This window comes from Bradyrhizobium sp. Rc3b (assembly GCF_900114915.1).
Taxonomy (GTDB): Bacteria; Pseudomonadota; Alphaproteobacteria; order Rhizobiales; family Xanthobacteraceae; genus Bradyrhizobium.
On the sequence record NZ_FOUS01000011.1, the window covers coordinates 109,601 to 221,505 of the forward strand.

Below are 111,905 nucleotides of genomic sequence, written 5' to 3' on the forward strand. Positions count from 1 at the left end.
AGCTGACGAGCCAGCACACCGGACGGCGGTTCGGATGGGTTCGAATTAGCAGAGAGGCCGACCAATAAAAAGCCCTCCCCGCCTCGTTTCGAGACGGATCGAAGGCGCTCTCACCAAGTGGTGTTGAAGAGCCCGAAATGCGGCTGCTGAGCGACCAGCATCATCGGCCGTCCCTGCTGCGGCGCCGGATGCGTCCTGGCGACCTTGCGCTTGGGCTGAACCGGAGCCTTGACGGCGGTATCAGTCTTCAGCGGCGGCGTGAACTGGGCGAAGGTCTCGCGCACCCGCGCCTTGGCTGACTGCTCGGCCAAGGCCGCCGACTGGGCCTCCTGCACGGGCGGCTGGGGAGCCACAACCGCGGCGGTCTTCACAGCCGGCGCGGCAATCGTCGGCTGGCTGGTGTCGAGCACGACGCGCTCAGGCAGGTGCCGATCGGACCGGATTCGGATCAGGGGCTGATCGTTGCTTACGGTCGCAACGGCTTGCGCCACGGGCGCCGCCGGGAAAGCGAAATTCACCGCGAACAACAGTGCAAGCAAAGCTCCACCGACAAAGGTGAAATATCGAAAGATGGGCATTGGCCGCGCTCCGCCCCCCGCATCCCCGCGTGGGCTCTCCGCCTCAACAGGCGATCTCTTATTTGGTTCCTGGCCCGGCCCTTCGGTTCAAATGGCGATGCGAGGTTTTTTCGCCAAGGACCAATGAGGGTAACTTTTCCGCTACCGGAACATTCCGCCGTTAAGCACGGCGTGCTGCAACCAGCGAGCATTTCGCCTGATCGGCATTCACGTTGATGAAGCCCACGGGGATATGCGCAAAGGTCTTGCGGCTCTTCATGCTGACCGGATCCGCCAGCACGCGGCTGCGGTTGGTGAGATGACTGCCGTCGCGCCGCGCAAACGCGCAGACGATCTCGACATCCTTTACGGCATAGTCATTGTCGTTTCGCAGCGTGAACGTCACCAGGGCTCTCGAGCCAAGGCCGCCGCGGCGCCAGGTCTGCGATGAAATCCTGAGACGACCGAGGTCTGCCATCGCCGGTGCCTGGGCTTCCGAGACCGGCGACAACGCTGCGGCCGCATCGGCCGAAGGAGCCGCCTCGACGGCCGCCAGCTCCGCCTTCACCGGCTCAGCACTGTTTCCCTTGGACAGAGGCAGCAGCATCCAGACGCCGCAGCCGACAATGATGGCCGCGATCAGCCACAGAAGGCTGCGGCCAAATGAGACGCTCGCAATTGTCACGGCCCGCGCCACTCGTTCGCCGGTCCCGGCAAAGCGCCTCAATCCGATCCGGTCGAGCCTGGCGTTCATGGTTGCATCACCGATCGCGGCCAAAGCCCATTCAACGACGGACCCCGCCACTGCTTACCTTAAATCCGGAACAGGAACTAAGGTTCCCGCGCAGTTGCGAATCGGCAAGGACGGTGGCGATCACCGCCCGCCGCCGCTAACATGCGCTGCAACATCGCCGAAGGCCCGTTGGGAGAATTGAAATGCCAGTCGTCACTTGGGATCACGTCCATCTGCGCAGCCCCGATCCGGAGGCCACGGCGGCCTGGCTGCGGGACATCCTCGGTGGCGAGGTCGTGCATGCGCCGGGACGGATCGACGTGAATCTGGGCGGCGCCAGGATCTTCATCGCGCCGCTCGAGGGCGACAACGCCGTCAACGCGCCGCCTCCGCACCCGCATCAGGGTCTCGACCATTTTGGCCTGACGGTGAAGGACATCGACGCCGTTGCGGCCGAGATCAAGGCCAAGGGCGTCACGTTCACGCGCGAGCCGACCACGATCCGGCCCGGCGTGCGCATCTGCTTCATCCGCGGCCCCGAAGGCATCTCCATCGAGCTGCTCGAGCGCGACAAGAAATATACCTGATCCGGCGCGCGCATCACCAGACGCGACACGCCGCCGGCGCGGTTACGTCATGCTGCCGGGCATGAAGCAGCGAATGCTGACGCCCATGTAGCCGTAGATCGGCCATACCATGGTGCGCCCTACCCGGTTGGGCTCGGAGATCAGGGCTTCCTCGGGAACGTCGACCCAGACGAGTTCCTGCGGCTGCCCTTCGAGCCCGGAGCCATAGCGCGGGAGGCGGACACGATAGTGCCCGTCCTTGCTGTCCCAGTCGGTGTCCGCGAGCGCCGAACCGTCGGCATCGGAGCAGCACGGCCCCTTGCCGCTGCGCAGGCCATCGAACCAGGCCTTCAGATCGGCATTGGTGTTGACGAACTGGCCGCGGTCGCGCGCGTGCCCGAAGGGGGCTGCGAGTGCAACCAGGACCAGGGCGCCTGCCAGCCGCGTCACGCTTCGCCAGCGTGTTGCGCTGCTGGAACGCCGTCGTTCGCTTTTGCAATTGGTGGGACGCGCACTGTACAGACGCGGCTCATCGCCGCCGGAATCGATCCAGTTGCTCATCGTCTTGCTCCAGCACCCCGCGGCCAGTGCAACAATGGTTATGCATTTCGCGGGCCAACCCTGATTCGCAGGCGGCCGGCCTCGCCTCATCATCAGACCGTCATGACGGCGTCACGCACAAGCCGGGACAACTACGGCTCGCGGCGGCAACTTCCCGTGGTCGGCCGGCAAACTGCCGCGTTGCGCGAGAGGATGCGCTTTGGCATAAAAGCGGGACCGGTTACGCCATTGGGCGATGGCGGCCGGCCTGCGGGACGTTATGAAAAACGGTCTCTACTCGATTCACGTGACCCTGCTCGATGGTCGAGCCGGCAAGGGCAGCGGCGTGATCCTTTTTCGCGACGGCAAGATCCTTGGCGGCGACGCCTACCTCTATTACACCGGCAGCTACGTGGTGAAGGACGACACCACCTTCAAAGGTGAGGTGCTGGTGCAACGACACACCTCGCCGCGCGGCGACGACAATCCGCTGTTCGGCGGTCCTGCTCCCGTGGGTATCGGCGTCAGCGGGACCTACACGGACACGCGCGCGGAAATGACGGGCACGGCGCTGGTCGGCAAGGCCAGCCTGATTTTCGGCGCAACGCTGCACAAGCTTGCTGAAGCTGATTAGGAGCATGATCCGGAAAAGTGTGCTGCGGTTTTCCGAAAAGATCATGCTCAAACAATAGAAGCTACTCGGCAGCCTGCTCCAGCGGCGCCGTGCGCGGCAGGATGATCTGGATGCGGGTGCCGCTGCCCGGTTCGGAATCGAGATCGAGCCGCCCGCCGAGCCGGTTGGTGACGATGCTGTAGACGATGTGCAGTCCAAGACCGGTGCCACCCTGGTCGCGCCGCGTCGTGAAGAACGGATCGAAGGCGCGGCGACGGACGTCGAGCGACATGCCGCAGCCATTGTCGGAGAAGATGATCTCGACATTGTCCTTGCCGGACTCGCGCACCTGGATGTCGATCGTCCCCGGCCGGCCGTCCGGGAAGGCGTGCGCCACCGAATTGAGAAACAGATTGGTCAGCACCTGGCCGTACGGGCCCGGATAGCTGTTCATGGTCAGATCCGGCTGGCACTCGACGTTGAGCGTCAGATTGTGCTTGCGCAGGCCCGGCCTCAGACTCATCACCACCTGCTCGGTGAGGTCGCCGAGATCGAAGCTGCGCTGGTCCGAATAGTTGCGGTCGGCGGCGACCTGCTTGAACGACTGGATCAGCTCGGCTGCGCGGTTGAGATTGGAGACGAGCTGCGAGGATGCGTCGCGGCTGGTGCTGAGGAAGTCGTTGAGCGTGGAGCGGCGCAGCTCGCCCCGCTCGACCTCGGCGGTGAACATCGCGGTCTTGCGCTCCAGCGCGGAGGCGACCGTGAGGCTGATGCCGACGGGATTGTTGACCTCGTGGGCGACGCCGGCGACGAGGCGCCCGAGTGCGGCGAGCTTTTCGGCCTCGATCAGCGAGGCCTGGGTCTCGCGCAGATTGCGCAGCGCCGTCTCGGCGGACTCCTTGGCTTTGCGCATCTCCTGCTCGCCGCGCTTGCGCTCGCCGATGTCGAGTGCGACGGTGACGATCCGCTCGATCTCGCCCTCGGCATCGAGCAGCGGCAGCTTGTTGACCAGCCATTGCCGCATGTTGCCGGAGGCGTCCTTGTATTCCTCCTCGTAGAAGCCGAGGCCTTTTCGAAGCTTGAGCACCCGCTTGTCGCTCTCGTCGGACTTGGCCGCGCCATAGCGCGACATCAGGTCGGCCGTGGTGCGGCCGAGCGCGTCGCCGGGTTCGATGCCGAAGATGCCGGCCATATAGCGGTTCATCAGCACATAGCGCAGGTCGCGATCCTTGACGTTGATCACCGCGGGCACGGTGTCGATGACCTGCTGGAGCAGGCGCCGGCCTTCGGCGATGGCGTCTTCCGCCCGCTTCTGGTCGGTGATGTCGCGCAGCGTGCCCTCGTAGCGGACGATGTTGCCCGCTTCATCGCGCACACCGGTGGCGCTGTCGGAGAGCCACAGGATGTTGCCGCTGCGCTGGCGCACCTGGTACTCGAACTCGCGCACCATGCCGTCGCGCGCCATCAGCCGCTGGTATTCGACGCGTGCCTCGGGATGGACGTAGATGGTGTGGGCGATGTCGTTGATGCTGTCGATGAGATGCTGCGGGCTGTCATAGCCCATCATCCGCGCCAGCGCCGGATTGGCGTTGAGGAGATCGCCGGAGGGCGTCGTGACGTAGATGCCGTCGACCGATCCCTCGAACAGTTTCCGGTAGCTCTCTTCGGCGAGCCGCTGCTCGGTGAGAGCGCGCACCGCCGCCTCCCGCGCCGTGTCGGCCTCCTCCAGCGCGCGGCGGAACACTTCGGCTGCGCGGGCGATGTCGCCGATCTCGTTGTCGAGGTCGGCGGACGGGATCGAGGTGTCCTTCCGGCCCGCCGCAAGCGCGCGGATCGAGCGGGCGATCTGGGCGAGCGGACGCACCGTCCTGCGCACCACGAACAAGGCAGCGCCGATGCCGATCAGCACGCCGATGGTGCCGAGCACGATGCTCTGCCATCGCGCTTCCGTCAGCGTCCGGGCAAAGTCGCGCGACAGCACGTGGCCGCGCCGATCACTGACCTCGCGCAGCAATTCGGTGACACGACCGATCAGCCGGCCCTCGGTTCCCAACACCTCGCGGTCGATGTCGGCGATCTGCCGCTCGCGGACGGCCACGGCCATGATGGCCTCGGCGTAATCGTTGACCGCCGATTTCAGCTTGGCATCGGCAATGTTCAGTCCCCGCATGTTCTGCGCGGCCTGCTCCGCCGCTGACGGGTTGCGCGCGAGAAGCCCGAGCGCGATCCGGCTCTGCGCCTCCGACAGGCGCGAGGCCAGCTCACGGTCGGCGGTGCCGGAGACGGCCACATCGAACTGTTCGCGCAGCGGCGGCAGGCCGGCGAGCAGCTGGGCGCGGCGGTCGATCAGGGTCGAGATCCGCTCGAGGCCGGTCCGATAGGTCGCGAGCCGCTCGGTCACCCCGTCGATCATGTCCTGCTGCTCGGGGGCGAGCTCGATGCGGGTCTTCTTCAGGATGTCGCTGAGGGTCGAGGCCGCCTCGCCGACCTGCTTGAACTGGATGCCGGCGCCGGGATCGGTGACGAAGTCGCGCGCGGCGAGCCGCAGCTCATTCATGCGGCGATCGATGTCCTCGGCGAGGTCGCCGACGCTCTGGAGCCGCTGCAGCTCGGCGAAGGTCGTATCGATGTGCCGGATCGCGATCACGCTCGCGGTCGACGTGACGATGATCACCGCCAGCACCAACAGGAAGCTGCCGAAAGTGAGCTGGCCGATGGAGAGCGAGAATGTTCGCTTTTTCTCAGGGGTCGGCGTCAATTCGGCGGACATTGGGCTTTGAGGGACCGGGATATTTGGAGGCCCAATATACGACGTATTGCGGCCCCGGGGAAACATGCCTCGGGCCGCCGTTTATCCTTAATATTGGCCTCGGAGCCCCCTTGCCCGATCTATGACGGTTTGACGCTTGCCTGCCGCCGGGCCGGGATCGTCATGGCGGCGACGCCGAGGACGACGCAGGCAAGCCCGATCCAGGCGGTCCGGCTCAGGCTCTCGCCGAGCAAGGCGACGCTGATGGCGACGCCAATGGGCACCCGCAGATAGGCCTGCGCGGTGGTGCCGACCGAGCCCAGGGTCTGGATCAGGCGGAAATAGATCGCAAACGCCGCCGCCGTCGAGAACAATGCGAGCGCGAGGAGCGCCACAACCGAGCTGGGCGACGGCGACAGCGTCCAGGGCTGCTCGACCACGAGCGAGGCCGGGATCAGGACCGCCGCCCCGGCCAGCAGCGAGCCGGCTGCGGGCGCCATTGGGTCGAGGCCTTTGAAGCTGCGGCCGAAGATCGCGGCGCAGGCGTAGCAGATGGTGGCGGCGACGATAGCCGCCTCCGCGAGGAGACCGCTGCCGATGTCGTGGAAGGCATCGACGCCGACGATCAGCAGGATGCCGGCCATGCCGGCGATGACGCCGAACAGCTTTCGCGGGCTCGTCGCCTCGTGGCGGGTGACGACCGCCGTGAGCAGGAAGGTGAAGATCGGGCCGGCCGAGTTGAGGATGGTGGCGAGCGCGGCATCGACATGGCGCTCGCCCCAGGCGATCAGCGTCCAGGGGATGACGCTGTTGAGCACGGCCTGGAAGGCGAAGCGCTGCCAGGTCGCTGCGTCCGTGGGCATCCTGATGCCGCGCGCCCACATCACGGCGAGCAACAGGAGGCCTGCGATCGTGGTCCGCGCCGCGATCAAGGTAATCGGGGGAATGGTGGCGACGCCGAGCTTGATGAAGGTGTAGGAGCCGCCCCACAGCGTTGCGAGCGCGACCAGGAGCGCCAGCTCGACGGCGATGTTGGTATCCTGCCGGCTGTCCATTTCGCGCGGTCCGTCCCGTTGTCAGGACGGAACCTAGCGCGTCTGCGATCGCAGATAGTTCGTTACGTGTCGAAGTGTATTAGCCCACCGCCCCGACCTCGAACACCTCGCCGTCATAGCCAGCCTCGCGGGGAATGCGCAGCTGGCGGCCGGTTTCGGTCTTGGTCATGACAGGCATCACCGTGATGATCGACATGCCGCGGGCATGGTCGAGCGCGTCTTTCACGCTGCCCTGTTTCGCAAGGCGAATCAGATTGCGCGTGGTCGGGAACGGCAGCTTGAAGCGGCCGCTCTCGCCGCCCTCCACCGCCTCGCGCGGCGAGACCCAGATCGAATCGGTCGACTCCCTTCCGTCATGGGCGCCGAGCTGATCGGGTGGCGCCGCCGCAAGGAAGAACCAGGTATCGAAGCGCTTGGGCATGCCCTCCGGCGTGATCCAGTGCGCGTAAGGCACCAGCGTGTCGAGCGCGAGCTGAAGGTCGTTGTCGACCAGGATGCTCAGGAAGCTGACCTTGTGCTCGTTGAGCGCGACGCGGTGCTTGTCGGCGATCTCGCCGGCACGCCTGGCATCGACAGGCGCGCCCGTCCCCTTCGACCGCGCCAGCAGGATGCCGCTCTCCTCAAAGGTCTCGCGGATCGCAGCGATGCGAAAACCGCGATCCGCCTCGCTGAGGCCTTCACCGCCCGAATACAGGTCGGAGCGCGCAACGATCTCGTTGTCGCCGGCATCGACGCTGCCGCCGGGAAACACCAGCGCGCCCGAGTTGAACTCGATCTGATGATGGCGGACCATCATGAAGACTTCGATTTCGCCACGGCCCTTGCTATCGGCCTTGGCGCCATCACGGAGCAGGAGGATCGTCGACGCCGGGCGTGATGCTGATGTCTCGGTCATCCAACTAACCTGCGGCGCTGGATTGCGGGCCGAGATTGGCGCGCTTGTCGACACGGGCGACTCGCGACAGCAGGTACTCGACCTCGGCCTTCGCCGTCGCCGTGATGGACGCGCCGGGCTTGCGCTGGGCGCTGGAGGCGATGACGCCGCGCTTCTGCAGCACGTGTTTGCGGATGGTCAGGCCGACGCCGGGCTGCTGCTCGTAGCGGATCAGCGGCAGATGGGCGTCGAACAGGTCATGCGCGGCATCGCGCTTGCCGGCCTTGGAGAGGTTGACGACGTCGATCAGAAGCTCCGGGAAGGCGTAGCCGGTCATGGCGCCGTCGGCGCCGCGCTCCATCTCGAAGTCCAGGAACGTGCCGCCATTGCCGCACAGAATCGAGAGCGGACGGAGCGAGCCGTCCTTCTGGAAGCCGCGAAGCGTCGTGATCTTCTCCAGGCCCGGCCAATCCTCGTGCTTGAGCATCACGCAGTTCGAATTGTCCATGACGATCTTGCGGATCACGGCGGGGGTGAACACCACCGAGAGCGTCAGCGGATAGTCCTGGAGCACCCAGGGAACATCCGGCCCGATCGCTTCCGCCGCCTGCTTGAAATAGCCGACGATCTGGTCGTCGGTCCGAAGCGACGGCGGCGGGGCGATCATGACGCCGGCCGCACCCGCGTCCATCGAGGCCTTCGCCAGCGAGCGCATGGTGGCAAAGCCCGGCGCGGAGACGCCGACGATCACCTGCATCTTCTTGGCGCGCTTGACGAAGCGCACCGCCACCTGCTCCGCCTCGGCCGCGTCCAGCTTCGGCGCCTCGCCGAGGATGCCCAGCACCGTGACGCCGTCGCAGCCAACCTCCTCGTAGAAATCGGTCAGGCGGTCGATCGAGCGCTCGTCGATCCGGCCGTCGTCGTGGAACGGCGTCGGCGCGATTGCGAAAGTGCCCTTGGCGTCGGCGGTCAGTTTCATTTAGTCCTCGTCTCTGTTCGTCATTCCGGGGCGGCTCGCAGAGCCGAACTCTGGTGCGCAATTGCGCACCTGAGAATCTCGAGGTTCCGGGTGCGATGCTTTGCATCGCCCCGGAACGACAACAACAGCCTAAAACCGCCGCGCACCCATCTTGATCTGCTCCTCGGAGAAGAAGATCTCCTTGGCGTGATCGGCGATGTCCTGGGCCTTCCAGCCCGTGTGCGGCGGTTTCCAGCCTTCCATTTCCATCATCCGCATCTCGCGCACGCCGCGGGGCCCGGACACACCCAGCACCTTGCCGGTCTGGTCGCCCGACAAGTCGCTGACCATGTATAGCACGGCCGGCGCGATGCCGTCCGGCCCCAGCGCCGCGGAGGGGTTCTCCTTATAGCGGGGCAGGTCTGCGGTCATGCGGGTCAGGGCGCCCGGGGCCAGCGTCCAGATCCGGATGTTGTACTTGCGGCCCTCGATCGCCAGCACGTTGGACAGGCCCCAGATGCCGCCCTTGGCCGCGCCGTAATTGGTCTGGCCGAAATTGCCGATCAGGCCCGAGGTCGAGGCGGTGTTGACGATGACGCCGCCGCCATTTTCCCGCATCCAGCGAAACACCGGCATGGTGCAACAAAAGGTACCCTTCAGATGCACCTTGATGACCTTGTCCCAGTCGGCTTCGGAAGCCTTGTGAAAGGTCTGGTCGCGCAGGATTCCGGCATTGTTGACCAGGATGTCGGCGCGACCGAAATGCTTGATGGCGTCGTCGAACACCGACTGGCCGCCCTCCATGGTGGAGATGTCGGCGCCGTTGGCGATCGCCTTGCCGCCTTCGGCCTTGATCGCGTCCACCACGAGTTGCGCCATCGACTTGTCGGCGCCGGAGCCGTCACGGGGACCGCCGAGGTCATTGACGACGACCGAGGCCCCTTCCCGCGCAAACAGCTTCGCGTAGGCCTCACCGAGCCCGCCGCCCGCGCCGGTGATCAGCGCGACCTTGCCGTCGAGTAGTCCCATGGTGGCTTCTCCCTGTTTTGTTTTTCTTCGCCTCTTCCCGCGTGCGGGGAGAGGCCTGAAATCGAGCGCAGCTTGATTTCAGGGTGAGGGGGAGCCTCCGCGAGCTCAACTGTCACTGTCCCCGGGGAAACTCCCCCTCACCCCACCCTCTCCCCGCAAGCGGGGCGATGGAGTGAAGCACCAGTGTCCGCCTAACCCAGTACCGTCTTGCCGTTCTTGATCACGGTGACACCGCGCGACTTCACCTTGGCTTCGAACGAGATCACGTTGCCGTCCTTCCAGAGGTCCATGGTCACGGTCTCGCCGGGATAGACCGGCGAGGAGAACCGCGCGACGTGCTGGCGGAAGGCGCTCGCGTCGTAGTCGGCGTAGGTCTGCAGCACGCCGCGGCAGGTGATGCCGTAGGTGCACATGCCGTGCAGGATCGGACGCGGAAAGCCGGCCTTCTTGGCGAACTCGGGATCGCTATGCAGCGGGTTGCGGTCGCCGCAGAGGCGATAGACCAGCGCCTGGTCGGGGCGCGTGGTGATGTCGATGGTCTTGTCGGGTGCGCGTGACGGGATCTTGTGCGGATCGGGCTGGGTCAGGCTCGGCCCGCCAAAGCCGCCGTCGCCGCGGGCGAAGCGCGAGGCGACGAGGGTCGCGAGCTTCTCGCCCTTCTCGTTCTTCAGCACGGTCTGGTGCGCGATGACGACGCCCTTGTCCTTGCCCTTGTCGTAGACTTCGACGACGGAAGAGTCGGCCGTGATGTGCGCGGCGACCGGCAGCGGCTGGTGGAAGGTGATGTCGCGCTCGCCATCGACCACCATGACGCGGTTGAGGTTCATCTCGCCGGGACCCGCGCCCCACGCCGCGACGGACGCGAATGTCGGCACCACCTTGAGCGGCCGCGGCGTCAGCGTGCCCTCGTTGACGAAGGCGAGCTCATTCTCGTCCATCGGATCGGCGCCGAGCCCGATGCCGTAGGCGTAGAGCATCACCTCGCGATCGGTGTAGGCGTATTTCTGGCCGAGGTTTTTCAGTCCTTTGAGCTCTTCGTATCTGGCGGACATGTTGTTTGTCTTCCTCCCGAGTTTCTTATCCGCAGGCGGCGATGCCCGTGAATGTGCCCTCTCCCCTTGTGGGAGAGGGCAGCACCGCTCTTGCAACAAAGTCACTTGGGTGAGGGGTTGGCTCCGCATTGACACTTCTCGTGCGGAGAGAGACCCCTCACCCGGCAGCCTTCGGCTGCCACCCTCGCCCACAAGGGGAGAGGGTTACATCTTGCTTCGTGTCAGGCAGGCGTGAAGAACGGCAGTGGCGCGCCATCCGTCGGCTTAAACACCACTTTCACCTTCTGGCCGATCTTGAGCTTCTCCAGATCGCAGTCGACGAAATTGGTCTGCACCGACGGCCCCTCCTTCAGCGTGACGTAGCCGATGGCGTAGGGGCCGGTCGGCGACTTCCGCATCAGGCTCCAGGTGTAGATCGTCCCCTCGCCCGAGGCTTCCTCCCACACCGTCTTGTCGGAGTAGCAGAACGGGCAGATCGAGCGCGGGAAATAGTGCGCTTCGCCGCACGCCGTGCAGCGCTTGATCATGAACTTGCCCTGCTTCGCCGCATCCCAGAACGCGGCGGTCTCGGGGTTCGTGACCGGTGCCGGATATTTCTTCGTCTCGCTCATCACACGCGCTCCAGAATGGCCGTCGAGGCGGCGTGGCGAACTCCCAAAAGGCCGCCGGTGCCGTGAGCGATGGCGAGATCGCAATTCTTGACCTGCACCTTCGGATGCGCCTCGCCGCGCAGCTGCCGCACGGCCTCGATGATCTTGGTCATGCCGCCGCGGTTGACCGGATGGTTGCTGCAGAGGCCGCCGCCGTCGGTGTTGAATGGCAGCTTGCCGACGCCCGAGATCAGATTGCCGTCGGCGACGAACTTGCCGCCCTCGCCTTTCTTGCAGAAGCCGAGATCCTCGAGCTGCATCAGCACCGTGATGGTGAAGCTGTCATAGATCGAGGCGTATTTGATGTCCTTCGGCGTGATGCCGGCTTCCGCGAACGCACGCGGGCCGGACCAGATGCCGGCGGAGTAAGTGAGATCGAGATCCTTGCCGCCGCGCGGGCCCTTCATCGCCTCGCCATGGCCGATCAGCTTGACCAGTGGCTTCTTCAGGCTCCTGGCGATCTCCGGCGTCGTCACGATCAGCGCGCCGCCGCCGTCGGAGACGACGCAGCAATCCATACGATGCAGCGGATCGGAGATCATCGGCGAGTTCAGGACATCCTCGACGGTGACGACGTCCTTGAGCATCGCATGCGGATTGTATTGCGCGTGATGCGAGGCCGCGACCTTGATCCAGGCGAGCTGCTCTGAAGTTGTGCCATAGTCGTGCATATGGCGCATGGCACACATGCCATAGGCATTGTGCGTGGTCGCCCCGTAAGCGGATTCGAAATCGACCTCGGCACCGGCCGCACGCGGCGGCATCACACCGGTGCGGGGCTTGCCGGCGAGCGTGATCAGCGCAATCGAGCACTTGCCCGCCGCGATCGCCTCGGCGGCATGGCCGAGATGGATGATGTAGGAACAGCCGCCGGTCTCGGTGGAGTCAACGTGGCGGAGCTTCTTGGTGTTCAGGCCGAGATAGTCGACCATCGGCCAGGCGCCGCCGGGCGCATCGCCCGCGCAGAAATAGCCGTCGACATCGTCCTTGCTGATCCCGGCATCCTCGATCGCGCCCTTGGCGACCTCGGCGTGGAGCTGGGCGGTGGATTTGTCCGGCGCATGCCGGGTCGGGTGTTCGTAGATCCCGGCAATGTAGGCCTTGCCCTTGATGGTCAAACTTCAGGTCTCCGCTGGCGTTTCTTAATTGCCCCGTTTTTCTGAACCGCACTGGGCAGATTGGCAAGCGCGGAAATATTCCGCCCCGCGAGAGGGCAGCGGGTCGGCGCAACTCCCAATCCCGTCATCCTGAGGTGCGAGTGATGGGGCGCAGCGTGCCCCATCAGGAGCCTCGAAGGATGCACGGCCAAGCTATCTCGACGCCCGCTGAGCGACAGCCGGGCCGTCGCCCTTCGAGGCTCGCCGAAGAGGCGAGCGCCTCAGGGTGACGGTCTAGATGACCGGCTCGCTCTCACATCGCAGACACACCCCCGCATCCTCGCGGCCCATCTCGCCCGAGCTTTGCTTCCGTCTCGCTCCCTCCTTGAACAGAGGGCGCAGGGAAGACCGGGTGCCGGCTGGGCACCCACGGTCCGCTGTGCGCGATTGCGCGAAGAACAGATGCACAGCGGCATACAGGTGCGGCCAAACATCCGGCCTTCCCTGCGCAGTGGCTTTACGGCTTATGTCGTGCTCTCCCCGGGGAGCGATGCACTATTGCCCCCGTCGCCTTGCAATTACTCGCAAGACTTGACGCCAGCCTGCGGGCGTCAGGACCACACGATTTTGCCGTACGCGAGACCGCGCCCGTCGTGCACGAGACAATCGCCCGCGCCACGCAGCCCGCGTCCACCGCCGCTCACCCCGCGTTTCGTGACGATCGCGATACGCCCCTCTTGAGGGATGAGGTGGCGGACCGATACGACAATTCCGAATTTCGGTAAAGTGGAATGTTTTTGCGCGCGGGGATTGACTCGTCTCTTGGATGTTTCGCCCGGCGGTAACACAAGGGGTGGTGTCGTAGGGTGGGCAAAGCGACTTGTCCGCCGTAGCTCGGAGAGCGAAGGCGGAAGCGTGCCCACGTCTTTTGCGCAATCATGGCGAGGTCGTGGGCACGGCGCTTCGCGCCTTTGCCCACCCTACGGGACCTTGCGCCGTCCCAACCAGTTGCCTTCCGTCAGGTGGGGCTGTGCGGCACGGGCCTCAGCGGTTGCCTCCGCAGCCCTGGGAAAATGCCCGTCGCGATCGGGGTACGCGACTTGCAGGCATTCGAACTCATCATTGCCGTAGAACCATCTGCTCCATCCGAGATGCGAGCGGTAGTGCTGCAACGACACCGGAAGGAGCACGGCGGCGACATTCTCAAACAGCGCATCCGTGGGCTCGCCGACCAGCGGTCGCCGTCCTGCGTCGAGTTCGTGGTAGATCGTCCAGAACGTATCCTGGGCGGTCTGCTGTCCCATTGAAAACACGATCATCTCCGGAAACCTGAACTTCAGCCAGAATCCGGTCGTGTAGGCGAAGCCCGGTCCTTCGCCATCGGAGAAGACATGCGTGCCAAACCAGCCGTGATTGCGAACTTTCTCGACGAAGTTCTGCTCGTGCTTATCGAGCCGATCGGGAGGCGCATCAAGAGCTGTGAACGTTGCTCGCTCGTCCGATACGAGGGGTGAAAGACAGACTCTTCGCTACGAGGCGGTGCTCGGGCGCGCGCGATAACGGAACGCGGTCAGCCCGGCGAACATCAGGCCGAGGACGAGAAAAACAGCGCCTCCCTTCACGCCAAAACTGTCCTGGTGTTGGCGCTCGGCCGCGTCGTCGACGATCAGGGGCCGCGCATCAGGTCTGCCCGAGAGATAGCGGATCCTGATCTGTCTGACGGTCTGGACGCCGTTGCGCGTGATCTGCCGCCAGAACGCCGGGCTGATATGGGTCGGTCCGTAGGCCTGCTGTCGTCCGCTCTTGTCGGTCCACGCCAGCGTCACGAGATAGCTCGGGGCCTCACCGGCCTTGTTCACCTCACCGTAGGCGCGGGTCACATCGGCGGTGGCGTCATCGCCATGGGCGAGGATCTCATTCAACGTGCTTTGCTCAATGTAGGAGTTCACCAGCATGTAGCCGCCGAATGGAAGCATCACAGCAGTCAGGGTCCCGAGGATGTAAGGAAAGGGACGCCTTGCTCCGGCGGCGATCGTCGCACTCCCCGGTCCGCCTCGACGCGCCGACCATGTCTGCCATCCGATCACGAGCATCAGGAGCACGGCGCAAACGCCTGCTCCCGCCGCCATGAACCTGGACGTGGACCGGATATGGTTCAGATGGTCGTCGAGATCTTCGACAATGACCGGAAGCGATGCATCGTCGTCAACAGCCTGAATGGGAATCGTCAGGAGCTTGAGCTGGTTGCCAACCATGATCCGCGCCGCATAGGCAGCACTGACCGCAATGCCCGTGCGCTCGCGCTGGACGCCATCCCTGCCGGTCCACTGCAATCCGATCGACAGATTTTCGTCGACATAGCGCGGCCAGCCGCCGTCAAACACGAACGGAAACCGCGGCGAGACGACTTTGGCCGAAATGATCTTTCCGGTGGTGCCATAGCCATCGCGCATGACACGTTCGATGGCATGCTGATTCCAGAACATCCCCAACGCCGCCAAAACACCGACGGCCAGAAACAGGATCAACACAGTGCGCAATGACATCGATCATCGCCCGCATAGCGCAGGGCCGCATCGCCCGGCGCGCCTCACTATCGCAAGTTGCTGATATCGCGGCGCCACAACTCTTGTCAAACGGATGAATTGTCGTCCGCTGGCGTAGGGCGGATTAGCCGATGGCGTAATCCGCCGTATTGATCGCCACGGCAATAGGTGTGGCGGATTTACGCTTCGCTAATCCGCCCTACGAGACCGCCCTACTCCGCCGCGATCTGCCTTGGCGCGGGCGGCGGGTTGGCCAAGTCCGCGGCGAGTTGGGCGTAGCGGGCCTTGGCGTCCGCGACCGCTTTCTCCTTCACCGGGCCGTAGCCGCGGATGCGGTCGGGCAGCGACAGCAGTTCCACCGCGGTGTCGATCGTCACCGGCGACAACAGGCCGAGCACGGTGGCGACGTCCTTCTCGTAGCCGGCGATCAGGTCGCGTTCGAGCTTGCGGTCGGCGCTGCGGCCGAAGATATCGAGCGGCGTGCCGCGCAGGAATTTGAGTTTCGCCAGCACGCCGAAGACGTTCAGCATCCAGGGGCCGAAGGCGCGCTTCTTCGGGCGTCCCAGCGCGTCGAGGCCACCGCCGAGGATCGGCGGCGCCAGGTTGAAGCTGAATTTGAAGTCGCCCTCGAATTGATCGCGGAGCTGCTGGGCGAAGGCCCCGTCGGTGTAGAGGCGCGCGACTTCGTATTCGTCCTTGTAGGCCAAGAGCTTGGCGTAGTTCACCGCAACCGCGCGCGGCAGCGCATCGCCATAACCGCCCTTCACTGCGGCATCGCGCACCTGGTCGATCAGCTTGCGGTAGCGCTTGGCGAGACGGCTGTTCTGATAGGCAGCGAGGTGCTTGGCGCGGTGCTCGATGACCTCGTCGAGGCTCATGGCGTCCAGCGTCTTGGGCGCAGCCACCTGGTCCGTACCCTTCAGCATGTTGGCAAGACGTGCGGGATCGGCGACCGCGAGCCGGCCGAGGCGGAAGGCTTCCTTGTTCATCTTGATCGAGACGCCGTTGACCTCGATCGCCTGTTCGATCGACTCCGCCGACAGCGGGAACAAGCCCTTCTGATAGGCGTAGCCCATCATCATCATGTTGGTGGCGATGCTGTCGCCGAGCAGCTGCTCGGCCGGCTTGGTGAAATCGAAGAACACCGAGTCCTTGTGCAGCGCGGTCTCCAAGAGCCCGTTCAGCTTGCGGGTCTGGAAGTTGAAGTCGCGGTTGAGGACGAAATCGGCGGTGGGGATGACGTGGCTGTTGATGATGCCGCGCGTCCGGGTGGAGTCGCAGAGCGAGATCGTGTCCTTGGCGACCGCGACCACCTCATCGGCGGCGAGCACGAGATCGGCCGTGCCGGTGACGATGCGCGAGCAGGTCACTTCCGCGGGGTGATCCGACAGGCGGACATGGCTGAGCACCGCCCCGCCCTTCTGTGCAAGGCCGGACATGTCGAGGATCATCGAGGCCTTGCCCTCGATATGGGCGGCCATGCCGAGCAGCGCGCCGATGGTGAGAACGCCGGTGCCGCCGACGCCGCCGACCGCGATGTTATAGGGCTTGTCGAGCGTCGGGCGCGAGGCCGGCTCGGGCAGCGCGCCGATATCGGCAAGCTCAGCCGGCGCACGGTGGCGCGGCTTGCCGCCGTCCACGGTGACGAAGGACGGGCAAAAGCCCTTGAGGCAGGAATAATCCTTGTTGCAGGACGACTGGTTGATGGCGCGCTTGCGACCGAACTCGGTCTCCAGCGGCTCGACCGAGATACAATTCGACTGCACCGAGCAATCGCCGCAGCCTTCGCAGACCGCGGGGTTGATCATGACGCGGCGCGCCGGATCTTCCATCAGGCCGCGCTTGCGGCGGCGGCGCTTTTCGGCGGCGCACGTCTGCACGAACACGATAGCCGATGTGCCCTTGTGTTCCCGGCACATCTTCATGACGTTTTGCAGCTCGTCGCGATGATAGAGCTTCACGCCCGGCGCGATGGTGCTGGCCGGATAGGCGTCGGGCGCCTCCGAGACAAGATAGATCTCGCGGATGCCTTCGGCGTGGAGCTGATGGGTGATCTGCTGCGGCGAGAGATCGCCGTCATGGCGCTGGCCGCCGGTCATGGCCACCGCGTCGTTGTAGAGGATCTTATAGGTGATGTTGGTCTTGGATGCCACCGCCTGGCGGATGGCGAGAAGGCCCGAGTGGAAATAGGTGCCGTCGCCGAGATTGGCGAAAATGTGGTTCTCGTTGGTGAAGGGTGCGATGCCGACCCACGGCACGCCCTCGCCGCCCATATGCGTAAAGGTCTCGGTCGAGCGGTCCATCCACAGCGCCATGAAATGGCAGCCGATGCCGGCGAGCGCGCGGCTGCCTTCGGGGACCTTCGTCGAGGTGTTGTGGGGACAGCCGGAGCAGAAATACGGAGTGCGGGAGACAGGGGCGACCGCTTGCATCTGGGTGGCCTGACGGCCGTTGAACCAGTCGGCCTTGGCGCGGAGCATCGAAGCAATCTCAGGATTGAGATTAAGTCGAAGCAGACGCTCGGTAAGCGAGGTCGCAAGCGAGGCGACGCTGAGCTCGGCGGCGAAGGTCAAAAAGCGCTTGTCGTGCTCGTCCATCTTGCCGACGATGCGCGGGCGCACGTCGTCGCGCCAGTTGAACAACACCTGCTTGACCTGGTTCTCGACGATCTCGCGGCGCTCCTCGACGATGAAGATCTCCTCCAGGCCGACGGCGAATTCATGCACGCCTTCCGGCTCCAGCGGCCAGGGCATGCCGATCTTGTAGAGGCGAAGGCCGATCTTGGCGGCGACCTCTTCGGTGACGCCGAGCTCGCGCAGCGCCTGACGGACGTCCTCATAGCTTTTGCCTGACGCCATGATGCCGAAGCGGGCGTTCGGCGAATCCATGGTGACGCGGTTGACCTTGTTGGCGCGCGCAAAGGCGATCGCGGCAAAGCCCTTGTAGTCCTGCAAGCGCCGATCCTGCTCGAAGCGATCGTCGGGCCAGCGCAGGTTGAGTCCGCCTTGCGGCATCTCGAAATCGGTCGGGATGATGAACGGCTTCATCTCGTCGGTGAGGTCGATCTCGGCGGTGGTCTCCACCGTCTCCGTGATCACCTTCATGCCGACCCAGCAGCCGGAATAGCGCGACATCGCGATGCCGAGCAGGCCCATCTCGATCATCTCGTGGATGCTCGAGGGATAGAGATACGGCATCAAGGCCGACATGAAGGCATGGTCGGACTGATGCGGGACCGTCGAGGATTTTGCGCCGTGGTCGTCACCGGCGAGACAGAGCACGCCGCCGTTCTTGGCCGAGCCTGCGGCATTGCCGTGGCGGAACACGTCGCCGCAGCGATCGACGCCGGGGCCCTTGCCGTACCAGATGCCGACCACCCCGTCATATTTCGCGCCGGGCGAGAGGTTAAGCTGCTGCGAGCCCCAGACGGCGGTGGCCGCCAGATCCTCGTTCACGCCGGGCTGGAACTTGATGTTGTATTGTTCGAGATGCTTGCGGGCGGCAAAGAGCTGCTGGTCGTAGCCGCCGAGCGGCGAGCCGCGATAGCCGGAGATGAAGCCCGCGGTGTTGAGGCCGCTGGCGCGGTCACGCCGGATCTGGGCCATGGGCAGGCGGACCAGGGCCTGGATGCCCGTGGTGAAGACGTGTCCGGTTTCCTGGGTGTATTTTTGATCGAGACTGATCGGACCCTGGTTGATTCCCATGTTGTCCTCTTTATCGCCCTGTTTCAGGTCTTTCCGACTTAAGCCGTTGCCTTCCCGTTGTTTTTAGCTAGGGCGCGCCGACCAATCTCGCCACTCTATGTCGGATATTTCACGATCCGCATCACAAATCTGGACCAAATGGAGCCCTGGGTAAAAATCGCAATTTCGTGGCCTGAAACACGTTGGGCATTTTCAATTTGTGTCACCATACCCCCACTGTGGCGAAATGAACTGATGCCCCTGTCGTGCCAGATGCGGGCGATTGGTCGCAGGAGAGACTTTCGATGCGGACGATTCTGGCTGGCGCGGCTGTTGTCGGCTTGGCGTTGTGCAGTGCGGTTGCAAGCGCAGCCGGCGCCGCCGAGCCGTCGCCGGAGCTGATCGCCTACGGCAAGACGCTGGTCGAGGCCGGCGACTGCGCAGGCTGCCACACCGCCGATCCGGCAAAACCGTTCGCGGGCGGCAAGCGCATCGACACGCCGTTCGGCGCGATCTATGCGCCGAACCTGACCCCGGACCGCGACACCGGGATCGGCGCCTGGAAAGATGCCGATTTCACCCGCGCATTGCGCACCGGCGTCGCGCCCGACGGCTCGAACTACTATCCGGCGTTCCCTTATCCCTACTTCACGAAGATGACGAAGGACGACACGCTGGCGATCCGCGCCTATCTCGGCACGCTTGCGCCCGTCGTCAACCGCAACAAGCCGCCGGAGCTGCGCTGGCCGTTCGGCTATCGCGGCCTGATGCGGGTCTGGAACGCGATGTATTTCAAGCCCGGCCTGTACGAGCCGGACCAGAGCCAGAGCGCGGCGTGGAACAGAGGTGGCTATCTCGTCACCGGGCTCGGTCATTGCGGGGCCTGCCACACGCCGAAGAACTATTTTGGCGCGGACAAACAGGCGCAGGCGCTCTCGGGCAACGAGGTCGGCGGCTGGTACGCGCCAAGGCTCGACGGCGCCTCCCGCACAGGCCTGAAGTCGTGGAGCGAGGCGGACATCGCCGAATATCTGCAGAGCGGGCGCAATGCCAGGAGCCATGCCGGCGGGCTGATGGCGGAGGTGGTCGTCAACTCAACGGCGAAGATGAGCGATGCCGATGTGCGCGCGATCGCGGTGTACCTGAAGAGCCTGCCGCCGTCGCGGCGCGAGACCATCGTGACGCCGCCTGATGATGCCGAGATGAAGGCGGGCCAGGCGGTCTACGCCAAGCTCTGCATCGCATGCCATGAAGCCGACGGCTCGGGTGCGCCGCGGATCTATCCGCCGCTGCCCGGCAATGCGCTGCTGCAATCGATCAATCCATCCTCCACCTTGCGCATCATCCTCGACGGCGCCCACACCGTGACTACCCCGCGCGCGCCCAACACCGGCGAGATGCCGCCCTATGCCAAGCTGTCCAATGAGGAGATCGCTGCGGTGACGAACTACATCCGCAACGCCTGGGGCAATGCGGCCCCACTGGTGACGCCGGCGCAGGTCGCGAAGGCAAGGAAGCAGGGGCGAATGGGGAGTAGCGAATAGCCAGATCTATCCGCTATTCGCCATTCGCGCGCGCGGCGCTCACCTCTCCTCATCCCCGGTGAACACGAATTTCGGCATCTCCCATTTGTAGCGAACCGCGAGCAGGCGGAAGCTGAGACCGAGCACGAAGGTCAGGATGGTCCAGAGCTCGGCATTGAGGTTGAGGCCGAAGGCGGTGGCGTAGAACAGTCCCGTCACGACCGAAACGCTGGCGTAGAGTTCGGATCGGAACAGCAGCGGCACGTCGTTGCAGAGCACGTCGCGCAACACGCCGCCGGCGCAGCCCGTCACCATGCCCGACACGATCACGATCGGCAGCGAGGCATCCATCTGCCAGCCGACGTTGCAGCCGATCATGGTGAAGACGACGAGGCCGATGGCATCGAGCACGATGAACGCGAGGTGCAGCCGATGCACCAGCCGCGCGATCAGGATCGTGAGCAGCGCCGCGCCACCCGGCAGCGCGAGGTAGATTGGGCTCGCCACCCACACCAGCGGGTAGTGACCGAGAAACAGGTCACGCAGCGTGCCGCCGCCGAGAGCGGTCACGCAGGCCAGAAGACAAACGCCGACATAGTCCATGCTGCGCCGGCCGGCGGCGAGTGCCGCCGTCATGCCCTCTGCCGTGATGGCGACGAGTCCCAGAAGATGCAGCACGCTATCCGTCGGCGGCAGGCTCCACATCGGCTTGTTCCCTTCGTCGCGGCCATGGAACCCGCGTCCAGTTCCCAGCCAGACAGGTTCCCGATTCCCGCCGGGAGGGCAACATCCGACGAAAGCATAAAACGGGCGGAACAGAAGCTCGCATCCCCGGGTTGTCACGGCGCAATCAACGAGGAGATTGAATCGATGGCTGACGACCGTTTTCCCAACGATCCGTACCGCCCGAACCTCGCCGACGATGAGTATCTTCGCGCGGCGCGCCGGGATGCCGACCTTCAGGCCGACCCCGAGCTTGGCGAAGGCCCCGCTTCCAGCGGCAAGGTTGCGTTGTTCGCCGTTGCGATTGCGCTGGTGCTGGGTGCCGTGTTCTACGGCCTGAACAATACCACCACTAGCAACCAGGCCAGCAACGCACCGGCCTCGCAGACGGCACAGACGCAGCCCACCAATCCGGCCGCGCCTCCCGGCATGCGCGACGTGACGCCACCGCGCAACAACGCCGAGCCGGGCGTGACCACGGGTGCGGCGCCGAGCAAGCCGGCCCCGGATACGCAGAAGCCGTCTGACGGCGCGAAGTAACACTTAGCAATAGCGCGTGTAAGCGGCGGGACTCAAAAAGTCCCGCCGCTTTTCGTTTCCTGGGCTGATCGTCGCCTTTAGCTGAACATCTTGTTCAGCTCGCCGCCGGAATAACCGCTGCCGAGCTCGGTGAACGTACCCTTCTCCGCCATCTCCTTTGCCGCACGCATGAAGCCGCCCCAGGCGGCGCGGGCGAGCGAGCCGCCGACGCTGATCCGGCGCACGCCGAGATCTTCGGCCTGCTGCAACGACAGGCCGGATGCGCCGATCAAGAGATTGAACGGCTTTGGTGCGACAGCCTTCACTACAGCAGAGATGTCCTCGCGGGTCTTCAGGCCCGGCGCATAGAGGCAGTCGGCGCCGGCATCGGCGTAAGCGGTGAGCCGGTCGATAACGAGCTTCAAGTCGGTCACGCCCCACAAATAGGCTTCGCAGCGGCCGACCAGCAGCGTGCCGCTGTCGCCGATCGCCTTGCGCGAGGCCTTGATGCGCTCGACCGCGAGTGCGCGATCGTAGAGCGGCCTGTCCTTGTCGCCGGTGGAATCCTCGATCGACAGGCCGGCAACGCCGGTGCGCACGCAGCGCTCGACATTGTCCGCGACCCTCTCAGGCTCGACCGCGAAGCCGCCCTCGAAATCGGCGTTGACGGGGATGTCGACGGCCGAGCTCAATGCTGCCAGGTGCTGACAGACATCCTCGACGCTGACGTGGTTGTCGGCCTTGCCGATGGTCCAGGCAAAGCCCGCGCTCGACGACGCAATCGCCTTGAAACCGAGATGCTGCAATGCCTTGGCGCTGCCGTTATCGACCGGATTGGGCAGGATGAAGCAGCCGCTTTCGTGCATCTTCTTGAAGGTCGCGCGCTTGTCCGCGGTCGTGACGTGCATGTTTCTTCTCCCTTGTTGGCCGCGCAGACATAGGCGTGCCGACACGGCAGCGCCAGTGCGCACCCGGCAGCGCTAGTGCGCGTCGTGCACCGCCCGGCTGTCCTTGGGCGCCTGCTCGCGATCATTCATGCCGTAGTCCCTGACGACGCTGGCGATGCGCAGGTGATAATCGGCAAAGATCTGCGCCCGGCCCTTCGCCTGGGTGCGGCGGTGCTCCATCGTGTTGCGCCAGGCCTGCACCGCCGCCTCGTCGCGCCAGAACGACACCGAAAGGATCTTGCCCTTCTCGGTCAGGCTCTCGAAGCGCTCGACCGAGATGAAGCCGTCGATGGTTTGCAGGATCGGCCTCAGATCGGCTGCGAGGTCAAAATAGTCCTGGCGGTGTTCCGGCTTCGGCCAGACCTCGAAGATCACGGCGATCATGGGCATCTCCTGCTGCTATCGGGCCTACAATACCACCTTGCGCAGGAAGGTGCGCTCTTCAGCGAGGATGAATTTGTGTTCCTCGGCGAAATGGAAATTCGCCATGCCCTCCGCATCCTGCCGCAACCGCGCGCGATAGGCCTCGTATGCGGCCAGACTCTCGAAGCTGATCAGCCCGAAGGCGATGTTGTTGGTGCCCTCATGCGGCATGAAATAGCCGATCAGGTCACCGCCGCATTTCGGGATGATGGTGAGCCAGCGCTTCGAATATTCCTCGAACTGCGCGCGCTTGAACGGGTCGATCTGGTAGCGGATGAAGACGGTGACGGACATGATGGCTCCTGTTTCTTCCGTCACTGCGAGCGCGGTCTCGTAGGGTGGGCAAAGGCGCGTCAGCGCCGTGCCCACCATTTCTCCGTAATAGCAACAGAACGTGGGCACGCTTACGCTTTGCCCACCCTACGCCTTCTCGCAATGACGACGTAGTGAGAACCTACGCCCTTGCCCGACCACAATGCTTCGGCTACCATCGAAGCATGAAATCAGGACCCGACATCGCCCTGGTCGCTTCGCTGGTCGGCGATCCCGCGCGCGCCAACATGCTCACCGCGCTGATGAACGGCCGCGCGCTCACGGCGAGCGAGCTGGCGCAGGAGGCCGGCATCACGCCGCAGACTGCGAGCTCGCATCTGGCCAAGCTCGAGGCCGGCGGGCTGGTCGAGCCGGAGAAGCAGGGCCGCCACCGCTACTATCGCCTCACCGACGACGACGTCGCCAGCGTGCTAGAGGGCCTTGCAGGCCTTGCCGCGCGCACCGGCCACATGCGCGTGCGCACCGGGCCGAAGGATCCCGCCTTGCGGCGCGCGCGGATCTGCTACGACCACCTCGCCGGCGATCTCGGCGTGCAGATGCTCGATTCCCTGCGCGAGCGGCATCTGGTCAAGCAGAAGAAGCAGGACATCGAGCTGACGGCCGAGGGCGAACGCTTTCTCGCCAGGCATCTGCAGATCTCGCCCGGCATGCTCACCCATCCACGTCGCCCGGTGTGCAAAGCCTGCCTCGACTGGAGCGAACGGCGCCATCATCTCGCCGGCACGCTCGGGGCCGCCATGATGCAGCGCTTCGCCGAGCTGAAATGGGCGGCTCGCGATGCCACGCCCGGCAGTCGTGTCGTCAACTTCACCCGCACCGGCGAGAAGCAGTTTGCCGCGCTGTTCGGCGACGGGAAGGACTGATCACGCGCCGCCACACCGGCAACGCGCGCCTCAAATGCCCCCGGCCCCGGCGTCATGGAGGATTGCTGCCGGGCCGGACGCCGACGCCTATGTCTGCCGCGCCAAGCCGCATGCCGGGAACGTTCATGCCGCATTCAGGTCATGATTGGCAGGTTTGGATCGCGCCGTGCCGGCATGTTGCAAAATTAACATGTCGAATCGTGTCTTTTGATTCATTGTGCGCCGCAAGCGCCAAGCTCCCAAAGACTTGCTCCAAAGACCTGCCTCCAAAGACTTGCCCCCAAAGACTTGCCCCAAGGACGAGAAGGAAGATCACATGAAATACCTGTTCGCCGCCGCCATGCTCGCCAGCGCGGTTGTCGGTTTCAGCGAGGCCGCCAGCGCCGCGCAGGGTTGCGGCCCGGGTTGGTATCGTGGCGCCTACGGCGGTTGCCGCCCGATGCGCGGCGCGGTCGTCGTGCGCCCCGCCCCGGTGGTGGTCGCTCCGCCAGTCGTCGTCGTGCCGCGCGCGCGTGTGTGCCCCTATGGCTTCCGCTGGTACGCCGGCCGCTGCCGCCCGTTCTGATCTCTTTGCATCGCAAAGATGGCCGCGCAGATTCAGCCTGCGCGGCCATTTTCGTTTTCAGGCTTGTTCGTTTTCAGGCTTGCCGCCGACTAATCGTCCGCCGTGGAGTTTGAGCGGCCAGAAACGAAACGGGGACCGCGGCTGCGATCCCCGTCTAAATTCGCGGCTTGCCGCGGCTCACCAGTGGCGGCGGTGCCAGCGCCGGCGACGCCAGCCCCAATGACGGTGACCCCAGCCCCGGTGGCGGCCATGCCAGTGAACCTGTTCCGGCGTCAGCTTGGCGGCTTCCTCGCCGGTGGTGACGGCAGGATGAGCGTCGGGGTTGTCTTGCGGCATGCGCGCGGGATCGCCGACCGGCTGCGGCGACAACGGCGCGGCCTGCGCGGTCGCGGCGAAGGCGGCGGCGCCCGCCGTCACTCCCAATGCAAGTTTCAAAAAGTTCCGGCGCTCCATGACATGTCCTCTAGGCTACCTGGCAAGTGATGCAGAGGGAGTGTCGCGGTCACGACATGAACCAAGGCTGAATCCCGTGTTCAGATTCAGAAATGAAGTGAGATGGAGAATTCGTAGCCTGGATGGACCTCGCTACTTCGCAAACTCCTGCGCCAGCACCAGCGTCTCGCGTGAACGCTTGACGTCGGGCCAGTCGCGGTTGAAATCGGCGACGAGCTGGTTGAGCGCATCGCCCTTCAGCATCGCCGCGAGCTTGGCCTCGTCATCGAACTGATACATCGCCTGATGCAGCGAGGGATCGTCCAGGCTCCAGAATCGCCAGGCTTTGCTCACGCCGAATGCCTTCACCGCGTCGGGCACATGTTCCGTCTCGTACCATCGGTCGAAAGCGGCGCGCTTGCCGGGATCGGTGACGATGGCGCGAACGACGAAGAAGGCAGCGGGCATCGGATTTCCTCCTGTTGTTTGGCGCGAACCTAGCCGGATAAGTCGCCGCCGACAAAAAGAGTTGGCGCGGGTGTCGGAACGGACGCCCTTCGCTCGTCCTTTGTTTCGAACCAGGACACGGAGACAGCAAATGGCCGACCTCACCCTGACCACCTTCAATTGGGTTCCCGAACCGCCGCGAGGATTCGTGCGCGACCTTCGCGTGCGCTGGGCGCTCGAAGAGGCCGCGCTGCCCTATCGCGTCGCAAGCGCCCCGTTCGACGATCGCGGCGCCGCACATTTCGCGCATCAGCCTTTCGGCCAGGTGCCCTGGCTGACCGACGGCGACCTCTCGATCTTCGAGACCGGCGCGATCCTGCTGCATCTCGGCAGGCTCAGCGAGAAGCTGATGCCATCCGATCCGCGCGGTCGCACTGAAGCGACGGAATGGGTGTTCGCGGCGCTCAATTCGGTGGAGATGGCCAGCCTGCCCTGGGGAATGTCGAAGTTCATGGGACATCCGACCGACACGGCGGCGTGGAAATTCGTGGACGACTTCCTCAAGCTTCGGCTGAAGCATCTCGAGCCGGTGCTGGCCGGCCGCGAATGGCTGGCCGGCTCCTTCTCCGTCGCCGACATCCTGATGTCGGACGTGCTGCGCGTCGTCGATGGTTTCGACGGGCTGGCGGACAGTCCCGCCTGCCGCGCCTACGTCGCGCGTGCCACAGCCCGCCCGGCGTTCGCCAAGGCCCACGCCGACCAGATGGCGCATTTCGCTGCGGCGGATAAAGCGCGCTCGTAATTCGTAGGGCGGATTAGGCGAAGCCGTAATCCGCCAACGCCTGCACCCGGCGATAAAGACATTGGCGGATTACGCTGTCGCTAATCCGCCCTACACCTCATACCAGCTTCAGCGGTGCATCAGCCACGACGCGCAGGTCGATGCTGCCAATCAACGCCGCACGTCGCGCCTCCGCAGCGCTGATAGCATCGTCCGTCTGCCGCAACGTGCTGACGTTCGAGCCCAGCGACACGATCCCGCCAAGTACCAACGCGATCGATCCGAGGGCTGCGGTCTGACCGAAGCCGAACACGCCGAGGATTGTCACCAACAGCAGCGCCGCCCCGCCCCCGATCGCGATCTTGGAGGCAAGGATGTACTTCCGGCACCGCTCCGCGATCTCGGCGAGCCGCTCGATGCGATCTTCAATATCGGAGATTTCGTCGGTCGGATCGTCTTCGGTCATTGTTGAGCAAGCTCGAGTGCTAAATCAAGTCTACGACGACCCACTTTACCAATAGTCCTGCGATACACCTCAACACTGCTTTTCTCGAAGACGATCTCGCTGCTGCTCACGTCGCGAGGAAGCTCAATATGAACAACAGCGCCCCCATCAACAAGCACGTCGTACAGCTCCTCTGTTTGTTCTGGAATGTAACGTACAATGTAGAAGTTCCGAGTGATCGACTGCAGACGGAGCCGAAGCAAGGATACCAACCTTCGTGAGGCCGGCGCCGAGAGCAGGTGCTCGCGACCCGCTTCCAGCTCCCCGATCATTTGCTTTTCGGACCGACGGCGCGGCGTCACTGCGCTTCCCTGCTTCCGACCAGTAGCCCCCGCATGAGCGGGGCACACCCGGGCTACGGTCATCTCACAACGGCAAATTGTCGTGCTTCTTCGCCGGCGCTTCCACCTTCTTGTCCTTCAGCATCGCCAGCGCCCGTGCGATGCGCTTGCGGGTCGAATGCGGCATGATGACGTCGTCAATGTAGCCGCGTTCGGCGGCAATGAAGGGTGACAGGAAGCGGTCTTCGTATTCCTTGGTGCGCGCGGTGATCTTGTCGGGGTCGCCGATGTCGGAGCGGAAGATGATCTCGACCGCGCCCTTGGCGCCCATCACCGCGATCTGGGCGGTCGGCCAGGCGTAGTTCATGTCGGCGCCGATCTCCTTGGAGGCCATGACGTCGAAGGCGCCGCCATAGGCCTTGCGGGTGATGATGGTGACGAGCGGCACGGTGCATTGCGAATAGGCGAACAGTAGCTTTGCGCCGTGCTTGATCAGGCCGCCATATTCCTGCGCGGTGCCCGGCAGGAAGCCCGGCACGTCGACGAAGGTGACGATCGGGATGTTGAAGGCGTCGCAGAAGCGGACGAAGCGCGCGGCTTTCCGCGATGCGTCGCTGTCGAGCACGCCGGCCAGCACCATCGGCTGGTTGGCGACGAAGCCGACGGTACGGCCCGCGATGCGGCCGAAGCCCGTGACGATGTTCTTGGCGAACATGTCCGCGATCTCGAAGAAGTCGCCCTCATCCACGACCTTCAGGATCAATTCCTTCATGTCGTAGGGCTTGTTCGGATTGTCCGGGATCAGCGTGTCGAGCGACATGTCGACACGACCGATGTCGTCGAAGCTCGGCCATTCCGGCACGCCGTCACTGTTGTTGGACGGCAGGAAGTCGATCAGGCGGCGCATCTGCAGAAGCGTCTCGACGTCGTTCTCGAAGGCGCCGTCGGCAATCGAGGAGCGCGTCGCGTGCACCGAGGCACCGCCGAGCTCTTCGGCGGTGACGACCTCGTTGGTGACGGTCTTCACGACGTCAGGACCGGTCACGAACATGTAGCTGGTGTTCTTCACCATGAAGATGAAGTCGGTCATCGCAGGCGAATAGACGTCGCCGCCGGCACAAGGGCCCATGATGACGGAGATCTGCGGGATCACGCCGGAGGCGAGCACGTTGCGGCGGAACACGTAGGAATAGCCGGCGAGCGCGGCGACACCCTCCTGGATGCGGGCGCCGCCCGCGTCATAAAGGCCGATGATGGGCGCCCGCGCCTTCATCGCCATGTCCTGGAGTTTTGTGATCTTCAGCGCGTGCGTTTCCGAGAGCGAGCCGCCGAACACCGTAAAATCCTTGGCGAACACGAACGTCTTGCGGCCGTTGACGGTGCCCCACCCCGTGACGACGCCGTCGCCGGGCACCTTGTTCTTCTCCATGCCGAACTCGGTGGAGCGGTGCTCGACGAACATGTCGAACTCCTCGAACGATCCCTTGTCGAGCAACAGCTCGATACGCTCACGCGCGGTCAGCTTGCCGCGGGCGTGCTGCGCCTCGATGCGCTTCTCCCCGCCGCCGAGCTTTGCGCCGGCGCGACGATCTTCAAGGGCGTCCAGGATGTGTTTCATTTGCTCCCGCCAGTTCTTAAGTGATGCGGGGTTCTAACACGGCATTTTGCGGACCGGAAAGCGCCTTTCCGCGCCGCAGGGCTGCCCTGTCCGGGCTAAAAGCGTGAGAGATTACAAAGTTTTGCCCGGGAGGCGAGCATGGACGAGAGAATGGCCGAGACTGGTGCGGCGACGGGCGGCGTCAACATCCTGCTGCGGCTGGAGGGCCTCACCCTGTTTATCGGGATGGTGATGCTTTACTGGGCCTGGGACGGCTCCTGGCTGGTCTTTGCCCTGCTCTTCTTCGTCCCCGATCTCAGCTTCCTGGCATACCTGTCCGACGCCAAATTCGGCGCGCTGATCTACAACGCCGCCCACAGCTACATGGCGCCGGTGTCGCTGCTGACGCTGGGCTTCGGCCTCGGCTCGCCGCTCACCTTGTCCATCGCCTTGATCTGGCTCGCCCATATCGGCATCGACCGCGCGCTCGGCTATGGCCTGAAATATTCCGCCGGGTTCGGCTTCACCCATCTGGGCCGGATCGGGCGGCAAAAGGACGCCTGACGCGCACGAATTTGGTCGCCCGGCCCGGTTGACCGGGCCTGCCGATTCAGGCTTGCTTCGCGCTCGCGATCAGGCGCCGAATGTTGCGTGAGCTCAGTTGGTACGGCGGCGGTCATTACGCCTTGGCTCGAGCATCACGCATGCATCACTGAGATGTCCGCGACGGTCGTCCCCCTGCCGCCGAACTCGTCGTCCCAAACCATCGACTTCCTGCGGCGGATGGCCAGCATGGTGTCGGGGCGGAACGGCGAGATGCTGCTGCGCGCCGCAAGCCTGATCGAGTCGCTGGCGCAGCGGGCCATGTCGGCCGAGCGGCTCTATCATGAGCAGTTGGATGCGAGCACGCGTAACGCCGAGCTGCGCGAGGCCGCCGATCTCGCCTCCGATGCCATGGTCGGCCAGATCGAGGTGCTGCGGGCGCAGCTTGCCGAGGTCACCGCAGCAGCCGCCGCCGAGCGCGCCGCCTTCGATGCCGAGCGCGGCAAGCTGATCGGCGTGATGCAGAATGCCGAGAGCCATATCGGCAAGCTCACGACCGAGCTGGACAGCTTGCGTGCCTCCGTCGACAGCTTCAACGCGACCGCGGTCTCCGTGCCGATCGAGGTGCTGCGGCTGGCGCGGACGCAGTTCGATTTCCTCTCCGCCGGGTTTGCCCGCAAGGGCGACGTGATCTCGCAGGCGATGAGCGAGATCGGCGGCTTTGCGATCGACCAGGCGCTGACGGCGAAGAAGAGCGACACCGCCTGAGGCGGTCGCCCCTGCCTACGTCGAGCTCAACCCGCATGTCGGCGGCAATCCGAAGACGGCTGCCGAGTCGCGCAAGGCGGTGGAGGAGTTTTTGCAGGTGTTGTTCAAGTTGGGGTGAGAGGCATCTCGGCCTGCACCGGTGCCGTAGGGTGGGCAAAGCGTAGCGTGCCCACGAATCGTCGCTTACGGCATAAAGATCGTGGGCACGGCGCTACGCGCCTTTGCCCACCCTACGGCGGCTGCGCTCGACGAGAACGATTGCACCACTCACAGGCTAGATCGCGCCGATCTCGGTAAGGCAGGCTTGCGTCAGTGTCATGCGCTCGCTGACGAGTCGCGGCTCCTTGCAATCCATGTTGAGCGCGAACACCGTGTGCGTCTCGCCCTTCTCGGCCCAGCCCACCATCCAGCCGAGCGATGGCTCGCCGCGCTCGGCGCCCAGCAGGCCGGATTTGGCGCGAATGACGCTGTCGCCGACCTTGGTCACCGGCAGGATGTCGGCGACCAGATCCTGGCTGCGCTTGCTGACCGGCAACGCGCGGCGCCGCAGCCGGTCGACGAAATCGATCTGCTCGACCGGGTCGATGCGCAAATTCCCGGTGAGCCAGAACTGGTCGATGCCGCCGCCGATGTCGCGATTGCCGTAGTCGAACTCGTCGACATATCTCTGCATGCGCTCCTGCCCGATCCGGCGCGCAATCTCCTGATAGACCGGCACTGCGCTGACCGCGATCGCGCTACGCAGCGTGTGATCCTTGTTCCAGGCCTCGATCGGACGCTTCACGCCATCCCAGGCAAACACGTCCTTGTCGGGGTGAGTGACGACGCCCGTCTCCAGCGCGATCAGCGAGTTCGGAATCTTGAAGGTCGAGGCCGGCAGCTTGCCCTCGCCGGAGCGCTCCTTGTCGCTGGCGACGACCAGATAGTCCTCCACCTTGTAGCCGACGAAGGTGCCTGATGTGCCGACGTCGGTGAAGCGCTTTGCGAGGCTATCGCGGATCTCGTTGCGCGGCGGCGCGACATGGGCGAGCGCGCGCGATGGCAGGATGGCAGATGCGGCGAGAAGGCCGAGAGTGGAGCGGCGGGTGAGCAAGATCGATGTCCGTCAAGCGATGAAAGTGATCGCGACCATGCCGCCGCTCCATGGTGAAACGATGACAGATCATGCTCTACCGCCCCCGGCCCGACAGCCGCAGCACGAACACCAGCACTTCGGCGACGGCCTTGTAAAGGTCCGGCGGGATCTCCTCGCCGAGCTCGACCTTGGACAGCGCGCCGGCCAAAACCTCGTTCTCCTCGATCGGGATGTCGTGAGCCCTGGCGATCTCGACGATCTTCTCGCCGATCGTGCCCTTGCCCTTGGCGACGACCACGGGCGCGTTGGTACCCTTTTCGTAATGCAGCGCGATGGCGAGCTTGGATGGGTCGCTCATGTCGCCCGATCCAGGAAGTGGCCGGCGCGGGCCGCTGCCGGCTGCGGCGGCGTGCCCTCGCGGACCAGAATGTCGCCGGGCCTGAGCTCGGCCCGCGTCAGCGCCTGATTGAGCTCGCCGATGCCAGCGCGCAGCTGCTGCACCGTCGCCGGCCGCTCCGCCCACATCCGCACGAAAGTCATGTCGCCGTTCAGCGTGATCAGCGCGTGCACAGGGCCGGCCGGCTCGACGTTAAGCGAGAAGCGCGCGCGCCAGGCGCGCTTGGCGGCATCGGCGGATTCGCCAGCGCCATCGCGCGAAATCTCGAACTGTGCCATCGCGGTGCCCTGCGGCGTTGCAAAGGGAATCTCGAAATTCCACTGCGGCATTGCCGGGTCGATGCGGTGGCCACTGGCGTTGGTGCGATCCGGGAGCGAAGCGACCTGCAACAATGTCTGCCGCGCGATGGCGGCATCGGTGTCGTCGAGCAGGCGATGCACGGTTGCGGACAGCGGCGTGTCCGGCACGAGCGAGGGCGAGGCAATCGCCTGCGGCGAGGGCAATGCACCACGGAACGGCGGTGGCGTCGCACGTGCGGCTGCTTCGAAGATGTGGCCGTCGGGCACGGCTTTGTTCGAGCCGGGCACGTTGCCGGTCAGGCGCGGCAGGTTTTTCGTGACCTCCTGCAGGAGGCTCGCGGCAAGCCCCGCGGACATGGTGCGCGGCATCGCGGCTTGCTGAGCGTTGCCGGCAACGTCCGCCAGCACCGCGGCCGCGAGATTGGCACTGCGCAATGTCTGCGCGATCTCGGGGCCGGAAGCGGACGCGGACTGCGCGGCCTCACCTGCGGCCTGAGCAGGCGCAGTGGCGACCTGCGGTGTCCCTGTCGTCGCAGCGGGAGTTGCAGCGCCCTGTGGCGCGGCGGTTTCGAGCGTGGTCAGCGTCTGGCGCAGCACCAGCAGCGCCGCCTTCAGGTCGGGCGTCGTGCCGGCGGGCGGCCTCGCGCCCGCGGCCAGCGAAGCCTCGAAAAACAAGCCGGATTTCTGGAACGCGGTTTCGACATCGGCGCCATCGAGCCCGGGACTGAGCGGCGTCTGCTGCGCCAGCACGTCCAGCACGGCCTGCTTCAAGCCCGCAGGCAGATCGCTGCCGGTGACGACGGATGCCAGATTGGCGAACAGTGGCGCCTGGCTGCCTTGTTTTGTGGCGGCCTCGGCCGAGGCCGCGGTGACGGCGACCTGCTCCAATGGCGTCAGCGTGTTGCGTGTCGCGGCTGCGGATGGCGCCAGCGGCGGGCTTTCCACGAGCGAAGCCGCACGCGGCGTCAGCGTGATCTGATCGGCAGTGGCCTCGCCTGCCCCGTTCATCACGGCGAGCCTGATCGTGCCGTCGTTCTGCGAGACCGCCAGCTGGAGATTCTGCCCCGGCGTCAGCGCCACCTCCGACATCACGTCCATCGAAAGGTTGGCGATCGCGATCCGCACCAGATTGTTGGCCATCACGCTGACGACCCTGGCATCGACGACGCTGCCGGCCTGCAGCACGAGGTCGGGCGTCGTCGCATCAGCAACGGGGCTGGCGGCACTGACGGGGAGGATGGAAGTGACCGGCGTCGGCATCTCAGGGGCCCATGGAGCGCTGGCCACACCCTAAGGCCACCGTCGTAAACCTCTCGTTAAGGACCTTCGGCTGCGGACGCCTTTGCCGCCGCCAGAACCGCCACGGCGGCCTCGAAATCCCTGAGACGGGTGGCCCGGCGGCTGGCGGCCTCCTCGTCCGCGCCCCATTGGTCGATGTTCCAGTCCTCATCGACATGGGCGGCGGCCCAGACCTGGCCGGCGTCGCGCACGCCATGAGCCAGCGCCAGCGCCAGCAGCGCCGAGCCGGTCAGGGTCGTCACCACGTGGAGTGCGGCGACCGACCAGGCGTCGCCCGGCAGCGCGGCGCGCGCGGCCTCGACCGCCTCGTCGGGCTGCTTCACATGCATGACGCCCTCGGACAGGATGAAATGCGCGCCCAGCGTCTCCGCGGCCCAGAACAGCACGGGATCCCAATGCGCGGCCTCGCGGGCGACCAGCCCTTCGGGATGGCCGGCACGATAGAACAGCAAGTCGGACTCGAAATATTTCGCGAGGTCGTCGCTGACCAGTTCGACGCGGTCGACAACGCCCTCGACCACGCTGTTGGCGATCCGCGTCAGCGGCATGGTCATGGGGTCGATGCTCTCGCCCTGAGCCGCCCATTCCGCGGCCACGGCATCGGCGAGCGCGCGCGACGGAATCACCACCTGGCGGCCGGAGGGCGTGCGGATCGGCTTGCCGTCGAGCGTGATGGCGAAACCGCCTTCGGCTTCGGTCGCGCTCGCCTCCTTGTAGAAGCGCTTGCGCTGCGGCGGGCGCGCGGACGCGCGCGCCGATTCCCGCGGGTCAGGCGGGGGTTGCCCTGCTGCTTCTTCGAACAATTCGCGCATCGTTTTTTCGGTCCCTGTCGTCGGTCAGATTATCTGTCTCGTCATGGCTTCGCCACGACCATGAGTGCTGCTAGTTCGCGCAAGCGCGTGAGTAAGTGCCGCGATCGGCTGGGCCCAGTCCCGCAGCTGCGGCGGCGTCGAGGCACTTTGTGACGCGATCGCTGAACGAGTTACGCGGAAGCGGCTGGTAGTTGTAGCGCGGCGGCGCGTCGACTTGCGGAACCTGCGGCACCTCGATCTTCGGCGGCGGTGGCGGCTGAGGCAGCGGTGGGGCGAGCCGTGAAGCGTCCGGCAGCACGTATTGCGCGTGGGCGGCCTGCCCCACACATAGCGCGGCCAACAGCACAAGATAGATCGAGAGCCGTGTCATGGAGGATATGTCGTGGGTCTACCACCCCCGTTCAACCCGGCTATTCTTCAGGCGCGTTCTCGATTGGATCAAACCGGCTTGCATCCAGCCCGAGCAGATTCCACGACTGCTGCATGTGCGGCGGCAATGGCGCGGTGGCGTCGATCACGCCGCCGCGCGGATGCGGAATGACGATGCGGCGCGCCAGCAGATGCAGCCGGTTTTGCAGGCCGCCCGGCAGCTGCCAGTTCTCGATGTTGAAATATTTGGAATCGCCGACGATGGGATGGCCGATATGCTCCATGTGGGCGCGCAGCTGATGGGTGCGTCCCGTCACCGGCTTCAGCGACACCCAGGTCAGCTTGTTGCCGGCGGTCTCGACCACCGCGTAATATGTCACCGCGTGGCTGGCGCCCTCGTCGCCATGCTGGGCGATGCGCATGATGGTGTCGTCCTCGCTCTCCTCCTTGGCGAGGAAGGTCGAGATGCGGCCCTGCTTCGGCTTCGGCAGGCCCGGCACCAGCGCCCAATAGACTTTTCGCGCCGAACGTGAGCGGAACGCGCCGGTCAGATGCGAAGCGGCAAACCGCGTCTTGGCGACCAGCAGACAGCCTGACGTCTCCCGGTCGATACGATGCACCAGGCGTGGCTTCTGGCCCTTGGAATCGCGCATCACCTCCAGCATCTGGTCGATGTGCCGCGTCATGCCCGAGCCGCCCTGCACGGCAAGGCCGGCCGGCTTGTTCAGGACGAGGACGTCGTCGTCCTCAAAGATCGTCATCTCCTTCAGCGCCTTGAGGGTCTTCTGGGCAGCTTCCGAGAGCTCGCCGACGCCCTTCGGCGTGTCGAGCTTGAGCGGCGGAATGCGGACGCTCTGGCCCTCCTCCAGGCGGTCCTTGCTGTCGACGCGCTTGCCGTCGACGCGCAGCTCGCCTTTGCGGACGACACGCTGGATGTGGGAGAACGACAGGCCGGGAAAGCGCGCCTCGAGGAAACGATCGACGCGCATGTTGTTCTCGTCGGCGGTCACCTTGACGGTCTGCACCTTGGTCGGCAGCAGCGCCTCGACGGGCTTTTCGGGCGCGGCCCTTTCCAGCTCGGCTTTCGGCGCGCGCCGCTCGGCGCGCTCGCCGGCAAAGCGCGGCGGCTTGCTGCCGCCGGGCTTGCCACCCGGCCGCGGTCCAGCCTTAGACGCGCTACGCGCCTTGAACGGGCGGGATTCCTTGCGCTCGTCGCGCGAGCGGGGCTTTGGATCGGTTCTTTTGATGCGGCGGCTCATGGTTGCCTGCGTACCCCAAAAGCCGGGTCCCGTCACGGCGAAATGGCCGTTTTTAGCGCGGGCCGCCCCGCTCCTTCCTCAGCTTGGCCCAATAATCCAGCCGCTTCCTGATCTCCCGCTCGAAGCCGCGCTCGGGCGGGTCGTAGAACGTTTGGCGGCCCAGGGCTTCCGGGAAGTAGTCCTGCCCGGAGAAGGCGTCGGGGGCGTCGTGGTCGTATTCGTAAGATGCGCCGTAGCCTTCGGACTTCATCAGCTTGGTCGGCGAATTGAGGATGTGCTTTGGCGGCAGCAGCGAGCCGGCCTGCTTGGCGACCTGCATCGCCGTGCCGAAGGCGGTGTAGACCGCATTCGATTTCGGCGCGGTGGCGAGATAGACGACGGCCTGCGCGATTGCGAGCTCGCCTTCGGGATGGCCGAGGAAATCGAACGCGTCCTTGGCCGCATTGGCGATGACGAGCGCTTGCGGATCGGCAAGGCCGATGTCCTCCACCGCCATCCGCACGACGCGGCGGGCCAGGAACAGCGGGTCCTCACCGGCATCGAGCATGCGCGCGAGGTAATACAGCGCGGCGTCGGGATCGGAGCCGCGCACCGACTTATGCAGCGCCGAGATCAAATTGTAATGGCCGTCGGCCGATTTGTCGTAGATCGGCGCGCGGCGCTGCAAAATCTCCTGCAACTGCGCGGCATTGAAGATCTCGTCCGCCCGCGCCGAACGCCAGGCCTCTTCGGCGAGCGTCAGCGAGGCGCGGCCATCGCCATCGGCCATGCGCACCAGCACCGCGCGCGCTTCCGCATCGAGCGGCAGCTTGCGACCTTCGACCTCCTCGGCATGCGCAAACAGTTTTTCGATCGCGGCGGCATCGAGCGAGCGAAACACCAAGACGCGCGCACGAGAGAGCAACGCCGCGTTGAGCTCGAAGGACGGATTCTCCGTGGTGGCGCCGACCATCACCACGGTGCCGTCTTCCATCACGGGCAGAAACGAATCCTGCTGGGCGCGGTTGAAGCGATGCACCTCGTCGACGAACAGCAGCGTGCCCTTGCCCATCTCGCGGCGGGCGCGCGCGGCGTCGAAAGCTTTCTTCAGGTCGGCGACGCCGGAGAACACCGCGGAGATCTGCTCGAAATGCAGGTCGGTCGCATCCGCCAGCAGCCGCGCCACCGTGGTCTTGCCGGTGCCGGGCGGGCCCCAGAACACCAGCGATCCCAGCGTGCGCGTCTCCAGCATGCGCGTCAGCGCCCCGTCGGGACCGAGGATGTGGTCCTGGCCCACGACCTCCGACAGCGCGCGCGGGCGCAACCGGTCCGGCAGCGGATGCGGAGCGTCGTGGTCGAGCCCCGCCGCGGCAAAGAGCGTTGGCGTTTGTGGTCGCTTCGGACTCATCCGCCCAGCGTGACGTTGATCTGCTGGCCGCCGCGCACCAGCGTGATACGCCAGATCCGCGGGCGCTCTCCGGCCGCCTTTTCGAGGTCGCCGGTCCTGCTGATCTTCTGGTTGTTGACCGCCAGAATGATATCGCCCTTCTGGAAGCCGACATTTGCGGCCGCACTGTCGCCGCCGAGATCGGTGATCACGACACCCTCGGTGTCGGCGTCAAGATGTAGCTCGTCGGCGACCGCCGGCGTGATGGTCGAGACCTTCGCGCCCTGGAACGGCGAACGCGCGGTGACGACGAGCTCGTTACGTCCCGTATCGGGCGCGGTCTCCAGCGCCACCGTCAGCTTGAGCGGCTTGCCGCTGCGCTGCACGTCGATCTGCGCGCTGCCGCCGAGCGGACGAGTGGCGAAGCGATAGTCGAAGGCGTTGGGATCATCCACGGTCTGGCCATCGATCCCAGTGATGAGATCGGAGGACTTCAGGCCGGCCTTCGCGGCGGGGCCGTTCGACACCACGCTCGCGACCAGCGCGCCGGTCGGCGAACGCAGGCCGAGGCTCTCGGCGATCTCGGGCGTCACCGCCTGCAATTTTGCCCCGAGCCAGGGACGCTTCACCGCCTTGCCGCCGCTCTTGGCGGAGGCGACGACGACACGCACCATGTTGGCAGGGATCGCGAAACCGATGCCTTGCGAGCCGCCGGAGCGCGAATAGATCGCGGTGTTGATGCCCGCGAGCTTGCCGGCCATGTCGACCAGCGCGCCGCCGGAATTACCGGGATTGATCGCCGCATCGGTCTGGATGAAGAACTGATAGTCGGTGATGCCGACCTGCGTGCGCGCCAGCGCCGAGATGATGCCGTGAGTCACGGTCTGGCCGACGCCGAAGGGATTGCCGATCGCGAGCACGACGTCGCCGACCAGCAATTCGTCGGAATTGGTGAAATCGAGGGTCGGGAATTTCTCCTTGGTGTCCTTCAGGCGCAGCACGGCAAGATCGGTGCGCGTATCTTTCAGCAGGATCTCCGCCTCGAACTCGCGCTTGTCCGACAGCGACACCTTCACCTGGTCCGCGCCCTCGATGACGTGGACGTTGGTGACGACGAGGCCGGACGCATCGACGATGACGCCGGAGCCGAGCGAGCGCTGCATCTGCTCGGGCTGTTGGCCCGGCACGCCGAAGAAGCGGCGGAAGATCGGATCGTCCAGCAGCGGGTTGCGGTTCTGCACCACCTTGGCGGCATAGACGTTGACCACGGCCGGCTGCACCCGCTGCACGATCGGCGCATAGGACAGCCGCAGCTCGGCCGGCGATGACGGGACCCGACGGTCCTGCGCAGCAGCCGGGTTGAAGTGGGCGGAAAAGCCTATGCACAATGCCGTGACGACGGCGGTCCGGATCGATCGAAACATTCCTACCTCTTGGAAAAGACGCCGGAATATAGGCGCGTTCGTCCCCCAATAGAAGGGCGCCGGGCGGCAATATTCGGCCTCGGTCTGACGTCTACGGCCTGCAAGCCAAGCGTGCGGAACGGCGATTTGTCTTGCCTCGTGGATTGGCATGACACGCATCATCTTGCATCCTTGCTCGCGGTGGATTCGGTTGCGGCGAATTTACATCACCGGGAACCAGGCAACCGATGCGCGTCGTCGCGGGGCAGTCATCAATCGTTCCTAGCCTCACCGCCTACGACTTGGGGAATTGGTCAAACCATGGAGTCATGACGTGAGCAGGACAAGGATTGCAGCCACGGCGATTGGCCTCGCCGGAGCGTTGGCGGCCTCGCAGGCCCAGGCCCAATCAGCAAGCAGCAGCGAGCAGGAGATCGCGCTGCTCAAGCAGCAGCTGAAGATGCTGGAGCAGAAGCTCGACAAGCTCCAGAGCCAGACCGCGGCGAACACGGCGGCCGCGGCAAAAGCCAAAGCCGAAGCAAAGGCAGAGGCCAAGGCCGAAGCGCGGTCGGAGGCGAAGGTCGCCGTGGCCAACGCGAACGCGGCGATCCCGGTCAAGGGCCCGGCACCGGCATCCGGCGTCGTCGTGACCATGCCGAACAACCGGCCGACCATCTGCACCGCGGACCAGGCCAATTGCGTCGCCATCACCAGCCGCCTGCACTGGGATGTCGGCGGCTATGACTATCGTCCCAACACGGCAGCGACCGTGCCGCAGAAGCTCGACAGCGGCCAGAACGTCCGCCGCGCGCGCATCGGCGTCACCGGCAAATTCTTCAACGACTGGAACTTCGCGCTGGTCTACGATTTCGGCGGCACGTCCGACGGTTTTGGCGGCACGGCCCCTGGATCACTGCCGGGCGGCGGCCTCTCCGGCGTCGAGAACGCCTATCTCAGCTACACCGGCTTGAAGCCATTCGGCGGCAAGATGGCGATCGAAGCCGGCATCATGGACCTGCCCTACACGCTCGATGAGGCCACGAGCTCCAACGACATCATGTTCATGGAGCGCGCCTCGGCCGGCATCATCGCGACCAATATCGCCGCCGGCGACTTCCGCTCCGCGGCCGGTACGCGGTGGTACAACGACCAGCTCTGGATCGGCGGCTACGTCACGGGGCCATCGACCGGCGCGATCCACTCGGCTTCCAGCGCGGCACCGGCAGGCACGAGCGAGCAATACGGCGCTGTGGCGCGCATTGCCGGCAACCCGATCAGCGGCAAGGACTATTCGGTGCATATCGGCGCCGACGCCCAGTGGCTGATCCAGCCGCCGCGCAATCTCATTGCCAATACGCAGACCGTCACGCTCAGCGATCGTCCGGAATTGCGTCTCGACCCCACCACGCTGATCTCGACCGGCGCGATCGCCAATGCCTCGGGTGCGCAGGTCTACAGCATCGAAGCCGCGGCGACCTACGGCCCGCTCATCGTTCAAGGCGAGTACTTCTGGTACAATGTCGACCGGACCGCCAACACCGGCGTGCCGCTGGTCGGCGCACCCAGCCTGAAATTCCAGGGCGGCTACGCGCAGGCCGGCTACGTGTTGACGGGGGAAGGCCGCAGCTACAACGCGGCGAACGCGGCCTATAGCGGCGTCAAGCCGGCGCATCCGTTCTCGCTCGACGGCGGCGGCTGGGGTGCGTGGGAGATCGCGGGGCGCTTCTCGACGATCGACCTCAACAATCAGTTGGGCACGGCGACCGGCATCGCCGGCGGACGGCAGACCGTCTATACGCTGGCGCTCAACTGGTACGTCAACGGCAACGTCCGCTTCATGCTCGACTATCTGCACGGCACGGTGTCGAGGCAAGCCTCGCCGATCTCAACCGCAGATGTCGGCTCGAAGTTCGATGCGGTCGCGATGCGCACGCAGTTCGCGTTCTAAACTCGCTGTCGTCCCGGGGCGCGCGCAAGCGCGAACCCGGGACCCATAACCACAGGGAGTAGTTTGGCGAAGTCTCAGAGTTGGCCGCTCGCGCTACAACTTCTTCCTGGGGTTATGGATCCCCGCGTTCGCGGGGATGACACCGAGAGTGAGGCGCCAGCTTTACGACCAACTCACGCCGCGCGCTTCGGCTTCTTCACGACCGTCGGCGCCGGTGCGCAGGACAGGCGCTGCTGGTGGCTCTCGCCCCAGGCCTTCAGGATGTCGATCACCGGTTTGAGGCTCTCGCCGAGCTCGGAGAGGCAATATTCGACGCGCGGCGGCACCTCGGCATAGACCTTGCGGATGACAAGCTTGTCCTCCTCCAGCGCGCGCAGCTGCTTTGTCAGCATGCGCTGGGTGATGCCGGGCATCCGGCGGCGCAGTTCGCCGAAACGCTGGGTGCCGCTCTGCAGATGGTAGAGGATCACGCCCTTCCACTTGCCGTCGATCAGATCCAGCGTCGCCTCGACCGAGCAGCCCGGGCGACGGGCAAAATCGCGCCGTTTCATGCGTATTTTCCCAATAGTATCCAAACAGGGACTATATCCCCGAATTTACAGTACTTGCCAAATTGGAGCCAGCGCGACAGTTAGCAGGTCAGGCGCGCCCATGCCAAGCTGCGCCCCATCTGATGGAGACAAGCCATGAAGGCCGTCGGCTACAAGAAATCGCTCCCGATCGAGGATCAGGATGCGCTGATCGATTTCGAGACCGCAAAACCCGAGCCCAAAGGGCGCGACATCCGCGTCGCGGTGAAGGCGATCTCGGCCAATCCGGTCGATTACAAGGTACGCAAGCGCGCAGCGCCGCCCGAGGGCGAGACCAAGATCCTGGGCTACGACGCGGCCGGCGTGGTCGACGCCGTCGGGCCTGAAGTCACGCTGTTCAACCCGGGCGACGAGGTGTTTTACGCCGGCTCGATCCTGCGCCAGGGCACCAATTCCGAATTCCACTTGGTCGACGAACGCATCGTCGGCAACAAGCCGAAGAGCCTGTCGTTCGCGCAAGCCGCTGCCCTTCCCCTCACCTCCATCACCGCGTGGGAATTGCTGTTCGATCGGCTCGGCGCGGTGCCCGGGAAGAGCGTCGATCCGCGCACGCTGCTGATCACGGGCGGCGCCGGCGGCGTCGGCTCGATCCTGATCCAGCTCGCGCGCCGCCTCACCGGCCTCACGGTGCTCGCCACCGCGACGCGGCCGGACTCGCAGAAATGGTGCCTCGATCTCGGCGCGCATGCGGTGATCGACCACGGCAAGCCGATGAAGGAGCAGATCGAAAAATTGAAGCTGCCGCCGGTCGCGCTGGTGGCGAGCCTCACCTTCACCGATCAGCATTACAAGGCGATCGCCGAGTTCATGGCCCCGCAGGGCCGGTTCGGCCTGATCGACGACCCCCCTGAATTCACCATGAGCACGTTCAAGGGCAAAGCGATCTCGGTGCACTGGGAATCGATGTTCACGCGCTCCTCGTTCCAGACATCAGACATGATCGCGCAGCATCATTTGCTGAACGACGTCGCCGACCTCGTCGACAAAGGCGTGCTACGCACCACGCTCGACCAGACTTTTGGCACGATCAACGCCGCCAACCTCAAGCGCGCGCATGCGCTGCTTGAGAGCGGCAAGTCGCGCGGCAAGATCGTGCTGGAGGGATGGTAGGCGAAGGCCTCGTAGGGTGGGCAAAGGCGCACTTGCGCCGTGCCCACCAACGCTCAACGAGGACAGGAGTGGTGGGCACGCTTCCGCCTTCGCTCTTCGAGCTACGGCGGACAAGTCGCATTGCCCACCCTACCGCTCCTACGCTTCCGCCGCGCCCTCGACGAACAGCAGCCGCCGCTCCAGCGCCGTCTGCCGCAGCTTCAGCGCCTCGGCATATTCCGGCGAGGCGTACCATTCCTTCAGCCGCGCCATCGACGCGAATTCGACGATGACGATGGCCTTCGCTGGAAGGTTGCCTTCGGCAAGCTCGGCCTTGCCACCGCGGACGAGATAACGCCCGCCATACTGCGCGATCGTCTCTGCGGCGAGCACACGATAGGCTTCGAACCCGTCGGGATCGCGCATCTCGACTTCGGAAATCACATAGGCTGTCATGCGCGGCTCAGGCGATGGTGTTGACGATGCCGCCCTCGGCCCGCAGCGCCGCACCGTTGGTCGCGGACGCCTGCTTCGACGCAACATAGACCACCATGTTGGCGATCTCGTCGACGCTGGCGAAGCGTTGCAGCAGCGAGCTCGGGCGATGCTGCTTGACGAAATTGGCCGCAGCCTCGTCGACCGACTGGCCGTTCTGCTTGGCGAGATCCTTCACAAAGGTCTCGACGCCCTCCGACATGGTCGGGCCCGGCAGCACGGAATTGATGGTGACGCCGGTGCCGCGGGTGAGCTGCGCCAGACCGCGCGCGACCGAGAGCTGGGCCGTCTTGGTCATGCCGTAGTGGATCATCTCGACGGGAATGTTGAGCCCGGACTCCGATGAGATGAAGACGATGCGGCCCCAATTGCGCTTGAGCATGCCCTTCAGGTAGGCCCGCGACAGCCGCACGCCGCTCATGACGTTGACCTCGAAGAAACGACTCCAGTCCTCGTCCGGAATCTCGAAGAAATCCTTGGGCTCGAAGATGCCGGCATTGTTGATGAGGATGTCGACCTCGGGCAGCGCCGCAACGAGCGACTTGCAGCCCGCTGCGGTCGAGACGTCGGCAGCGATACCGCGCACCTTCGCGCCCGTCCCTTCCAGCTTGCGCACGGCGGCATCGACCTTGTCCTGGCCGCGCCCATTGATCACGACACTGGCGCCGGAGGCTGCTAGGCCTCTGGCGATGGCGTGGCCGATGCCGGCAGTCGAGCCGGTCACGAGGGCGGTCTTTCCGGAAAGGTCGATCTTCATGTCTCATCTCCATCGATGTCGGTGGAGATATCGGGCGCTCGACATGAGATCGCAATTGGCGCTCACTCACGCGTGAGAAGGACACGGGCTCGTCGCCACGGCGAAACCCGGGACTACGAGACGAGCACCGATAAGGTATCGGCGACGGCCAACAAAAAAAGCGGCGCCCGAAGGCGCCGCTCTCTGAATTCAATACCGATCGGCTTACGCCGCCTCGGCTTCCTTTTCCTGCACCGGACCGGAATCCTGGCCCTTGGCATCGACGTCGCGATCGACGAACTCGATCACGGCCATCGCGGCATTGTCGCCGTAGCGGAAGCCGGCCTTGATGATGCGGGTGTAGCCGCCCTGGCGGTCCTTGTAGCGAGGCGCCAGCACGTCGAACAGCTTCTTGACCTGGTCCTTGTCGCGCATCTCGGAGATGGCCTGGCGGCGCATGGCCAGCCCGCCCTTCTTGCCGAGGGTGACGAGCTTCTCGACGATCGGGCGCAATTCCTTCGCCTTCGGCAGCGTGGTGACGATCTGCTCGTGCTTGATCAGCGCGGCGCACATGTTGGCGAACATCGCGCGGCGATGCTCGGCAGTGCGATTGAGCTTCCGATGAACCTTGCCGTGACGCATTTGACTATTCCTTACGTAAAAACTGCCGCGACGGTTCGTCGGACATGTTGCTCAGGTGGGCTGCCTGCGTTCGCCCTAGGTCGCGAATAGCGAATAGCGAATGGCGAATGGATGATCTTCCCTATTCGCTATTCGCCACTCCCAACTCGCTCAGTAGTGATCCTCGAAGCGCTTGGCGAGCTCGTCGATGTTCTCCGGCGGCCAGCCCGGCACTTCCATGCCGAGATGCAGACCCATCTGGGCCAGCACTTCCTTGATCTCGTTCAGCGACTTGCGGCCGAAGTTCGGAGTGCGGAGCATTTCCGCCTCGCTCTTCTGCACGAGGTCGCCGATGTAGACGATGTTGTCGTTCTTCAAGCAGTTGGCCGAACGCACCGACAGCTCGAGCTCGTCCACCTTCTTGAGGAAGGCCGGGTTGAAGGCGAGGTCCGGGATGATCTCCTGGGCGACTTCCTTGCGCGGCTCTTCGAAGTTGACGAACACGTTGAGCTGATCCTGCAGGATGCGCGCGGCGTAAGCCACGGAATCATCCGGCGAGATCGCGCCGTTGGTCTCGATCGTCATGGTCAGCTTGTCGTAGTCGAGGATCTGGCCCTCACGGGTGTTCTCGACCTTGTAGGAGACCTTGCGGACCGGCGAGTACAGGCTGTCGACCGGGATCAGGCCGATCGGCGCGTCCTCGGGGCGGTTGCGCTCGGCGGGCACGTAGCCCTTGCCGGTGGCGACCGTGAACTCCATGCGGATCTCGGCGCCCTCGTCGAGCGTGCAGATCTGCAGATCCGGGTTCAGCACCACGACGTCGCCGACGGTCTGGATGTCGCCGGCGGTGACGACGCCCGGGCCCTGCTTCTTCACGACCATGCGCTTGGGGCCTTCGCCCTGCATCTTGATCGAGATGTCCTTGATGTTGAGCACGATGTCGGTGACGTCCTCACGAACGCCAGCGATCGAGGAGAACTCGTGCAGCACGCCGTCGATGTGCACCGACTGCACCGCCGCGCCCTGGAGCGAGGAGAGCAGGATGCGACGCAGCGCGTTGCCGAGCGTCTGGCCGAAGCCGCGCTCGAGCGGCTCGGCGACGATGGTCGCGAAACGGTTCGAATCGCTGCCGGGCGTGACCTGGAGCTTGTTCGGTCGAATCAGTTCTTGCCAATTTTTCTGGATCGTCACTGTTTCACCCATACAGGCCAGTCAATTTGAGAGCTCAAATACTGGCGTTGGAGAAAGGCCGCGGATCATTCCCGCGGCTTCTTAGAAAAGTCATTGCGGGCGCCAATGCGCCCGCAACTCGGGATCAAACGCGCCGACGCTTGCGGGGACGGCAACCGTTATGCGGGATCGTGGTCACGTCGCGGATCGAGGTGACGGTAAAGCCTGCGGCCTGAAGCGCGCGGAGTGCCGACTCGCGGCCCGAACCGGGACCTGCGACTTCGACTTCCAGCGTGCGCATGCCGTGCTCCTGCGCCTTCTTGGACACGTCCTCGGCAGCAACCTGCGCGGCGTACGGGGTCGACTTGCGCGAGCCCTTGAAGCCCATCGTGCCGGCGGAAGACCAGGCAATCGTGTTGCCCTGCGCGTCGGTGATGGTGATGGTCGTGTTGTTGAACGACGAGTTCACGTGCGCGACGCCGGAGGCGATGTTCTTGCGCTCACGACGACGAACGCGGGTGGCTTCCTTGCCCATAGAGTACCTTTCCTGAAGATCTCAAACGCCGCCGTAATGCCAGCGGCTACACCTGTGGAACGAAAGGCGCGTGGCGAACGGGTCATCCCTGTTCGCCACACGCCGCGATTGGATTCGAAAACTTACTTCTTCTTGCCGGCGATGGCCTTGGCCGGACCCTTGCGCGTGCGCGCATTGGTGTGGGTACGCTGGCCGCGCACCGGCAGGCCGCGACGATGACGCAGGCCGCGATAGCAGCCGAGGTCCATCAGACGCTTGATGTTGATGCCGACCTCACGACGCAGATCGCCCTCGACGAGATAGTCGCGGTCGATCACTTCGCGGATCTGGAGCACTTCGGCGTCGCTCAGCTGATTGACGCGACGATCCACGGGGATCTTCACCTTCTCCAGGATCTCACCGGCGATCTTCTGGCCGATGCCATGGATGTACTGGAGCGCGATCAGCACGCGCTTGTTGGTCGGGATGTTCACGCCGGCAATACGGGCCACGGCCTTCTCTCCTGTTGCCGATCCCTCGTCAGGAATCGGTCTTTAAGTGCTTGGTTTCTCGGGCAGGTGTTCACAAACGCGAACACGACGCCCACCCCTGGTCTTCCTGGGGCCCGGCATCGTTTGAAACTATCCGACTTGGATGCGGGGCTTATTAGGGGATTCCAGGGGCTTTCGTCAACCGCCGCTAGCGCTTAGCTCGCTTTTTCGTGACCTTTTTTGCGGCCTTTCTGGCACCCTTTTTGACAGCTTTCTTGGCGGTCTTTTGGGCTGCCTTTTTCGTCGCTTTCTTGACGGTCTTCCCAGCGGCCTTCTTGCCGGCTTTCTTGGCCGTCTTCTTGGGACCCCTCACCGCCGTCTTGGCGGCCTTTTTGGCCGATTTGGCGGGTTTTTTGGTCGTTTTGGCCGGTTTTTGGGCTGTTTTCCTGGCCGTCTTGCTCGCCTTGGCCTTCTTGGCCGGGCCCGCCTTGGCTGCGCTTTTGGCGTGGGTCTTGGGCTCGACCGCCCCCAGCGCCAGGAGCTGGCGATGGATGGCGCGGGTGACCTCGTCGATGGCCATCATACCGTCGATGGTCGAGAGCTTCCGCCGCTCGGAATAGTAGTGAATCAGCGGTTCCGTCTGGTTGCGGTAATTGGCTAACCGCTTGGTCAGAACCTCCGGGGTGTCGTCGAGTCGGACCTCCTCCCCGCGCTCACGCATCTGGGCGACGCGGGTCTCGACACGGTTCAGGAGCGCGCTCTCGTTGACGCGGAGCTCGATCACGGCGTCGAGCTTGAGGTGCTTGTGCTTGAGCAACTCGTCCAGCGCCTCGGCCTGCGGCACGGTGCGCGGGAAACCGTCGAGGATGAAGCCGTTGCGGGCATCCGGCTGGTCGATCCGATCCGAGATGATTCCGACCACGACCTCGTCGGGCACGAGAGCACCGCTGGCCATGATCTCCTTGGCCTTCAGCCCGACTGGCGTACCGGCCGCAACCGCGGCACGCAGCATCTCGCCGGTCGAGAGCTGGACGATGCCATAACGCTGCACCAAGAGCTGCGCCTGGGTCCCCTTGCCCGACCCCGGCGGTCCCAGAAGTATAATTCTCATCGGCGTACGCCCCCCGGATTGGTGAGCGATACCTCGCGCACCTGTGTTTGAAGATCGAGAATAGTGCAAACCACAATCAGCGCCGCACCACCACCCATTTTATAAACTAGCGCATTCCCGTAGGCCAAGAACACCTCGGGAATCAACGAAAGCGCAGTCAGGTAGCTGGCGCCGATCACGGTGGTCAGCGACACCACGCGGTCGAGATAGCTAGCTGTTGCCTCGCCCGGCGTGACGCCGGGAATCACGCCGCCCTGCCGGGCAAGCGATTCGGCGGCATGATCGGGATCGATGACAAAGGCCGTGTAGACGAAGGCGAGCGCGAATACCGCGATCGATCCGAAAACGATGTGAGCCTTCTCGCCGAAGTGAAGATGCGCGCTGATGGTTTCGACCCAGGATCCGTCATCGGCACCGAAGATGAAGCCGGCAAAAATCACTGGCAGCGAGATCGCCCAGGGCGCGACGGTCGCGGGCAACAGGTAACCGGCGCTGTTGATCTTGAGCGGCAGCACCGCCGAACGCGAAGGCAGCGAGCGCTCCCCGACGCGGCGCGCGGCAAACTGCACCGGAAGGTTACGCCGCGCGCGCTCGACGAAGACGATCAGCGCGACCACCACGATCAGGAAGACCGCGTTGCTCGCCAGAACATTGCCGGAGATCGCTCCTCGTCGCAGCTGGGTGAGGAGGGTCGCAACATCGGACGGCAGCGAAGCCACGATGCTGACGGTTAGGACGAGCGCGAGGCCATTGCCGATTCCGCGACGCGTGATCTGCTCACTGAGCCAGATCAGAACGAACACGCCGCCGACGAGCGAGACCGTGGCGCTCAAGACGAACCAGTCGCCGGGATGGACGACAAGTCCCGGCATTTGCCGCATGGTCGAGGCGATGCCAAAGGCCTGAAACGTAGCAAGGAGCAGCGTCAGGATCAGGGTGATACGCGCCAGCTTGCGCCGACCGGCCTCGCCCGATCGTTCGAGCGCCCTCAGCCTTCGCCACACCACAGCGACGAGCTGAACAAGAATTGCGGCAGTCAGATAAGGAAACAGGGACAGCGAGAAGATCGAAAGCGGGGCGATCTTGTTTGCCGCGAACCCGCCATGCACCGCGACACCCGCGACCGGAATCTGGGTGCCGAGCCTGAAGAGGAGCAGCGCGCCGATCGTGAAAGCGATTCGGCGCGCGAGCTCCCTGCTCATCTACGGCGGCCGCGCAGCTTCGACTTGCGGATCAGGCCTTCATACTGGTGCGCCAGCAGATAGCCCTGAACCTGCGCCACCGTGTCCATGGTGACGCTGACCACGATCAGCAGTGAGGTACCGCCGAAGTAGAACGGCACCGAGGCGTAGGAGATCAGGATCTCCGGGATCAAGCAGACGATCGCGAGATAAATCGCACCAAGCACGGTGATACGCGAGAGCACGTAGTCGATATATTCCGCAGTGCGCTCGCCGGGACGGATGCCCGGAATGAAACCGCCGTGCTTCTTCAGATTGTCCGCGGTCTCGGTCGGGTTGAACACGATCGCGGTGTAGAAGAAGGCGAAGAACACGATCAGCGCCAGGTACATGATCAGGAAGAGCGGACGACCGTGGCCGAGCTGGGTCGTAATCCACTGGAACCATTCCGGCCCGCTGCCCGCGTTGAAGTTCGCAACCGTCGTCGGCAGCAGCAGCAGCGAGGACGCAAAGATCGGCGGGATCACGCCTGAGGTGTTGAGCTTGAGCGGCAGATGCGAGGACTGGCCCTCGAACATCTTGTTGCCGACCTGGCGCTTCGGATACTGGATCAGGAGACGGCGCTGCGCCCGCTCCATGAACACGATGAAGGCAATCACGGCGACCGCCATGATGATGACGACCAGGATCAGGCCGGTCGACATCGCGCCCTGACGGCCGAGCTCGAGCATGTTGGCGAGCGCGGCGGGCAGCTCGGCGACGATACCGGCGAGAATGATCAGCGAGATGCCGTTGCCGATGCCGCGCGAGGTGATCTGCTCGCCCAGCCACATCAGGAACATGGTGCCGCCGGTCAGCGTGATCGCGGTGGACAGGCGGAAGAACAGGCCGGGGTCGCTGACGACGTTGCCGGCGCCCTCTAGGCCTACCGCGATGCCGTAGGACTGGAACGCGGCCAGGATCACCGTGAGATAGCGGGTGTACTGGTTCAGCAGCTTGCGGCCGGACTCGCCTTCCTTCTTCAGCGCCTCGAGTTGCGGCGAGACGGTGGTGAGGAGCTGGATGATGATCGAGGCCGAGATATACGGCATGATGTTCAGCGCGAAGATCGCCATGCGGTGGATGCCGCCGCCGGCGAACATGTTGAACATGCCGAGGATGCCGCCCGCCTGCGAGCGGAACACCTGCTCCCAGATATTGGGATCGATGCCGGGGAGCGGGATGTAGGTCCCGAGCCGATAAACGAGCAGCGCACCCAGGGTGAACCAGATGCGCTTCTTCAGTTCGTCAGCCTTGGCAAACGCACCGAAATTGAGATTGGCTGCCAGTTGTTCCGCTGCAGAGGCCATCTTGGACTTTCTCCCGCCGCCTATTGCGCCGTCATGCCCGCGGCCGGGCTACATTATACCGGACACCGGACATTATCTGGGGCTCGGCTTCGATAAGTCCACGTCCCGCACGCGTAAAGGCCCGCTAGCCGCGGGCCAATGACGCAGTTGTTACGCCGCCTCGCCTTCTTCCTTGGCAGGGGCGAGGATCTTCACCGAGCCGCCGGCCTTCTCGACCGCGGCGATCGCGGTCTTGGTGGCGCCGTGGACTTCGATGTTGAGCTTGGACTTGAGCTCGCCACGGCCGAGCAGCCGCAGGCCGGCCTTGGCGCGGCGCAGCACGCCGCCCTTCACCAGGGCCTCGACGTTCACGACGCTGCCGGCGTCGATCTTCTTGGCGTCGACCGCTTCCTGGAGCCGGTCGAGATTGATCTCGGCGAACTCGACACGGAAGATGTTGTTGAAGCCGCGCTTGGGCAGACGGCGATGCATCGGCATCTGGCCGCCTTCGAAACCCTTGATGCGCACGCCGGAACGCGCGGTCTGACCCTTGCCGCCGCGGCCGGATTGCTTGCCCTTGCCCGAACCGATGCCACGGCCGACGCGCATGCGCTTCTTGCGCGAGCCGGCGTTGTCGGCGATATCGCTGAGCTTCATCGCCCTTCTCCTTATTTACTTCTCGTCGACGATGCGGACGAGATGGTGAACCTTCTCGATCATGCCACGGACCGCCGGGGTGTCCTGCAGTTCGCTGGTGCGACCGATCTTGTTGAGCTTGAGCCCGATCAGCGTCGAGCGCTGCGAGTGATGGCGGCGGATCGCGCTGCCGGTCTGCTCGAGCTTGATCGTCTTGCTGGCCTTGGCCATGGGAGTCTACTCCAGAGCTTCCGTTAGTCGGCGGCCGCCTCGGCATCACCACCGATACGGCGGGACTGCAGAGTGGACACCTTGATGTTGCGGCGGGCTGCGACCGAACGCGGCGAATCCTGATGCTTCAGCGCGTCGAAGGTCGCGCGAACCATGTTGTAGGGGTTCGACGAGCCGATCGACTTGGCGACCACGTCCTGGACGCCGAGCGTCTCGAACACGGCACGCATCGGGCCGCCGGCGATGATGCCGGTACCGGCGGGAGCTGCACGCAGGTAGACACGGCCCGCGCCATGACGGCCGGCGATGTCGTGATGGAGCGTGCGGCCCTCGCGCAGCGAGACGCGGGTCAGGTTGCGCTTGGCGGACTCGGTGGCCTTGCGGATCGCTTCCGGCACTTCGCGCGCCTTGCCGTGACCGAAGCCGGCGCGGCCCTTCTGGTCGCCGATCACGACCAGCGCTGCGAAACCGAAGCGCTTGCCGCCCTTGACGACCTTGGCCACGCGGTTGATGTGGACGAGCTTGTCGACGAACTCGCTGTCGCGCTCCTCGCGCTCCCTGCGTTCACGTCCGCCGCCGCCGCGTTGATCGCGTCCACCACGTTGTTCGCGTTCTGCCATTTTTCCAATCCTTCAGAGGCTTGCGCCTCAATCCTCAAATTCTGTTAGAAGCTCAGCCCGCTCTCACGCGCCGCGTCGGCAAGAGCCTTGACGCGCCCGTGGTAGAGGTAGCTGCCGCGATCGAACACGACTTCCTTGACGCCCTTCTCGGCGGCGCGCTCGGCCAGCAGCTTGCCGACCGCCTTCGCTGCATCGATGTCGGCGCCGGTCTTGCCGCCGTCGCGCATCGACTTCTCGAGCGACGAGGCAGAGGCCAGCGTCTCGCCCTTGAGGTCGTCGATGACCTGGGCGTAGATGTGCTTGGACGAGCGGAACACCGACAGACGCGGACGACCACCACCGGAGCGGCGCAGCTTCAGCCGCACACTCCGCTTGCGCCGGGCATTGGTAACCTTGGCTTTGGACATGACCGGCTCCGTTACTTCTTCTTGCCTTCCTTGCGGAAGATGAATTCGCCAACATACTTCACGCCCTTGCCCTTGTAGGGCTCCGGCGGGCGATAACCGCGGATCTCGGCCGCAACCTGGCCGACGCGCTGGATGTCGCTGCCCGCCACCGTGATCTCGGTCGGCTTCGGCACGGTGATCGTGATCCCCTCGGGGATCGTGTAGATCACGTCGTGGCTGTAGCCGAGCGCGAGCTGCAGGTTCTTGCCCTGCATCGCGGCGCGGTAACCGACGCCGGTGATCTCGAGCTTCTTCTCGAAGCCCTTGGTGACGCCTTCGACCAGATTCGCGACCTGGGCGCGAGCGGTACCATAGAGCGCGCGCGCGCGATTGGTCTCGAGCCGCGGCTTGACCTTGATCTGGCCGCTCTCGAGCTTCACCTCGACGTCGTCATGAACGACGAACTGAAGCTGGCCCTTCGGCCCCTTCATCTTGACGGTCTGCCCATCGACGGTCGCGGTAACACCCGACGGCACCGCCACAGGCCTTTTGCCAACACGTGACATGGATCAAAAATCCTTCTCAGAACACCGTGAAGAGGACTTCACCGCCCACATTCGCGTCGCGCGCGCTGTGGTCGGCCATGATCCCCTTCGGCGTCGACAACACCGAAATGCCGAGCCCGTTGTTGACCCGCGGCAGGTTCTTCACCGAGGCGTAGACGCGACGCCCGGGCTTGGAAACACGTTCGATCTCGCGGATGACGGGCTCGCCGTCGAAATACTTCAGCTCGATCTCGATCTCGCTGCGGCCCGAGGAATGCTCGAGCGTGGCGTAACCGCGGATGTAGCCCTCGGACTTGAGGACCTCGAGCACGTTCTCGCGCATCTTCGAGCCAGGCGTGGAGACCTTGGTCTTGGAGCGCATCTGCGCGTTGCGGATACGGGTGATCAGATCGCTGATTGGATCGTGCGTAGACATCTAAACGACCCTCCTTACCAGCTGGACTTCACGAGGCCCGGGACCATGCCCTTGGAGCCAAGTTCGCGCAGCGCGATACGGGACAGCTTGCTCTTGCGGTAGTTCGAGCGCGGGCGACCCGACAGCTCGCAACGCAGGCGGATGCGGGTTGCCGACGAGTTGCGCGGCATTTCCGCCAGCTTCAACGTCGCAGCGAAACGCTCCTCCATCGGCAGCTTCTTGTCGGCGATGATCGCCTTCAACCGCTCGCGCTTGGCGGCGGCGTTCTTCACCATCCGCTTGCGCCGGTTGTTCTTCTCGACTGAACTCTTCTTTGCCATGCTTGGCTCCTGGGTATCCGCGTTTGAGAGGCTTTAGGTCAGCGTCTCACTGCCGGAACGGGAAATTGAAAGCGGTCAACAAGGCCCTCGCCTCTTCGTCGGTCTTGGCCGTGGTGCAGACGGTGATGTCCATGCCGCGGGCTTCCGTGACCTTGTCGAAGTCGATCTCGGGGAAAATGATGTGCTCCTTGATGCCGAGCGAGTAGTTGCCGCGGCCGTCGAAGCTCTTCGGGTTCAGGCCGCGGAAGTCGCGGACGCGCGGCAGCGCGACCGTCACCAGGCGATCGATGAACTCGTACATGTGGGCCTTGCGCAGCGTGACCTTGCAGCCGATCGGCTGGTTTTCACGCAGCTTGAAGGTCGCGATCGCGATACGCGAATAGGTCACGATGGCCTTCTGGCCTGCGATCTGGGTCAGCTCGGCAGCGGCGGTCTCGGCCTTCTTGCGATCGTTGACGGAATCGCCAACGCCCATGTTCAGCACGACCTTGTCCAGACGCGGAACCTGCATGACGTTCTCATAACCGAACTTCTCGGTCATGGCCGTGCGGATCTTCGCATCGTATTCCGCGCGCAGGCGCGGCGTGTAAGCGGCCTCAGCCATCGATCTCAGCTCCCGAGCTCTTGGCGATGCGGACCTTCTTGCCGTCCGCCAGAATCTTGAATCCGACGCGGGTCGGCTTTCCGTCCTTGCCGACATACGCGATGTTGGACAGTTGGATCGGCGACTCCTTCGAGATGATGCCGCCCTCCTGGGCCTGCGTCTGCTTCTGGTGACGCTTGACCATGTTGATGCCGCGCACCAGCGCCGTGCCGGCGTCGGGACGCACTTCGAACACTTCGCCGGTACGGCCCTTGTCGCGGCCGGTCAGCACGACGACCTTGTCGCCCTTGCGGATCTTGGCAGCCATCACAGCACCTCCGGCGCGAGCGAGATGATCTTCATGTGGTTCTTCGCGCGCAGCTCGCGCGGCACGGGCCCGAAGATACGGGTGCCGACCGGCTCGGACTGGTTGTTGATCAGAACGGCGGCGTTGCGGTCGAAGCGGATGACCGAACCGTCGGCGCGGCGGATGTCCTTGCGGACGCGCACCACGACGGCCTTCATCACGTCGCCCTTCTTCACCTTGCCACGCGGAATTGCTTCCTTGATCGAAACGACGATGATGTCGCCGATCGTGGCGTAGCGGCGCTTGGAGCCCCCGAGCACCTTGATACACATGACACGGCGTGCGCCAGAATTGTCGGCCACGTCGAGGTTGGTCTGCATCTGAATCATTGATGCACCTCGTCCTCTTCTCTTTGCGCCAGCCCAGCCGGCGCTCAACATTTCCCTGAAGTCAGTCGGCTAAAGCCAACAGATCAGGCGCTTTTCTTGTGTTCGCCCCGGATCACGACCCAGCGCTTCAACTTCGAAATCGGCTTCGATTCCTCGATCCACACCATGTCGCCCGGCTTGAACTCGTTGCTCTCGTCGTGCGCGTGGTAGTTCTTCGAACGGCGGATCGTCTTCTTGTAGATCGGGTGCGTGAAGCGGCGATCAACGCGCACCACGATGGTCTTGGCTTGCTTGTCGCTGACGACCACGCCCTGCAAAGTACGTTTCGGCATCTTCGTAAGCCTCTTACTTCTTCTTCGCGCGCGTCTGCGCGGCGACGGTCTTGATCCGGGCGATGTCACGGCGGGCCTCGCGCAGGCGCGAGGTGTTCTCGAGCTGCCCGGTGGCGCGCTGGAAGCGCAGGTTGAAGCGCTCCTTCTTCAGGTTCAGGACGGCATCGTCCTGCTGGTCGGGGCTCATCGCGCGGATGTCTTCGATCTTCATCTGGGCCATGGCCATTACTCCGCAATGCGCTCGACGAAGCGCGTCTTGATCGGCAGCTTGGCGGCCGCCAGGGTCAGCGCCTCACGCGCCGTCTGGGTGTTGACGCCGTCGATCTCGAACAGCACCCGGCCCGGCTTCACGCGCGCGACCCACAATTCCGGCGAACCCTTGCCGGAGCCCATGCGGACTTCGGCCGGCTTCTTCGACACCGGAACGTCGGGGAACACGCGGATCCAGACGCGGCCGGCGCGCTTCATGTGGCGGGTCAGCGCGCGGCGAGCGGCTTCGATCTGGCGCGCGGTGACCCGCTCAGGCTCGGTCGCCTTCAGGCCGAACTGGCCGAACGCCAACGTCGCGCCCGAAGACGCAACGCCGTGGATGCGGCCCTTATGCGCCTTCCGGAACTTCGTTTTCTTAGGTTGCATCATGGCTTTAAGCCCTCAAATTCCTGTGCGGCTTTAGGCTGCAGCCGTATCGCGGCGCTGACGGCCACCACGATCACCACTGCCACCCGTCTCGCCTTCGGCCATTCTCTTGTCCTGGGCCATCGGATCGTGCTCGAGGATCTCGCCCTTGAAGATCCAGACCTTGACGCCGCAGGTGCCGAAGGTCGTGAACGCGGTCGCAACGCCGTAGTCGATGTCGGCGCGCAGCGTGTGCAGCGGCACGCGACCTTCGCGGTACCACTCCATGCGCGCGATTTCCGCACCGCCCAGACGTCCCGAGCAGTTGATGCGGATGCCTTCCGCGCCGAGACGCATCGCCGACTGAACGGCGCGCTTCATGGCACGGCGGAACGCCACGCGGCGCTCGAGCTGCTGCGCGATCGACTCGGCCACCAGCGTCGCATCGAGCTCCGGCTTGCGGATTTCGACGATGTTGATGACGACGTCGGACGAAGTGATGTCCGCGACCTTCTTGCGCAGCTTGTCGATGTCCGCGCCCTTCTTGCCGATCACCACGCCCGGACGAGCCGAGTGGATGGTGACGCGGCACTTCTTGTGCGGACGCTCGATCACGATGCGGGCGACGGCCGCCTGCTTGAGCTCCTTGTGCAGGATCTCACGGATCTTGACGTCTTCGTGCAGCAGCTTGCCGTATTCCTGCTTGCCGGCGAACCAGCGGGAATCCCAGGTGCGGTTGATGCCGAGACGCAGACCGATCGGATTGATCTTTTGACCCATCGTGTTCTCCTGCGCCCTTAAGCGGCTGCTTCGGCTTCGACCTGACGAACGATGATCGTCAGCTGCGAAAATGGTTTGTAGACACGGCCCGAGCGGCCACGGCCACGGGCGGCGAAGCGCTTCATCACGAGGCCATTGCCGACGAAGGCCTGCGCCACGACGAGATCGTCCACGTCGAGATCGTGATTGTTCTCGGCATTGGCGATAGCCGATTCCAGGCACTTCTTCACGTCGACCGCGATCCGCTTGCGCGAAAACTGCAGATCGGCGAGCGCAGCAGCTGCCTTCCGGCCGCGAATGAGCTGGGCGACCAGGTTGAGCTTCTGCGGGCTCACCCGCAGCATCCGGGCGACCGCCTTGGCCTCGTTTTCGGCGAGGCTCCGTTCGCGCTTAGGTTTGCTCATCGTTTAATCCTCAAGCCTTCTTGGCTTTCTTGTCGCCGGAGTGGCCATGGAAGGTCCGGGTCGGCGAGAACTCGCCGAACTTGTGACCGACCATTTCCTCGTTGACGGCCACCGGCACGTGCTTCTGACCGTTGTAGACGCCGAAGGTCAGGCCGACGAACTGCGGCAGGATCGTCGAGCGACGGCTCCAGATCTTGATGACGTCGTGACGGCCGGACGCGCGGGCGGCATCTGCCTTCTTGAGCAGAGAACCCTCGACGAACGGGCCTTTCCAGACTGAACGAACCATGTCCGGCGTTCCTTACTTCTTCCGCTTGTGGCGGCTTAGGAGAATGAATTTGTTGGTCGACTTGTTGGTGCGGGTCTTCTTGCCCTTGGTCGGCTTGCCCCACGGGGTGACCGGGTGGCGGCCGCCCGAGGTACGACCTTCACCACCGCCGTGCGGATGGTCGATCGGGTTCATCGAAACACCGCGGTTGTGCGGCTTGCGGCCCAGCCAACGGTTGCGACCGGCCTTGCCGATCGAGGTGTTCATGTGATCCGGGTTCGACACCGCGCCGATCGTGCCGCGGCAACGGCCGTGCACCAGGCGCTGCTCGCCCGAGTTCAGGCGGATGATCACGTAGTCCTGATCGCGGCCGACGAGCTGGGCGTAGGTGCCGGCCGAACGGGCGAGCTGGCCGCCCTTCCCGATCTTGACCTCGATGTTGTGGATGATCGTGCCGACCGGCATGTTGCCGAGCGGCATGACATTGCCCGGCTTCACGTCGACGTAGTTGCCCGCGATGATGGTGTCACCGACGGCCAGGCGCTGCGGCGCCAGGATGTAGGCCTGCTCGCCGTCCTGATACTTGATCAGCGCGATGAAGCCGGTGCGGTTCGGATCGTACTCGAGACGCTCGACCGTCGCGGGGACGTCGATCTTCTCGCGCTTGAAATCCACGGTGCGCAGCGTCTTCTTATGGCCACCGCCACGGAAACGCACGGTGATGCGACCGGTGTTGTTGCGGCCGCCCGAGGAGTGCTTGCCCTCGGTGAGCGCCTTGACCGGCTTGCCCTTGTAGAGGGCCGAACGATCGACCATGACCAGCTGGCGCTGGCCCGGCGTCGTAGGATTGAATGTCTTCAGTGCCATCGTCGTACGACCTTACAGACCGGTGGTGACGTCGATCCGGTGGCCCTCTTCGAGGGTCACGATCGCGCGCTTGGTGTTCGACTGCGAGCCGAGATTGCCGCGGAAGATCTTGGTCTTGCCCTTGCGGACCAGCGTGTTGACGCTCTTGACCTTGACGTCGAACAGCTTCTCGATCGCTTCCTTGATCTGCGGCTTGGTCGCCTTGGCGGCCACCTTGAACAGCACCTTGTTGTGCTCCGAGGCGATCGTTGCCTTTTCAGTCACGACCGGCGACAGGATCACGTCGTAGTGGCGAGCCTCGATGTTCTTCGTCATTTGAAGCGCGCCTCCAGCGCATCGATGGCGGCCTTGGTCAGAACGAGCTTCTGACGGCGCAGGATGTCGTAGACGTTGATGCCCTGGATCGGCAGCACGTCCATGTTCGGGATGTTGCGAGCCGCAGCGGCGAAGCCGTTGTTGAGCTCGGCGCCGTCGATGATCAGCGCGTTGGTCAGACCCAGGCCCGAGAAGTGACCGAGCAGCGCCTTAGTCTTGGCGGCTTCCAGCGCGGCCTTCTCGATCACGACGAGATCGCCGTCCTTGGCCTTGGCCGAGAGCGCATGCTTCAGCGCCAGCGCACGGACCTTCTTCGGCAGGTCGGTGGCGTGCGAACGCACCACCGGACCGAAGGCACGGCCACCGCCGCGGAACTGCGGCACGCGGGCCGAGCCGTGACGAGCACCGCCGGTGCCCTTCTGCTTGTACATCTTCTTGCCGGTGCGCCAGATCTCGGCGCGGCCCTTGGCCTTGTGCGTGCCAGCCTGACGCTTGTTGAGCTGCCACTGCACGCAACGCGCAATGATGTCCTGGCGCGGCTCGAGGCCGAAAATGGTGTCGGACAGCTGGACCGAGCCGGCTTCCTTACCTTCGAGGGTGGTGACCTTCAATTCCATCTCACGCACCCTCCTGCTGGGCCGCAGCCTCGGCTTCGCCACCGGCAACCTTGAACTTGCCGGGCTTCGGAGCTTCCTTCGGCAGCGGCTTCTTGACGGCGTCGCGCACGCGGATCCAGCCGCCCTTGGAGCCGGGAACGGCGCCTTCGACGAGGATCAGGCCGCGCTCGACATCGAGCTGAACGACGCGAAGGTTGAGCGTGGTGATGCGGTCGACACCCATGTGGCCGGGCATCTTCTTGTTCTTCCAGGTCTTGCCGGGGTCCTGACGGCCACCGGTCGAACCGATCGAGCGGTGCGAGACCGAGACGCCGTGGGTGGCGCGCAGACCGCCGAAGTTCCAGCGCTTCATGCCGCCGGCGAAGCCCTTACCGACCGAGGTGCCGGTGACGTCGACGAACTGGCCGACAACGAAGTGGTCGGCCAGGATCTCGGCGCCGACCGGGATCATGGCATCCGCGGTGACGCGGAATTCCTCGACCCGGCGCTTCGGCTCGACCTTGGCGACCGCGAACTGGCCGCGCTCCGCCTTGGGCATGTAAACGGTCTTGCGGGCACCAGAACCAAGCTGGAGCGCCACGTAACCGTTCTTCTCTTCGGTACGGTGGCCCACGACCTGGCAATTGCCGAGCTTCAGCACGGTCACGGGGATATGTTCGCCGGCCTCAGTAAAGACCCGCGTCATCCCGACCTTTTGTGCGATCACTCCGGAGCGCATCGGCTTGCTTCCTGTTCTTTCTGTCCGCTTTAAGCGAACGGGATCCAAAAATCTTAGAGCTTGATCTCGACGTCGACACCGGCGGCCAGGTCGAGCTTCATCAAAGCATCGACGGTCTGCGGGGTCGGATCGACGATGTCGAGCAGGCGCTTGTGAGTGCGCATCTCGAACTGCTCGCGGCTCTTCTTGTCGACGTGGGGCGAACGGTTGACGGTGAACTTCTCGATGCGGGTGGGCAGCGGAATGGGTCCGCGGACCTGCGCGCCGGTGCGCTTCGCCGTGTTCACGATCTCGCGGGTCGACGTATCGAGGATACGATGGTCGAACGCCTTGAGACGGATACGAATGTTTTGGCCGTTCATTGCCGTGCTTTCTTTAGTGAGTGGCGAGTAGCGAGTAGCGAATAGAAATCCCTATTCGCCACTCACCATTCCCTATTCGCTTGTTACTCGATGATCGAGGCGACGACGCCGGCGCCGACGGTGCGGCCACCTTCGCGGATCGCGAAGCGGAGCTTCTCTTCCATCGCGATCGGCACGATCAGGTGCACTTCCATCGCGATGTTGTCGCCCGGCATCACCATCTCGGTGCCTTCCGGCAGGTGCACGACACCGGTCACGTCGGTGGTGCGGAAGTAGAACTGCGGACGGTAGTTGGTGAAGAACGGGGTGTGGCGACCGCCCTCTTCCTTGGTGAGGATGTAAGCCTCAGCCTTGAACTTGGTGTGCGGCTTGACCGAACCCGGCTTGCACAGCACCTGGCCGCGCTCGACGTCTTCGCGCTTGGTGCCGCGGAGCAGCGCACCGATGTTGTCGCCAGCCTGGCCCTGATCGAGCAGCTTGCGGAACATTTCGACGCCGGTGACGGTCGTCTTCTGGGTCGCACGGAGACCGACGATCTCGATTTCCTCGCCGACCTTGACGATGCCGCGCTCGACACGGCCGGTCACGACGGTGCCGCGGCCCGAGATCGAGAACACGTCTTCAACCGGCATCAGGAACGGCTGGTCGATCGGACGCTCCGGCTGCGGGATGTACTCGTCGACGTTCTTCATCAGCTCGAGGATGGCGTCGTGGCCGAGCTTCTTGTCGGAATCTTCGAGAGCGGCCAGCGCCGAACCCTTGATGATCGGGATCTTGTCGCCCGGGAAGTCGTACTTCGAGAGCAGCTCGCGGACTTCGAGCTCGACGAGCTCGAGCAGTTCCGGATCGTCGACCATGTCGCACTTGTTGAGGAACACGACCAGCGCGGGCACGCCGACCTGGCGGGCGAGCAGGATGTGCTCGCGGGTCTGCGGCATCGGGCCGTCAGCGGCGGACACGACCAGGATCGCACCGTCCATCTGGGCGGCGCCGGTGATCATGTTCTTGACGTAGTCGGCGTGGCCGGGGCAGTCGACGTGGGCGTAGTGGCGGTTCGGCGTCTCGTACTCGACGTGCGCGGTCGAGATGGTGATGCCGCGCGCCTTCTCTTCCGGCGCCTTGTCGATCTGGTCGTACGCGGTGAACGTCGCACCGCCGGCTTCGGCGAGAACCTTGGTGATCGCCGCGGTCAGCGACGTCTTGCCATGGTCGACGTGACCGATGGTGCCGATGTTGCAGTGCGGCTTGTTACGTTCAAACTTTGCTTTGGCCATTTGACTCTCCGTTCAATCGTCAGTTCGTGACCGACGACAATCAGGCAAACTTCTTCTGGACTTCTGCCGACACGTTGGCCGGCGCTTCTGCGTAGTGGTCGAACTGCATGGTGAAGGTTGCGCGACCCTGGCTCATCGAGCGCAGGTTATTCACGTAACCGAACATGTTCATGAGCGGCACCATCGCATTGATGACGTTGGCGTTGCCGCGCATGTCCTGACCCTGGATCTGACCGCGCCGCGAATTCAGGTCGCCGATGACCGAGCCGGTGTAGTCTTCCGGGGTCACCACTTCGACCTTCATGATCGGCTCGAGCAGGACGGACTTGCCCTTCTGCAAGGCTTCGCGGAACGCCGCGCGCGATGCGATTTCGAAGGCGAGCGCCGACGAGTCGACGTCGTGATACTTGCCGTCGACGAGCTGAACCTTGACGTCGACCACGGGGAAGCCCGCGACGACACCAGAGCTCATCACGCTGTTGAGGCCCTTTTCGACGCCGGGGATGTATTCCTTCGGAACCGCACCACCGACGATCTTGGACTCGAACTCGTAGCCCTTGCCGGGCTCGTTCGGCTCCACCACGATCGACACTTCCGCGAACTGACCGGTACCGCCGGTCTGCTTCTTGTGGGTGTACTTGACCTCGGCCTTCTTGGTGACGCGCTCACGGAACGCAACCTGGGGCGCGCCGATGTTGGCGTCGACCTTGTAGGTGCGCTTGAGGATGTCGACCTTGATGTCGAGATGGAGTTCGCCCATGCCCTTGAGGATGGTCTGGCCAGACTCCTGGTCGGTCGACACGCGGAAGGACGGATCCTCGGCAGCGAGCTTGGCCAGCGCCACGCCCAGCTTTTCCTGGTCGGCCTTGGACTTCGGCTCGATCGCGATCTCGATGACCGGCTCGGGGAATTCCATCTTCTCGAGGATCACCTGCTTGTCGGGATCGCACAGCGTGTCACCGGTGCGCGCTTCCTTCAGGCCGGCCAGCGCGACGATGTCGCCGGCATAGGCTTCCTTGATGTCTTCGCGGTTGTTCGCATGCATCAAGAGCATGCGCCCGATACGCTCCTTCTTCTCGCGGGTCGAGTTCACGACGCCGGTGCCGCTCTGCAGAACGCCGGAGTAGATGCGGCAGAAGGTGATGGTGCCGACGAACGGGTCGTCCATGATCTTGAACGCGAGCAGCGCGAGCGGCTCCTTGTCGTCCGCCTTGCGCACGACTTCGTTGCCGCGATCGTCGGTGCCCTTGATCGCGGGCACGTCGATCGGCGACGGCAGATAGTCGACGACGGCGTCGAGCAGCGGCTGCACGCCCTTGTTCTTGAAGGCCGAGCCGCACAGCACGGGATAGAACGCACCGGTCAGAACCGCCTTGCGGATCAGCCGCTTCAGCGTCTCTTCGTCCGGCTCCTTGCCGTCGAGATAGGCGGCCATGGCGTCGTCGTCGAGCTCGACGGCGGCTTCCACCATCTTCTCGCGGTATTCCTTGGCCTGCTCGACCAGATCTTCCGGAATGTCGACATAATCGAACTTCGCGCCGAGCGATTCATCGTTCCAGATGATGCCCTGCATCTTCACGAGGTCGACGAGACCCTTGAAGTTGTTCTCGGCGCCGATCGGAAGCTGGATCGCGATCGGCTTGGCGCCGAGGCGGTCGACGATGTCGGCCAGGCACTTGAAGAAGTCGGCGCCGGTCTTGTCCATCTTGTTGGCGAAGACGATGCGCGGAACCTTGTACTTGTCGCCCTGGCGCCAGACGGTCTCGGTCTGGGGCTCAACGCCCTGGTTCGAGTCGAGCACGCAGACGGCGCCGTCGAGCACGCGCAGCGAACGCTCGACTTCGATGGTGAAGTCGACGTGGCCGGGGGTGTCGATGATGTTCAGGCGCTTGCCGGCCCAGAATGCAGTGGTCGCAGCCGAGGTGATGGTGATGCCACGCTCCTGCTCCTGCTCCATCCAGTCCATCGTCGCGGCACCTTCGTGCACTTCGCCGATCTTGTGGCTCTTGCCGGTGTAATAGAGGATGCGCTCGGTGGTCGTGGTCTTGCCGGCATCGATATGCGCCATGATACCGAAGTTGCGGTAATTCTCTATGGCATGAACGCGGGGCATAGGGTGTTCCTTAGATTCCGTGTGTCGCCGTTACCAGCGATAGTGCGAGAAGGCGCGGTTGGCTTCCGCCATCCGGTGCACGTCTTCGCGCTTCTTGACGGCATTCCCGCGGTTGTTCGAGGCGTCCAGAAGCTCGGCCGAGAGCCGCTCGGTCATGGTCTTCTCGTTGCGATCACGCGCAGCGGAGATCAGCCAGCGGATGCCCAGCGCCTGACGGCGGGTCGAACGAACTTCGACCGGAACCTGGTAGGTCGCGCCGCCGACGCGGCGGGAGCGCACTTCGATCGTCGGCATGACGTTCTCGAGCGCCTGCTCGAAAACGCCGAGCGGGTTCTGCTTGGTCTTGGTTTCGATGATACCGAACGCACCGTAGACGATGCCTTCGGCGACCGACTTCTTGCCGGCGTACATCACCGAGTTCATGAACTTCGTGACGATGATGTTCCCGAACTTCGGATCGGGAAGGACTTCGCGCTTTTCCGCTGAGTGGCGACGAGACATGGACCTGGTTCCCGCTTACTTCGGACGCTTCGCGCCGTACTTCGAACGACGCTGCTTACGGTTCTTGACGCCCTGGGTATCCAGAACGCCGCGGAGGATGTGGTAGCGCACGCCGGGCAAGTCCTTGACGCGACCGCCGCGGATCATGACCACCGAGTGCTCCTGAAGGTTATGGCCCTCACCGGGGATGTAGCCGATCACCTCGAAGCCATTGGTCAGGCGCACCTTGGCGACCTTACGAAGCGCCGAGTTCGGCTTCTTCGGGGTCGTGGTGTAGACGCGGGTGCAAACACCACGCTTCTGCGGCGACTGCTGCAGCGCCGGCACCTTCTTGCGCGACTTCTGCACTTCACGCGGTTGAGCGATCAGCTGGTTGATCGTCGGCATCCTGGCCTTACCCTTTGTTCTGTCGCAGACCCTTTTCGGATCCGCTGTCTTGCCGCAGCCCGTCGCCGGGACTGCAAATTCTTTCGAGCTACCTACCCGACGAGGTCGCCTTCCGCGGAACAATCCGCACAAAGCGAAATCGCGCCAACCGCCCCATCAACGGGCGGAAAGCGCTTCGACGCCACAGAGGACCGCAGTATTGAGGCCGGTCAGCATAAAGCCGCGGCCCGCGCACTGAGGTCATGCATCCGAATTCGATCTCAAGAGAATAAGCTCAAGAGAACTAGAATCGCACTGGCATTGCCTAGCTATGAGCGACAGCGTTTGAGCGGCATTCGTCGAGGTTGGTGCCCGCCTTGAGCGATCCCTTGTGGCTCTAGTCCTTGGGGATCTAACGGGTGGCCCGTTCCGACGCTGGCGATGCTCACCGCCTGTCGTTAAGTGAGGCGCTTTCTATAAGTGAGAATCGATCAAGTCAAGGCGAAACGACAGCCACGAACCGCTTCAGGAGCCTGTCAAAATCGCTGTTTGCCGCCCTCGCCGCACCACTCCGATATGGGACCGCAGCCTTCATTTCGCCAGCCTCGCGGCTATTTATATCCGGGCAAAAAGTACTTTTGTGTCGCGCAGCACGGCCTTTTTTACGCGGGAGCCGCAAATCGACCCGCTTCAGCAGCAATCGGCGGCGGGGACGTCACCAAAATCGGCGGAGGTTGCCCGGCGCGACCAACGCCCGGGATATCGGCCGCGAGGCTTCCGACGGTCCTGACCTATCCGCATGTGAGCTATCCGACCGGGCTTTTTCTGACCGAAGAGCGCATCGTCACGTCGGGAATCAAGCGCACACCGATGGCCGCATAGAATCGGTGCGAGCTCGGTCATTCCTCCTCGTCGTCCTCGTCCTCATCATCCTCGAGGTCGTCTTCGTCCTCATCGTCGCTGCCGTCATCGGCGTGAGCCGCCGCGCCGTGCGGCTGGTGGATCTGGTCGTTCCAGAGCTTGCGATAGGTCCCGTTCTTGGCGAGCAGCTGGGCATGCGAGCCGCGCTCGATCGCCCTGCCCCCCGAGATCACGATGATCTCGTCCATCTCCACCACCGAGGTCAGGCGGTGGGTCGACCAGATCATGGTGCGCCCCTTGGCGACCTTGAGCAGCGTGCGGTTGATCGCGGCTTCCGTGGTCTGGTCCAGCGCCGAGGTGGCTTCGTCCAGCAGCAGCACCGAGGGGTTGCGGATGACCGCGCGCGCGATCGCGATGCGCTGGCGCTGGCCGCCCGACAGGGTGTCGCCGCGTTCACCGACCGGCGTGTCGTATCGCTGCGGCAGGCTCATGATATAGCGGTGGATCTCGGCCTTCTTGGCCGCCTCCTCCACCTCCTCGTCGGTCGCGCCCTCCTTGCCGAGCCGGATGTTCTCGCGGATCGACATGTTGAACAGCATGTTCTCCTGGAACACCACCGCCATGCTCCGGCGCAGCGAATCCAGCGTCACCTTGCGGACGTCGACGCCGTCGATGGTGACGCGGCCCTCGTCGGGCACGTAAAGCCGCAGGATCAAATTGAGCAACGTGCTCTTGCCGGAGCCGCTCGGGCCGACGATCGCGATGCGCTTGCCCGCATTGAGCTTGAGGCTGAGATTGTCCAGCACCGGCGTCTGGCTGCCCTCGTACTGGAAGGTGACGTGATCGAAGGTGATGTCGTTGGTGATGCGCGGCAGGTCGGGTGCGCCGGGGCGGTCGGCAGCGCGGGTCGGCTCGTCCAGCAGCTCCTGCATGTGCCGGATCGCGGCGGCCGAGGAGATCGATACCGGGATGAAATGCATGACATGAGCGATGTTGTAGGAGACCTCCCAGAACGCGCTCTCGAAGGTGACGAAGGTGCCGATGGTGATCTGGCCCTTGGTGGCGAGATAGGCGCCGATCGCGAGCACCACGAGGTGCAGCATCAGCACCGAGATGGTGACCGTCCGCTCCACCATGGTCGACAGGAACGCAGCTGAGGCGATCTTGTTGCGCGTCTCGTCGTTGCGGAAGGTGAAGAAACCGAACATCTTGCGCTGCAGGCTGAACGCCTTGATCACGGCCTGCGCCGCCACGTTCTCCTGCACCATGCCGAGCAGCGCGCTTTCGTTGAGCTTCTGCTCGTAATTGGCCTGCACCGCCTTCGGCGTCAGGATCCGTGGGCCGATCAGTGTGATCGGGAACACGAGCAGCGCGACCGCCGCGAGCTGCCAGTTCAGGAACACCATTAGGATGATGCCGGCAACCAATTCCAGAAAGGGCAGCGCGGCACTGTTGGCAAACGTCTTGACCGAGCCTTCGAAGGCCGAGAGGTCGACGGAAAAGCGCGACAGGATCTCGCCGCGCTTGGTGCGGCCGAAATAGGCCGCCGGCAGGTCCTGAACGTGCTCGAACAAGCGCTTGCGGACGTCGGAGATGATGCAGGCCGCCAATCGCGCGTCCCAGCGCTCGTACCAGACCGCGACGATCGAGGTAAAGATGCCGGCCACGGCGAGCACGCCGAGGATCTTGTACAGCGCCTGGAAATCCTCCTCGCCGAGCGCGTCGTCGATCAGGAACTTCAGGCTGAGCGGCATGATGACGTTGAACAGCGTCTCGACGCAGACGCCGAACGCCACGAAGGACAGCATCCGCTTGTAGTTCGCCAGGAACGGCTTGACGAACCCGACGATGGTCGCGAGCGCGCCGGCGGCCTCGCGCGCGGTGAAGACGACGAGGTCCTCGTCCTCATCGTCATCGTCGAGCTCCAGCTCGTCGTCCGCCTCGTCTTCGGCGTCCTCGTCGTCTTCGAGGTCCGGCTTGGCAGCCGAGGCGAGCTTGTCATCGAGCTCGGCCGCCTCTTCGGCGGCGAGCTTCTGTTTGTCGGGCGAAAGAGGCTTGGATGCCATGAAACCAACCGATGCTGACGGCCGGCATGACCGCAGAGAAAGCAGAACATAGCGGAAAGCCGCTATTGAACCGATTCTATGCGATCAGGATGAATTCGGCAAAACAATTGGCGAATTCGACGCGCGCCCCGCGGCTAGTCCTCGTCTTCGTCCTCGACCTTGTCGAAGAAGGAATAGCGCAGACTGTCGGCGTCGGCGTACCACTGCCCCGGCCCCTTGTTGGCGGCGAGCGTCGCCTCCCAGAGCGCATCGGTGCAGTCCTTGCGGTGCATCGAGAGGTCGAAACCATTGCCGAAGAACAGTTCGGACCATTCCCACCACGTGCCGAGTTTCTTGACCCCGCGCAGGAGGTCGTAGCGGTCGATCAGCGCCGGCGCCATGTCCGAGGTAATCGAGCCGAACACGAGGCCGGTCTTGACCACGCGGTTCAGTTCCTTGATCGCGCGGACCACCTGCTTCGGGGAAACGTGGCAGAGGCTGGTCTCGAACACGAAGTCGAACGCGCCGTCCTTGAACGGCATGTCGGTGATCGAGCCGAGCTTGTTGTACTTCTTCAGCGCCTTCGGCGTCCTGGCGTGGATGGCGCGGTTGCTCTCGATGCCGAAGGCATCGATGCCGCGCTCGCGTAGCGCGCCGACCAATTCGCCGCTGGCCGAGCCCGCGACGAGCAGCTTGGCGCCCTTGGTCTTGCCCCAGACGATGCCGAGCAGCCGTGTGAGGTAATCGGGATCGGTGAAGTGGCGCCACGCCTCATGATAGGGGCCGAGGCCGCGATAGTTCTCGAAATAGTCGCGGTCGATCTTGTCGGAGAGCGGCTTGTCGTCCTGCGCGCGCTCGCGGCGCAGGCGCATCATCTCGGTCAGGATGATGTCGGTCGCCGCATCCGAGGAGTCGAGCAGGCCGTTCAGGGTCGAGTCGAACAGATAATCGCCGACCACCACGATGCCGGGATGCTCCTTCGGCTCGGGCCGGTGATTGGTCATGACGTCGCGCACCGGCAGGCCGCCGGGAATCGCGTTCACCGACGACAACCAGCGGTGGATCTTGCCTTCCATGAAATGCAGGCGCGCATCGCCGAGCGAGGCCGGCAGCGATTTCAGCGCGGCATCGATCAGCTCCTGGTCCGACAGATTGGCGAAGGCCAGCGCGTCGGAGCCGGGAATCAGCCAGTTCAGCACGCCGTGCTTGCCGACGTCGTGGCGCGCACCCTCGTTGTAGACGCAGCAGCCGCCGAAGGCTTCCGACATGAACCAGGCGCCTGGAATCTTCTCGCCCCAGAACGGCGTGTCGAACAGGATCGAGACGCGCAGGTAATGCGCGGGACGGTCGAAGTAAGAGACGTGCTTGACCATCGACTTGCGGAGCTGTTCGCCTTCCCACCCCATGGTGGCGAGCCAGGAATGCGGCAGGCAGACCAGCACGAGATCGAAGTCGCGCGTCTCCGGTCCCTTGCCGTTCATCATCTTGAGCTGGTAGCGCCCGGTCGGCGCCTTGCCGACGGTGAGCACGCGGTGATTGAGCTGGATGTCGGCGTTCACCTCCGACTGCAGGCACTCGATCAGCTGCTCGTTGCCGTTCTGGATGGAATAGAGGCCGATATAGCCGTCGACATCCATCAGATAGTTCTTGAGCGCGTTGAGGCCGTTGGTGTTGTGGCTTTCGGTCGCGATGTCGGAGCGCGCCATCACCTTGAAGAAGCGCTTTGCGGTTTCGTCCTCGACCTCCTCGTCGAGCACCTGCTCGGCGGTCTTGTAGGCCCAGGGGTTCTCGTTGTCGTGCGCGCCGACGCCCTCGTAATATTCGATCGGCGACATCGCCTCGGCACAGCGCTTGCGGAACGCCTCGATCGCCGCGGCGGTCTTGGCGCCATACTTGCGGCGCATGCCCGGCACGTCGTCGAGAAGCTCGCCGCCGAACTGCACCTGCTCGGCATCCATCGGGATCGTCTGCAGCCCGAAATGCTGGATCAGCTCGCGCAGCGGATCCGGCCCGGTCATCGAGTAGTCGTAGATCTCGGCAACGCCGGCCTCGTACATCGCAGGTGCGGAATCGAACTTGCGGGTGACGATCTTGCCGCCGAGCCGATCGGAGGCCTCGTAGATGGTGACGCGACAGAGATCGCCAAGCTTGCGCTTCAGATACCAAGCGCTCATCAGCCCGCCGGGGCCGCCGCCTACGATTGCGAGATCAAGCATGTGAGTTCCGTGGTCTCCGGCCCGCCCCCTTCACGGGACCACCGGTCTAAACTCTCCTAGCAGAAGCGCTTTTGCGGCTGAAGGAAAGATGAACAAAGGTTGATCCCGCATCGCAACAGACAAGCAAAGCAACAAAAAGGCCGGCTTTCGCCGGCCTTTTCATTGTCCTCGGCAGTCCTACGGATGAACGATCATTCCGCGGGCGGCAGCGCAGGAAGCTCCGCTTCCGGCGCGGGCGACACGACCGCCGCCTGCTTCTCGCGCTCGTCCAGGATCAGCTTGTCGCGCTTCATGGCGACTTCGCGAATCTTGGCCATGGAGGCGCCGGTGCCTGCCGGAATCAGCCGGCCGACGATGACGTTCTCCTTAAGGCCTTCGAGCGGATCGACCTTGCCGTTGACCGCCGCTTCCGTGAGGACGCGGGTGGTCTCCTGGAACGAGGCCGCCGAGAAGAACGAACGGGTCTGGAGGCTCGCCTTGGTGATGCCGAGCAGAACCGGCGTCCCCGTGGCGGGCTTCTTGCCCTCTTCCTTGGCCTTCTCGTTCAGCGCGTCGAACTCGATCTTGTCGACCTGCTCGCCCGAGATCATGTCCGTATCGCCCTGGTCGGTGACTTCCACCTTCTGGAGCATCTGACGGACAATCACCTCGATGTGCTTGTCGTTGATGAGCACGCCCTGGAGCCGGTAGACCTCCTGGATCTCGTTGACCAGATAGGCCGCGAGTTCCTCGATGCCCTTGACCGCCAGGATGTCGTGCGGCGCCGGGTTGCCTTCCACGATGAAGTCGCCCTTTTCGACGACGTCGCCGTCCTGAAGGTGGATGTGCTTGCCCTTCGGGATCAGGTACTCGCGCGGCTCGTCGGTCTTGTCCATCGGCTCGATCGAGATGCGACGCTTGTTCTTGTAGTCGCGCCCGAACCGGATGGTGCCCGCGATTTCGGCGATGATCGCCGCATCCTTCGGACGCCGTGCCTCGAACAGTTCCGCCACCCGCGGCAGACCGCCGGTGATGTCACGCGTCTTGGCGCTTTCGGTCGAGACGCGGGCGAGGATGTCGCCCGGATTGACCTTGGCGCCGACGTCGACCGAGAGAATGGCGTCGACCGACAGCATGTAGCGGGCATCGCCGCCACGGGCGAGCTTGAGCACCTTGCCGTCCTTGCCCTTGACCACGATGGCCGGACGCAGGTCCGCACCGCCGCGGGTCGAGCGCCAGTCGATGACCACGCGCTTGGCGATACCGGTGGCTTCGTCGAGCGTTTCCGAGATCGACTGCCCCTCGACCAGATCCTCGAAGCCGATGGTACCTTCGACCTCGGTGAGGAGCGGACGGGTGTAGGGATCCCACTCGACGACGCGCTGGCCGCGCTTGACCATATCGCCTTCGTCGACATGCAGGCGCGAGCCGTACTGGACACGGTGCGTCGCACGCTCGGTGCCGTCGGCATCGACGATCGCCACCACCATGTTGCGCACCATCGCGACCAGGTGACCTTCGCTGTTGCGGGCGATGGCCTTGTTCCTGATCACGATCTTGCCGTCGAAATTGGCTTCGACGAACGACTGCTCGTTGAGCTGCGCCGCACCACCGATGTGGAACGTACGCATCGTGAGCTGGGTGCCCGGCTCGCCGATCGACTGCGCCGCGATGACGCCGACCGCTTCGCCGTGGTTGACCGGCGTGCCGCGGGCGAGGTCGCGGCCGTAGCACTTGCCGCAGATGCCGTTGACGAGTTCGCAGGTCAGTGCCGAGCGGATCTTCACCTCCTGCACACCACCCTGCTGGATGGCGTCCAGATGGCTTTCTTCCATCAGCGTATCGCGCTTGATGATCACCTTGCCCGAGCTGTCACGGATGTCTTCGCAGGCCGTGCGTCCGAGGATGCGCGAACCGAGCGAAGCAACCACGGTGCCGGCATCGACGATGGCGCGCATCTTGATGCCGAGCTTGGTGCCGCAGTCGCTCTGCGTGATGATGCAGTCCTGCGCGACGTCGACGAGACGACGGGTCAGGTAGCCCGAGTTCGCGGTCTTCAACGCGGTGTCCGCGAGACCCTTGCGGGCGCCGTGGGTCGAGTTGAAGTACTCGAGCACCGAGAGGCCTTCCTTGAAGTTCGAGATGATCGGCGTCTCGATGATCTCGCCCGACGGCTTGGCCATCAGGCCGCGCATGCCGGCGAGCTGGCGCATCTGGGCCGGCGAACCGCGGGCACCGGAGTGAGCCATCATGTAGATCGAGTTGATGTCGGCATCGGCTCCGGCCGCCGTCTTCTTGGTGGCGGAGATCTCCTTCATCATCGCCTTGGCGATTTCTTCCGTGGCCTTCGACCAGGCGTCGACGACCTTGTTGTACTTCTCGCCGTGGGTGATCAGACCGTCGTTGTACTGCTGCTCGAAATCCTTCGCCAGCGTACGGGTGGTGTCGACGATCTTCCACTTGGAGTTCGGCACGACCATGTCGTCCTTGCCGAACGAGATGCCGGCCTTGAACGCGTTATAGAAGCCGAGCGCCATGATCCGGTCGCAGAAGATCACCGTCTCCTTCTGGCCGCAGTGGCGGTAGACCTGGTCGATGACGCCCGAGATCTCGCGCTTGGTCATCAGCTTGTTGATGATCTCGTAGGGGACGCGCGGGTTCTTCGGCAGCAAATTGCCGAGCATGACGCGGCCGGCGGTGGTCTCGATCCAGCGCTTCGAGATCTTGCCGGTCTCGTCGACGCCTTCCCACCGGTACTTGATCTTGGTGTGGAGGTGGATGACCTTCGCATGCAACGCGTGCTCGAGCTCGGCCATCTCGCCGAACACCTTGCCCTCGCCGGGCAGGCCTTCGCGCATGATCGAGACGTAGTACAGACCGAGCACGATGTCCTGCGACGGCACGATGATCGGCTGTCCGTTCGCCGGATGCAGGATGTTGTTGGTCGACATCATCAGGACGCGCGCTTCCAGCTGCGCTTCGAGCGACAGCGGGACGTGCACGGCCATCTGGTCGCCGTCGAAGTCGGCGTTGAACGCGGAGCAGACCAGCGGGTGAAGCTGGATCGCCTTGCCCTCGATCAGCACGGGCTCGAACGCCTGGATGCCGAGACGATGCAGCGTCGGTGCGCGGTTGAGCAGCACCGGATGCTCGCGAATGACCTCATCCAGGATGTCCCAGACCTCGGGCCGCTCCTTCTCGACCAGCTTCTTGGCCTGCTTCACCGTGGTGGACAGGCCCTTGGCGTCGAGCCGCGAATAGATGAACGGCTTGAACAGCTCGAGCGCCATCTTCTTCGGCAGGCCGCACTGATGCAGGCGCAGCTCGGGACCGACCACGATCACCGAACGGCCCGAATAGTCGACGCGCTTGCCGAGCAGGTTCTGGCGGAAGCGGCCCTGCTTGCCCTTGAGCATGTCGGCGAGCGACTTCAGCGGGCGCTTGTTGGCGCCCGTGATGACGCGGCCGCGGCGGCCGTTGTCGAACAGCGCATCGACCGCTTCCTGAAGCATGCGCTTCTCGTTGCGGATGATGATGTCGGGCGCGCGCAGCTCCATCAGCCGCTTCAAGCGGTTGTTGCGGTTGATGACGCGGCGGTAGAGGTCGTTGAGGTCCGAGGTCGCGAAGCGGCCGCCGTCGAGCGGCACCAGCGGACGCAAGTCCGGCGGGATCACCGGGACCACGGTCATGATCATCCATTCCGGCTTGTTGCCGGAGTGGCGGAACGCTTCCACGATCTTCAGGCGCTTGGCGAGCTTCTTGTGCTTGATGTCGGAGTCGGTCTCCTGCATCTCGAGGCGCAAGGTCGCCTCGAGCTTCTCGAGGTCCATGCCCTTGAGCAGCTCGCGGATCGCTTCCGCGCCGATCATGGCGGTGAAGCTGTCCTGGCCGTACTCGTCCTGCGCCTTCAGATACTCGTCTTCCGACAGCAGTTGGCGGTCCTTCAGCGCGGTGAGGCCCGGCTCGAGCACGACGTAGTATTCGAAGTAGAGGATCCGCTCGAGATCCTTCAGCGTCATGTCCAGCAGGAGGCCGATGCGCGAGGGCAGCGACTTCAGGAACCAGATGTGGGCGACGGGCGCTGCGAGCTCGATATGGCCCATGCGTTCGCGCCGGACGCGCGACAGCGTGACCTCGACCGAGCACTTCTCGCAGATGATGCCCTTGTACTTCATGCGCTTGTACTTGCCGCACAAGCACTCGTAATCCTTGATCGGCCCGAAGATGCGGGCGCAGAACAGGCCGTCGCGCTCGGGCTTGAAGGTGCGGTAGTTGATGGTCTCCGGCTTCTTGATCTCGCCGTAGGACCAGGACAGAATCTTCTCTGGAGACGCGATCGAGATCCGGATCTGGTCGAAGACCTGAGCCGGCGTCGTCGGGTTGAAGAGATTCATAATTTCTTGGTTCATCGTCTTCTCCTCGCGTGCCGGTCGCCTCCGGCCGCAAATTCGAAAATCACTCAAGCAGGGCGCCCTGCCCTCAAGGCCTCGGACGGGGCGCCGGTGCCCGGCCGCGAAGGCCGGGCATGACAGGTCGAATTACTCGGCCGCTTCCGACGTCGGTGCCGGTCCCATCTTGGAGTTGTGCAGGTCGACGTTGAGGCCGAGCGAGCGCATTTCCTTGACCAGCACGTTGAACGATTCCGGAATACCGGCCTCGAACGTGTCGTCGCCGCGCACGATCGCCTCGTACACCTTGGTACGGCCGGCGACGTCGTCCGACTTCACCGTCAGCATCTCCTGGAGCGTGTACGCCGCGCCGTAAGCCTCGAGCGCCCACACCTCCATTTCGCCGAAGCGCTGGCCGCCGAACTGCGCCTTGCCGCCCAGCGGCTGCTGGGTGACGAGCGAGTACGGACCGATCGAACGCGCATGGATCTTGTCGTCGACCAGATGGTGCAGCTTGAGCATGTAGATGTAGCCCACCGTCACCTTGCGATCGAAGGCATCGCCGGTGCGGCCGTCATAGACGGTCGACTGACCCGACGCGTCCAGGCCGGCAAGCTTCAGCATCTCCTCGATGTCGGCTTCCTTGGCGCCGTCGAACACCGGCGTCGCGATCGGCACGCCGCGGCTGAGATTGTGGCCGAGCTCGATCAGTTCGTTGTCGTTGAGCGACTTGATCGTCTCGTCCTCGCCGTAGACCTTCTTCAAGGTTTCCTTCAGCGGCTTGATGTCCTGCTTCGACAGGTAAGCATCGACCGTCTGGCCGATACGCTTGCCGAGGCCGGCGCAGGCCCAGCCGAGATGGGTCTCGAGGATCTGTCCGACGTTCATGCGCGAAGGCACGCCGAGCGGGTTGAGCACGATGTCGGCGTGCGTACCGTCTTCGAGGAACGGCATGTCCTCGATCGGCACGATCTTCGACACCACGCCCTTGTTGCCGTGGCGGCCGGCCATCTTGTCGCCGGGCTGGATCTTGCGCTTCACCGCGACGAAGACCTTGACCATCTTCATCACGCCGGGCGGCAATTCGTCACCGCGCTGAAGCTTCTCGACCTTGTCGAGGAAGCGCTGTTCAAGCCCCTTCTTCGACTCGTCGTACTGCTTCCGCATGGCCTCGATCTCGGCCATCAGCTTGTCGTTCGGCGAGGCGAACAGCCACCACTGCGACTTCGGGTACTCCTCGAGCACCGCACGGGTGATCTTGGTGTCCTTCTTGAAGCCCTTCGGGCCGGCAATGCCCTGCCGTCCCTCGAGGAGCTCGGCAAGACGGTTGTAGACGTTGCGGTCCAGGATCGCCTGCTCGTCGTCGCGGTCCTTGGCCAGACGCTCGATCTCTTCCCGCTCGATCGCCAGCGCACGCTCGTCCTTGTCGACGCCGTGACGGTTGAACACGCGCACTTCCACGATCGTGCCCTGCACGCCCGGGGGAACGCGCAGCGAGGTATCGCGAACGTCGGAAGCCTTTTCGCCGAAGATCGCGCGCAGCAGCTTCTCTTCCGGCGTCATCGGGCTCTCGCCCTTCGGCGTGATCTTGCCGACCAGGATGTCGCCGGCGCGGACTTCCGCACCGATGTAGACGATACCGGCTTCGTCGAGGTTCTTCAGCGCTTCTTCCGAGACGTTCGGAATGTCGCGGGTGATTTCCTCGGGTCCGAGCTTGGTGTCGCGAGCCATCACCTCGAACTCTTCGATATGAATCGAGGTGAACACGTCTTCCTTCACGATCCGCTCGGAGAGCAGGATCGAGTCTTCGAAGTTGTAGCCGTTCCACGGCATGAACGCGACGAGCACGTTCCGGCCGAGCGCGAGCTCACCGAGATCGGTCGACGGACCGTCGGCGATGATGTCGCCCTTCTTGACGATGTCGCCGACCTTCACCAGCGGACGCTGGTTGATGCAGGTCGACTGGTTCGAGCGCTGGTACTTCATCAGGCGGTAGATATCGACGCCCGACTTGGTCGGGTCGAGATCTTCCGTGGCGCGGATGACGACGCGGGTGGCGTCGATCTGGTCGATCACGCCCGAACGGCGGGCCGCGATCGCAGCACCCGAGTCACGCGCAACCACGCCTTCCATGCCGGTGCCGACGAACGGGGCCTCGGCGCGAACCAGCGGCACAGCCTGACGCTGCATGTTCGAGCCCATCAGCGCGCGGTTGGCGTCGTCGTTCTCGAGGAATGGGATCAGCGCCGCGGCCACCGAAACCAGCTGCTTAGGCGACACGTCCATGTAGTCGACCTTGTCAGGCGTCACCGGCAAGACTTCGCCGGCGTGACGGCAGACCACGAGGTCTTCGGTGAAGCGGCCCTTCGGGTCGAGCGGCACGTTGGCCTGCGCGACCGTGTAGCGGCCCTCTTCCATCGCCGAGAGGTACACGACCTCGTCGGTGACGCGGCCGTCCTTGACCTTGCGATACGGCGTCTCGACGAAGCCGTACTTGTTCACGCGCGCGAAGGTCGCGAGCGAGTTGATCAGGCCGATGTTCGGACCTTCCGGCGTCTCGATCGGGCAGATGCGGCCGTAATGCGTCGGATGCACGTCGCGCACCTCGAAGCCGGCGCGCTCGCGGGTCAGACCGCCCGGTCCAAGCGCCGACAGGCGACGCTTGTGGGTGATCTCCGACAGCGGGTTGGTCTGGTCCATGAACTGCGAGAGCTGCGAGGAGCCGAAGAACTCGCGCACGGCGGCAGCCGCCGGCTTCGCGTTGATCAGGTCCTGCGGCATGACCGTGTCGATGTCGACCGAGGACATGCGCTCCTTGATCGCGCGCTCCATGCGCAGGAGGCCGATGCGGTACTGGTTCTCCATGAGCTCGCCGACCGAGCGCACGCGGCGGTTGCCGAGATGGTCGATGTCGTCGATCTCGCCCTTGCCGTCGCGCAGGTCCACCAGCGTCTTGATGACGGAGAGGATGTCCTCCTTGCGCAGCGTGCGCTGGGTGTCGGGCGCATCGAGGTCGAGGCGCATGTTCATCTTGACACGGCCGACCGCGGAGAGGTCGTAGCGCTCGGCGTCGAAGAACAGCGACTGGAACATGGCCTGCGCCGAATCCAGCGTCGGCGGCTCGCCCGGACGCATCACGCGGTAGATGTCGAACAGCGCGTCTTCACGCGTCATGTTCTTGTCGGCCGAGAGCGTGTTGCGGATGTAGGCGCCGACATTGACGTGGTCGATGTCGAGCAGCGGCAATTCCTTGTAGCCGTGCTCGTTGAGCACCTTCATCGACTTGTCGGTGATTTCCTCACCGGCTTCCGCGTGGATCTCACCGGTCTTCGGGTTGACGAGGTCCTCGGCGATGTAGTTGCCGACCAGCTCCTCATCGGCCATGCGCAGCGCCTTCAGCCCCTTCTCCTGGAGCTGGCGGGCGGCGCGGACGGTGAGCTTCTTGCCGGCCTCGAGCACGACCTTGCCGGTGTCGGCATCGATCAGGTCGTTGATGGTCGAGTAGCCGCGGAAACGGTTGGCGTCGAACGGAACGCGCCAGCCTTCCTTGGTCCGCTTGTAGAGGATCTTCTTGTAGAACGTGGACAGGATCGCCTCGCCGTCGAGGCCGAGGGCGAACATCAGCGACGTCACCGGAATCTTGCGGCGACGGTCGATACGCGCATAGACGATGTCCTTGGCGTCGAACTCGATGTCGAGCCAGGAGCCGCGATACGGGATCACGCGAGCAGCGAACAGCAGCTTCCCCGAGGAATGGGTCTTGCCCTTGTCGTGATCGAAGAACACGCCGGGCGAGCGGTGCATCTGCGAAACGATGACGCGCTCGGTGCCGTTGACGATGAAGGTGCCGTTCATCGTCATGAGCGGGATATCGCCCATGTAGACGTCCTGCTCCTTGATGTCCTTCACCGACTTCGCGCCGGTTTCCTCGTCGATATCGAACACGATGAGGCGCAGCGTCACCTTGAGGGGAGCCGCGAAGGTCATGCCGCGCTGGCGGCACTCGTCGACGTCATATTTCGGCTGCTCGAACTCGTAGCGGACGAATTCCAGCATCGAGGTGCCCGAGAAATCGGAGATCGGAAACACCGAGCGGAACACCGCCTGCAGACCCTCGTCGAGACGGCCACCCTGGGGTTCATCGACCATCAGGAACTGGTCATAGGACGCCTTCTGAACCTCGATGAGGTTCGGCATCTCGGCGACTTCCTTGATGTGTCCGAAGAACTTGCGAACGCGTTTGCGACCGGTGAATGTCTGCTGCGCCATCGTGGCCTCTCATTTTCGTCGCCCGCTCTGGGCGAACCGTCCGGGACGCGGCTGCCACCGCTCCCCGGGTTGAATTTTTCGAACCCGTTTTGGGGGCCGGAGACTCAGCTTCAGGCGAGAATGTCCTGAATCTGTTCTTCAGACCTTCAAAACGCAAAACGACGCGCGGGGCGCTGGTGCGCGCCCGCCCGTCACAACGACCGTCTTCACGGACTGCAAAAGCCCGAAATAGCCTGCTCTCCCAACGGCTTACAGGGAATCCGGCATCCCTGCCCACCGCGCTTTCGTGCTGCCGAACCGATATGGGGCGACAATAGTGGAGATTCGAGGGGCGAACCCTCAAATCCCCACACTTTTTCGTGTTCGGCCTGCGTCGGGACGTTCCGTCGCACGCCTTTTGCATCAGGCCCACCCCTTTTTGAAGGGCAAGCCAAGGTCTCGGGCCTGCTTACGCTCGCCCGAGACCTCGTCAGTAAGCGGTGCTTACTTGAGCTCGACCTTCGCGCCAGCCTTCTCGAGCTGGACCTTGATCTTGTCGGCTTCGTCCTTGTTCACGCCTTCCTTGACAGGCTTCGGCGCGCCCTCGACGAGGTCCTTTGCTTCCTTCAGGCCCAGGCCGGTGATGGCGCGGACTTCCTTGATGACCTCGATCTTCTTGTCGCCGGCGCTGGCGAGAACGACCGTGAACTCGGTCTTCTCTTCCGCCGGAGCGGCGGCAGCGCCACCACCAGCCGGGCCGGCCACGGCGACAGCCGCGGCAGCCGAAACGCCCCACTTTTCTTCGAGGAGCTTCGCCAGTTCAGCAGCTTCGAGCACGGTGAGGCTCGAGAGGTCGTCAACGATCTTCTGCAAGTCAGCCATTGTTCAGTTTCCTTACGTGTAAGTCTGGTTCGGGTTTGAGTTTTGCGAAGGGCGTCAGGCCGCTTCGCCCTTTGAGGCATGAGCCTGGATGACGCGCGCGAGCTTGCCCGCGGGCGCATTGGCGAGCTGAGCGAGTTTGGTCGCCGGGGCCACAAGCAGGCCGACGATCTTGCCGCGCAGTTCATCAAGCGACGGCAGCGAGGCAAGCGCCTTCACGCCGTCGACATTCAGGACGGTCTTCCCCATCGAGCCGCCGACGATGACGAACTTTTCGTTCGCCTTGGCGAATTCGATGGCGACCTTTGGCGCCGCTACCGGATCGTTCGAAGTGGCGATCACGGTCGGTCCCTTCAGCATGGGGCCGATGGCAACGACGTCAGTGCCTTCAAGAGCAATTTTGGCGAGACGGTTCTTCGAGACCTTCACCGCAGCGCCCGCCTGCTTCATCTGCTGGCGCAGCTTCTGCATCTGGGCGACGGTGAGGCCGGAATATTGAGCAACGACCGCGACGCTCGTGGTCTTGAAGACCTCATTGAGCTGTTCGACCGCCTCTTTTTTTGCCGCTCGTTCCACAGCAAGCTCTCTCCGGTTGGCGGTCATCGCGAAAAGCGGGACCGCCGGGTTGCACCCATCGTCCCACCCAAACCTGAACCTCGGGGCAAAACCCTTCGGACACGCCGGGCACGACGACGATTCAAAGCCTGCCCTCCGGGAGCCCTTGGGCCCACGGCGTGTCGAGGTCCGAACCAGACCCGTTCCGCAAACCAGCCCTTAAAGCTGGATGCGAAGTGAAATCCGGTCTTCACCCGTCTATGCAGGCCATGCGATTAAGCCGTTGAGAAGTCGAAACTTCCCGCGGGCGCCTGCAGTCTTGGACAGGACAAGGTCAGCCGGCGAACCGCCCGACCTCTGCCCGCACTCCACCAGCCGATGGGTTTTCTTCCTTTTCGGGCAAATCCTTGCGGACGTCCTGAAAAGGAATGATCTCCTGTCTTCGGTTTTCGGAATGCGTGCACGAACGCGCCAGCCGAAGCCGGCACGTCCGGAAGCGGTTCTTTAGCCGCTCGGAGCCTGCTTGCCAAGAGCAAAATTCACACCAGTTCCAATCCGTTGCCGCGGGTGCTTGACCCGGGCCGATAAGGACCGATTCAGGCCGATTTGACCGCATAAGGCAGCGGCTTGCCCTCGAAGAACGCCGTCAGGTTCGCCAGCACGCAGTTCTGCATGGCGACGTGCGAATCGAGGGTGTGACCGCCGATATGCGGGGCGAACACCACGTTCGGCAGCGCGGTCAGCGCGTCGGGGACGTGAGGTTCCTTCTCGAAGACGTCGAGGCCGGCCCCCGCGATGGTCTTGTCGGTCAGGGCCGCCACGAGCGCCTTCTCGTCGATCACCGAGCCGCGGGAGATGTTGACGACGTAGCCGTCGGCGCCGAGGCGCCCCAGGATGTCGGCATTGACGACGTGCTGAGTCTCGGCCCCTGCCCGGACCGCGATCATCAACACGCTGCACCAATCGGCCAGCGCCTCCAGGGTCGGGAAATATTGATAGGGCAGATCGTATTTGCTGCGGCTGAAATAGCCGACCTCACTCTCGAAGGCGGCGCAGCGCGCCGCGATCTTGCGGCCGATCTCGCCCATGCCGTAGACGCCGATGCGGCGGCCGGGCATGCCGGCCTGCGGGCGCATCATCGGCGATTGCTTCGAGGCGGCCCAATCGCCGCTGCGGACGTATTGGTCGGCCACAAGGATCCGCCGCGTCGTCGCCAGCATCAGGGTCATCGCGATATCGGCAACCGAGGCCGCATTGGCGCCGGGACTGTGGGCGACCGCGATATTGCGGCTGGCTGCCGCCTTCAGGTCGACGCCGTCATAGCCGGTGCCGTAGCAGACAATGGCGCCGAGTTTTGGAAACAGATCCATCGCCTCCGCACCGAGCGGCGAGCCGCCCGCCGTCAGCATCGCGCGGACGCTGCCGAGTTCGTCGGCCGATAGCACCTCCCCCGCGGGCTTGCCGCCGGTGTCGAGCAATTCGAAGCGCTCGGCGAAACGCGCCATCATCGACTTGGGAAAGCGCGAATAGATCAGGACCTTGTCAGCCATTGTTCTTGTTTCCGGTGAGCCGTGCCACAAACGACGAGGGGCGGAATCGGTTGCCCAATTCCGCCCCTCGCCTCATGCAATTTCCAGACTTAGCCGAGAATGGTGCCCGGCTCGACCTTCACGCCCGGGCCCATCGTCGAGGACACCGCAACGCGCTGGATGTAGGTGCCCTTGGAACCGGCCGGCTTTGCCTTGGTGACAGCGTCAGCCAGGGCCTTGATGTTCTCGACCAGCTTCTCCTCGGTGAACGAGGCCTTGCCGACGCCGGCCTGCAGGATGCCGGCCTTCTCGACACGGAACTCGACCGAGCCACCCTTGGCACCCTTCACCGCACCGGTGACGTCCATGGTCACGGTGCCGATCTTCGGGTTCGGCATCAGGCCGCGCGGGCCGAGCACCTTACCGAGACGGCCGACCAGCGGCATCATGTCGGGGGTGGCGATGCAACGGTCGAAATCGATCGAGCCGTTCTGCACCTTCTCGACCAGGTCCTCGGCGCCGACGACGTCGGCACCCGCAGCCTTGGCCTCATCGGCCTTGGCGCCGCGGGCGAACACGCCGACGCGGAGCGTACGGCCAGTGCCGTTCGGCAGGGTCACGACGCCACGGACCATCTGGTCGGCGTGACGCGGATCGACGCCGAGATTGATCGCGACCTCGATGGTCTCGTCGAACTTCGCTTTCGCGCGTTCCTTGACCATCTTGATGGCGTCCGCGAGCGGGTAAAGCTTTTCGCGGTCAACACCTTCGCGGGCTTTGTTCAAACGCTTTCCGATTGCCATGACCGCTTACCCCGCCACTTCCAGGCCCATCGAACGGGCAGAGCCCTCGACCATCTTCATGGCCGACTCGATGGAATCGCAATTGAGATCCTTCATCTTCTTCTCGGCGATCTCGCGCACCTGCGCCTTGGTCACCTTGCCGGCCTTGTCACGGCCCGGCGCCTTCGAGCCGGACTGGATCTTGGCGGCCTGCTTGAGGAAGAAGGACATCGGGGGGGTCTTCATCTCGAACGTGAACGAACGATCGGCGTAGATCGTGATCACGACGGGAATCGGGGTGTTCTTCTCTTCCTTCTGGGTCTGCGCGTTGAACGCCTTGCAGAACTCCATGATGTTGAGACCGCGCTGACCGAGCGCGGGACCGATCGGGGGCGAAGGATTCGCCGCACCGGCCGGGACCTGAAGCTTCAGGTATCCGGTCACTTTCTTTGCCATGTATCACTCCTGTTGTGCCGGCTGTCGCCGGCGGTTTCAGGTTCGTGGTCTGGGTCGGATGCGGCTGGCAACCGCCCTCTCCCTCCCACGGCCTCTCTTTGCGCGAAGCTTTTCGACTTCACGCGCTACCCGGTCAGACCTTCTCGACCTGACCGAATTCCAATTCGACCGGCGTGGCACGGCCGAAGATCGACACCGCGACCTTCACGCGCGAGCGCGCCTCGTCGATTTCCTCGACGACACCCGAGAACGAGGCGAACGGGCCATCGGCCACGCGCACGTTCTCGCCGATCTCGAACGACACCGACGCTTTCGGCCGTTCCACGCCCTCCTGCACCTGGTGCAGGATGCGCATGGCCTCGGATTCCGAGATCGGCATCGGCTTGTTTTCAGCGCCGAGGAAGCCTGTGACCTTCGGCGTGTTCTTGATCAGATGAAACGCTTCGTCGGTCAGCTTCATCTTCACCAGCACGTAGCCGGGGAAGAACTTGCGCTCGGCGTCGATCTTGCGGCCGCGGCGCACTTCGGTGACCTTCTCGGTCGGAACCAGCACCAGCTCGAACAGCTCCTCGAGCCCGCGCTGCTTGGCCTGCTCGCGGATCGATTCGGCGACCTTCTTCTCGAAGTTCGAGTAGGCGTGGACGATGTACCAGCGCTTGTCGGACAATTGAGCGGTTGCGGTTGCCATCAGTGAATGCCCAGAAGGTAAGTGATGAGGACACGGATGATCTGGTCGGCGGCGAAGAAGAAGATCGAGGCCACGGCGACCATGACGAACACCATGATGGTGGTGATCGTGGTCTCGCGGCGGGTCGGCCAGGTGACCTTGGCGGTCTCCGAGCGCACTTCCTGCAAGAACTTGAACGGGCTGACTGCCATCGTTTTGATGTCCAACGTCCGTCGACAGACGCGAATGAATTTCAGGGATCCGAACAGCCGCCGTTGGCCCAGCCCTCTGTCTCGAAGGATGAGCCGGAAACCGGGCTCGATTGTTCGGGGATTTCAAAGCCGCGCCGGAGATCCGCGTCTAACGGGCCGGCTGCGAGTGCGGGGTATCTACTGCGGATAGGACCAAAGGTCAAGATATAGAGGGCCCGACTGGACCGGCCGACCTTCCCGGGCGCTAGAGCAGAGCCCAGCCGGATCAAAGGCTTATCCACCCACCTTTCAGGGCGCAATCGCAGCGCCCGTCCGGTTCCTCCCAGACGCTCCCCCGGAGCGTCCGCCTCGGCCCTATTGCGCGGGTCAGTCTGCCCGCTCGACCATGGAAATGCCAGGCAACGGCACCACGAACTTTCCGCCTTCGGCGAAGTAGCGGGCGTGCTTGGCCCGGATCGGGTCGACATAGCGCCAGGCGAAGACGACGACGAACGCCGGCTTGCGCTCATAAAGGGCGGCAGGCGGCAGGATCGGGATGTCGTAACCCGGGCCGGCCATCACGTTCCCCTTCTTGGGATCGTCGTCGACCAGGAAGTCGATCTTTTTCTCCAGGCCGAACTGCGGCAGCAGCGTCGTGGTGCCGACCGAGACGCCGTAGCCGGCGACGAGCTGCCCGCGCGCATGAGCGGCATCAGCCATCGCGACCAGCTCGTCGCGGATCGCAGCGATCCGCTTCACATAGGGCGCATAATAGGCCGGCTGATCGACGCCCAGCCGCTCTTCCTCGGCGACGAAGCGCGCGACCTCAGCCGACGGCTTCTTGGCGCCACCGGCACGCTGCACGGTCACGCGGATCGAGCCACCCTTGGTCCAGATGTGCTGGACGTCGATCAACTCCATGCCGAGCCGGGCAAAGAAACGGATCAGCGGCTTGATGTTAAAATACGACAGATGCTCGTGATAGACGGTGTCGAGCAGGTTCTTCTCGGTGACGTCGACGCCATATTGCGTTTCGAACACGAACAATCCGTCCGGCGCGAGCACGTCGCGAACCCCGATCACCAGCGGATCGAGATTGTCGACATTGGCGATCATGTTGTTGGCGATCACGACGCTCGCCGCGCCGTGGCTATGCAGGATGCGGTGACCGATGGCATCGGTGAAGAAATCGCCGATGGTCTCGATCCCCGCCGCGGTCGCGCGCTTCGCGATGTCCACAGCGGGATCGACACCCAGCACCCGCATGCCGCGCTCTTTGAAGAAGCCGAGCAGCGATCCATCGTTGCTGCCGAGCTCGACGACCAGCGAGCCCGGCGCGACACCGAAGCGGCTGACGACGTCGTTGGCATAGCCCGCGAAGTGCTCGCGCAGGCCGAGCGAGAGCGAGGTGGTGTAGACGTAGTTGCGGTACTGGATCTCGGGATTACCGACATGGAGAATCTGGAGATGGCCGCAATCCCTGCACAGATGCAGCGCCATCGGCACCGCAGCGCGGAACACGGGATCGTCGACGCTGGCGTCCGGGACCTGGAAGTTGGGCGTGCCGATCGGCATGCCTGCCATCGGGACGACAAGCTCCTGCTTGTCCGAATGGCAGAGGCGGCAGGTATGGCGGACGTAGAACAGGTTTTTCATCGTGGAACCGAAAAATGAGATACGCGATCGGGTGAGGCAATCCCACCCCGTGAAGACCAGACCGCCAGCAACGGGCTCAAGCGAGTCATGGGTGGCTCGAGACTTCCTTGCCCAGCCCGTCGTAGCTGGGGGCTTCCTCCGCCGCCTTGGCGGCCTTGTCCGCTGAATACGATCCGCGCTCCGGACTTGCCAACCAGATCGCGCCTCCGACGAGCCCGATGATCACGCTGATGGCGCCCAGCAGCAGCGAAACCGACAGTGCTTCCTCGGAAGGGACACCCGCCAGACCGAGGCAGGCGACCATCGCCCCCTCGCGAACACCCCAGCCGCTGATCGAGATCGGGACCGCCGTCAACAGCACCACGGGCGGAATCAGGATACCGGCATCCACCACCGAGAGCTTTGCTCCGACACCGCGCGCCAGGGCGAAGCAGGCCGCCGCGGTCACGAGATGGATGAGCAACGCCGATCCGAACAGCAAAGCACGGCGTTCGGACTGCAGGAGGAGAAACCTGACCAGCGCTCCGAACCGGACAAAGCTTGCGATCGCCGGATGGGCGATGAGGCGCTTGGGCAGACGGTCGAGCGTCAACAGAACCACGGTGCCGGCGACGCCGGCCAGCGTCAGCCCGCCGATGGCCAGGATCGCGGCCTGATCGGACACGCGAGACAACAGGAACGGCAATCCGGCCACCATCAGCGCGATCAGCCCGATCAACGCCGTGAAACGGTCGGCCGCAACGCCCTTGACCGCCTCCGGCCACTGCACGCCGCGCTGGCGCAGCAGCCACATCCGCACCGCATCACCGCCGACCGAGGACGGCAACACCTGATTGAACCAGAGGCTGATCATGAGGATCCGCCAGCCCGCGAGCCAGTCCAGCGACACGCCGAGCGCGCGCATGATCAGCTCCCACCGGCCGTTGAGCACGAAGGTCTGGAAGAAAATCAACGTCAGCGCCAGGACGAACAGCAAAGGATCGACCGAGACGAGATGGCTGCGCAACCGCTGCAGATCGAGACCGCGCGCGATGTAGACCAGCACGGCAATCGACAGCAGCAGCTTTACCGAAAACAGGGCCGCCTGTTTGAACCGCGACTGCATCGGATGCCCGCCTCAGGATGCCGGATATTCCGCGCGACCGATCACGAGGTCGATCGCGGCCATCATCCAGAACTGGTGCGTGGTCTCGACGATGTTGTAGCTGCGGCTGTCGACGAAGAAATTGACGTCGCCGAGATTGCGCAGCGGATTGTCCGCGTTCATGCCCGACAGCGTGACCACGTCGAGCTTCATCGTCCGCGCCTGCGCAACCGCGTTGAGGATGTTCTTCGAGCGCCCCGACGAGCTGATCGCAACGAGGCAGTCGCCGGCGCGTGCGCTCAGCCGCACGGCGTGCGCGATCCAGTCCTCGAAGCCGTAATCGTTGGCGAGGCACGACATCATGCTCGCGTCGCTGAAGCAGAGCGCAGGCACCGACGCGTTCTTCGCCAGATCGATCGCCAGGTGCGAGGCGATGCCGGCCGAGCCGCCATTACCGATGAAGATGACGCGACCGCCCTGCTCGCGCGCGCGCAACCAGGTGGCACGGGTCGCGGAGATTGCGGCGAAAACGCCGACGTCGACTGCCGTCGCGCGATGGAGGCGTCCCACGTAATCGTCGAGGAAAGCCTTGTGATCGGGATCGACGGACTCGGCAGGCATGGGCTGGCGGCTCGATTGCAACATGACCGGGTGATACCGGCTATTACCAAGGATTGCAAAGGTATAATACTTGCAAAGTCAGCGAGCGGCTGGTAGTCGGCTTTCGGGTTTCACTCAACATTGGCGGGCCTGTTTCGCTGGGCATTCGCGTCACGGATGTTCCTCATGAAATGCATCGTTACTGGCGGCGCCGGTTTCATTGGAAGTCACCTCGTCGATCGTCTCCTCGACGACGGCCATGAGGTCATCGCGCTCGATAATTTCGTCATCGGACGGCCCGAGAATCTGGCCGCACACGCCGGTTCGAGCCAGTTGAAGGTCGTGCGGGCCGACGTCACTGACCTCGAGTCGATCAAGCCGTATTTTCACGGTATCGACTGGGTCTTCCATCTCGCGGCGCTGGCTGACATCGTTCCTTCGATCGAGTCGCCGATCCCCTATCATCGCGCCAATGTCGACGGCACGGTCAACGTTCTCGAAGCGGCGCGGCACGCCGGCGTCAAGCGCTTCGTCTACGCCGCCTCGTCGTCCTGCTACGGCATTCCCGACGTCTATCCGACGCCGGAGAGCGCCGAGATCCGGCCGATGTATCCCTACGCGCTTACCAAGAATCTCGGCGAGCAGTGCGTCATGCACTGGTGCCAGGTCTACAAGCTGCCTGCGGTCGCGCTACGCCTGTTCAACGTGTATGGGCCGCGCCATCGCACCACCGGCACCTACGGCGCCGTGTTCGGTGTGTTCATGGCGCAGAAGCTCGCCGGCAAGCCCTTCACCGTGGTCGGCGACGGCGAGCAGACGCGCGACTTCACCTTCGTCAGCGACGTCGCGGACGCCTTCGTGACCGCTGCGCGCTCCGATATCTCGCACGAGATATTCAACGTCGGCTCCGACAACACCTACAGCGTCAACAGGCTGGTCGAGCTTCTCGGCGGCGACAAGGTCCACATTCCCAAGCGACCGGGCGAGCCCGATTGCACCTACGCCGACATCACAGAGATCAAGCGGGTCCTGAACTGGACGCCGAAGGTGAAATTCGAGGACGGCGTCGCGACGATGCTGAAGTCGATGGATCAGTACAAGGACGCGCCGCTGTGGACGGTCGACAAGATCGCCGACGCCACCAAGGACTGGTTCAAATATCTCGGTGACGACGACGGCTCGCCGCAGAAGGCAAGCTCTTGAACAGGCTCGCCGGATATCGTTGCTGCGAGTCGATCATTTCAGGCCGGCCATCTGAGACCTGCCGGCGCTTTGGGTAATCCACATGGGTAATGCTGCGACAGACAAGCTGACCGGCCATCCGGCACCGCACGACAAGATCAAGACGATCGAGGAGCTGGGCGAGATTGCGCGCGCCGCGCAGGCCAAGGGCCAGACCGTCGCGCTCTGCCACGGCGTGTTCGATCTGGTGCATCTCGGCCACGTCCGGCACATCCTGGCGGCGCGCAACGAGGCCGACGTGGTCATCGTGACCATCACCGCCGATCGTTTCGTCAACAAGGGCCCGGGACGGCCGATCTTTCCGGAGAACATGCGCGCCGAGATGCTAGCCGCGCTCGGCACGGTCGACTGGGTCGGCATCAACCGCACTTCCAGCGCCGAGCCGGTCCTCGATGCCGTGCGCCCCGACACCTACGTGAAGGGCTCGGACTACGAGAATCCCGAGGATGACGTCACTGGCAAGATCGCCACCGAGCGCGAGGCCGTCGAACGTCATGGCGGACGAATCGTCTTCACGCGCGACGTGACGTTCAGCTCGTCATCCCTGCTGAACCGTTATTTCGACATCTACGATCCTCCCCTGCGCGACTACCTCCAGAAGGTGCGCGAAGGCGGCGGCGCCGAACGCCTGCTGAAGCTGATCGACAATATCCAGGACATGCACGTCGTGCTGGTCGGCGATACCATCATCGACGAATACCAGTACGTCACGGCGCTCGGGAAGGCTTCGAAGGAGAACATCGTCGCCACCCTGCTCAAGAATGGCGAGCAATTTGCCGGCGGCGTCATTGCCGCGGCCAATCACGTGGCGAGCTTCTGCAAGTCGGTGGAGATCGTCACGACGCTGGGTGGCAACGACTACCCCGAGGAGTTCATTCGCGCGCATGTCCGCCCGAATGTCACGCTGACGCCGATCCGCATTCAGGGCCGACCGACGACCCGCAAATTGCGGTACGTCGAGATGGGCTATCTGCACAAGCTCTTCGAAGTCTACACCATGGACGACACGCCGCTCGACGAGGCCGAGCGCAAGGAGATCGACCGAATCACCGCCGAGCGCGTTCGTGGCGGGGACGTGGTGATCGTCACAGATTTCGGTCACGGCATGATCGCGTCCAGCACCATCGACACGCTCATCGCGAACTCCAAGTTCCTGGCGGTCAACGCCCAGAGCAACAGCGGCAACCACGGCTATAATCTCATCACGAAATATCCGCGCGCCGACTACGTCTGCATCGACGCGCCGGAAGCGCGTCTGGCCGCGACCGACAAGTTCAGCGACATCGCGTCGGTGATCGAGAACCGCCTGCACGGCAAGATCGATTGCGACAACATGATCATCACGCACGGCTCCTTCGGCTGCTACCCCTTCTCGTCCAAGACCGGCGTCGCGCGCGTGCCCGCTTTCACCAAGACCGTCGTCGACACGGTCGGCGCCGGCGATGCCTTCCTGACGATCACGGCGCCGCTGGTGGCGGCCGGCGGCAATATCGAGGACGTCGCCTTCATCGGCAACGCGGCGGGCGCGATCAAGGTCGGCATCGTCGGTCACCGCAACTCGGTCGAAAAGGCGCCCTTGGTCAAATTCGTCACCGCGCTATTGAAGTAACGCGAGCGGGAAATCTGGAGAACGGCAGTGATTGATCAGAAATGGAACGTGATGGTCACCGGTGGCGCCGGCTATGTCGGCAGCGTGCTGGTTCCCCAGTTGCTGGCAGCGGGCCACAAGGTCACGGTGCTCGACCTGTTCATGTATGGCGAATCCGTCTTCGACGCGGTTCGCAACAATCCGAACCTTCGCCTGATCAAGGGCGACATCCGCGATGAGGCCGCGATCAACGAGGCCCTGCGCGGCAACAATGCGGTGATCCACCTCGCCTGCATCTCCAACGACCCCTCGTTCGAGCTCGATCCTGGACTCGGCAAGTCCATCAACTACGACTGCTTCCGTCCAATGGTGCGCGCCGCGAAGAAGGCCGGCGTCAAGCGCTTCATCTATGCCTCCTCGTCGAGCGTCTACGGCATCAAGGACGAGGCCGAGGTGACCGAGGAACTGTCCTGCGAGCCGCTCACGGACTACTCCAAGTTCAAGGCGATGTGCGAGACCGATCTTGCCGAAGAGGCCGCGTCCGGCTTCGTCACCTGCACGGTCCGTCCTGCCACCGTCTGCGGCTACGCACCGCGGCAGCGCCTCGACGTCGTCGTCAACATCCTGACCAACCTCGCGGTCAACACCGGCCGCATCCGCGTGTTCGGCGGAACGCAGAAGCGGCCCAACCTGCACATCGAGGACATGTCGGCGGCCTATCTGTTCCTGCTGCAGCAGGATGATGCGAAGATCGACGGCAAGACCTACAATATCGGCTACGAGAACCACTCGCTGATGAAGATCGCCGACATCGTCAAATCGGTGGTCGGAAACAACGTCGACGTGGCCGTCGAGCCGACCGACGATCTGCGCTCCTACCACGTCTCCTCGGAGAAGATTCGCCGCGAGCTCGGATTTGCACCGACGCACACGATCGAGCAGGCCGTGTCCGGCCTCGTGGACGCCTTCAGGTCCGGCCGCCTGCCGAACTCGCTCAACGATCCCCGGTATTTCAACATCAAGATGATGCAGAACATCAGCCTGAAGTGAGCGGCGTGCGGATCGGCATCGATTTCGACAACACGATCATCTGCTACGATAAGGTCTTTGCCGCCGTCGCGCACCAGCGTGGCCTGGTGCCGGAGGGCTGGGTTGGGCTGAAGAACGATGTGCGGGATTATCTGCGGTCCCGCACGGGTGGCGAGCTCGCCTGGCAAGGCCTGCAAGGCTTCGTCTACGGCAAGGGCATTGGCGGCGCCGAGATCTATCCGGGCGTGCGGGAATTCCTCGCGGCGTGCAGACAGGCCGGCGCCAAGGTGTGCATCGTCAGCCACAAGACCAGATACGGTCATCAGGACCCCGACCATACCGACCTGCGCGAAGCCGCACGCGGCTGGCTGCGTGGCGCCGGCCTCATCGACGCTGCTGCGGCGGCGGTGGCCAGCGGCGATGTTTATTTCGAGGACACGATGGCCGCCAAGGTCGACAGGCTCGCGAGCCTGGAGCTGGACATCTTCATCGACGATCTCGTCGAGGTCTTCGAGCAGCCGCATTTCCCGAAGGGCACGCGATCGATCCTGTTCACGCGTTCGCAGTCCCCGCACCCCGAACATTGCAAGCCGATCGCGACATGGGCCGGCATCCGCGACGAGGTGTTTGCGGCATGAGCGAGCCGGACATCAGCGCAGCGGATGCGATCTCGATCGGCAGCCGCCTTGCCGGAACAACGGTCGCGGCAGCCCAGCCGGCGCGGTCCGGCGGCAACAACAGGGTGTTTCGGCTGGAGATGGCGGAAGGACCGCCCCTCGCCCTCAAGCACTATCCGTCGGACGGGCGCGATCGGCTGGGACAGGAATATGACGCGCTCACGTTCCTGTCGCGCCACGGCATCGCGTCGACGCCACGGCCGATCGCAAAGGACGCCGATGCGTTTTGCGCGCTGTATCAATGGTTCGACGGTGACGCGGCGGTGCTGCATCCCCAGGGCGACGACGCCGACCAGCTGGCCGATTTTCTGATCGAATTGCAGAAGCTGCGCGACGCCGAAGGTGCGCAGACCTTGCGGAACGCGTCAGCCAGCATCTTCTCGCCCGAGGAAGCCATCGCCCAGTACGAGCAGCGCCTCGACGGACTGAGGCGGGCCTCCGACGATCATCCGGAGCTGCGTACGTTCATCGACGGCAGCCTGGTTCCCAGCACGGCCGTCGCCATCCGAAGGCTCCGCCAGCGTTATGCGGAACTGGGGCGGGATCCCGCAGCGGACCTCTTGCCCGCGCATCGCGCATTGAGCCCGTCCGACTTCGGACTGCACAACGCGCTGCGCGGCGAAGACGGCCGCCTGCGCTTCATCGACTTCGAATATTTCGGCTGGGACGATCCGGTCAAACTGCTGTCCGATACCGCGATCCACCCCGGCAGCGATCTGCCCGCAACAGGCGCGAATCGCCTCATCGAACGGCTCACGCAAGCCTTCGCGGCTAGGGATGACGCGTTTGCGATCCGCCGTGACGTACTGTATCCTGTGTTCGGGGCGATTTGGTGCCTGATTGTCCTGAATGCTTATTTGCCCGAAAGCCGCTCCCGGCGCGCCTTGGCTGCGCAAGGTGGCGATCTGACGGTCCGCCTTGCCGGTCAGCTCGACAAAGCACGCCGGCTTCATCAAACGATTTGCCAACGTGATCCAGATCTCACCCCACGCTGAAGCCGCCCTCACCTGCACGCTGGACGAGCGCAGTCTCTATTTGCGCCGCCTGGTCCTTGGTTCTGTCCGTTCGGCCGGACGCGGCCATGTTGGTCCGGCCCTGTCGCTGATCGAAATGGTCCGCGTGCTCTACGACGACATCCTGCGGATCGATCCGAACAACCCGCGCGATCCCGAACGCGACCGCGCCATCCTCAGCAAGGGACACGGTTGTCTCGCGCTCTACGCGCTGCTCGCCGATCGCGGCTTCTTCCCGCTGTCGGAGCTCGACGGCTTTTGCGGCTCCGACAGTATCTTGGGCGGACATCCCGAATACGGCATGGTGCCCGGCGTCGAGGCATCGACCGGCGCGCTCGGGCATGGCCTGTCGATCGGCGTCGGCCTTGCGCTCGCCGCCCGCATGCGCGAGCGCAATTACCGGACCTTTGTCCTGCTCGGCGACGGCGAGATCAACGAGGGGTCGGTGTGGGAGGCCGCGATGGGCGCGGCCAAGCACGGGCTCGATAACCTGGTCGCGATGATCGACTACAACAAGCTCCAGAGCTACGGGCCCACCGACTACGTCCTGCCGCTGGAGCCACTCGCGGACAAATGGCGCAGCTTCGGCTTTGCCGTGCAGGAGCTCAACGGCCACGACGTCGGCGCCCTGCGCACTGTCCTGAAGCAGGTCCCCGCCGTTCCGGGCAAGCCCACCGCGATCATCTGCCATACCGTCAAGGGCAAGGGTCTGCCGGCCGCGGAATCCAACGCCGATTGGCATCACAAGAACAAGCTGTCCGACAGCGAGCTCGACGCCATCCGCGTCGCCGTCGGCGATTTTTGATCGGCTCCCCATGCGCAACACCGCGATGAACATGGTCCACAAGCTCGCCGCGCGCGACGAGCGTGTGCTTTACATCGGCTCCGATCCCGGCGCCGGCACGCTGCGTGCGATGAGCAAGGAGTTTCCCAAGCGCCATCTGATCGAGGGCATTTCGGAAGCGCACATCATCGGCATGTCGGCTGGCCTGGCGATGGAGGGCTTCGTGCCCTACGTCAACACCATCGCGACATTCCTCACCCGCCGCTGCTACGAGCAGGTGGCCGTCGATCTCTGCCTGCACAATCTGCCGGTGCGACTGATCGCCAATGGCGGCGGTCTGGTCTACGCGCCGCTCGGCCCCACCCACCAGGCGATCGAGGACATCGCCATCATGCGGGCGCTGCCGAACATGACGGTGGTCTGCCCGTGCGACGCCGACGAGGCCGCGCGCATGATGGACAAGACGCTCGACTGGACCGGACCGATCTACATACGGCTCGGCAAGGGCGGCGACGCCGTCGTCTCGAAGGCCGAGCACGGTTTTGAGATCGGCAAGGCCATCCTGATGCGGCCGCCGGGCGACGTCCTCATGGTGACAACCGGCATCATGCTCCAGCGCGCCATCGCCGCAGCCGACCTGCTGGCCGCGCAAGGCGTTCGCGCCGGCATCCTGCACATGCATACGGTGAAGCCGCTCGACACCGAAGCCCTGCTGCAGGCGATCCGCGGCATCAAGCTCGTGGCAACGCTGGAGGAGCACGTGCCCTCCGGCGGTCTCGGCAGCGCGGTTGCGGAGACGCTGATCGACAAGCTCGGCTCCGGCCTGCCCGCGATGCTGCGGCTGTCGCTGCCGGACCGCTTCATGCACAATTACGGCTCGCAGGACTCGCTGCTGAAGAAGCACGGCCTCGCGCCCAACGCTATCGCGACCTCGATCGAGCACGCGCTCGCGGCGTCGCGCACCTCCGCTCCTCAACTTCATTCCACCTGACGGGTCACATGTACGACGTTCGATATTCCTATCTGCTCGAGCAATTCTCCGACCCCGCTCCGATCCTGGCCGAGATCGGCCGGCTGGTTGCGACCGGTGACTTCACCCTTGGCAAGCCCGTCGCCGAATTCGAGAAGCGCTTTGCCGAACTGATCGGCGTGCGTCACGCCATCGGCGTCGGATCCGGCACCGACGCGCTCAAGCTGCCGCTCAAGGCGCTCGGCATCGGCCATGGCGACGAGGTCATCACCGCCGCCAACACCTTCATCGCCACCGTCGGTGCGATCGCGGAAACCGGCGCCACACCGGTGCTGGTCGACTGCGACGATTCCTTCTGCATGAACGTCGACCAGGTCGAAGCCGCCATTACCAGGAAGACCAAGGCGATCATGCCGGTTCAGCTGACCGGCGAGGTCACCGACATGGGCAAGCTGATGCCGATCGCCCAGCGCCATAACCTCCCCGTCGTCGAGGACGCCTGCCAGGGCATCCTGTCGGAGTTTGCGGGCAAGCGCTCCGGCACCCACGGCATCGCGGCCGGCTTCTCGCTGCATCCGCTCAAGAACCTCAACGTCTGGGGCGATGCGGGCGTCGTCGTCACCAATGACGACGGCATGAACGAGAAGCTCCGCCTGATCCGCAACCACGGCATGAAGAACCGCGACGAGATCGCAATCCTCGGCTGCAATTCGCGGCTCGATTCCTTGCAGGCCGTCGTCGGCAACTGGCTGATCGGCCAGACCAGCGAGATCACGCGGCGCCGGATCGAGAACGCGGCCTATTACGACGCGGGCCTTGCCGGCCTGCCCGGCCTGCGCGTCCCGCCGCGCCGGCCCAATGTGAAGCACGTCTACCATCTCTACATGGTGTTCGCCGAACGCCGCGACGAGCTCTATCAATACTGCCTGGACAACGGCATCGAGGCCAAGATCCATTATCCAATCCCGCTGTATCAGCAGGAAGGCCTCAAGCATCTCGGCTACGCGCCCGGCACGTTCCCGGTCACCGACCGCCACGCCAAGGAAGTCATCAGCTTCCCCGTCGACCAGCATCTGACGCGCGCACAACAGGACCGTGTCATCGAGACCGTCAGGAAGTTCTGTCATGGACGCTGACACCGGCCGCCGGCGCATCGGTTACGTCAATCTTCCCGCCCAGTTCGAGGAAGAGCGCGCCGAGATCATGCAGGCGGTCGAGGGCGTGTTTTCCCGCGGCGACTTCATCGGGGGCGCAGCGGTCGGAAAGCTCGAGGAGGAATTGTCCGCCTATCTCGGCTCGCCCCATGTCGTGACTTTGAATTCCGGCACCGACGCGCTGATCCTCGCCTTGCGGGCGCTCGACATCGGCCCCGGCGACGAGGTGATCACGCCTCCGAATTCGTTCGTGGCATCGACCGCCGCGATCATCGCGGTCGGCGCCACGCCTGTGTTTGTGGACGTGCTGCCGGACCAGAATATCGATCCCGCCGCGGTCGAAGCCGCCGTCACGTCGCGCACCAAGGCGATCATGCCGGTGCACCTGACCGGGCGCATGGCCGACATGACCCCGCTGATGGCGATCGCGGACAAGAACGCGCTCGCCGTGATCGAGGACAGCGCCCAGGCGGTCGGCTCGACCTATGACGGCCGGATGAGCGGCACCATCGGCACGTTCGGCTGCTTCTCCGCCCATCCGCTCAAGAATCTCAATGCCGCAGGCGATGCCGGCTTCCTCGTCACGGCCGACGCCGAGATGGCCGCACGCATCCGCCGCCTTCGCAATCACGGGCTCATCAACCGCAGCGACGTCCAGGAGTGGGGCATCGTATCGCGGCTCGGCACGCTGCAGGCCGAGGTGCTGCGCATTCGCCTGCGTCACCTGCCCTCCGTGATCGAACGCCGGCGGCGCAACGCCGCGCAATACCGCGCCGAGCTTGCCGGACTCCCTCTGTTCATTCCGCCCTGCCGCAACATCGAGTTCAACACCTTCCACACATTCGTGGTGCAGACCGACCGCCGCAATGACTTCCAGAAATATCTGGCCGACAAGGGCATCGAGACCGCGATCCACTATCCGGTCCCGATCCATTTGCAGCCTGCCGCGGCGCATCTGGGGCAAGGCCGCGGCGCGTTCCCGGTGACCGAGCGGCAGGCGGATCAGATCCTCACGCTTCCCATCAACCAGTTCCTGTCGGCCGCCGATATCAGCTATATCTGCGCGACCGCCCGGGAGTATTTTGCATGACGGATACCGACTTCCTGCAGGCCGATGAGCAGGCGCTGGCGCAGCGCTTCATCGACAACGGCTTCGTCACAACGCCGGCCGATGATCGCGCTGGCCTCGACCGCATCCAGCGGCGCGCCGCCGAGCTGGCGGCGGACTATCTGAAGCTGCCGCACAGCAATGATCCCTATGCGATGCTGGACAGCATCCACACACGGGTGAGCGTGGACGATCTCAACGGCCTGCGGCTGCACGTCTTCAACGGCCTCAACGCCGAGCCGTGGTTCCGGCCGACCTATTTCCGCCTGGCGCGCTCGACGATCGAGACCATCGTCGGCAACGAGCTGTGCATGCAGCGCCGCGTCAATCTCAGCATCCAGATGCCCGGCGACGATTCCTCGCTACTCGCCACCCATTCCGATGTCTGGTCGGGCGACTCGCCGTTCGAGGTCGTGGTGTGGGTGCCGCTTGTGGACGTCCACCACACCAAGGCGATGTATCTGCTGCCGCCGTCGCTCAACGGCGACATGCAGGACCGGATGGCAAGCCTGCGCAGCGCCGAGGAGCTGTACAAGACGATCAAGCCGCACGCGACCTTCATCGAGATTCCCTACGGTCACGTGATGCTGTTCAACCAGACCCTGATGCACGGCAATCGCGTCAACGAAGAGCCCGGCACGCGCTGGAGCATGAACTGCCGGTTCAAGAGCATCATGTCGCCCTACGCCGACAAGCGCTTCGGCGAGTTCTTCGAGCCGATCCTGCTGCGCCCGGCGACGCGGGTCGGCATGCAATACAAGCTGCCGGGAGGCTTCCATGGCTGAGCGAGCCGGCCATCGCGGCTACATCGGCGCGCGGCCGCTGAACGGCAGCCGCACCCCGCAGCACGTCCAGAACATCGTGATCCGCGACTACGCGCGGCGGAAGAACCTGCAATTTCTGCTGAGCGCCGTCGAGCACATCATGCCCGGCAGTTACATGGTGCTCGAGGACATCCTGGACGAGTTGCCCCGCCTGAACGGCCTGATCCTCTACAGCATCTTCATGCTGCCGCCCGACGAGGCACGGCGACGGGAGATCTACGACCGCGTGCTGCGCGAGGGCTGTGATCTCCACGCCGCCGTCGAGGAGATCACGCTGTCGTCGCAGAAAGACATCCAGGCCGTCGAGGACATTCTGCTGGTCAATAAATACGCCACGATCCTGTGACGATGCCGCGGACCGGTTGGGCCCCATGAGTGAGATCAACCTGCTCCAACCGATGCACGCATCGACCAGGCGGAACTACGTTCAGCGCGTGGTTGAGCATGACAAGGCGGAATCCGCCACCGTCGCGCGGCAATGGGGACGCGACTACTGGGACGGCGACCGGCGCTACGGCTATGGCGGCTATCGTTATGACGGACGCTGGCGCCCGCTCGCCCAGACCCTGATCGATCGCTACGGCATCAAGCCCGGCATGAGCGTGCTCGACGTCGGCTGCGGCAAGGGCTATTTGCTCTACGAGTTCACCCAGCTCGTCCCCGACCTCACGATCGCCGGCATCGACATCTCCGACTACGGCATCGCCAATGCCAAGGAGGAGGTGCGGCCGCTGCTGAAGGTCGGCAGCGCCGTCGAGCTCCCCTACCCCGATCACAGCTTCGATCTCGTGGTGTCGCTCGGCGTGCTGCACAACCTGCCGCTCGAAGACGTGTTCCGTTCAGTGCGTGAGATCGAGCGGGTCGGGCGCGGCGCCTCGAAATATCTGATGGTGGAATCATTCCGCAACGAGCGCGAGAAGGCGAACCTCCTCTACTGGCAGCTCACCTGCCTGAGCTTCCACGGCCCGGAAACCTGGGCGTGGATCTACGACAAATGCGGCTATCGGGGCGACCATGGGTTCATCTTCTTCGAATGAAGCCGGCCTGCGCCGGTCGACGTCGCTACGCGCGCAGAATCCGGAAGTGTATTACTCGGACGACGCCATCGTCACGGTGGATGACGCCACGATCACGGAGCTGAAACGCATCGCCGCCGGCAACCCGCGTCTGCGCAGCCGGCTGTGCACGCACCCCGATCCCGCGTCCAGCCTGCACGAGATGCTGATCGTGCATCATCGCGAGGCCTATGTCCGGCCGCATAAGCATTTTGGCAAACCTGAATCGTTTCACGTGATCGAGGGCACTGCGCAGGTCGTGATCTTCGAGGATGACGGCCGCATTCGCGACGTACTCGAGATGGCGCCCTACGGCCAGGGCAAGCGCTGCTATTATCGGATGCCCGAAAAGGTCTTCCACTCGATCCTGATCACCTCGGAATGGCTGGTGTTTCACGAAACCACCGCCGGCCCGTTTGATCCCTCACGCACGGCATTTCCTGACTGGGCCCCCGATGGCGGCGACGCTGCCGAGGTCCAACGCTACGTCACACGGATTGGCGCGCTCGCCGCGGAGCATCTGGCGAGACAATAAATTTCGACCACACTCGCTGCTCGACGATCCCGCCGTGAATGATCGAGGACGAAACCAGACGATGAAGCCGCCTGCAAAAGCACTGGTTACCCTGGTCAAGTTCGCGGTGTCGATCGGGATCCTGGTATTGCTCTTGCGCAGCCAGGACTTGTCGTCACTGAAAGCCGATCTTCTCGCGGTCAACTTGAACATGCTCGCGCTTGCGGTGTTGCTGCTGTTCGCCCAGACCTTCGTTCTCTGCCACCGCTGGATCCTGATCCTCCGCGCCATGAGCGTCCCCCTGGGATGGCTGGCCGGCTGGCGCATTCTCATCATCAGCACCTTCTTCAATCAGGTGCTGCCCGCAGGCGGCGACGCGGTCCGGATCTGGATGCTGCGGCGGAATGGCGTGCAATGGTCGCAGACGATCGGCAGCATCGTGGCCGATCGTTTCCTGGCTCTGCTGGCGCTCGGTCTCATCGTCCTGGCGGGAATCCCGTTCCTGCTGCCTCGTGTCCACGACAACTCACTCCTTTTCGCGATCGTGACCGTTTTGGCGGCTGCATGCCTCGGCGCAATCGCCATGGCGACGCTGGACCGGTGGCCGCCACGCTTGATCGCGGCCGTGCCGGCCAGGATCGTGCAATTCGCGATGCTGGTCAGGGCTCCGTTGCTGGCGGCCGGAGGGCGGGCAATGTTGATCGTATCAGCCATTGTCGTCCACCTGATCACCGTTGCGACCTGCTATGTCCTCGCGATCGGACTGGAGGCGCCCCTCTCCGCACTTGACGCCTTCGTGCTGGTCCCGCTCGTCATCCTGTCTTCCGCGGTCCCCATCTCGATCGGAGGCTGGGGTGTGCGCGAAGGTGCGATGGTCGCTGCGCTTGGTCTTGCTGGAATCGCATCCGACAAGGCGCTCGCAATATCGGTTTTGCTGGGGCTTGGCGGCCTGATCGTCGGCCTGTTCGGCGGGCTGGTATGGCTGATCGCGCCCGAGCGCACCAGCTTCAGCCCCGACCAGGCGCGGGCCATCGCCGAACGAACTGACGCAGCGCCGGTAGCATGAGCAACCCTGTACAAGATCAAACGATGACGGTTGGCGAGGTGCGTTTGCGCGCCATCATCGAAACGTGGTGGCCCCGCATCCTCATCTTCGTGCCGGCGGCACTTTCCATCTGGTTCGTGAACCGAACCGGCACCTACCGTACCCTGCTGTTCGACGGCGGCTGGACGACTCGATTTTACGTCCTCGCCTGGATCGTCCTGACGGCGTATCTCGGCTGGCTCATCATGGCGACCGGACGCCTGGCATTCTCGCTGATCAAGCACGAGCCCACCCAGCGCGTCGATGAGTTCTTCGTCGGCGCGGCCGCGCTCATCTTGACGGGAGTTGGCCTCGGCGCTCTTTCGATCCTGTACCCGCAGATCGTTGTCGGATTTGCGGCCGTGCTGCTGCTGTGGGACAGCCGCAGCTTCGGAAAGCCGCGGAAACTCGCGGTGACCCTGCCGCTGGCCGCAACGTCGCTGATGGGCCTTTGGCTCCTGGCGACGGTGTTCCTCGATCGCGCCGTCATACCGGACGTGATTTCGACCGACGTTCAGCAGCTCTACGCCCCGTATCTTGCGGAGGTTGCGAGAAATCACAGCATCTGGCTTGCCGCCGACAATCCCATCTTCTCCGACTTCGAGATCGGCCACGGCAACGGGCTGCATCTGTTGTTGGCGACGTTCCTGCCGCCCCATGTCGCCCAGATCGTTTCGTTTCTCTACTTCGTCGGGATCGGCGCGGTCATTTTCGAGCTCGCCCGCCTCATTCTGCCGTTGCAAGCTCTCGGACGCCGCTGGGAAGACGCCGCGATTCCAATAGCCCTCGGTTTGGCGATCCTCGGGCTTGCGTGGCCCCGCACGATGCCGAGCGTCAAGGCTGGCCTCTACATCATGGAGTTCGGCAAGTACCATCTTCAGACGGCGGCATTCTTCGTCTATTTCCTGCTGGTCGTCATTCGATCGTCCCAAGCTCGCGACCGGCTTGCCGCCGGCATTTGCGGCCTTGCCGTCGCCGCCTCCTATCCGCTCTATGCAGCGTTCGTGTTCTTGATTTCGTCGCTGGGCGTATTCACCAAGGTCCTTCAGCGAGACCGATCTGGCCTCGTCACCAGCCTGTTGCTCGGATTGGGAGCGGTTGGCGGGTGCATCCTGGCCTTCTCCATCAATTATTTTTATCTCGGAATCCCAGCAACCAATCCGTACGCGCTCTTTCGAAAAATCGCATCAGTCGAGCGTTTCTCGCAGTTCGGCAGCCTGGAAATTCTTGATTTCTTCGTGCTGGCGCAGTCGCTGGAGGTCAGCGACTTCCTCAGCAAGGCGGGAGTGGTCGCCTTCATCAGGCAAGCCAAGTCCGTTCTCCTGGTTGCAACACTCATCGCGGCGACGACTTGTGCGATCTCTTTCCTCGATTCGAAGTTGTTTCCGGATCGCTCCGACTTCATGAAAAAGCGGACACTGCCCAGTGTTGCGGGACTTTTCATCGTGATCGCCTACGTCGCCAGCGTGCGGCTGCTGGACATGACGCTGAACATTCCGAGCCTGATCAGGCTATCCATTCACGTCAATGCGCTCTTCCCGCTCGCAGCCGCCGCGATCGCCTTCTGGGGGCTCGTCATCGTGCGGTGGCTGGCCCCGACCGTGTTCGTCGGGCGCTTTGCACCCAATGTCGCCGTTTTGGCGCTGCTCGCCGCCTGCGCCTGGATGACGACCTCGTATCCCTGGCAGAGCTTCAGGGACGACGGAGCCATCGCCTTTGCGGCCCGCGGGCGCTCTCTCATCGAGATGCCGCGTGTCAGCCTGAACTGGCAGCGCTGTGACGAACTGCAGCAATCGACGGGCTCCGATCGGATTCTCGCGCTGAACGGCTACCGCGCAATGGTGCCCTGCTATTTCTCGCCGCTGCTCACGCGAGGCAAGGTCATCCACACCTATCAGAGCGATGTCGCGCGCAACTTCAGCAAGATCGCACTTGGGACCGCCGATACAGCCGAAGCCACTCTTCGATCGCTCGGGGTCAAGCTGTTCTATGTTCAGAAGCAGAATTGCGATTTCTGGCTCAACGGTTTCTCCGACCTCTTTCAGAGCGCCGAGCTGGAGAAGCGGTTCGCCCTTCATAGCGAGACCCCGAACTACTGGATGCTGACGTGGAGGGATGGCGGTCAAACCTTGAGTCCCGAGGCCGAGGCCGGCATTTCTGCGCTCCGGACGAGATCGAAAGACATCTACCGGCAGGCCTACGGGATCGAGCCGTTCGAGGTGGTGAAGCACCGTCTGTCTCCCAACGGCCAACGAGCGGACGTCACGGTCCTCGGTCAGCTCATGACCTGCCACTAGGTTGTGCTTCGCACCGGTTCCGTCCATCTCGGCAAGAGGAAGGCCCGTAAACGAAGGCCACGGGGTACCAGCTCGAGGGTGTCGCCAGGCTTGTGAATAGCCCGCCCGGCGCAACTTAAGAATTGTGGCACGGCCTGCGGCGCTATATAGGCTTCAACTGCCGCGTATCGCCTGGGGCGCCGATGTTCCCGTGTTTTCCCGCAAAGAGTTAAAGCCGTGACCGACCATTGCCGCCTTTGCCATTCGACCAACCTGCGTCCGGTCATCGACCTCGGACTGATGCCGATTGCGCATCGGCTTCGGCACAGCCGAAACGAGCAGGATGAACGATATCCGTTCGAGGTGCTGGCTTGCGGCGATTGCGGCCTGCCCCAGATCGTCAAACCGATCGATCCCGACATTCTGTACCGCCAGTTCAACTACAATTTCAGCAGCTGGAAGCCGGAGCCGCATCAGGCGGACGAGCTCGACACCATCGCGAAATTCTCCAAGCACCAGTCCGTGTTCGAGATCGGATGCAACGACGGCCTGTTCATGGACAAGCTGCGCGAGCGCGGCACCAAGGTCATGGTCGGCGTCGAACCCAATCCGGTGTCGGGCAAGATCGCCCGCGAGCGCGGCATCAAGGTCTATGCCGACATGCTCAGCCCGGAGATGGCCCACGATGCTGTCGCTCAGTCCGGCAAGTTCGATCTCGTCATATCTCGCCAGGTGCTGGAGCACATCGTCGATTTCGAGAACTTCTTCGACTGCGTCAAGATCGCGCTCAGCGACGACGGGCTGCTGTTCATCGACGTGCCGGATTTCGCACCCGGCTCGGCAGTGGGCGACCTCTCCGTTCTCTGGGAGGAGCATGTCAGCTATTTCACCGAACCGACCCTGCTCACGCTGCTGGCGCGCCACGGCTTCGAGGCGGTGTCCGTCAAGAAATACAATTTCAGCGGCGGCAGCCTCGCGATCGCGGCCCGCCGTGCCAAGGGCACCGTGACGCCGCCGCCCGCGCCGTCCGGCGTCGGCGAGAAATTCGGTCAGCGCGCAAGAGAGTATGGCGCGCGTCTCCGCCCGATTCTCGCGAAGGCCCGCGCCAACGGCGCCGAGATTGCCATCTACGGCGCCGGCTGCCGCGCCTGCACCTTCACCAACGCCCACGAGCTGGCGGATCTCGTCGACCTCTCGGTCGACGACCAGAAGGAGCGCCAGGGGCTGTTCCTGCCCGGCACCGGCATTCCGATCCGCTCGCCCGAGGATCTCGCCGGCAAGTCGGGTCCGCTCGTCTGTCTCCTGGCCGTGAACGAGGAGAACGAGGCCAAGGTCAGCAGCCGGCTGCGCGAGAGCGTGAAGCGTCCGCTGCAGATCGTTTCGATCTTCGCGCCGAACGACATCTGGAGCGAGCTCGATCGTCTCGAGGCGGCCGCAGGGTCGCGGCATGGCTGAGGACAAGCTCTTCAACTATTACGAACGTCAGGATGTTCTGCCGACGTTCGGGAATTTCAAATCGTCCACCGAGCTCGAGGCCTATGCCAGCCAGCGGCGCGAGCTGTTCTCGGACAAGCTGGTGCTGCCGCCGCGGCTGTTCCGCGATGCCGATGTGCTCGAATTCGGTCCCGATTCCGGCGAGAACGCGCTGGTGTTTGCCGGTTGGGGCGCGAACATGACGCTCGCCGAGCCGAACCGGCATGCACACCCGAAGATCCAGGCCTACTTTGCACATTTCGGTCTGACCCAACGTCTCCGCGAGCTCGCACTCGCCGACGTCGAGGGCTTCAGCAGCGATCGCCGCTTCGACATCATCGATGCCGAGGGCTTCATCTACACGGTGCAGCCGAGCGAAAAATGGCTCGGCATCTTCCATCGGCTGCTCAATCCGGACGGTTACGCCGTCGTATCCTATTACGAGCGCTATGGCGGCTTCTTCGAGCTCGCGCTCAAGGCGATCCATGCGGCCGGCAAGGCATTGACCGGTCGCGCCCCGCTCGAAACCGCGAAGCTGCTTTTCGAGGCGAAGTGGGACAGCATTCCGCACACCCGCAGCTTCGAATCCTGGCTGATGGACGTGCTGGAAAATCCGTTCGTCCGGCATCGCTACTTTCTCGACGCGGCCACGTTGTGCGCGGCGGCGCATCAACAGGGGTTCGACGTTCATTCGGCATGGCCGGCCTACCGCGACAGCCTCGACATCTACTGGCACAAGAAAGTCCTGTCCGGCGATGAGAAGCTGCACCGCGCGACGCGCCATCTCGACCGCAGCCGCCTGAGCTTCCTCGGCGGACGAAAGCTCTATCTGGTCGGCAAGGCCGATGCCGTGCAGGCGATCTCGGCATCGATCGAGGCGCTCGTGCTCGACGTCGATGGTATGATCGACGATCCCTTTGGCGAGAGCCTGCCGCGCGTGATCGCGGGCCTTGCGTCGCTGCGCGAGACAATCCGGACCACAGACGTTCTCGCCGACGATGCCGCTGACATCGAAGCCATCATCGCGACGCTCGACAGCTTCCATCGCATCTTTGGCGCGATCGGGCGACGGGACGCGTCCGCAGTCACCGCCCTCACCCAGGCGGATCCGGCCTTCATCAACACGTGGGGACAGCCGGCGCATTTCCTCGTGATCCGGAAGCGCTAAAGGATCTTAGCCAGTGAAGCCAGGCATTGGCATCATCGGAACGGGCATGGTCGGCCAGATGTGCCACCTCGCCAATTTCGCTGCCAATCCCGCCTGCCGCGTCGTCGCGATCGCCGATCTCCGGCCGGACCTCGCTGCCGCCGCGGCGCAGAAGTTCGGCATCCCCCAGGTTTACGGCACGCACCGGGAGCTACTTGCGGACAGTGCGGTGTCCGCCGTCGTCGTCGTGACGAAGCGTCGTGCCACCGGCCCGATCGTCCTGGACGCGTTGAACAGCGGGCGGCACGTGCTGTCGGAAAAGCCGATGGCCTACACGACGGCCCAGGCCATTTCGCTGGTCGAAGCCGCGCGGCGGCAAAAACTCGTCTACAGCGTCGGCTACATGAAACGTCACGATGCCGGTGTGGCAAGGGCGCTGCAGGTGCTGACGCGCTTGCGCGAAGACCGGTCGCTCGGACGCATCGTCCGGGCAAAAGGCTGGTGCTTCGGCGGCGACACGGGCCGGTCGCACGACAATTTCGTGATGACCGGCGAAGCGCGACCGGACGGGATCGAACTCTGGCAGGATGGTCCCGACTGGATGCCGCGCGCGATGCGTCCCGGCTACGATAATTTTCTGAACGTCTTCAGCCATATCATCAATCTGGCGCGTTACCTGCTCGGATCGTCGCCGACGGTCGCCGAAAGCGCGATCGAGATTTCGGGAGCCGCGCGCATCACGCTCGACTTCGACGGCATCGCCTGCACGCTGGATCTCGTGAACGGCTCCGAGGGCAGCTGGCGCGAGGGGCTGACGATCGATTTCGAGCGCGGCGCGGTGACCCTGGAATTGCCGCCACCTTTCGCCGAGCAAGAGGCGGAGGTCACTATCGATCACGATGGTCAGAGCACTCGGCTGACGGGCGAAAAGAGCTGGGCATTTCGGCGCCAGGCGGACGCCTTCGTTTCCGACGTCGCCGCGCGAGGCGTCCCCTTGGCCTCCGGCGCGGATTCAGTGACCGACATCGCGCTTGCGGAGACGGTTTGGAAACAGCGGGCTAGCGGTTAGGCGCGGCATCCTTGCTTGCGCCCTCGAGCGGCAGGACACCCGCGATGGGCCCGAGCTTGATCGTCACCTGCGCAAGTTGAGCCAGGAACTCCCCAACATCGCAGCGCGCCAGGAACCGGCACGCATAGTACTTCCGCACCAAGGTCTGGTTCGGTGCGGCCACCGGGCCCGGCTGGAACGAAATCGTCGCCTGCGGCCCCGTCGGATCGAAATGATGGAATGCGCTTCCCGGAGCCGTCCGCGCCTCGTCCATTCCCCGCAGGATGTCGGGCCGCTCGGCCCGCAGTGCAAATCCGAAGAACGGCTGATTGCCCCAGGCAAGGCGCAGCATGCCGGTGACCTCGGCGAGGCCGAACGGCACATGCCGTGAGGGGTAGTCGAAAAAGCCATCATCGAGCGCATAGACCGTCGCCGCGGGCTGGGCGCGGCCGGCAAGGCTGCGCGTCAGGGCCTCCTGCTTCAGCGTTCTCGCCTGCATGAAGACGTAGTCGCTCCACAGCATGCCGATCGACATGATCAGGCCCGATCCAAATATGGCTGCAAAGGCGGTGCTGGGACTGGTCCAACGTTCGGCCAGCCGCTTGAATGCGAGAAACCCCAGCGCCGCAGGCACACCGAACATCAGCAGATGTCGGCTCTCGTAGAAATGCGTGGACGACGGCCGCAGGCCGGCGATCAGATAGGGCGACGACAATGCGAGGAACAAGACCACGGCGAGCACGAGCGGCAAGGCGATCGCAAGTCTGGACGTGGTCGGCTTCATGTCGGCGCGCAGCAGCAGCAAGACGATGCCGACGAGCACCGCCGCCAAAATGAACAGCCCCGGGACGGCGATCGCCGCGCGCAATGCGTGGGCCAGGACGTCCCTGTAGCCGGTGATGAAGAATGCCAACCATCCCTTCACCAACTCGCCGAGCGTCGGGAAATGGGCATCATAGTGCTGCGCGTACACGCCGATCCGCTTGAACCAGATATTGAGCGTGCCCCAGTAGATCAGAGGAAGCAGGATCAATTCCGGATAACCCACGGCGCAGCGCCAGGATGCGAGCCATGTGCGGCGAACCAAACCGTCCGTGGCCTTTCCGCCCTGCCATATCGCAACGAACAGACCAAGCAGCACGAAGGCATAGAGCACGATCGTCGAGTTGAGCGCGAAGCCCAGCAGGAACACGAGCGCACAGGCCACGCGAAGCAGCACGCGCCGCAGGCCGCGGGCGCTGAAAGCCAGCGTCAACAGCCATGCGCCGATGAACAGCAATCCGAAGCTGAAGACGTAGACCGCGTTCGCCTTGCCCGCCCACAGCTGATAGCCGGGATATGTCCAGACGATCAGCGCGAAACCGACTGCCTCGGCGCGGTCGAGCAGACCGAGACGCGTTGCGGTCAGGGCGAGCGATATTGCGCCGAAGACAATTCCAGCAATCGCCAGCGAGACCATCACGACAACGGGGGCGCCCGTCCAGTTCGCGAACGTGTCGTAGCTGTAAAAGATCGGATGACCGGCGCCGTTCAGCAGGAAATCGATGTTGATGAAATAGTCGGGACGCGGCTTGAGCACCAGCCAGTCGTCCATGAAGAGACCGTCGTTGAGGAGCATCGGCGCATGCGCAGCCAATAGCACCACGAGGAGGACGACTATCGCACGCAGCAATGGAGACATCTCGGACGGAGGAACGGCATCGCCGGCAGGATTCGCACGCCCACGTGACGTCCGCAAGGCGGGAGGATGGGCTCCCTTGACCGGAAAAATGCGACCTTTTATAGACTTTCGCTCTGGCTGGGCCAGAGAGGCGTCCGGGACGATTTTCCGCAATGAACATGCTCCCAGGCCCGGCGCAAGCCGCTGCGATTGGTCTCAGTGTCGCGCTGCCGCTGCTGTTGCTGTGCTACGCGCGCATCGCCGCCACCGGCGGATCCGGCCGCCGCTTCCGGCTAGGCTGCATCACCGTCTTGGCCCTTTACGCGATCGCCTGTCTCGCGCTTCCCGGTCAGCGCCGTTATGACGACGTGCTTGGCGGCCTGTTCCTGCTCGCGACCGCGATGATGTTTTTCTACATCCTGTTCAGCCTGCTGGCCTGGGGCTTTACGCTGACGCTGCTCACGGCACTCGTTAAAGCCGGGCGTCCCCTCACCCTGGAGCAATGGGCCGTAGCCTACATGCAGGGCGGAGATCTCGGCACCTTCACGCACAACCGCCTGAAGCTCCTGGTCGGCGCGGGGATGGTGATCACGGCCGACGGCAGGCTGGCTCCGACGGCCAAGGGGGTGGCGGTCGCGCGTCTCGTCAAATTCGTTCGTCTGTCGACGGGCCTTGGGTGAGCGGCCACGAATGTCCTTCGTTGTCGGATTTCTCGCCGCAGTGACTTTCGCCTTGTTGGCGCCTGCCTTGCAGCTCATGGCCCGCGCTCGCGGATGGTCGCTTGGCGCCGTGACCCTGCTTGCGATCGCCGCGATCCTCACCCATGGTCTCGGCGTGATGCTTGGAATCCTCGTCGTCCCGCAATTTCAGTATTGGGACGCCGCGTCGATTTTCGGTTTTTGCGTGATGGGTTACGTCTTCGCTTTTGGCGCAGTGTACAAATCCGTTTCCCTGGACATTCTGCTCAGCCTCATCGACCGGCCCGGGCGGAGGGCTCCGCTTTCGGAGATCGTCGAACGGCAGGTTCCAGATCTGTTCCAGGGACGAATTAGGAACTTGGTCGATGGCGGCCTGGTCGAACCGGTGGATTCACACTTCGCGGCGACTTCGGCGGGTCGGACTATGGCAGGCCGCGTCGGACAACTGCGCCGCGCCTTCGGTATCGGCGATACCAGCCTCTATGATTTTTCCGAATAGTTGCCGAGATCACACACATCGCCGGTTTCGTGCCGATTGTGCAGGGCATATCTGCGGGCCCCTTATTGTTCGCCTGGTTCAGATGACCTAGAGTTGCGCTAGGGTTCCACCAGTAAAGAGTGGCCGGCAACGGGCGGCATGAGATGACACCTTCCAGGGCGGCAAAACGGCTTACGATCGTCATCCCTGCACTGAATGAGCAGGACAAGATCGCCGACACCATTGACGGCGTGCTGCCGCTCGCCCGCGAACTCCTCGACGATTTCGAGATCTTCCTGATCGACGACGGCAGCACCGACGCCACCGGCGCGATCATGGACGAGTTCGCAGCCGGCGAGCGGCGCATCATCGTGCAACATAACGCCGAGCCGCGAGGCGTCGGTGCCGGCTTCGAATACGCCCTGTCGCGCGCGAAATTCGATGCCATCACGCTCATTCCCGGCGATCACGCCTTTCAGAACGAGGGTGTTGCCCGGATGTTCAAGGCGGCGGGCGCCGCCGACCTCGTCATCACCTATCGCGACAACCAGTCGGACCGCTCCGTCAACCGCTCGCTGCAGTCGCATTCGCTTCGGTTCATCCTGAACTGCCTGTTCGGCTTCTGGCTGTCCGACTATCACAGCATGATCGTCTACCCCGTGAAATGGCTGCGCCAGATCGCGGTCAAGGCCGACGGCTACGGCTATCAGATCTGCGCGTTGATCTCGCTGCTCCAGCTCGGCCTCACCTACGTCCAGGTGCCCGTGAGCCTGAACGCAGAGCTGAAGGGCTCGTCCCGTGCGCTGCGCCTGCGTACCTATTTCGAGCTCGGCGGCACCATCGTCTCGCTGCTGCGCCGCGTTCCCATCCGGGACGTCGATCTCAGCCAGATTCCTGACGACGCGGAGCGGGCCCCGGCGCGCTAGGCGCCGCCTGGCCTGCCAACCCCGGACATCAAGCGGATGGGCTCAGGCCTGGTGAGATGGGCTCGCGCGTGGCGATTCGCCCGCGGGACGCCTTGTCCCTATCCTGCCAGCACCTGACTTAAGTGATTGATTTGACTGGCAGGAGTGGCAGGGCTCGAACCTGCGACCCCCGGTTTTGGAGACCGGTGCTCTACCAATTGAGCTACACTCCTACAGACCTCGGGTCGCCCCAAGATCAGGGCCGCTTTCAAGCACAGGCGACGGCCGGTTTGCAAGGGTGAACCGCGCCCGCTTCGCTTGTTTGTACCGGGGTTTCTGGGCCACAGTCCGTTGCCGATATCAAAAACACACTGGGAGTACCCATGACCGCCACAGCGACCGCTCCAGCCGCCTCACAGGCCACGATCGCAGCCTCCACCCCGCCTTTGCCCGAGGCAAGGCCGGAGACGCTCGGGCTGTCGCGGCTGCGCCTGCAGGCCATGTCGGACGCCTTCAAGCGCGAGATCGACAAGGGAACGGTTCCCGGGGTCACCGTGCTGGTGGCGAGGGGCGGCCAGGTTGGCTGGTTCGAGGGGCTCGGCCGGCAGAGCCCGGCGGCCGCGGCGCCGATGACGCGGGATTCGATCTTCCGGATATTCTCGATGACCAAGCCGATCGTCTCGGTCGCCATCATGGCGCTGGTCGAGGACGGCTATCTCCTGCTCAGCGACGCCGTCGCAAAGTTCATCCCGGAATTTGCCGGCCAGCAGGTCGGCATCGTCAAGGACGGCAAGCTGGAGCTGGTGCCGCCGGCGCGGCCGATGACCGTGCAGGACCTGCTTCGCCACACCTCGGGCCTGACCTACGAGCATCAGGGCGACGGCCCCGTGCACAAGCTCTACCAGGAGTCCCGCGTCCGTAGCCGCAAGATCACCAACGCCGAGCACGCCGCCCTGGTGGCGAGCTTCCCGCTGGTTTGCCAGCCCGGCGCGGAATTCAACTACAGCCGCTCCACCGACATCCTCGGCCGCATCATCGAGGTCGTCAGCGGCAAGTCGCTCGGCACGTTCCTCACCGAACGCGTGCTCGCCCCGCTGCAGATGGCCGAGACCGGCTTCTCGACCTCGGAGGCCAATGCGGGCAGGCTCGCCGAGCCGTTCGCGGCCGATCCCTGGACCGGCGACAAGGTCGCGCTGTTCAACATGCACGAAGCACCGGTGATGGAGTCCGGCGGCGGCGGCCTGGTCTCGACCACGATGGACTATGCGCGCTTCTGCCTGATGCTGCGCAACGGCGGCACGCTCGACGGCACCAGGATCATCGGCCGCAAGACGCTGGAGCTGATGGCGTCCGATCATCTCGGGCCGCAGGTTCAGACCAACGGCACCCTGCTCTCGCCCGGCCACGGTTTCGGCCTCGGCTTCGCCGTGCGCCGCGAGGCCGGCATCGCGCCGTTCCCCGGCAGCGTCGGCCAGTATTTCTGGAGCGGCATCGCGGGGACGTTCTTCTGGATCGATCCGAAGGAGGATCTGTTCGCGGTGTTCATGAGCCAGGGGCCGGGACAGCGCGACTACACGCGAACGCTGGTGCGGGATCTGGTTTACGCGGCGGTGGAGTGAGACAGCGTCGCTTGAGTTGAATGATCAAGCGTCAAGCTCGGTGCAACCTCTCCCGCTTGCGGGGGAGGTCGGCACCAAGTGCCGGGTGGGGGCTCTCTCCTCTTGGGGGTCCTCGATTGTGGAGACACCCCTCCCCAACCCTCCCCCGCAAGCGGGAGAGGGAGCGCACCGTCACTCGCGGCCACACCGTGGCCTACAACGCTTCTCAACTAATCGTCGCGCCGCCGTCGATCACCATGGTCTGGCCGGTCATGAAGTCGCCGGCCTTGGACCCCAGGAACACCGCGGCACCGGCGATCTCGTCGGGGATGCCGATGCGCAGGAGCGGCGAGCGCGCGGTCGAGGCCTTCAGGTTCTCCGGATTGTCCCACAGCGCCTTGGCAAAATCGGTCTTGATCAGGCCGGGCGCGATGCAGTTCACGCGGATGTTGTCCTTGCCGTATTCGCAGGCGAGGTTGCGCGCGAGCTGCATGTCGGCGGCCTTGGAGATGGCGTAGGCGCCGAGGATGGTCGAGCCTTTCAACCCGCCGATCGAGGAGACGATGATGATGGAGCCGTCCTTGCGCTCGATCATCTGCGGCACCACCATCGAGATCAGCCAGTTGTTGGCGACGATGTTGTTGTCCAGGATCTTCCGGAACTGGTCGTCGGAGATGCCGGCGAGCGGACCGTAGTATGGGTTCGAAGCGGCGTTGCAGACCAGCACGTCGATCTTGCCGAAGGCGCGGTTGCTCTCGTCGACGAGGTTTTGCAAATTCTCCTTCGAGGAGATGTTGGCGGCGATCGCGACCGCGGTGCCCTTGCCGAACTTGTCGTTGATGCCCTTGGCCACCTGCTCGCAGACGTCGGCCTTGCGCGATGAGATCACGACCTTGGCGCCGTGCTCGGCCATGCGCTCGGCGATCGCAAGCCCAATGCCGCGCGTCGATCCGGTGATGACGGCGACTTTCCCCTTCATGTCGAACAAGGTCATGTTTCTCTCCCAGATTGATCTTTGTCTTCGTCTCCAGATTCCGGGCTCGATGCTGCGCATCGCCCCGGAATGACAGCTCAGTCAGGCCAGCTTCTTGACTTCCGGCCCCGCCGGCTGATGCATCGCCGCGTGCTCAGCATCCGCGATCCACGGCTGCTGGTTCACCATCGGTAGCCGCCAGACCTTGCGCTCGGGAGTGGCGAAATAATCCAGCCGCGTCACCGAGCAATTGTCGATGTCGAACGACAATCCCCGCTCCGGCTGGCCGTCGAGCGCGAGCCCCAGCGCCGCCTTGATGGTGCCGCCATGCGCGACCGCGATGATGTCCTGGCCTCCCGCCTCAGCGTTGATCCGCTCGATGGTGCGGCGCGTGCGGTTGTAGAGATCCATGAAGCTCTCGCCGCCGGGCGCGGGCTCGTTGATGTCGGCAAACCAGCTCGTGCCGACGGGTCGGCTGGCGACGAACTGGGCGCGGTTCATGCCCTGCCAGCGGCCGAGATTTTGCTCGGCGAGGTCCGCTTCCCATTTCATCGATTCAGGTCTTGGGAAGCCGGCCGCCCAGATCGCTTCCGCGGTCTGGTGCGTGCGCATCAGATTGCTCGAATACCAGACCGCCGCGCGTGGCAGCACCTTGGCAACAGCGTTGAACACATAGGTATCGCTGGTGTCGCAGGCGATGTCGCTTTGTCCGTAGATGTTGCCGCCGTCATTGCGCACCGGCGCGTGACGGACCCACCACCACCGTGTCATGACCACATTGGGCTTGTCTGCGCCTGCCATCGAAACCCTTCCATCCCGTTTGATGTCGCTGTACGTCAGGTGTGAACGTGTCTCAAGACACTTTTACCGTTTGAAATCTTGTTTGAAATTCCGTCGCGCGGCAAGCGTCGCGTGAGGCACCACAGGAGAGAAACGCATGGGCCGTCTGCAAGGCAAATCCGTCATCATCACCGGCGCCGG

The 111,905-nt window shown here is 64.0% G+C and carries 116 protein-coding genes, 1 tRNA gene and 2 pseudogenes (1 of these 119 cut by a window edge); 35 read left to right on the forward strand and 84 right to left on the reverse strand.

All coding sequences use genetic code 11. The annotated features are described in order from the left end of the window. Positions 1-110: 110 nt before the first annotated feature. Positions 111-578, reverse strand: coding sequence for a hypothetical protein (locus BM190_RS25570; RefSeq protein WP_092260148.1), 468 nt, complete (start codon positions 576-578; stop codon positions 111-113). Between the two features lie 160 nt (positions 579-738). Beyond that, positions 739-1,311 (reverse strand): hypothetical protein, encoded by a 573-nt coding sequence (locus BM190_RS25575; RefSeq protein WP_177237285.1) that lies wholly within the window; start codon positions 1,309-1,311, stop codon positions 739-741. Positions 1,312-1,493: 182 nt separating this feature from the next. Here BM190_RS25575 and BM190_RS25580 point away from each other — a divergent pair, with 182 nt between their 5' ends. After that, positions 1,494-1,877, forward strand: a complete 384-nt coding sequence (locus BM190_RS25580; protein ID WP_092260152.1) for a VOC family protein — start codon at positions 1,494-1,496, stop codon at positions 1,875-1,877. A gap of 42 nt (positions 1,878-1,919) precedes the next feature. On the opposite strand, the gene BM190_RS25585 is transcribed toward BM190_RS25580, so the two are convergent. Next, positions 1,920-2,417, reverse strand: coding sequence for a hypothetical protein (locus tag BM190_RS25585; RefSeq protein WP_092260154.1), 498 nt, complete (start codon positions 2,415-2,417; stop codon positions 1,920-1,922). 259 nt (positions 2,418-2,676) lie between these two features. Between BM190_RS25585 and BM190_RS25590 the strand changes: the two genes are divergently transcribed. Next, complete coding sequence (locus BM190_RS25590) at positions 2,677-3,030, forward strand: GrlR family regulatory protein (protein WP_026202721.1); 354 nt, start codon at positions 2,677-2,679, stop codon at positions 3,028-3,030. 61 nt (positions 3,031-3,091) lie between these two features. Here the strand turns inward: BM190_RS25590 and BM190_RS25595 are convergent, their stop codons facing one another. The 11 genes and pseudogenes from BM190_RS25595 to BM190_RS25650 all read right to left on the reverse strand — a co-directional run bounded on the left by BM190_RS25595 (position 3,092) and on the right by BM190_RS25650 (position 18,723). Beyond that, positions 3,092-5,779, reverse strand: coding sequence for a PAS domain S-box protein (locus BM190_RS25595; RefSeq protein WP_092260156.1), 2,688 nt, complete (start codon positions 5,777-5,779; stop codon positions 3,092-3,094). A 119-nt stretch (positions 5,780-5,898) separates the two neighbouring features. Continuing rightward, positions 5,899-6,813: a DMT family transporter gene (locus tag BM190_RS25600; RefSeq protein ID WP_092260158.1), complete on the reverse strand. Its 915-nt coding sequence runs from the start codon at positions 6,811-6,813 to the stop codon at positions 5,899-5,901. 79 nt (positions 6,814-6,892) lie between these two features. After that, on the reverse strand, positions 6,893-7,708 hold the full coding sequence (locus BM190_RS25605; protein WP_092260160.1) for an NUDIX hydrolase: 816 nt from the start codon (positions 7,706-7,708) through the stop codon (positions 6,893-6,895). Between the two features lie 4 nt (positions 7,709-7,712). Next, on the reverse strand, positions 7,713-8,666 hold the full coding sequence (locus BM190_RS25610) for a dihydrodipicolinate synthase family protein (protein WP_092260162.1): 954 nt from the start codon (positions 8,664-8,666) through the stop codon (positions 7,713-7,715). 129 nt (positions 8,667-8,795) lie between these two features. Beyond that, entirely contained in the window at positions 8,796-9,674 is an 879-nt protein-coding gene (locus tag BM190_RS25615) for an SDR family oxidoreductase (RefSeq protein WP_092260163.1), read from the reverse strand. 191 nt (positions 9,675-9,865) lie between these two features. Next, positions 9,866-10,726 carry a MaoC family dehydratase gene (locus BM190_RS25620; RefSeq protein WP_092260165.1) on the reverse strand — a complete coding sequence of 287 codons (861 nt, stop codon included), beginning with the start codon at positions 10,724-10,726 and terminating at the stop codon, positions 9,866-9,868. Positions 10,727-10,947: 221 nt separating this feature from the next. Beyond that, on the reverse strand, positions 10,948-11,337 hold the full coding sequence (locus BM190_RS25625) for a Zn-ribbon domain-containing OB-fold protein (protein ID WP_018322310.1): 390 nt from the start codon (positions 11,335-11,337) through the stop codon (positions 10,948-10,950). Beyond that, positions 11,337-12,494 carry a thiolase family protein gene (locus BM190_RS25630; protein WP_092260167.1) on the reverse strand — a complete coding sequence of 386 codons (1,158 nt, stop codon included), beginning with the start codon at positions 12,492-12,494 and terminating at the stop codon, positions 11,337-11,339. Before BM190_RS25630 ends, BM190_RS25625 begins: the two co-directional genes overlap by 1 nt. Before the next feature lie 959 nt (positions 12,495-13,453). Beyond that, positions 13,454-13,882: pseudogene (locus BM190_RS25640) on the reverse strand (DUF4262 domain-containing protein); the annotation flags it as partial. 120 nt (positions 13,883-14,002) lie between these two features. Further along, positions 14,003-15,004, reverse strand: coding sequence for a hypothetical protein (locus tag BM190_RS25645; RefSeq protein WP_244550740.1), 1,002 nt, complete (start codon positions 15,002-15,004; stop codon positions 14,003-14,005). Positions 15,005-15,231: 227 nt separating this feature from the next. Continuing rightward, positions 15,232-18,723: an indolepyruvate ferredoxin oxidoreductase family protein gene (locus BM190_RS25650; RefSeq protein WP_092260171.1), complete on the reverse strand. Its 3,492-nt coding sequence runs from the start codon at positions 18,721-18,723 to the stop codon at positions 15,232-15,234. A 284-nt stretch (positions 18,724-19,007) separates the two neighbouring features. Here BM190_RS25650 and BM190_RS25655 point away from each other — a divergent pair, with 284 nt between their 5' ends. Then, positions 19,008-20,246, forward strand: coding sequence for a c-type cytochrome (locus BM190_RS25655; protein ID WP_092260173.1), 1,239 nt, complete (start codon positions 19,008-19,010; stop codon positions 20,244-20,246). Positions 20,247-20,285: 39 nt separating this feature from the next. Here the strand turns inward: BM190_RS25655 and BM190_RS25660 are convergent, their stop codons facing one another. Continuing rightward, a complete protein-coding gene (locus tag BM190_RS25660; protein ID WP_018322304.1) occupies positions 20,286-20,930 on the reverse strand; it encodes a trimeric intracellular cation channel family protein in 645 nt (214 codons plus the stop codon). Positions 20,931-21,095: 165 nt separating this feature from the next. Here BM190_RS25660 and BM190_RS25665 point away from each other — a divergent pair, with 165 nt between their 5' ends. Then, positions 21,096-21,488 carry a hypothetical protein gene (locus tag BM190_RS25665; protein ID WP_018322303.1) on the forward strand — a complete coding sequence of 131 codons (393 nt, stop codon included), beginning with the start codon at positions 21,096-21,098 and terminating at the stop codon, positions 21,486-21,488. A 77-nt stretch (positions 21,489-21,565) separates the two neighbouring features. Here the strand turns inward: BM190_RS25665 and BM190_RS25670 are convergent, their stop codons facing one another. The 3 genes from BM190_RS25670 to BM190_RS25680 all read right to left on the reverse strand — a co-directional run bounded on the left by BM190_RS25670 (position 21,566) and on the right by BM190_RS25680 (position 23,131). Continuing rightward, positions 21,566-22,375: an isocitrate lyase/PEP mutase family protein gene (locus BM190_RS25670; protein ID WP_092260176.1), complete on the reverse strand. Its 810-nt coding sequence runs from the start codon at positions 22,373-22,375 to the stop codon at positions 21,566-21,568. Between the two features lie 72 nt (positions 22,376-22,447). Next, positions 22,448-22,798: an antibiotic biosynthesis monooxygenase family protein gene (locus BM190_RS25675; protein WP_092260178.1), complete on the reverse strand. Its 351-nt coding sequence runs from the start codon at positions 22,796-22,798 to the stop codon at positions 22,448-22,450. 24 nt (positions 22,799-22,822) lie between these two features. Continuing rightward, on the reverse strand, positions 22,823-23,131 hold the full coding sequence (locus BM190_RS25680) for an NIPSNAP family protein (RefSeq protein ID WP_018322300.1): 309 nt from the start codon (positions 23,129-23,131) through the stop codon (positions 22,823-22,825). 203 nt (positions 23,132-23,334) lie between these two features. Here BM190_RS25680 and BM190_RS25685 point away from each other — a divergent pair, with 203 nt between their 5' ends. Next, positions 23,335-24,033 carry an ArsR/SmtB family transcription factor gene (locus tag BM190_RS25685; protein ID WP_177237286.1) on the forward strand — a complete coding sequence of 233 codons (699 nt, stop codon included), beginning with the start codon at positions 23,335-23,337 and terminating at the stop codon, positions 24,031-24,033. A gap of 316 nt (positions 24,034-24,349) precedes the next feature. Then, the gene (locus BM190_RS25690; RefSeq protein WP_026202719.1) at positions 24,350-24,598 is read left to right on the forward strand and encodes a GCG_CRPN prefix-to-repeats domain-containing protein; all 249 of its coding nucleotides are present in this window, start codon (positions 24,350-24,352) and stop codon (positions 24,596-24,598) included. Between the two features lie 177 nt (positions 24,599-24,775). Here BM190_RS25690 and BM190_RS25695 read toward each other — a convergent pair whose 3' ends face one another. Both BM190_RS25695 and BM190_RS25700 read right to left on the reverse strand, forming a co-directional pair. Beyond that, positions 24,776-25,051, reverse strand: coding sequence for a twin-arginine translocation signal domain-containing protein (locus BM190_RS25695; RefSeq protein WP_092260182.1), 276 nt, complete (start codon positions 25,049-25,051; stop codon positions 24,776-24,778). A 132-nt stretch (positions 25,052-25,183) separates the two neighbouring features. Beyond that, the gene (locus BM190_RS25700) at positions 25,184-25,498 is read right to left on the reverse strand and encodes a hypothetical protein (RefSeq protein ID WP_177237287.1); all 315 of its coding nucleotides are present in this window, start codon (positions 25,496-25,498) and stop codon (positions 25,184-25,186) included. Positions 25,499-25,628: 130 nt separating this feature from the next. Here BM190_RS25700 and BM190_RS25705 point away from each other — a divergent pair, with 130 nt between their 5' ends. After that, positions 25,629-26,279 carry a glutathione S-transferase family protein gene (locus BM190_RS25705; protein WP_092260184.1) on the forward strand — a complete coding sequence of 217 codons (651 nt, stop codon included), beginning with the start codon at positions 25,629-25,631 and terminating at the stop codon, positions 26,277-26,279. A gap of 97 nt (positions 26,280-26,376) precedes the next feature. Here the strand turns inward: BM190_RS25705 and BM190_RS25710 are convergent, their stop codons facing one another. From BM190_RS25710 to BM190_RS25720, 3 genes are all read right to left on the reverse strand, one after another. Further along, on the reverse strand, positions 26,377-26,724 hold the full coding sequence (locus tag BM190_RS25710; RefSeq protein ID WP_092260186.1) for a hypothetical protein: 348 nt from the start codon (positions 26,722-26,724) through the stop codon (positions 26,377-26,379). After that, positions 26,721-27,035: a hypothetical protein gene (locus BM190_RS25715; RefSeq protein ID WP_143109080.1), complete on the reverse strand. Its 315-nt coding sequence runs from the start codon at positions 27,033-27,035 to the stop codon at positions 26,721-26,723. Before BM190_RS25715 ends, BM190_RS25710 begins: the two co-directional genes overlap by 4 nt. Before the next feature lie 94 nt (positions 27,036-27,129). Further along, complete coding sequence (locus BM190_RS25720; RefSeq protein WP_091957395.1) at positions 27,130-28,662, reverse strand: acyl-CoA carboxylase subunit beta; 1,533 nt, start codon at positions 28,660-28,662, stop codon at positions 27,130-27,132. A 138-nt stretch (positions 28,663-28,800) separates the two neighbouring features. Here BM190_RS25720 and BM190_RS25725 point away from each other — a divergent pair, with 138 nt between their 5' ends. The 3 genes and pseudogenes from BM190_RS25725 to BM190_RS41210 all read left to right on the forward strand — a co-directional run. Further along, positions 28,801-29,205, forward strand: a complete 405-nt coding sequence (locus BM190_RS25725; RefSeq protein ID WP_018322291.1) for a DUF4260 domain-containing protein — start codon at positions 28,801-28,803, stop codon at positions 29,203-29,205. 153 nt (positions 29,206-29,358) lie between these two features. After that, the gene (locus tag BM190_RS25730) at positions 29,359-29,952 is read left to right on the forward strand and encodes a hypothetical protein (RefSeq protein ID WP_177237288.1); all 594 of its coding nucleotides are present in this window, start codon (positions 29,359-29,361) and stop codon (positions 29,950-29,952) included. Between the two features lie 13 nt (positions 29,953-29,965). Further along, positions 29,966-30,070: pseudogene (locus BM190_RS41210) on the forward strand (dienelactone hydrolase family protein); the annotation flags it as partial. Positions 30,071-30,226: 156 nt separating this feature from the next. Here the strand turns inward: BM190_RS41210 and blaOXA are convergent. From blaOXA to BM190_RS25770, 8 genes are all read right to left on the reverse strand, one after another. Beyond that, positions 30,227-31,045 carry a class D beta-lactamase gene (blaOXA, locus tag BM190_RS25735; RefSeq protein ID WP_092260193.1) on the reverse strand — a complete coding sequence of 273 codons (819 nt, stop codon included), beginning with the start codon at positions 31,043-31,045 and terminating at the stop codon, positions 30,227-30,229. Positions 31,046-31,121: 76 nt separating this feature from the next. Then, positions 31,122-31,385 carry an EscU/YscU/HrcU family type III secretion system export apparatus switch protein gene (locus BM190_RS25740; RefSeq protein WP_018322289.1) on the reverse strand — a complete coding sequence of 88 codons (264 nt, stop codon included), beginning with the start codon at positions 31,383-31,385 and terminating at the stop codon, positions 31,122-31,124. Then, positions 31,382-32,983 carry a flagellar hook-length control protein FliK gene (gene fliK / locus BM190_RS25745; RefSeq protein WP_177237289.1) on the reverse strand — a complete coding sequence of 534 codons (1,602 nt, stop codon included), beginning with the start codon at positions 32,981-32,983 and terminating at the stop codon, positions 31,382-31,384. Before fliK ends, BM190_RS25740 begins: the two co-directional genes overlap by 4 nt. Before the next feature lie 56 nt (positions 32,984-33,039). Continuing rightward, positions 33,040-33,834: an ATP12 family chaperone protein gene (locus tag BM190_RS25750; RefSeq protein WP_092260195.1), complete on the reverse strand. Its 795-nt coding sequence runs from the start codon at positions 33,832-33,834 to the stop codon at positions 33,040-33,042. Positions 33,835-33,904: 70 nt separating this feature from the next. After that, entirely contained in the window at positions 33,905-34,204 is a 300-nt protein-coding gene (locus tag BM190_RS25755; RefSeq protein WP_092260197.1) for a hypothetical protein, read from the reverse strand. 40 nt (positions 34,205-34,244) lie between these two features. Beyond that, positions 34,245-35,462 (reverse strand): RluA family pseudouridine synthase, encoded by a 1,218-nt coding sequence (locus BM190_RS25760; RefSeq protein WP_092260199.1) that lies wholly within the window; start codon positions 35,460-35,462, stop codon positions 34,245-34,247. A 52-nt stretch (positions 35,463-35,514) separates the two neighbouring features. Next, positions 35,515-36,849: a replication-associated recombination protein A gene (locus BM190_RS25765; RefSeq protein WP_092260202.1), complete on the reverse strand. Its 1,335-nt coding sequence runs from the start codon at positions 36,847-36,849 to the stop codon at positions 35,515-35,517. Then, positions 36,846-38,252, reverse strand: a complete 1,407-nt coding sequence (locus BM190_RS25770) for a DegQ family serine endoprotease (RefSeq protein ID WP_018322283.1) — start codon at positions 38,250-38,252, stop codon at positions 36,846-36,848. Before BM190_RS25770 ends, BM190_RS25765 begins: the two co-directional genes overlap by 4 nt. Positions 38,253-38,565: 313 nt before the next feature. Between BM190_RS25770 and BM190_RS25775 the strand changes: the two genes are divergently transcribed. Then, entirely contained in the window at positions 38,566-40,179 is a 1,614-nt protein-coding gene (locus BM190_RS25775) for an OprO/OprP family phosphate-selective porin (protein ID WP_092260204.1), read from the forward strand. A gap of 173 nt (positions 40,180-40,352) precedes the next feature. Here BM190_RS25775 and BM190_RS25780 read toward each other — a convergent pair whose 3' ends face one another. Then, positions 40,353-40,730 (reverse strand): winged helix-turn-helix transcriptional regulator, encoded by a 378-nt coding sequence (locus BM190_RS25780; protein ID WP_092260206.1) that lies wholly within the window; start codon positions 40,728-40,730, stop codon positions 40,353-40,355. 135 nt (positions 40,731-40,865) lie between these two features. Here BM190_RS25780 and BM190_RS25785 point away from each other — a divergent pair, with 135 nt between their 5' ends. Then, positions 40,866-41,879, forward strand: a complete 1,014-nt coding sequence (locus BM190_RS25785) for a zinc-binding alcohol dehydrogenase family protein (protein WP_092260208.1) — start codon at positions 40,866-40,868, stop codon at positions 41,877-41,879. Between the two features lie 138 nt (positions 41,880-42,017). Here BM190_RS25785 and BM190_RS25790 read toward each other — a convergent pair whose 3' ends face one another. The 48 genes from BM190_RS25790 to BM190_RS26025 form a co-directional block, all read right to left on the reverse strand. Further along, positions 42,018-42,314 (reverse strand): DUF1330 domain-containing protein, encoded by a 297-nt coding sequence (locus tag BM190_RS25790; RefSeq protein ID WP_092260210.1) that lies wholly within the window; start codon positions 42,312-42,314, stop codon positions 42,018-42,020. Between the two features lie 7 nt (positions 42,315-42,321). Continuing rightward, the gene (locus BM190_RS25795; RefSeq protein WP_092260212.1) at positions 42,322-43,110 is read right to left on the reverse strand and encodes an SDR family NAD(P)-dependent oxidoreductase; all 789 of its coding nucleotides are present in this window, start codon (positions 43,108-43,110) and stop codon (positions 42,322-42,324) included. 204 nt (positions 43,111-43,314) lie between these two features. Next, complete coding sequence (gene rplQ, locus BM190_RS25800; RefSeq protein ID WP_018322277.1) at positions 43,315-43,731, reverse strand: 50S ribosomal protein L17; 417 nt, start codon at positions 43,729-43,731, stop codon at positions 43,315-43,317. A gap of 150 nt (positions 43,732-43,881) precedes the next feature. Next, positions 43,882-44,913, reverse strand: a complete 1,032-nt coding sequence (locus BM190_RS25805) for a DNA-directed RNA polymerase subunit alpha (protein ID WP_008136316.1) — start codon at positions 44,911-44,913, stop codon at positions 43,882-43,884. A gap of 112 nt (positions 44,914-45,025) precedes the next feature. Then, positions 45,026-45,415 carry a 30S ribosomal protein S11 gene (rpsK, locus tag BM190_RS25810; protein WP_007603045.1) on the reverse strand — a complete coding sequence of 130 codons (390 nt, stop codon included), beginning with the start codon at positions 45,413-45,415 and terminating at the stop codon, positions 45,026-45,028. Between the two features lie 122 nt (positions 45,416-45,537). Continuing rightward, positions 45,538-45,906, reverse strand: a complete 369-nt coding sequence (rpsM, locus tag BM190_RS25815; RefSeq protein ID WP_008549231.1) for a 30S ribosomal protein S13 — start codon at positions 45,904-45,906, stop codon at positions 45,538-45,540. Between the two features lie 187 nt (positions 45,907-46,093). Next, positions 46,094-46,996 carry an adenylate kinase gene (locus BM190_RS25820; protein WP_092260215.1) on the reverse strand — a complete coding sequence of 301 codons (903 nt, stop codon included), beginning with the start codon at positions 46,994-46,996 and terminating at the stop codon, positions 46,094-46,096. Next, entirely contained in the window at positions 46,993-48,198 is a 1,206-nt protein-coding gene (locus tag BM190_RS25825; protein ID WP_092260217.1) for a preprotein translocase subunit SecY, read from the reverse strand. The genes BM190_RS25820 and BM190_RS25825 overlap by 4 nt, the downstream gene beginning before the upstream one ends. Continuing rightward, on the reverse strand, positions 48,195-49,526 hold the full coding sequence (gene secY / locus BM190_RS25830) for a preprotein translocase subunit SecY (protein WP_018322274.1): 1,332 nt from the start codon (positions 49,524-49,526) through the stop codon (positions 48,195-48,197). The genes BM190_RS25825 and secY overlap by 4 nt, the downstream gene beginning before the upstream one ends. Before the next feature lie 150 nt (positions 49,527-49,676). Beyond that, entirely contained in the window at positions 49,677-50,162 is a 486-nt protein-coding gene (gene rplO, locus BM190_RS25835) for a 50S ribosomal protein L15 (RefSeq protein ID WP_018322273.1), read from the reverse strand. Positions 50,163-50,177: 15 nt separating this feature from the next. After that, a complete protein-coding gene (gene rpmD, locus BM190_RS25840) occupies positions 50,178-50,372 on the reverse strand; it encodes a 50S ribosomal protein L30 (RefSeq protein ID WP_018322272.1) in 195 nt (64 codons plus the stop codon). 23 nt (positions 50,373-50,395) lie between these two features. After that, on the reverse strand, positions 50,396-50,992 hold the full coding sequence (gene rpsE, locus BM190_RS25845; RefSeq protein ID WP_018322271.1) for a 30S ribosomal protein S5: 597 nt from the start codon (positions 50,990-50,992) through the stop codon (positions 50,396-50,398). A gap of 44 nt (positions 50,993-51,036) precedes the next feature. Next, positions 51,037-51,399, reverse strand: coding sequence for a 50S ribosomal protein L18 (rplR, locus tag BM190_RS25850; protein WP_007603036.1), 363 nt, complete (start codon positions 51,397-51,399; stop codon positions 51,037-51,039). A gap of 11 nt (positions 51,400-51,410) precedes the next feature. Then, positions 51,411-51,944, reverse strand: a complete 534-nt coding sequence (gene rplF / locus BM190_RS25855) for a 50S ribosomal protein L6 (protein ID WP_018322270.1) — start codon at positions 51,942-51,944, stop codon at positions 51,411-51,413. Positions 51,945-51,960: 16 nt separating this feature from the next. Further along, positions 51,961-52,359: a 30S ribosomal protein S8 gene (gene rpsH / locus BM190_RS25860; protein WP_018322269.1), complete on the reverse strand. Its 399-nt coding sequence runs from the start codon at positions 52,357-52,359 to the stop codon at positions 51,961-51,963. Positions 52,360-52,373: 14 nt separating this feature from the next. After that, positions 52,374-52,679 (reverse strand): 30S ribosomal protein S14, encoded by a 306-nt coding sequence (gene rpsN, locus BM190_RS25865; protein ID WP_092260219.1) that lies wholly within the window; start codon positions 52,677-52,679, stop codon positions 52,374-52,376. A 46-nt stretch (positions 52,680-52,725) separates the two neighbouring features. Then, positions 52,726-53,283 carry a 50S ribosomal protein L5 gene (rplE, locus tag BM190_RS25870; protein ID WP_018322267.1) on the reverse strand — a complete coding sequence of 186 codons (558 nt, stop codon included), beginning with the start codon at positions 53,281-53,283 and terminating at the stop codon, positions 52,726-52,728. Further along, positions 53,276-53,590 (reverse strand): 50S ribosomal protein L24, encoded by a 315-nt coding sequence (gene rplX / locus BM190_RS25875; RefSeq protein ID WP_007603031.1) that lies wholly within the window; start codon positions 53,588-53,590, stop codon positions 53,276-53,278. The genes rplE and rplX overlap by 8 nt, the downstream gene beginning before the upstream one ends. Further along, positions 53,590-53,958 (reverse strand): 50S ribosomal protein L14, encoded by a 369-nt coding sequence (rplN, locus tag BM190_RS25880; RefSeq protein WP_007603030.1) that lies wholly within the window; start codon positions 53,956-53,958, stop codon positions 53,590-53,592. The genes rplX and rplN overlap by 1 nt, the downstream gene beginning before the upstream one ends. A gap of 83 nt (positions 53,959-54,041) precedes the next feature. Then, positions 54,042-54,290: a 30S ribosomal protein S17 gene (gene rpsQ / locus BM190_RS25885; protein ID WP_007603028.1), complete on the reverse strand. Its 249-nt coding sequence runs from the start codon at positions 54,288-54,290 to the stop codon at positions 54,042-54,044. Between the two features lie 13 nt (positions 54,291-54,303). After that, the gene (rpmC, locus tag BM190_RS25890; RefSeq protein WP_026202715.1) at positions 54,304-54,510 is read right to left on the reverse strand and encodes a 50S ribosomal protein L29; all 207 of its coding nucleotides are present in this window, start codon (positions 54,508-54,510) and stop codon (positions 54,304-54,306) included. Positions 54,511-54,515: 5 nt separating this feature from the next. Next, positions 54,516-54,929 carry a 50S ribosomal protein L16 gene (gene rplP / locus BM190_RS25895; RefSeq protein WP_008136349.1) on the reverse strand — a complete coding sequence of 138 codons (414 nt, stop codon included), beginning with the start codon at positions 54,927-54,929 and terminating at the stop codon, positions 54,516-54,518. A gap of 30 nt (positions 54,930-54,959) precedes the next feature. Beyond that, positions 54,960-55,685 (reverse strand): 30S ribosomal protein S3, encoded by a 726-nt coding sequence (rpsC, locus tag BM190_RS25900; RefSeq protein WP_014494500.1) that lies wholly within the window; start codon positions 55,683-55,685, stop codon positions 54,960-54,962. Between the two features lie 17 nt (positions 55,686-55,702). Continuing rightward, positions 55,703-56,089, reverse strand: coding sequence for a 50S ribosomal protein L22 (gene rplV, locus BM190_RS25905; RefSeq protein ID WP_008136353.1), 387 nt, complete (start codon positions 56,087-56,089; stop codon positions 55,703-55,705). 10 nt (positions 56,090-56,099) lie between these two features. Continuing rightward, entirely contained in the window at positions 56,100-56,378 is a 279-nt protein-coding gene (rpsS, locus tag BM190_RS25910) for a 30S ribosomal protein S19 (RefSeq protein WP_008136357.1), read from the reverse strand. Positions 56,379-56,390: 12 nt separating this feature from the next. Beyond that, positions 56,391-57,224 (reverse strand): 50S ribosomal protein L2, encoded by an 834-nt coding sequence (gene rplB / locus BM190_RS25915; protein WP_018322265.1) that lies wholly within the window; start codon positions 57,222-57,224, stop codon positions 56,391-56,393. 12 nt (positions 57,225-57,236) lie between these two features. Beyond that, positions 57,237-57,539 (reverse strand): 50S ribosomal protein L23, encoded by a 303-nt coding sequence (locus BM190_RS25920; protein ID WP_018322264.1) that lies wholly within the window; start codon positions 57,537-57,539, stop codon positions 57,237-57,239. Then, positions 57,536-58,156 carry a 50S ribosomal protein L4 gene (gene rplD / locus BM190_RS25925; protein ID WP_020508797.1) on the reverse strand — a complete coding sequence of 207 codons (621 nt, stop codon included), beginning with the start codon at positions 58,154-58,156 and terminating at the stop codon, positions 57,536-57,538. The genes BM190_RS25920 and rplD overlap by 4 nt, the downstream gene beginning before the upstream one ends. 1 nt (position 58,157) lies before the next feature. Continuing rightward, the gene (gene rplC / locus BM190_RS25930; protein ID WP_018322262.1) at positions 58,158-58,874 is read right to left on the reverse strand and encodes a 50S ribosomal protein L3; all 717 of its coding nucleotides are present in this window, start codon (positions 58,872-58,874) and stop codon (positions 58,158-58,160) included. Positions 58,875-58,927: 53 nt separating this feature from the next. Continuing rightward, entirely contained in the window at positions 58,928-59,236 is a 309-nt protein-coding gene (gene rpsJ, locus BM190_RS25935; RefSeq protein ID WP_002712302.1) for a 30S ribosomal protein S10, read from the reverse strand. 83 nt (positions 59,237-59,319) lie between these two features. Further along, the gene (tuf, locus tag BM190_RS25940) at positions 59,320-60,510 is read right to left on the reverse strand and encodes an elongation factor Tu (protein ID WP_008136415.1); all 1,191 of its coding nucleotides are present in this window, start codon (positions 60,508-60,510) and stop codon (positions 59,320-59,322) included. Between the two features lie 40 nt (positions 60,511-60,550). Then, positions 60,551-62,623 (reverse strand): elongation factor G, encoded by a 2,073-nt coding sequence (fusA, locus tag BM190_RS25945; protein WP_018322261.1) that lies wholly within the window; start codon positions 62,621-62,623, stop codon positions 60,551-60,553. A gap of 30 nt (positions 62,624-62,653) precedes the next feature. Then, positions 62,654-63,124 carry a 30S ribosomal protein S7 gene (rpsG, locus tag BM190_RS25950; RefSeq protein ID WP_018322260.1) on the reverse strand — a complete coding sequence of 157 codons (471 nt, stop codon included), beginning with the start codon at positions 63,122-63,124 and terminating at the stop codon, positions 62,654-62,656. Between the two features lie 15 nt (positions 63,125-63,139). Continuing rightward, positions 63,140-63,511 (reverse strand): 30S ribosomal protein S12, encoded by a 372-nt coding sequence (gene rpsL, locus BM190_RS25955; protein ID WP_007603006.1) that lies wholly within the window; start codon positions 63,509-63,511, stop codon positions 63,140-63,142. A gap of 878 nt (positions 63,512-64,389) precedes the next feature. Continuing rightward, positions 64,390-66,417, reverse strand: a complete 2,028-nt coding sequence (locus BM190_RS25960; RefSeq protein ID WP_092260221.1) for an ABC transporter ATP-binding protein — start codon at positions 66,415-66,417, stop codon at positions 64,390-64,392. 134 nt (positions 66,418-66,551) lie between these two features. Further along, positions 66,552-68,612 carry an FAD-dependent oxidoreductase gene (locus BM190_RS25965; protein ID WP_092260223.1) on the reverse strand — a complete coding sequence of 687 codons (2,061 nt, stop codon included), beginning with the start codon at positions 68,610-68,612 and terminating at the stop codon, positions 66,552-66,554. A 191-nt stretch (positions 68,613-68,803) separates the two neighbouring features. Next, positions 68,804-73,000: a DNA-directed RNA polymerase subunit beta' gene (rpoC, locus tag BM190_RS25970; protein ID WP_018322257.1), complete on the reverse strand. Its 4,197-nt coding sequence runs from the start codon at positions 72,998-73,000 to the stop codon at positions 68,804-68,806. A 129-nt stretch (positions 73,001-73,129) separates the two neighbouring features. Continuing rightward, positions 73,130-77,248, reverse strand: a complete 4,119-nt coding sequence (gene rpoB / locus BM190_RS25975; RefSeq protein ID WP_018322256.1) for a DNA-directed RNA polymerase subunit beta — start codon at positions 77,246-77,248, stop codon at positions 73,130-73,132. Between the two features lie 483 nt (positions 77,249-77,731). Beyond that, the gene (rplL, locus tag BM190_RS25980; protein ID WP_018322255.1) at positions 77,732-78,109 is read right to left on the reverse strand and encodes a 50S ribosomal protein L7/L12; all 378 of its coding nucleotides are present in this window, start codon (positions 78,107-78,109) and stop codon (positions 77,732-77,734) included. A 54-nt stretch (positions 78,110-78,163) separates the two neighbouring features. Then, the gene (rplJ, locus tag BM190_RS25985; RefSeq protein ID WP_018322254.1) at positions 78,164-78,682 is read right to left on the reverse strand and encodes a 50S ribosomal protein L10; all 519 of its coding nucleotides are present in this window, start codon (positions 78,680-78,682) and stop codon (positions 78,164-78,166) included. A 575-nt stretch (positions 78,683-79,257) separates the two neighbouring features. Next, positions 79,258-80,211, reverse strand: coding sequence for a 2-hydroxyacid dehydrogenase (locus BM190_RS25990; protein ID WP_092260225.1), 954 nt, complete (start codon positions 80,209-80,211; stop codon positions 79,258-79,260). Positions 80,212-80,300: 89 nt separating this feature from the next. After that, positions 80,301-80,993 carry a 50S ribosomal protein L1 gene (gene rplA / locus BM190_RS25995; protein WP_018322253.1) on the reverse strand — a complete coding sequence of 231 codons (693 nt, stop codon included), beginning with the start codon at positions 80,991-80,993 and terminating at the stop codon, positions 80,301-80,303. Between the two features lie 6 nt (positions 80,994-80,999). Beyond that, positions 81,000-81,428, reverse strand: a complete 429-nt coding sequence (gene rplK, locus BM190_RS26000) for a 50S ribosomal protein L11 (protein WP_006611824.1) — start codon at positions 81,426-81,428, stop codon at positions 81,000-81,002. A 133-nt stretch (positions 81,429-81,561) separates the two neighbouring features. Beyond that, the gene (gene nusG, locus BM190_RS26005) at positions 81,562-82,116 is read right to left on the reverse strand and encodes a transcription termination/antitermination protein NusG (protein WP_008136441.1); all 555 of its coding nucleotides are present in this window, start codon (positions 82,114-82,116) and stop codon (positions 81,562-81,564) included. Then, positions 82,116-82,307 (reverse strand): preprotein translocase subunit SecE, encoded by a 192-nt coding sequence (secE, locus tag BM190_RS26010; RefSeq protein ID WP_026202711.1) that lies wholly within the window; start codon positions 82,305-82,307, stop codon positions 82,116-82,118. The genes nusG and secE overlap by 1 nt, the downstream gene beginning before the upstream one ends. A gap of 366 nt (positions 82,308-82,673) precedes the next feature. After that, positions 82,674-83,942, reverse strand: coding sequence for a class I SAM-dependent methyltransferase (locus BM190_RS26015; protein WP_092260227.1), 1,269 nt, complete (start codon positions 83,940-83,942; stop codon positions 82,674-82,676). Between the two features lie 85 nt (positions 83,943-84,027). Continuing rightward, complete coding sequence (locus BM190_RS26020; protein ID WP_092260229.1) at positions 84,028-85,047, reverse strand: lysylphosphatidylglycerol synthase transmembrane domain-containing protein; 1,020 nt, start codon at positions 85,045-85,047, stop codon at positions 84,028-84,030. 12 nt (positions 85,048-85,059) lie between these two features. After that, on the reverse strand, positions 85,060-85,647 hold the full coding sequence (locus BM190_RS26025; RefSeq protein WP_244550731.1) for an SIS domain-containing protein: 588 nt from the start codon (positions 85,645-85,647) through the stop codon (positions 85,060-85,062). A 165-nt stretch (positions 85,648-85,812) separates the two neighbouring features. Here BM190_RS26025 and BM190_RS26030 point away from each other — a divergent pair, with 165 nt between their 5' ends. From BM190_RS26030 to BM190_RS26115, 18 genes are all read left to right on the forward strand, one after another. Further along, positions 85,813-86,829: an SDR family oxidoreductase gene (locus BM190_RS26030; RefSeq protein WP_092260401.1), complete on the forward strand. Its 1,017-nt coding sequence runs from the start codon at positions 85,813-85,815 to the stop codon at positions 86,827-86,829. A gap of 82 nt (positions 86,830-86,911) precedes the next feature. After that, complete coding sequence (locus tag BM190_RS26035) at positions 86,912-88,477, forward strand: PfkB family carbohydrate kinase (protein WP_092260231.1); 1,566 nt, start codon at positions 86,912-86,914, stop codon at positions 88,475-88,477. Between the two features lie 27 nt (positions 88,478-88,504). After that, positions 88,505-89,506 (forward strand): NAD-dependent epimerase/dehydratase family protein, encoded by a 1,002-nt coding sequence (locus tag BM190_RS26040; protein WP_092260233.1) that lies wholly within the window; start codon positions 88,505-88,507, stop codon positions 89,504-89,506. 5 nt (positions 89,507-89,511) lie between these two features. After that, entirely contained in the window at positions 89,512-90,123 is a 612-nt protein-coding gene (locus BM190_RS26045; RefSeq protein WP_244550732.1) for an HAD family hydrolase, read from the forward strand. Next, positions 90,120-91,157, forward strand: a complete 1,038-nt coding sequence (locus BM190_RS26050) for an aminoglycoside phosphotransferase family protein (protein ID WP_244550733.1) — start codon at positions 90,120-90,122, stop codon at positions 91,155-91,157. Before BM190_RS26045 ends, BM190_RS26050 begins: the two co-directional genes overlap by 4 nt. Then, positions 91,132-91,980: a transketolase gene (locus tag BM190_RS26055; RefSeq protein WP_018322243.1), complete on the forward strand. Its 849-nt coding sequence runs from the start codon at positions 91,132-91,134 to the stop codon at positions 91,978-91,980. Before BM190_RS26050 ends, BM190_RS26055 begins: the two co-directional genes overlap by 26 nt. Before the next feature lie 10 nt (positions 91,981-91,990). After that, positions 91,991-92,950, forward strand: a complete 960-nt coding sequence (locus tag BM190_RS26060) for a transketolase family protein (RefSeq protein WP_092260239.1) — start codon at positions 91,991-91,993, stop codon at positions 92,948-92,950. A gap of 8 nt (positions 92,951-92,958) precedes the next feature. Next, the gene (locus BM190_RS26065; RefSeq protein WP_092260241.1) at positions 92,959-94,065 is read left to right on the forward strand and encodes a DegT/DnrJ/EryC1/StrS family aminotransferase; all 1,107 of its coding nucleotides are present in this window, start codon (positions 92,959-92,961) and stop codon (positions 94,063-94,065) included. Beyond that, complete coding sequence (locus BM190_RS26070; RefSeq protein WP_092260244.1) at positions 94,055-95,173, forward strand: DegT/DnrJ/EryC1/StrS family aminotransferase; 1,119 nt, start codon at positions 94,055-94,057, stop codon at positions 95,171-95,173. Before BM190_RS26065 ends, BM190_RS26070 begins: the two co-directional genes overlap by 11 nt. Further along, positions 95,170-95,976 (forward strand): sporadic carbohydrate cluster 2OG-Fe(II) oxygenase, encoded by an 807-nt coding sequence (locus BM190_RS26075; RefSeq protein ID WP_018322239.1) that lies wholly within the window; start codon positions 95,170-95,172, stop codon positions 95,974-95,976. Before BM190_RS26070 ends, BM190_RS26075 begins: the two co-directional genes overlap by 4 nt. Continuing rightward, positions 95,969-96,361 carry an LIC12192 family sporadic carbohydrate cluster protein gene (locus tag BM190_RS26080; protein ID WP_018322238.1) on the forward strand — a complete coding sequence of 131 codons (393 nt, stop codon included), beginning with the start codon at positions 95,969-95,971 and terminating at the stop codon, positions 96,359-96,361. The genes BM190_RS26075 and BM190_RS26080 overlap by 8 nt, the downstream gene beginning before the upstream one ends. A gap of 25 nt (positions 96,362-96,386) precedes the next feature. Continuing rightward, on the forward strand, positions 96,387-97,052 hold the full coding sequence (locus BM190_RS26085) for a class I SAM-dependent methyltransferase (protein WP_018322237.1): 666 nt from the start codon (positions 96,387-96,389) through the stop codon (positions 97,050-97,052). Continuing rightward, complete coding sequence (locus BM190_RS26090) at positions 97,030-97,605, forward strand: WbuC family cupin fold metalloprotein (protein ID WP_092260247.1); 576 nt, start codon at positions 97,030-97,032, stop codon at positions 97,603-97,605. The genes BM190_RS26085 and BM190_RS26090 overlap by 23 nt, the downstream gene beginning before the upstream one ends. 61 nt (positions 97,606-97,666) lie before the next feature. Continuing rightward, positions 97,667-98,650 carry a lysylphosphatidylglycerol synthase transmembrane domain-containing protein gene (locus BM190_RS26095; RefSeq protein WP_092260249.1) on the forward strand — a complete coding sequence of 328 codons (984 nt, stop codon included), beginning with the start codon at positions 97,667-97,669 and terminating at the stop codon, positions 98,648-98,650. Between the two features lie 23 nt (positions 98,651-98,673). Beyond that, positions 98,674-100,965 (forward strand): hypothetical protein, encoded by a 2,292-nt coding sequence (locus BM190_RS26100; RefSeq protein ID WP_244550734.1) that lies wholly within the window; start codon positions 98,674-98,676, stop codon positions 100,963-100,965. Between the two features lie 216 nt (positions 100,966-101,181). Continuing rightward, positions 101,182-102,399, forward strand: a complete 1,218-nt coding sequence (locus tag BM190_RS26105) for a class I SAM-dependent methyltransferase (protein ID WP_092260253.1) — start codon at positions 101,182-101,184, stop codon at positions 102,397-102,399. Beyond that, on the forward strand, positions 102,392-103,585 hold the full coding sequence (locus tag BM190_RS26110; protein WP_092260255.1) for a class I SAM-dependent methyltransferase: 1,194 nt from the start codon (positions 102,392-102,394) through the stop codon (positions 103,583-103,585). The genes BM190_RS26105 and BM190_RS26110 overlap by 8 nt, the downstream gene beginning before the upstream one ends. A 13-nt stretch (positions 103,586-103,598) precedes the next feature. Further along, positions 103,599-104,633, forward strand: a complete 1,035-nt coding sequence (locus BM190_RS26115; RefSeq protein ID WP_092260257.1) for a Gfo/Idh/MocA family protein — start codon at positions 103,599-103,601, stop codon at positions 104,631-104,633. Here BM190_RS26115 and BM190_RS26120 read toward each other — a convergent pair. Then, positions 104,623-106,293 (reverse strand): hypothetical protein, encoded by a 1,671-nt coding sequence (locus tag BM190_RS26120; protein WP_092260259.1) that lies wholly within the window; start codon positions 106,291-106,293, stop codon positions 104,623-104,625. The two genes, BM190_RS26115 and BM190_RS26120, sit on opposite strands and share 11 nt — an antisense overlap. 152 nt (positions 106,294-106,445) lie before the next feature. On the opposite strand from BM190_RS26120, the gene BM190_RS26125 reads away from it, so the two are divergent. The 3 genes from BM190_RS26125 (at position 106,446) to BM190_RS26135 (ending at position 108,374) form a co-directional block, all read left to right on the forward strand. Continuing rightward, entirely contained in the window at positions 106,446-106,952 is a 507-nt protein-coding gene (locus BM190_RS26125; RefSeq protein ID WP_092260261.1) for a hypothetical protein, read from the forward strand. A 10-nt stretch (positions 106,953-106,962) separates the two neighbouring features. After that, positions 106,963-107,469: a hypothetical protein gene (locus tag BM190_RS26130; protein ID WP_092260263.1), complete on the forward strand. Its 507-nt coding sequence runs from the start codon at positions 106,963-106,965 to the stop codon at positions 107,467-107,469. Between the two features lie 143 nt (positions 107,470-107,612). Then, on the forward strand, positions 107,613-108,374 hold the full coding sequence (locus BM190_RS26135; protein ID WP_092260403.1) for a glycosyltransferase family 2 protein: 762 nt from the start codon (positions 107,613-107,615) through the stop codon (positions 108,372-108,374). Between the two features lie 136 nt (positions 108,375-108,510). Here the strand turns inward: BM190_RS26135 and BM190_RS26140 are convergent. After that, a tRNA-Trp gene (locus BM190_RS26140) sits at positions 108,511-108,586 on the reverse strand. A 150-nt stretch (positions 108,587-108,736) separates the two neighbouring features. On the opposite strand from BM190_RS26140, the gene BM190_RS26145 reads away from it, so the two are divergent. After that, positions 108,737-109,972, forward strand: a complete 1,236-nt coding sequence (locus BM190_RS26145; protein WP_092260265.1) for a serine hydrolase domain-containing protein — start codon at positions 108,737-108,739, stop codon at positions 109,970-109,972. Between the two features lie 205 nt (positions 109,973-110,177). On the opposite strand, the gene BM190_RS26150 is transcribed toward BM190_RS26145, so the two are convergent. Both BM190_RS26150 and BM190_RS26155 read right to left on the reverse strand, forming a co-directional pair. Continuing rightward, on the reverse strand, positions 110,178-110,945 hold the full coding sequence (locus BM190_RS26150) for an SDR family NAD(P)-dependent oxidoreductase (RefSeq protein WP_092260267.1): 768 nt from the start codon (positions 110,943-110,945) through the stop codon (positions 110,178-110,180). An 81-nt stretch (positions 110,946-111,026) separates the two neighbouring features. Beyond that, a complete protein-coding gene (locus BM190_RS26155; protein WP_092260269.1) occupies positions 111,027-111,725 on the reverse strand; it encodes a histidine phosphatase family protein in 699 nt (232 codons plus the stop codon). A 136-nt stretch (positions 111,726-111,861) separates the two neighbouring features. On the opposite strand from BM190_RS26155, the gene BM190_RS26160 reads away from it, so the two are divergent. Beyond that, positions 111,862-111,905, forward strand: partial view of an SDR family NAD(P)-dependent oxidoreductase gene (locus BM190_RS26160; RefSeq protein ID WP_018322223.1) — the 5' end (the start) only. The gene runs 742 nt beyond the window's last position; 44 of the gene's 786 nt are visible here — the first part of the coding sequence; the start codon lies at positions 111,862-111,864; its stop codon lies off the right edge, out of view.

Bases quoted from the DNA above. Each gene is read 5' to 3' on its own strand.
- BM190_RS25580 (WP_092260152.1), top strand. From the start codon at position 1,494: ATGCCAGTCGTCACTTGGGATCACGTCCATCTGCGCAGCCCCGATCCG.
- rplN (WP_007603030.1), bottom strand. From the start codon at position 53,958: ATGATTCAGATGCAGACCAACCTCGACGTGGCCGACAATTCTGGCGCA.
- BM190_RS25600 (WP_092260158.1), bottom strand. From the start codon at position 6,813: ATGGACAGCCGGCAGGATACCAACATCGCCGTCGAGCTGGCGCTCCTG.
- BM190_RS25965 (WP_092260223.1), bottom strand. From the start codon at position 68,612: ATGCTTGATCTCGCAATCGTAGGCGGCGGCCCCGGCGGGCTGATGAGC.
- BM190_RS25700 (WP_177237287.1), bottom strand. From the start codon at position 25,498: ATGCCCGCTGCCTTCTTCGTCGTTCGCGCCATCGTCACCGATCCCGGC.
- rplA (WP_018322253.1), bottom strand. From the start codon at position 80,993: ATGGCAATCGGAAAGCGTTTGAACAAAGCCCGCGAAGGTGTTGACCGC.
- BM190_RS25730 (WP_177237288.1), top strand. From the start codon at position 29,359: ATGTCCGCGACGGTCGTCCCCCTGCCGCCGAACTCGTCGTCCCAAACC.
- BM190_RS25805 (WP_008136316.1), bottom strand. From the start codon at position 44,913: ATGGGTGAAACAGTGACGATCCAGAAAAATTGGCAAGAACTGATTCGA.
- fusA (WP_018322261.1), bottom strand. From the start codon at position 62,623: ATGCCCCGCGTTCATGCCATAGAGAATTACCGCAACTTCGGTATCATG.
- BM190_RS26100 (WP_244550734.1), top strand. From the start codon at position 98,674: ATGACGGTTGGCGAGGTGCGTTTGCGCGCCATCATCGAAACGTGGTGG.
- rpsG (WP_018322260.1), bottom strand. From the start codon at position 63,124: ATGTCTCGTCGCCACTCAGCGGAAAAGCGCGAAGTCCTTCCCGATCCG.
- BM190_RS25760 (WP_092260199.1), bottom strand. From the start codon at position 35,462: ATGAGCCGCCGCATCAAAAGAACCGATCCAAAGCCCCGCTCGCGCGAC.
- BM190_RS25725 (WP_018322291.1), top strand. From the start codon at position 28,801: ATGGACGAGAGAATGGCCGAGACTGGTGCGGCGACGGGCGGCGTCAAC.
- BM190_RS25615 (WP_092260163.1), bottom strand. From the start codon at position 9,674: ATGGGACTACTCGACGGCAAGGTCGCGCTGATCACCGGCGCGGGCGGC.
- BM190_RS26150 (WP_092260267.1), bottom strand. From the start codon at position 110,945: ATGACCTTGTTCGACATGAAGGGGAAAGTCGCCGTCATCACCGGATCG.
- rplK (WP_006611824.1), bottom strand. From the start codon at position 81,428: ATGGCAAAGAAAGTGACCGGATACCTGAAGCTTCAGGTCCCGGCCGGT.
- BM190_RS26065 (WP_092260241.1), top strand. From the start codon at position 92,959: ATGTACGACGTTCGATATTCCTATCTGCTCGAGCAATTCTCCGACCCC.
- BM190_RS25680 (WP_018322300.1), bottom strand. From the start codon at position 23,131: ATGTCCGTCACCGTCTTCATCCGCTACCAGATCGACCCGTTCAAGCGC.
- BM190_RS26020 (WP_092260229.1), bottom strand. From the start codon at position 85,047: ATGCAGTCGCGGTTCAAACAGGCGGCCCTGTTTTCGGTAAAGCTGCTG.
- BM190_RS26070 (WP_092260244.1), top strand. From the start codon at position 94,055: ATGGACGCTGACACCGGCCGCCGGCGCATCGGTTACGTCAATCTTCCC.
- BM190_RS26035 (WP_092260231.1), top strand. From the start codon at position 86,912: ATGGGTAATGCTGCGACAGACAAGCTGACCGGCCATCCGGCACCGCAC.
- rpsJ (WP_002712302.1), bottom strand. From the start codon at position 59,236: ATGAACGGCCAAAACATTCGTATCCGTCTCAAGGCGTTCGACCATCGT.
- BM190_RS25705 (WP_092260184.1), top strand. From the start codon at position 25,629: ATGGCCGACCTCACCCTGACCACCTTCAATTGGGTTCCCGAACCGCCG.
- BM190_RS25690 (WP_026202719.1), top strand. From the start codon at position 24,350: ATGAAATACCTGTTCGCCGCCGCCATGCTCGCCAGCGCGGTTGTCGGT.
- BM190_RS26135 (WP_092260403.1), top strand. From the start codon at position 107,613: ATGACACCTTCCAGGGCGGCAAAACGGCTTACGATCGTCATCCCTGCA.
- rpmC (WP_026202715.1), bottom strand. From the start codon at position 54,510: ATGGCCCAGATGAAGATCGAAGACATCCGCGCGATGAGCCCCGACCAG.
- BM190_RS26075 (WP_018322239.1), top strand. From the start codon at position 95,170: ATGACGGATACCGACTTCCTGCAGGCCGATGAGCAGGCGCTGGCGCAG.
- BM190_RS25660 (WP_018322304.1), bottom strand. From the start codon at position 20,930: ATGTGGAGCCTGCCGCCGACGGATAGCGTGCTGCATCTTCTGGGACTC.
- BM190_RS26030 (WP_092260401.1), top strand. From the start codon at position 85,813: ATGAAATGCATCGTTACTGGCGGCGCCGGTTTCATTGGAAGTCACCTC.
- rplF (WP_018322270.1), bottom strand. From the start codon at position 51,944: ATGTCACGTGTTGGCAAAAGGCCTGTGGCGGTGCCGTCGGGTGTTACC.
- BM190_RS25920 (WP_018322264.1), bottom strand. From the start codon at position 57,539: ATGACGAAGAACATCGAGGCTCGCCACTACGACGTGATCCTGTCGCCG.
- BM190_RS25590 (WP_026202721.1), top strand. From the start codon at position 2,677: ATGAAAAACGGTCTCTACTCGATTCACGTGACCCTGCTCGATGGTCGA.
- rpsS (WP_008136357.1), bottom strand. From the start codon at position 56,378: ATGGTTCGTTCAGTCTGGAAAGGCCCGTTCGTCGAGGGTTCTCTGCTC.
- BM190_RS25750 (WP_092260195.1), bottom strand. From the start codon at position 33,834: ATGCGCGAATTGTTCGAAGAAGCAGCAGGGCAACCCCCGCCTGACCCG.
- BM190_RS26060 (WP_092260239.1), top strand. From the start codon at position 91,991: ATGCGCAACACCGCGATGAACATGGTCCACAAGCTCGCCGCGCGCGAC.
- rplX (WP_007603031.1), bottom strand. From the start codon at position 53,590: ATGGCTGCCAAGATCCGCAAGGGCGACAAGGTCGTCGTGCTGACCGGC.
- BM190_RS25585 (WP_092260154.1), bottom strand. From the start codon at position 2,417: ATGAGCAACTGGATCGATTCCGGCGGCGATGAGCCGCGTCTGTACAGT.
- BM190_RS26145 (WP_092260265.1), top strand. From the start codon at position 108,737: ATGACCGCCACAGCGACCGCTCCAGCCGCCTCACAGGCCACGATCGCA.
- BM190_RS25795 (WP_092260212.1), bottom strand. From the start codon at position 43,110: ATGAAGATCGACCTTTCCGGAAAGACCGCCCTCGTGACCGGCTCGACT.
- rplB (WP_018322265.1), bottom strand. From the start codon at position 57,224: ATGGCACTGAAGACATTCAATCCTACGACGCCGGGCCAGCGCCAGCTG.
- BM190_RS25765 (WP_092260202.1), bottom strand. From the start codon at position 36,849: ATGAGTCCGAAGCGACCACAAACGCCAACGCTCTTTGCCGCGGCGGGG.
- BM190_RS25755 (WP_092260197.1), bottom strand. From the start codon at position 34,204: ATGACACGGCTCTCGATCTATCTTGTGCTGTTGGCCGCGCTATGTGTG.
- BM190_RS25790 (WP_092260210.1), bottom strand. From the start codon at position 42,314: ATGACAGCCTATGTGATTTCCGAAGTCGAGATGCGCGATCCCGACGGG.
- rpsQ (WP_007603028.1), bottom strand. From the start codon at position 54,290: ATGCCGAAACGTACTTTGCAGGGCGTGGTCGTCAGCGACAAGCAAGCC.
- BM190_RS25570 (WP_092260148.1), bottom strand. From the start codon at position 578: ATGCCCATCTTTCGATATTTCACCTTTGTCGGTGGAGCTTTGCTTGCA.
- BM190_RS25655 (WP_092260173.1), top strand. From the start codon at position 19,008: ATGCGGACGATTCTGGCTGGCGCGGCTGTTGTCGGCTTGGCGTTGTGC.
- BM190_RS26015 (WP_092260227.1), bottom strand. From the start codon at position 83,942: ATGAAAAACCTGTTCTACGTCCGCCATACCTGCCGCCTCTGCCATTCG.
- rpsH (WP_018322269.1), bottom strand. From the start codon at position 52,359: ATGTCTACGCACGATCCAATCAGCGATCTGATCACCCGTATCCGCAAC.
- rplC (WP_018322262.1), bottom strand. From the start codon at position 58,874: ATGCGCTCCGGAGTGATCGCACAAAAGGTCGGGATGACGCGGGTCTTT.
- BM190_RS25610 (WP_092260162.1), bottom strand. From the start codon at position 8,666: ATGAAACTGACCGCCGACGCCAAGGGCACTTTCGCAATCGCGCCGACG.
- rplQ (WP_018322277.1), bottom strand. From the start codon at position 43,731: ATGCGTCACGGCAAGGTTCATCGGAAGCTCAATCGCACTGCCGAGCAT.
- BM190_RS26095 (WP_092260249.1), top strand. From the start codon at position 97,667: ATGAAGCCGCCTGCAAAAGCACTGGTTACCCTGGTCAAGTTCGCGGTG.
- BM190_RS25825 (WP_092260217.1), bottom strand. From the start codon at position 48,198: ATGAGCAGGGAGCTCGCGCGCCGAATCGCTTTCACGATCGGCGCGCTG.
- rpsE (WP_018322271.1), bottom strand. From the start codon at position 50,992: ATGGCAGAACGCGAACAACGTGGTGGACGCGATCAACGCGGCGGCGGC.
- rpoC (WP_018322257.1), bottom strand. From the start codon at position 73,000: ATGAACCAAGAAATTATGAATCTCTTCAACCCGACGACGCCGGCTCAG.
- rplD (WP_020508797.1), bottom strand. From the start codon at position 58,156: ATGGAATTGAAGGTCACCACCCTCGAAGGTAAGGAAGCCGGCTCGGTC.
- BM190_RS25715 (WP_143109080.1), bottom strand. From the start codon at position 27,035: ATGATCGGGGAGCTGGAAGCGGGTCGCGAGCACCTGCTCTCGGCGCCG.
- rplV (WP_008136353.1), bottom strand. From the start codon at position 56,089: ATGAGCAAACCTAAGCGCGAACGGAGCCTCGCCGAAAACGAGGCCAAG.
- BM190_RS25625 (WP_018322310.1), bottom strand. From the start codon at position 11,337: ATGAGCGAGACGAAGAAATATCCGGCACCGGTCACGAACCCCGAGACC.
- tuf (WP_008136415.1), bottom strand. From the start codon at position 60,510: ATGGCCAAAGCAAAGTTTGAACGTAACAAGCCGCACTGCAACATCGGC.
- BM190_RS25990 (WP_092260225.1), bottom strand. From the start codon at position 80,211: ATGGCTGACAAGGTCCTGATCTATTCGCGCTTTCCCAAGTCGATGATG.
- BM190_RS26130 (WP_092260263.1), top strand. From the start codon at position 106,963: ATGTCCTTCGTTGTCGGATTTCTCGCCGCAGTGACTTTCGCCTTGTTG.
- rplR (WP_007603036.1), bottom strand. From the start codon at position 51,399: ATGTCCAAAGCCAAGGTTACCAATGCCCGGCGCAAGCGGAGTGTGCGG.
- rplL (WP_018322255.1), bottom strand. From the start codon at position 78,109: ATGGCTGACTTGCAGAAGATCGTTGACGACCTCTCGAGCCTCACCGTG.
- BM190_RS25820 (WP_092260215.1), bottom strand. From the start codon at position 46,996: ATGAGAATTATACTTCTGGGACCGCCGGGGTCGGGCAAGGGGACCCAG.
- BM190_RS25780 (WP_092260206.1), bottom strand. From the start codon at position 40,730: ATGAAACGGCGCGATTTTGCCCGTCGCCCGGGCTGCTCGGTCGAGGCG.
- rpsN (WP_092260219.1), bottom strand. From the start codon at position 52,679: ATGGCAAAGAAGAGTTCAGTCGAGAAGAACAACCGGCGCAAGCGGATG.
- BM190_RS26120 (WP_092260259.1), bottom strand. From the start codon at position 106,293: ATGTCTCCATTGCTGCGTGCGATAGTCGTCCTCCTCGTGGTGCTATTG.
- BM190_RS26125 (WP_092260261.1), top strand. From the start codon at position 106,446: ATGAACATGCTCCCAGGCCCGGCGCAAGCCGCTGCGATTGGTCTCAGT.
- BM190_RS25720 (WP_091957395.1), bottom strand. From the start codon at position 28,662: ATGAAACACATCCTGGACGCCCTTGAAGATCGTCGCGCCGGCGCAAAG.
- BM190_RS25675 (WP_092260178.1), bottom strand. From the start codon at position 22,798: ATGATCGCCGTGATCTTCGAGGTCTGGCCGAAGCCGGAACACCGCCAG.
- BM190_RS25575 (WP_177237285.1), bottom strand. From the start codon at position 1,311: ATGAACGCCAGGCTCGACCGGATCGGATTGAGGCGCTTTGCCGGGACC.
- BM190_RS26025 (WP_244550731.1), bottom strand. From the start codon at position 85,647: ATGCCTGCCGAGTCCGTCGATCCCGATCACAAGGCTTTCCTCGACGAT.
- rplE (WP_018322267.1), bottom strand. From the start codon at position 53,283: ATGGCTGAGGCCGCTTACACGCCGCGCCTGCGCGCGGAATACGATGCG.
- rpsK (WP_007603045.1), bottom strand. From the start codon at position 45,415: ATGGGCAAGGAAGCCACCCGCGTTCGTCGTCGTGAGCGCAAGAACATC.
- rplP (WP_008136349.1), bottom strand. From the start codon at position 54,929: ATGATGCAACCTAAGAAAACGAAGTTCCGGAAGGCGCATAAGGGCCGC.
- rpsL (WP_007603006.1), bottom strand. From the start codon at position 63,511: ATGCCGACGATCAACCAGCTGATCGCTCAACCGCGTGAAGTGCAGAAG.
- rpmD (WP_018322272.1), bottom strand. From the start codon at position 50,372: ATGGCCAAGGCCAGCAAGACGATCAAGCTCGAGCAGACCGGCAGCGCG.
- BM190_RS25650 (WP_092260171.1), bottom strand. From the start codon at position 18,723: ATGGGAATCAACCAGGGTCCGATCAGTCTCGATCAAAAATACACCCAG.
- BM190_RS25665 (WP_018322303.1), top strand. From the start codon at position 21,096: ATGGCTGACGACCGTTTTCCCAACGATCCGTACCGCCCGAACCTCGCC.
- secY (WP_018322274.1), bottom strand. From the start codon at position 49,526: ATGGCCTCTGCAGCGGAACAACTGGCAGCCAATCTCAATTTCGGTGCG.
- BM190_RS26090 (WP_092260247.1), top strand. From the start codon at position 97,030: ATGGGTTCATCTTCTTCGAATGAAGCCGGCCTGCGCCGGTCGACGTCG.
- BM190_RS25695 (WP_092260182.1), bottom strand. From the start codon at position 25,051: ATGGAGCGCCGGAACTTTTTGAAACTTGCATTGGGAGTGACGGCGGGC.
- BM190_RS26080 (WP_018322238.1), top strand. From the start codon at position 95,969: ATGGCTGAGCGAGCCGGCCATCGCGGCTACATCGGCGCGCGGCCGCTG.
- BM190_RS26085 (WP_018322237.1), top strand. From the start codon at position 96,387: ATGAGTGAGATCAACCTGCTCCAACCGATGCACGCATCGACCAGGCGG.
- rpsC (WP_014494500.1), bottom strand. From the start codon at position 55,685: ATGGGTCAAAAGATCAATCCGATCGGTCTGCGTCTCGGCATCAACCGC.
- BM190_RS25595 (WP_092260156.1), bottom strand. From the start codon at position 5,779: ATGTCCGCCGAATTGACGCCGACCCCTGAGAAAAAGCGAACATTCTCG.
- BM190_RS25685 (WP_177237286.1), top strand. From the start codon at position 23,335: ATGAAATCAGGACCCGACATCGCCCTGGTCGCTTCGCTGGTCGGCGAT.
- BM190_RS25785 (WP_092260208.1), top strand. From the start codon at position 40,866: ATGAAGGCCGTCGGCTACAAGAAATCGCTCCCGATCGAGGATCAGGAT.
- BM190_RS25960 (WP_092260221.1), bottom strand. From the start codon at position 66,417: ATGGCATCCAAGCCTCTTTCGCCCGACAAACAGAAGCTCGCCGCCGAA.
- BM190_RS26155 (WP_092260269.1), bottom strand. From the start codon at position 111,725: ATGGCAGGCGCAGACAAGCCCAATGTGGTCATGACACGGTGGTGGTGG.
- BM190_RS25670 (WP_092260176.1), bottom strand. From the start codon at position 22,375: ATGCACGTCACGACCGCGGACAAGCGCGCGACCTTCAAGAAGATGCAC.
- fliK (WP_177237289.1), bottom strand. From the start codon at position 32,983: ATGCCGACGCCGGTCACTTCCATCCTCCCCGTCAGTGCCGCCAGCCCC.
- rpoB (WP_018322256.1), bottom strand. From the start codon at position 77,248: ATGGCGCAGCAGACATTCACCGGTCGCAAACGCGTTCGCAAGTTCTTC.
- BM190_RS25710 (WP_092260186.1), bottom strand. From the start codon at position 26,724: ATGACCGAAGACGATCCGACCGACGAAATCTCCGATATTGAAGATCGC.
- rplO (WP_018322273.1), bottom strand. From the start codon at position 50,162: ATGAAGCTCAGCGATATCGCCGACAACGCCGGCTCGCGCAAGAAGCGC.
- BM190_RS25605 (WP_092260160.1), bottom strand. From the start codon at position 7,708: ATGACCGAGACATCAGCATCACGCCCGGCGTCGACGATCCTCCTGCTC.
- nusG (WP_008136441.1), bottom strand. From the start codon at position 82,116: ATGGCAACCGCAACCGCTCAATTGTCCGACAAGCGCTGGTACATCGTC.
- BM190_RS25770 (WP_018322283.1), bottom strand. From the start codon at position 38,252: ATGTTTCGATCGATCCGGACCGCCGTCGTCACGGCATTGTGCATAGGC.
- BM190_RS25620 (WP_092260165.1), bottom strand. From the start codon at position 10,726: ATGTCCGCCAGATACGAAGAGCTCAAAGGACTGAAAAACCTCGGCCAG.
- BM190_RS25740 (WP_018322289.1), bottom strand. From the start codon at position 31,385: ATGAGCGACCCATCCAAGCTCGCCATCGCGCTGCATTACGAAAAGGGT.
- BM190_RS26110 (WP_092260255.1), top strand. From the start codon at position 102,392: ATGGCTGAGGACAAGCTCTTCAACTATTACGAACGTCAGGATGTTCTG.
- BM190_RS26050 (WP_244550733.1), top strand. From the start codon at position 90,120: ATGAGCGAGCCGGACATCAGCGCAGCGGATGCGATCTCGATCGGCAGC.
- secE (WP_026202711.1), bottom strand. From the start codon at position 82,307: ATGGCAGTCAGCCCGTTCAAGTTCTTGCAGGAAGTGCGCTCGGAGACC.